Below are 108811 nucleotides of genomic sequence, written 5' to 3' on the forward strand. Positions count from 1 at the left end.
TAATCCGGTGTTTTATGAGGATGAAGTCGATATAGACCTCAATCCCAAATTTGGGGCCGACTGGATGTTCAGAGCGCAGCAAAAGCGGGTTGTCACACCGGGACAGAACGCCAAACATTACCTGGCAGGCGTTCTCCATGCAGGCAACGGAAGAGTGCTTTACGTCAGCGGGATAAAGAAAAACTCATCGCTGTTTATCGCCATGCTGGAAAAGCTGCGTCACCACTACCGACGAGCCAAAACCATCACGCTGATCCTCGATAACTACATCATTCACAAAAGCAAGCAGACCGAGCGATGGTTGAAGAAGAATCCCAAGTTCTGCCTGGTATTCCAGCCAGTTTACAGTCCTTGGGTTAATCACATAGAACGGCTGTGGCACAAGTTGCATGAAACCATCACGCGCAATCATCAATGCAGAAGGATGGCCAACCTGCTGGCTCGAGTGAAACACTTCATGGATACCGTGTCTCCTTTCCCGGGGAATGGCTATGGCACAGCGAAGGTGTAGCACTATTAGGATCAGTTATTTAGCCAGGTATATTTGCTGGCTTGGGCACTGACGGTTGCAGACATTAATGGAAAATAAAACTGACGTTGGTTTTGATGCTTTTGTTATTTAAGTGAGCCTTGTGATAGTAATTTTAATCGAACTTTTAAATGATAGTGTGCTTATTAATGTTCTATTTTAAGGAAATTGATAATAACGCCAACAAGGAGTCAATAGCAACCAGTTAGAACTATATTTAACGCCGGTTTTGCGTGCGTACAGGCACTATTCCGAGCAAAGGGCATTGATGGAGCATGGGATTAAAGAGGAGAAAAAACAGAGGGAAGGCTACGAATTAGCCTGCCCCACGACCTACCCACTTATCACGGACGAGTAAGTGTAAACATATGATTATATTTGGATGTCAGGTCACACTTTGGTGCCATGAGTGATGTTTGCGTCAGATGCCGTATAAATCACCAAGTGTATATATCCATGGCTGCCGAGGCTATCGGCTTCACAGGTGAAACTGCGGTACTGGATGGTAATACGCTGCTGGTGTTGAGCATCCAATTCGCCAGTGAACAGCTTGCTCTCAAGTTCCTTGATGATGGTCGGGAATGACGCTTCCAGTCGGTTGATGTCTGCCGCTGCCCATTCACCAATTAATGAGGCTCGATCTGACAAAAAGTGCAGGCGATGATGTTCCTGAATAAGACGAGCCCCAAAGCTGCGCACTCCCGTCACCATTTTGCGCGGCCGTTTGCAGGGGCTCAATCACCTGATCGAGGATTTGCGGGTATTGAGCCTCAACGACAGCGGCCATCTGGAGTTACAGCGGACCGAGGTCAGGCTGGCCGACGAGCTTGCCGTGGTGCTTGAGGCGTTTGCCAGCCCTCTGGCGGCGAGCGGATTTGTGTTGCAGCGGGAGCTGGATAGCGAACTTCATGTCTGCTGCGATCTGTTTCGCATCCGTCAGGCCCTGATGGCGCTGTTGGAAAATGCCCAGAAGCACGCGCTGCCGGGCCTGCTGACCGTGCGGCTGTATCGCTCGGAGAGTGTGTGCGTCCTGAGTGTGGAAGATGAGGGGCCAGGCATCAGCGAGGAGATCGCCGCCTGTATCTTCGATGCGTTTCGTCGCGGAGATCCGTCACGCTCGCGCAAGAGCGGCGGTAGCGGACTCGGACTCGCCGTGGTCAAGGCGATTGCAGAGGCCCACGGCGGCAGCGCGGTTTGCCAATCTACCGGACGGGGAGGGAGCCGATTCGTGCTCTCCTGGCCCATCTCGGCCATGTCCGGTTGCCCTGAAATCTAGCCTGCGGGCGGCAGGTTCTGATGAAGCAATACAGCTGACAGCTGCCCGCACAGGGGCGTTCGACAAGCGACTGCCATAAGGGTTTTCACCGCTTGTGCCGGGTGAGCAGGAGTGGTTGGGACATGGTTCATTTGGCGCGAAATCATGGTTTTTTGCCGTCAAAAATTGAAACCGTTTTCAGAAATCCTTTTCAACTGTGATCCGCTTCAAAGCTTTTTCGGGCGCCAACCTCTAGCATTGGCTCCACGAATTAGGGGCTAGCGCTCCCGATTTTCCCGCTGTGGGAGGTAACCGGATGATCCGGCTATTTCCTTCGTTACTTTCGACGGTCATCATGGATGGCCGTTTTTTTTTGAGTTATTTCACGGTAAAGGGTCGAGCCGCTGGCGCTTTACCGTTAAAATTCCGCTTTTGCACTTGCCCGTGAGTCTTGATGTCTGCGTCCACCCTCTCTTCGGATAGTTATGCCCTGCTCGCCACCCTGCAATTGCAGCGCGTTGCCAGTACCCGTTTGCTGCAAGAACAACTGGCGATAGGCCATGCCCTGATCGATAAACTGACCCGACTGCAGGATGCGGGGCTGGTCAGATTGCGCGGGGAGCAGCAGTGGAGCCTGACCGCCGAGGGAACGCTGGCGCTGATCCTGGGGGTGCGTGCCGGTCTCTGCCCGGCGCCGGACTGGAGCCGGGTGCCCTCATTGACCGGGCAGGATCTCACCCATGCGGTGGTGCGCGAGCTCTGTCGCGGCAAGGCGGGGGAGATCCCCACCTATTTCTCGGCCAGCGATCTGCTGACCCTGCTCGATACCCCGGACGCTCACCAGTTGCTGGCGGGCTCCAGCCCCGCCTGGCAGCAAATGTTGCTGGAGCACTTCTCGCTGCAACTCTTGCTCGATGCCCCCTATGAAGAGCGCTGGCCGCTGGCCAATGCGCTGGTGCGCTGCGCCCCCGAGGTGCAGGCCCGGGCCAAAGCGTTCGAGGCGGAGTGGCGCTGGCTCTGCGGGGATGGCGAGAGCACATCGCCAACGGGCGAGGACAAGGATGCCGCCCCCGGCTGGCCAGCCCTGCAGGCGCTGGCCCAGCAGCGCCAGAGCGGCCCGCTTGGCGAGCGACTGCTCACCGCGCTGGGCCAGTGGCAGGCAACCGATGAGGGCGAGGCGGGCCAGTGGCCCCGTTCATTCAGCGCCCTGCTTTGGCTTGGCTGGTTGCAGCAGGCAGATCCCGTCATCGCCAGCGAACAGCGCAAGAAGTGGCAGCGCAGTCTGACTGGCCAGTTCCCCCTGCTTGCCGACTTGCTCAGCCAGTGGGCGGGCGATCGCCACGGTCAGGCGGTCGGCCTGTTCGATACCCTGCAACTGCCGGTGGAGGAGCTCCACTGGGGCTATCTCTGGCTCGATCTCTGCGCGCTGGCCCGTCACGGTGCCCAGAGCCCGCAGGTGGCCATGTTGCACAAGTGGGATCTCTCCCATCTGCTCGATGCCGAGCCCCATCATCGCCTGATGGCCTTTTGTCAGGATCTGCTGCGTATCTTGTTGGGCGAGGTGGCCAAAGGGGCGCCCTTGTGCCAACTGCGCGGCAGTGAGGAGAGTACGCAAGAGGGCAGTGACCAGCAGGATGATGACGGGGATGAGGATAAAACCGCGGCCTCTGCCAGCTGGCTCAACTGGTTGCAGGGGCTGGGACGCTCCAGTGGCGTGCGCAAGCCGCAGGAGCGGTTGGTGTGGCTGCTCCATGCCGAGGGCCCCGAGCTGGAGTGCAAGATCCAGAAACTGAGCACCAAGGGGGAGTGGACCGCCGGTCGCCGGGTCGATCCGGCCCTGCTCTCTACCCAGTATGCCGCCATGCTCGATGAGCACGACTGGGCACTGGTCCGCACCCTGCCACGGGTGATGGGACGACTGCCGCGGGATGTCTGGGCGCCGCTGGCCGATCACCCCCGCTTGTTCAACGCCAAGGGGCAAAAGCTGCAACTGGCCATCAGCGCCCCCCTGCTGCAGGTGGTGGCCACCGAACAGGGGATGAGCGCGCAGCTCTGCCCCGATGCGGCCGCCCGCGGGGCCCATATCATGCCGCTGGCGCAGGATCTGTGGCAGCTGATCCTCACCCCGCAGCCGCTGCTCGACCGCTTGCCTGCGCTCGAATCCATCCCGCTGTTGCCCGCCGAGGGGCTGGCCGAGCTGCAACGCACCCTGGACGCTATTCCCGAGCTGCCTTGGCACAGTCAGGTTGCGGGGCTTAGCGGCAACGCCGAACTGGCTCCCTGGCCGGGCATTCCTTCGGTGCAACTGGATTGGCAGGATGGTCAGCTGTCGGTCAAGCTGGTGACCCGCTTTGAGGATCTGCCGCCCCAGCCACTTGGCAAGGGGGAGGCGATCGTACGGCAGGGGATCAAAGCGTACCACTACTGGCAGCGGGATCTCGCGGCCGAGAAGGGGCAGGCCCAGCTACTGCGCAATCAACTCCCCATCGGCCTGCCCGGCAGCGAGTGGCTGCTGCAGGGGGAACAGGCGCTGGCGCTGGTCAATGCTCTGCCCGAGCTGGTGGATGCCGGCGTGGTCATTCACTGGCATCAGGACAGCGCTCGCCTCAAGAGCCTTGATGAAGCGGCCCTGAGCCTGCGTATCGAGCGGCGGCAGGACTGGTTCCAGGTCGAAGGGGCACTGGCCCTCGATGAGCACCAGATCCTCGATCTGCGCCTTATTCTGCGCCAGATGACCCCGGGGCAGCGCACCGTTCAGCTCGACGAGAAGACCAGCCTGATGCTGAGCGACAAGCTGGTGGAGCGGCTCACCATGCTGGGGGCCATGCTCGATGAAGAGCAGCGCATCAACAACAAGCTGGCCTATCCGCTTACTCGTCTGCTCTCGGTCATTACCACCGAAGGGGATGCAGCATGGCAATCCCTGCAGCAGGAGTGGCAGCAGGAGGTCGATTGCCCGGACGAGCTGCTTACCTCCCTGCGGGACTATCAGAAAGAGGGGGTGCGCTGGATGGCGACCCTGGCCCATCACGGTTTTGGTGCCTGTCTGGCCGATGACATGGGTCTGGGCAAGACGCTGCAGGCGCTCATCGTGCTGCGGATGCGCCAGCACCTTGGCCCTGCGCTGGTGGTGGTACCCAAGTCAGTGGTCACCAACTGGCAGGAGGAGGTGACCCGTTTCGCCCCCGAGCTGGATGTGGTGGTGTTCGAGAATCCGGCCGAGCGGGAGGGGATCATTCGCGAGGCCAAGGCCGGTCAGGTGATCCTCATCAACTACGGCATGCTTGGCAGCCTGGCGGAGGCGCTCAAGTCCCGCCGATGGTCTTCCATGGTGCTCGATGAGGCGCAGCAGATCAAAAACGCCGGTACCCAGCGCGCCAAGCTGCTGTTCCAGCTCGACGGCGATTTTCGCCTCGCCCTCTCCGGCACCCCCATCGAGAACCATCTGGGGGAGCTGTGGAGCCTCTTCACCTTTATCAACCCGGGGCTGCTCGGCAGCCTTGGCGAGTTCAAGCGTCGCTTTGGCAAGGCCGTCAAGGATCCCCAGCACATGGCGCTGCTGCGGGCGGTGATCAGCCCCTTTATCCTGCGTCGTCTCAAGCAGCAGGTGCTGACCGAGCTGCCGGACAAGACCGAGATCATCCACCACATCAGCCTCTCCCCCGAGGAGCGTCAGCTCTACGAGGCGACCCGGCGTGAAGTGGTGCAGCAGGTGCAGAGCGCCGATGGGCGCGCCCTGATGCACGTGTTGAGTGGCCTGACCCGACTGCGCCGGCTCTGCTGTTCGCCGGAGCTGGTGATGCCCGAGTGGTCGCAGACCAGCAGCAAGCTGGACGAGGCGATGGCCCTGCTGGAAGAGGCGATCGACGGCGGTCATCGGGTGCTGGTGTTCAGCCAGTTTGTCGATCTGCTGAGTCTGTTGCGGGCCCGCATCGAGCAGAAATCCTGGGATTATTGCTATCTGGATGGGGGCTGTTCCGCCAAGTCCCGTCAGGACTCCATCCTGCGTTTTCGTCATGAGGAGGTGCCGCTGTTCCTCATCAGCCTCAAGGCGGGGGGCACCGGTCTCAACCTCACCCAGGCCGATACCGTGCTGCACCTCGATCCCTGGTGGAACCCGGCGGTGGAAGATCAGGCGAGCGATCGGGCGCACCGCATGGGCCAGACCCAGCCGGTGACCGTTTACCGGCTGGTGTGCGAGCAGACGGTGGAGGAGAAGATCGTCGCCCTGCACGACGAGAAGCGGGCGCTGGCCGATGGCCTGCTGAGCGGCCAGTCCGAGGTGCGCGGGCTGGATGTGGAGAGCCTGCGGGCCCTGCTGATGGGCTGATTGGCGACGCCACCTTTCATAGCGCCTATCGATACAGAAAAGGGGAGAGCATCCAGAGATGTTCTCCCCTTTCTTATTTGGGGTGCAGATGCGGGATACTCGTTTATCGCGGAAAGGCGGCCCGGTTATCCCAGATCCAGCTATCCCAGATCCAGTCACCCCTGATAGAGATAGAGGTGCAGCCGCTCGATGATGGGCTCACCGCCAATCTTGCGATCTCGCCGCGCCTGCCGGCTTTTGGGAGGATAGTTGCCCAGATGGGTGACTGCAGGCGGGGTATCGGAGCAGAGCAGCAGGGGCAGGCTCGCCTTGATCTGCTGCTTGCGCGGGGTGCGCTCCAGCCAGAGCAGGTTGATCATTGGGTGGGTCTTGACCGGGCGGCGGATCCGCAGCTCGGCATCGGCGGGCAGACGGCGAATGTCGTACACCTCCTGATCCACCATCTTGCTCCACTCCTCGTTGTTGGAGAGGGCAGGTATGTAGCGGCGGCTGCGCTCCAGCATCTCAAGCACCTGCTCACGACTGAGGCGATTGATGGTCTGCTTGTCGGCCCAGGTAAAGCCGAGGGATTGCAGCTCCCCCGCCAACAGGGTCAGTTTGCGGTAGACCTGCAGAGTGATCACGCCGGGCAGGGCGGTATGTACCAGCTCGAACTTCTCGTCCCGTCCCCCCGCCTGTTGCACCAGCCCCTTGAAATCGAGCTTGCGCTGATTGATCTCCTCAACCAGAGGCTGGATCAGCGGAGCGGCGGCGGCAGGAAAGCGCAACCAGCCGGGCAGCCGGTGAGTCGCCTTGGTGGAGCAGCCGGGGCGGGCGCTGTGATCCTGATAGGCGGCGAGGGTGGCCGCCAGCGCGGCTTCACCGTTGAGATAGCCCACCTCAATTTGCTCGATCGGGTCGTGTTCTTCCCCCTGTGCAACTGGGGGGAGAGGATAGACATGAGCCTCCTGCAGCTCGAGTTGGCCAAGCAGATCGGCCAGCTGGTTGAGAGAGGCTTCAATGGCGGCCATCTGTTGACGCAGGGCGGCGGTCGGGGTAAAGGTATCCATCGATGATCCTGTGGTCTGACCCGCTGTTGACGACATCAGGTATGACATCGCTGCGGGGAGAAAAACTACTGTATAAATAAACATAACAGCATGCGATTGGAGTGCCAAGAGGCACTTTGAGGAGGGGGCAATGTGCGCCTCTGAATGGGGATACGGTGCTGGTTTTATTTATGTTTCAGGGTGTTAAATAAAGATCACCACAAGATCATTAAAATAACAATCTCGTGTAACTCCGCTGTTGCCAGTTGTTCACACCTTGTCCGCCCCTGCATATGTAAAGCAGTAAAATGCATATGTAGATGGGTGCCATGCAGCACAATATGCTGCGCGACTCTGCTGGCCAACCGTTAAAATAATTAGTTGTTTAAAATCAAAGCATTAAAATTAAATCCAGCCGTTTTTAGACATTAGATTTACTAATGTAACGTATCAAAATTCGTCAATTGAGTCGGTCTGACTCCCTGACTAAGCTTTGCGCATCAAATTGAAGCCCAGTGCGTAAACAAATATTCAGAGGAGCCACATCATGGCCAACATGACTTATACCGAAACCGGTTACCAGCATTCCAGCCAATTGAATCTGGTTGCTCGCGTTAAAATGACCGTTCTGACCTGGCTGGAGCGCAGCCGTAGCCGTCGTCAGCTCTCCGAGCTGCCCGAGTACCTGCTCAAAGACATCGGCCTGAACGAAGCTGACCGTTATCAAGAGACCACCAAGCCGTTCTGGCGTGGTTAATTAACCGGGCATGGATGCCTTGTTTTTCTGCTGAGTCGTTTGCTGTTCTGCCCCTGTGGGTACCAGCCGCTAGGTCTGTCATTGTCTGTTTTATCTCCCCCCGTTTTCCCCCTGTTATTTGTTGATCCTTTTTCCTCTCCTCTTTATTCCACATCGCGACTGTCATTGCTGTCATCGTTCGATTGTTATCACACTTGTATCGTTAATGTTTGAATTTGTTTAAAAAACGATTTTAAGCCGCGATGCCTTGCGTATAATCCGGCCATAGTATTCCAGAGCGAGAGGGTGAGACGGATGATTCCCCAGCACGATTTTTTAGCCTTGACCCGCAGCCATGAGTGGCAGCTTGAGCCCTTTGAATTTGCCCTGCCCGATGGTGCGCAGGTCAGCATTTGGGATACTGGCGTACTCTGTCTGGAGCCTGCCAGTGGCGCGGGCGGCCAGCCGGGAGGGCGCAAGGATATCGTCCTCTCCTGCGGTATCCACGGCAACGAGACTGCCCCCATCGAGATTTGCAACCAGCTGCTGAGTCGTCTGCTCTCAGGCGAGCTGAGCGCCCGTCATCGGGTGCTGTTCTTGTTTGGCAATCCGGCGGCGATGAATCTGGGGCTGCGGGAGGTGGAGGAGAACATGAACCGGCTCTTCTCCGGAGCACACAGCAAGGGGGAGGGGCTCTGCAATCGGGAGCGGATCCGCGCCATGCGCCTCGAGCAGTATGTGAGCCGCTTCTTTGCCAATCCGGCTCGTCCCCGTTACCACTACGACCTGCACACCGCCATTCGCGGTTCGCGCCACGAGAAGTTTGCCGTCTACCCCTTCCCCCACGAGCGGCCTCACTGCCGCGAGCAGGTGCAGTTCCTCGGCGCCTGCGGGGTGCGTACTATTCTGCTCTCCGCCAGCCCGACCACGACCTTCAGCTACTACAGCTCCCGCCAGCATGGTGCCCACGCCTTCACGGTGGAGTTGGGCAAGGTGCGCCCGTTTGGCGAGAACGATATGACCCGCTTTATCGAAACCCGCCAAGCGCTGCAGGAGCTGGTCACTCAGGATGAGGTGGCGCTGGAGCCGTGGCGGGCGGATGATTTCACCCTGTTTGCCATCGATCGGGTGATCACCAAAAAATCGGCGGACTTTCGCTTCCTGTTCGCCAGCGATGTGGACAACTTCACCGAATTTCCCCAAGGGTTCGTGTTGGCCGAGGATGGTGAGCTGCGCTACACCGTCGAGAAGCCGCGTGAGGCGGTAGTCTTCCCCAATGCCAATGTGGCGATCGGCCAGCGCACCGTGCTTATGGTGGTGCCGACAAGGCTTTGGGAATAGCGGTGATAGTTTTGCCTGCAGAGCGGTGATGCATCCGCAGGCGGCGCCAAGCCATTGTTCTAGTCGGTTTCTCAGACACAGCAGCGGTTAACCGCAGTAATAAAAAAACGGGGCCAGTCAGATGACTGGCCCCGTTTTTTGTCGGGTTCAAGCGGTGAGGCTTAGCTGTTGTTCTTCACAAACAGGGTCAGCTCCTGACCGGGCTTGAGGTAATCCCCTTTATCCAGCTGGTTCCAGCGCATCACATCGTTGATGGCCACCTGGAAGCGAGCCGCGATAGAGGAGATGGAGTCGCCACGGCGAACCTGATACACCATCGATTTGTCGCTCTTCTTCCCTTGCTTGGGATAGACCACCAGCTTCATGCCTGGCTTGAGCGCCGACTTGGCATTCAGACCATTCCACTTGGCGAGCTCTTCGTGGGAGACGCCGTGTGCCTGGCTGATGCTCCACAGGTTGTCACCCGAGCGCACCTTGTAACTGACTTTGGCCTTCTGGCTGCTGCCACGGCTTGCCAGCTGTTGCGGTTTGCTGGCGGAGCTGGCCTTGCTGCTGACCTGACCGTGGGTCGGGATCACCAGTTGCTGACCGCGACGCAGGTTGTTGCTGCGCAGATTGTTGGCCAGCTTCAGCTCACTCACGCTGACGCCATGATTCTGGGCGATGCGCGACAGGGTATCGCCACTGGTGACCTGATAGGAGCGGGTACGAATACGCTCGCTCTTGGGCAGATCGGCCAGTGCCAGCTCCAGGGTATCGGCATATTCTACCGGTACCAGCAGGCGGTAAGGGCCACGGGGCGACATCACGCCACGGCTCAGGGCCGGATTGACCTCCTTGAGCTGTGAGGTGCGCAGACCTGCCAGTTGGGCGGCCACGTTCAGATCGATCTGGCTGCCGGTCTCCACCACTCGCAGCTTCGGCTCGTTGGCGAGCACCGGCAACTGGATATTGTACTTGTCCGCATTACTAATCATGTCAGCCATGGCGAGGATCTTGGGCACATACATCCGGGTTTCGCGGGGCAGATCGAGCGACCAGTAGTCGGTCGGCTTGCCTGCGCGCTGATTACGCTGGATGGCGTTGCGCACCCGTCCTTCACCGGCATTGTAGGCGGCCAGCGTCTGCAGCCAGTCACCGTCAAAGAAGCGGTTCAGGTACTCCAGATAGTCGAGCGCCGCATTGGTGGAGGCCAGCACATCGCGCCGTCCGTCATACCAGTTGTCGTGGCGCAGACCGAAGTTTCTGCCTGTCGCTGGCACAAACTGCCACAGACCGACGGCATTGCTGCGGGATCGGGCATGGGGATCAAACATGCTCTCGATCATCGGGACAGTAATAAGCTCCATTGGCAGCTCACGCCGTTCAATCTCCTCTACCATCAGATAGAGGTAGGGTTCAGCCCGGCTGGCAATGGTCGCCAGATGCTTATCATTGCGCAACAGCCACTCACGTTGCTGGCGGATGCGCGGGTTGTCCGGAGTTTCCAGTTGCATATCATCGCTGATACGCACCCACAGATTGTCCGTATCTTCCATTTCGTCCAGCTGTTCATCGCCAAACAGGAAATGGGAAGAGTGTTTTTTATGCGCTTTTTTCTTGACCTGGGGGGACTTGATCGGCTCGATTGCCGTTAGCGCCCGGTCATCCTGATGGCTCAGGTTTTGGCAGCCGCTGAGCAACAGCGCTGCCAATAAGGCCGTTCGTACCTTCATCTCGTTCCGGTCATTTTTAGGAAAAACAGCTCGCATCATAAGGGGCAATGGCCCCCTGATCAAGGTTTGTTCAAAAAACGTCCTTCCACTGACGCAGGATGGTGAAGGTATCTACCGGATTTTCCACGCATTTTAGCCCCTGCTTTTCAGCAGAAAATTTCACTGAATCGAGCCCGCAGCGCAGAAAAACATTAAACCTGCGCTCATCTCCCAGTCGGCTGGGCAGGCTTGGTAGCCCCTGTTGCCGCAGTTTGCTGATCAGCCCGATCTGATCACGGATCGCCGGGTTGTCCGGCTCGACCGCATAGGCAAAACGCAGGTTGGAGAGGGTGTACTCGTGGGCACAATAAATGAGTGTCTCATCAGGCAGGGCGGCGAGCCGTTGCAGCGAGTGATACATCTGCTCTGGCGTCCCTTCAAAGAGGCGGCCACAACCGGCCGAGAAGAGGGTATCGCCACAAAAGAGCATGCCGTTGCCGTGGTAGGCGATGTGGCCGCGAGTGTGCCCGGGCACATGGATCACCTCGAGGGCGAGGCCGTGCCAGTTGATTTGATCGCCATCTTCGAGCCACTGGCCATGATGATCCGGCATCGGGTCAAGTTTGGGGCCATACAGTCTCGCGTGGGGGAAGTGCTCGAGCAATGTGCTGACGCCCCCCACATGGTCGTGATGGTGATGGGTCAGCAGGATGGCATCGAGCACCAGCCCCAGCGCCGCGAGCCGCTCCAGCACGGGGGCGGCATCGCCCGGATCGACCACCAGGCAGTGATTTTCGTGGCGGATCAACCAGATGTAGTTGTCATTAAAGGCTGGAACTGTGATCACTGGATACATGAGTCTGCTTCTCTTTAGGGAGGGTATCTTATATAACAGGATGGCGTTCGAAACCGCGAGTTGAGCCCTATTATGCAGGTGGCACGTACCGAACAACAAATCGAGATCCCGACCAGCTGGTCTGCATTGCCTATGGGGGACTGGGTGGCGGCCGAGATCCAGGATCGGCTCGACAACTGGTGTCCCAATCTGTTTGGGTATCATCTGCTGAAAATTGGCGCTCTGAGCGCTGAACTCTCCTGCAAACGCTCTTCCATTCGTCACCAGATCGGGGTCGCCCCCGGCGGGCGGTTGCTCGACATGTATGGCGATCCCCTCGATCTGCCGGTGCGGACCGGCAGCGTCGATGCCTGCCTGCTGGCCCACTGCCTCGATTTCTCTGCCGATCCTCATCAGGTGTTGCGCGAAGCTGAAAGGGTGCTGACCGACGATGGCTGGCTGATCATTAGTGGTTATAACCCCATGAGTCTGGTCGGGATCGGTCACTGTGTGCCGTTCTTACGGCGCAGAATGCCCTGGTCGGCACGGATGTTCACCCCGGGGCGGGTGACGGACTGGCTGCATCTGCTGGGATGCGAGGTGATGTTCGACGAGCGTTTCGGTTACTCGTTTATGGGTAAACAGAGCTGGCACAGTTGGTGGCGGGAGAGTATCGGGCGGGATTATTGCAGGGCATTTGCATCGGTATACGTGATTGCGGCCCGTAAAAGGCGCTCTCCACTGATCCCGGTGCGGCGGCGCTGGCAACTGCCAAAGTCCCTCGCCACACCGGGAATGGCTCGTCAGGGCTGGTAGCCGGTATCCTCGGCCAGATCCTTGCCGCAGGCGGCCTCTCTGGCCAGCTCGTCGCACCGTTCGTTCTCCGGGTGGCCGGAGTGTCCCTTCACCCAGAGCCACTCAATCTGGTGGCGACCCACTTCCGCATCCAGCTCCTTCCAGAGATCGACGTTCTTGACCGGTTGGCGGTTGGCGGTCATCCACCCTTTCTTCTTCCAGCCGATGATCCACTGGGTGATCCCCTGGCGGACATACTGGCTGTCGGTGGTGAGGCGTACCTTGCACGGTTCGTTGAGGGTGCGCAGCCCCATGATGGCGGCCATCAGCTCCATCCGGTTATTGGTGGTCAACTTGAATCCGGCGGAAATCTCTTTGCGGTGCTTGCCATAGACCATCACGGCCCCGTAACCACCCGGGCCCGGATTGCCGAGGCAGGAGCCGTCGGTATAGACATCAATCTGTTTTAACATGAGCAATCAATCTGTTTTAACATGAGGCTTGGGGTAAACTAGCGAGTAAGTAAAGCCGAAGTTTGACATAGATTGGATCATGAACACACCCCAACTGAATCGCCAGATCATTCTGGATACTGAAACCACAGGTATGAATACGGCGGGTGGCCCTGTCTATCTGGGGCACCGCATTATCGAAATCGGCTGTGTGGAGGTGATCAACCGCAAGCTGACCGGTAACCACTATCACGTCTATATCAAGCCTGATCGTCTGGTCGACCCGGAAGCGATCCAGGTGCACGGTATTACCGACGAGTTTCTGCGTGACAAACCGTCGTTCAGCCAGATCGCCGACGAGTTCCTCGAGTTCATCCGCGGCGCCGAATTGATCGCACACAACGCGCCGTTTGACGTGAGCTTCATGGACTATGAGTTCAGCAAGCTCGGACTCAACTTCAAGACGGCGGATATCTGCACCATCACAGATACCCTGGCGATGGCGCGGGATCTCTTCCCCGGCAAGCGCAACAACCTGGATGTGCTGTGCGATCGTTACGGTATCGACAACTCCCACCGTACTCTGCACGGGGCTCTGCTCGATGCGGAGATCCTGGCGGACGTCTACCTGCTGATGACCGGCGGCCAGACCAAACTCAATCTGGCCACCGAAAGCAACGAAAACGAAAGCAATCAGGACACCAGCATTCGCCGGTTGGAGAGCAACCGACCCGCCCTCAAGGTGGTGCGTGCCAGTGCCGAGGTTCAGGCCCTGCACGAAGCGAGACTGGATCTGGTACAGAAGAAGGGAGGAAGTTGTCTGTGGCGGCAATGAGCAAGTGGTGTGCCGGTCTGCTGCTGTTGCTCTCGCTGGGAGCGACGGCAACCGAGGTATTTGCTCCCTCCGATATTCCGCTGCTGGATAACCGCTTTCGCATCGATTACGGCGTGAAGGAGATCACCTTCATTATCAAGCGCAAGCCGGGCTCCCCCTCGGTGATCCTGGTGCGCCCCGATGGCAGCAAGCTTTACGTGGGCAAGGTCAAACCCGCCGACGTGGGTTGGCTGGCGCTGCCGGAGCATGATCTCATTACCCTGCGCAATCCCATGCCGGGCCCCTGGCAGGCGATTGGCGAGGTGGATCCCGACAACCGGGTGCGCATTCTCTCCGATATCCGGCTCGATATCGCCGCCCTGCCGATGCAGCTCTATCAGGGGGAGGTGGTCAAGCTCAAGGCGTGGTTGCTGATCAATGGTCAGCCGCCGAAAGATAAATACTATCTCTCTGATCTTGGCATGACCGTCAAGCTGCAATCGTTCAGCGATGCCGATAAGAAAGAGGTCGTGCTGGATCAAGTACTTGGCCACTATCGCGATGATGGCAAGGGGCTCGACGAAGTGCCGGGCGATGGCATCATGACGGCGGAAGTGACGCTGCAGGATATTCCCGGTGGCAAGTACCGCGCCATGTTCAGCACGGGCAATCAGGTGTTTGTCCGTGCCCGTTATCAGGATGTGCTGCTTTACCCCTATCCGTTCAGCTATAACTTGTCGCCGCCTTCGGATGAGCTGGGAGCCAAGCTCTCACTGCTAATCGACCGTGATGAGCTGGATCCCGCTTCTGTGGTGGTCAAGGGGAGTGTGACCAGCAATGTGGGCGGCCTCTACGAGTTCAGCGAGACCGCCAGCGACCCCAAGCTTGATATCGATCTTTCCAACATCAAGGAGGTCGGTCAGCATGAGGTGAAAACAACCCTCTATGGCACCACTCGCCTCGGCCGTGAGCTGAAAATCGAGTTGCCGGTGAAAACCTTCAATGTCTTCCCGCCACCGCCGCCTCCTGTAGAGGTGGTGTCGGCCGCCGCACCGGCCTCCAGTGCCGAGGCGACCCATGAAGCTCCGGCAGAAGAGGAAATGGGCTGGCTGATCTGGGCATTGGCAGGTGGTGGTGTGTTGCTGGCGGTATTGGGTGGGGTCGGGTTTGTGGTGATACAAAAACGGCGTGCCCTGAAGCGTGCTCTGGCCGCTGCGCAGGCCGAGAATCAGCAAGCCGGACAACCTGCCGCCAAGCTGGATCTCAATCTGCCAGAGCAGTAACCCTCGTACTTCTCGCTCTGAAGTGGCGTGATGCCAGATATAGAAAACCGCCCTGATAAGCAGGGCGGTTTTTTGAGTTCATAAACAGAACAAGCTGGCTATCAGTGTTCGCCGATATAGACATCCTTGTTCTGCTCGCGGATCTCGAGGAACTTGTCCAGATTAGCCATCATCAGCTCGACCAGCTGGGGGTCGAAATGCTGCCCCTTCTCCTCTTCAATCAGGGCCAGCACCTTGTCCAGCGGCCACGCCTTCTTGTAGCAGCGATCCGAACCCAGGGCATCGAACACGTCAGCCAGCGCCACAATTCGCCCCTCCAGCGGAATATCGGCCCCCTTCAAACCGCGGGGATAGCCACTGCCATTCCACTTCTCATGGTGATTGCCAGCGATGGTGGCACCAATCTGGAACAGCGCCAGATCACTGCCGGAGAGCATATCCTGCCCGAGCTGGGCGTGGGTTTTCATGATCTCCCACTCTTCCGGTGTCAGCTTGCCCGGCTTGTGCAAGATGGCATCGGGAATTCCCACCTTGCCAATGTCATGGAGCGGCGAGGCACGTTTCACCAGCTCGCTCTGCTCTTCGCTCATGCCCATCAGGTGGCAGAATTGTTCGGTATAGAGCGCGACCCGTTTGACGTGCAGTCCTGACTCTTTGGAACGGGTTTCGACCAGTTCGCCGATGCGATAGATGATCTCCCGCTGGTTGTCGGCGATCACCTCATTGAGTCGGATATTCTCCAGCGCCACTATGATGTTTTCGGTAAACAGGGTCAGCAGACTGGTATCGATCTGGCTGAGCTGGCGGGTGGTCTCGATGTGGAACAGCAGGTGGTGGCGCGGATTCTGGCAGTAGAGCACCATCTGGGTGGCGTTATAGACATTGCTGCGCTTGCTCATAGCCTGGCGCAGGATCTCCGGCGCGTCCGTGAGGAGCATGGCGGGATGGCCGGGGAGCAGGGGCTCCAATACTTGATCCTTCACCTCATAGGCGTATTGCTTGACGTCGTATATCTGGGTTTCCCCCAGATGGAGCAGGGCGCTGAGCTGCTCCTGGGCGCCTTCGACAAACTGGCGCAGGGCCCGTTTCTCAAAGATCCCCTTGGAGGCTTCGATGACTTTTTCCAGCCCCTGACGGTTACTCTCCAGGGTGCGAATATCCCGATATGAGCGCAGGCTGGCCCGCAGCAAGGTGCGCAGCTTCTGGGAGGTGAGCTCGGTTTTATCCTTGTAGTCGTTGATGTCGTAGTTGGTGACCACGTCATCTTCCGGCGCCTGGCCGGGCTGGCCGGTACGCAACACGATGCGTACCATCTTGTTTTGCAGATCTTCACGGACGTATTTGACGACATCAAGGCCGGCGTGGTCGACCTCCATCACCACGTCCAGCAGCAACAGAGCAACGTCCGGGGTGGTGGCCAGCAACTCTTTGGCCTGTGCCGCGGAATAGGCATGCAGAAAATCGATGGGGCGATTGTCAAACTCGAATTTGTTCAAGGTGATTTTGGTGATGCGATGCACTTCAGGCTCATCGTCAACAATCATCACCTTCCAGCCCGCTTGCTGTGCGTCGGGGAGGGAGAGATCGTCATCATCAATAATCAGGATCTGGTCATCCATCATACAATCCTGTTTGGCATCCTGTGCTTACATTAACTGCTTCACTAAGGATAGGAAACTTATTGGGAAATAAAATTTGATCTCGAAAAACTATGGTCGAAATAAGCAAATGGAACCCTTTGTAACTGTGGCGTTGTCCGGCTGCTTTCTTTGTCCAATCATGGAGCTAGCGTGCACAAAGCCTATTTCTGGATTGGGGTGTGGACGCGAGTGGTTGGGGATGTTTGAATCCAGCTTGTAGCTATTAGACGAGAAACAATCTTATTTGATAGTGATTGCTATTTGCGTGTAGCATGGGCGACACACTCAACGAGGAGCCCCATCGTGTCCCCATCTCTGCCTCCCAATCGCCCCCGTCTGCTGACTGTCAAAGCCATTGCCCAGATTACCCCCCATTTGCGTCGCATCACCTTTGGTGGCAGCGAACTGGCTGACTATCCCTTTACCTGCGGTGGGGCCCATATCAAGGTGATGCTGGCCCAGCCCCATCAGGTAGAGCCGGTGCTGCCTGCCATGACCCCGAGCGGCCCGCGCTGGAGTGACCCGGCTGACAAGCCGGTGATCCGCACCTACACCATCCGTGCGTTTCGCCGTGATGAGCAGGAGATTGATATCGACTTCGTGCTGCACGGTGACGGTGGGCCCGCCAGCGCCTTTGCCACCCATGCCAAGCCGGGAGAGAAGGTGATCCTCTCTGGGCCGGGTGGTCCCAACCCCATGCTGCAACCGGCCGATCACTACTGCTTGGTGGGGGATCTCACCGCCTTGCCCGCCATCATGGCGATGTGTGAGGTGATGCCTGCCGATGCCAGAGGGGAAATTGCGATTCTGGTGCCGGATCAGGCCGATGCTCAGCTGTTGACGCTGCCGGTCGGGGTGCGCTGTCACTGGTTTGTCGGCGAGCCCGAGTCCAGCGGCCTGTTGGAGCATGTGATTGCTCTGCCGCTGGTGCGCGATGGCGGCTTCTTCTGGCTGGGTGGGGAAGAGGCGCTGGTGCTGCCGCTGCGCCGCCATTTTCGTTCCGTGCTCGAGGTGGATCGCCAGTCGCTCTACGCCGTGCCGTACTGGCGCCGGGGCAAGAGTGAAGAGGCCTATCACCAGACCCGTCACGATGTGATGGATAATTAAGCGGATGCGAAAGAATACCTGATTCACCCTTGCAAATAAAAATGATTTGCATTTAGTATTGCGCCGTCTGGGTATTCGTCCGGGCGGCGTTTTTATTTCCGTTGACACAAGAGCGCCCTGTTTTCACGTCGGTTTGGCTGCATGTTGTCAGACCCAACGCAAGGAGTCGTAAAGGGTGGTTAAGTACCAGACCCCTCTGTTCTGGCTGGGATTATTCCTCCTGTTCATACTGCTTTCTCTCTCGCTCGCCACCGGTGCGGGCGTCTATGGTGCCCGCGAGGTACTCGGCTACCTGATGGGGGATGCCCGCTGGGCTGGAGACGAGAAGCTCGCCATGGTGCTCAATACCTTGCGACTGCCGCGCACCCTCTGCGCCATGGTGGTCGGCGCCTCTTTATCTCTGGCTGCCTCCTTGTTGCAGAGCGCGACCCGCAACCCACTGGCGGAGCCCGGCCTGCTCGGGGTCAACGCCGGGGCCGTCTTTGCGCTGGTAGTGGGGCTCACCTGGTTCGGGGTGGAGTCTGCCTATGGCTATCTGCTCTGGGCTGGCCTTGGCGCGCTGCTCGGCAACGTCATTGTGTTGGGGCTCGGCATGATGATTGGCCGCTCCAACCCCCTCAAGCTGATTCTGGTCGGGGTGGCGCTCTCCGCCACCTTCGGCGGTCTCTCCAGCTTTTTGCTGCTCTCCAACAAGATGGTGCTGGAGCAGTACCGCTTTTGGAACCTCGGCTCCCTGTCGGCGGCCAATCTCGATGCCATCGTTGCCGTGCTGCCCTTCGTGCTGGCGGCGTTTGTCATCACCTTGCTGCTCTGTCGCCAGCTGACCCTGATGCAGATGGGGGACAGTCAGGCCCAGGCGCTGGGGATCCGCCCTAACCGGGTGCGAATTGGCGTGCTGCTGGCCGCCACCCTGTTTACCGCCAGTGCCATCGCTATTGCCGGCCCCATCGGCTTTGTCGGCTTTCTGGCCGCCTACTGTGGCCGACTGGTAGAGCCGGTAAAGCTGTCAGTGCAGGTCTGTTTCTCCGCCCTGTTCGGCATGCTGTTTCTGCTGTTGGCCGACATTCTGGCGCGCTGGCTGATCCAGCCGTTCGAGCTGCCCAACGGCGTCATTCTGGCCCTGATCGGTGCACCTGTGCTGATCGCCATCGTTCACCGCGGGGGCTTTCGTACCCTGCTGACCGTCAAGTGAGGGTCTGATGCGTACACCTACCGATATGCTCTGCCTGCGGGCCGGCAACCGCTCTTTGCTGCTCCATCTGCCGAGTTGGCGCTGGCTTGCTCTGCTGGCCATGGCGCTGCTGGCGCTGGCTCTGCTGGCCCTGAGCGTTGGCGGCGGCAAGCTCGGCTTTGCCGGGGTGGTCAACACTCTGCTGGGGGAGGGGACGCGGCTTGAGCAGCTCACCCTGTTCAAGATCCGGCTGCCGCGCATCCTTGGGGTGGTGGTGGCGGGAGCGGCCATGGGGCTCTCCGGCTGTCTGGTACAGACTCTGGTTCGCAACCGGCTGGCCACACCCGACATGGTGGGGGTCAACAACGGCGCATCCTTTGCCATCATTGTCTTCTCCCTCTACCTGACGGTAGGCAGCTGGCCCTGGTGGGCGGCACCTATCGGAGCCATCTTCGCGGCGCTGGTGCTCTATGCCCTCTGCCGCAAACCGGGTGAGCAGGGCTATCTGTTCGTGGTGATCGGCATCGGCCTCTCCGAGCTGTTCGAGGCGCTCGGTCAGTTTGTGATGTCCACTCAGGCCCTGCTGCACTTGAGCTCCCTCTATCTGTGGAATATGGGCAGCTTTATCGCCGTGGGTTACAGCACCATCACCCCCATCGCCATCCTGTTGCTGCTGCTCTGCCCCTGGATCGTCTATCTCTCCCGCTCGCTGGCGGTGCTGCGCTTTGGTCCCGAGATGGCTAGAGGGCTTGGCGTCAACGGCGATCGGGTGCAACTGGGCATTCTGGCCCAGGCCATTCTGGTGGCGGCGCTCGGCACCGCCATCGGCGGCCCCGTGGTCTTTATCGCCATGGCTGCCCCCATTCTTGCCTCCTGGCTGGTGAAAGACCGGGTGGTGCCGCTCTGGCTGGCGGCGCTTAGCGGCGCCCTGCTGCTGCTTGCCAGCGATACCCTGGTCCGGGTGCTGGCCAGCCCCCACGAGGTGGCGACCGGCATCATGACCCGCATTCTCGGCGGCCTGTTGCTGCTGTTTCTTCTCGTTAACGATCGCCAGAGGGCTGACTGATGACGCTCACCGTAAATCGCCTCCACTTCGCCTATCAGCAGACCCCCATTTTGCGGGACATCTCTTTCAGCGTGCCGAGGGGCAAGCTGGTGGGGATCGTTGGCCCCAACGGCTGCGGCAAATCGACCCTGCTCAAGCTGCTATCCGGCCAGATGAAAGCCCAACGCGGCGAGATCCTGCTCAAAGGCAAGCCGCTTGCCAGCTACCCCATGAAGGGGTTGGCGCGGGAGCTCGCCTACCTGCCCCAGCGGCCAACCCTGCCTGCCGGCATTCTGGTGGAGCAGCTGGTGCAGTATGGCCGCCACCCCCATCAGGGCTGGTTCAATCAGTGGGGCGAGGAGGATGCCCGTATGGTGCGCAGTGCCTGCGAGCGGATGCAGCTTGAAAGCATCTGGCAGCAGAGCGCCGCGTCCCTCTCCGGCGGGCAGGCGCAGCGGGCGTGGCTGGCGATGATCCTGGCCCAGGATAGCGACATGGTGCTGCTCGACGAGCCCACCAGCGCCCTCGATATCGGTCACCAGACCGAGGTGATGGAGGCAATCCACCGCATCACTGCCGAGGGCAAAACCGTGCTGCTGGTGATCCACGATTTGGCGATGGCGGCCCGCTACTGCGACGAGCTGATCGCCATCGGCGAGGGGACCATTGCCGCCATGGGCCCAGCCCGGGAGGTGGTGACCAAATCCCTGATCGATCGGCTCTACCAGACCAGTGTTGACATTCTGCATGCCCCCGGCGACGGGGCGCCCATTATCGTGCCCCGTCGTCACGAACATGGCCGTTCCCTGCGTTCGGTGAGTTGAGTCATATGGGCCTGCTCTGTTGGCCCACCGAGTGTATTTACGCGGCCGATTATCCGGGCCGTGCAACGAGAAGGAGTGAGATGATGAAGCGTTTTGCCGCCCTGGCAGCAGCCATCCTGATGCTGGTCGCGCCGCTGGTTCAGGCGCAAGAGATGCGTGAAGTGACCGATGCGTTTGGCCAGAAGGTGCAGGTGCCAGTCCAGCCAACGCGGGTGGTGGTGCTGAGCGAGCTCGAACTCGACAGCACTCTGACCCTGGGGCTGACCCCCATCGGCGCCGTCAATGGCCGTGGTCAACCCACCTTGCCCCGCTATTTGCTGAACAAGGCGGGCATGGGTATCCAGGTGATCGGCGATCTCGACAGCCCCAATCTGGAGTCGCTGATTGCGCTGGAGCCTGACCTTATCCTGATAGGCCAGACCCGTCCCGAGCTGCTGACCTTGCTGGGGGAGATCGCGCCGACCGTGGTGACCAGCAAGTGGGGTGAGCCGTGGCAGGATAGCTTCCGCCGCACCGCTCACACCCTCAACCGCGACCAGCAAGGGGATACTTTCTTGCTGCAGTATGCCGAGCGGCTGACTCAGGCCCGCAGCAAGCTGGCCAAGCATCAGGGGGAGAGCATCAGCATAGTGCGCTGGAACCCCAAGGGGCCGAGCTTTATGTATCAGGGCACCTTTGCCAGCAGCGTAGTGGAGTCGATGGGGCTGGTGCGTCCGGACAAACAACAGGGGACTGGCGCGCCCCACTCACCGGCGCTCAGTCTGGAGTCCCTCAATCTGCTGGATGCCGACTGGCTGGTGGTCGGCACCCTGAGCGCCAGCGGTGATGCGGTGGATGCCATGCGTCAGGCGGAGCAGACCCCGGCGTTCCAGCAGTTGCCAGTGATCAAGGCCAAGCGCTTTGGTGCCGTGGACGGGTCGCTTTGGACCTCCAGCGGCGGCCCGCAGGCGGCTCTCAAGGTGATCGAGGATGTGGAGCAGTTGCTGGCAAACCGCAGCTGAGTGCTATCGCGCGCCAGAGGTTGACCACATGAACAGGTTGATCAAAAGAAGAGGGAGGCTGATGCCTCCCTCTTGTGTTGTCACTGTCTATCGTGACCTTTTCGGCGAGCCAGAGCCGTTTATTGCGGCTGGATGGCTGTCACTGTGAGCTTGCCGCTCTGACTTTTGGCATGAAAGTGGATGGCATCCCCCACCTTGAGCCCTTTGAGCTGGGCCGGATCTGCCACTCGAAAGACCATGGTCATGGCGGGCATCTTGAGATTCTCGATCGCCTCGTGCTTGATGCCGACTTTGCCGCTCCCCTCATCGAGGCGGGTAATGACCCCCTTGGTCATCACCATTGCGGCCTGTTCGCTCATCTCATCCGTCTGACTCATATCGTGCCCTTCATGGTGCATCATCTCTTCTGCTTGCAGGTTGGTCTGGGTGGCAAGGCCAAGCAGCAATGTCAGGGTCAGCGTTTTGTAGTTCATGATGGTTTCCTCATCGTTCAGTCAATATGGATCGTGAAATCGGGTTATTCGGATTGCGGGTTCGCGCTCTTGCCAAGGCTGCGACTGCGCCACAGGTAGTAGGCGGCGGGCAGCACCAAGAGGGTCAGCACCAGCGCGCTCACCATGCCGCCAATCATGGGGGCGGCGATGCGCTGCATCACCTCGGAGCCGGTGCCGTGGCTCCACATGATGGGCAAGAGGCCGGCGATAATGGTCACCACCGTCATCATCTTGGGACGCAGGCGCAGGGCTGCGCCGTGGATCACCGCCCGGTGCAGCCCCGCCTGGTCCGGCTTGCCGCTGGCGATGAGATCATCCCAAGCGTGGTTGAGGTAGACCAGCATCAAGACACCGGTCTCCACCGCCACCCCCGCCAGAGCGATAAAGCCCACCCCGACCGCCACCGAGAGGTTGAAGTCGAGCAGCCAGAGGGTCCAGATCCCCCCTACCACCGCCAGCGGCAAGGTGGTGAGAATGAGCAGCACCTCTTGAAAGCGGCGAAACGCCAGATAGAGCAGCAGCACGATAATGGCGACGGTTAATGGCACCACGTAGGCGAGGCGCGCCTTGGCCCGCTCCATATACTCGTATTGGCCGGACCAGGTGAGGGCGTAGCCTGCCGGCAGCACCAGCTGTTTGCCCACCTCGGCTTTGGCCTCATCGACGAAGGAGCCGATATCGCGGCCGCGAATATCGACGTAGACCCAGCCGTTGAGGCGCGCGTTTTCACTGCGCAGCATGGGGGCTTCGTCGCTGATGTAGACCCGCGCCACATCCGCCAGCGCGATACGCGCTCCGCTCGGGGTGACCACCGGTAACAGCTCGAGGCTCGCTACCGAGTCGCGATAGCTCTGGGGATAGCGCAGGTTGATGGGGTAGCGCTCACGCCCCTCGATGGTCTGGCCCACCTCCATGCCGCCCACCGCGGTGGCGAGCACCGCCTGCACGTCGGCGATGTTGAGGCCGTAGCGTGCCGCTTTCAGCCGGTCGATATCCACCTTGACGTAGCGGCCACCGGCTACCCGCTCGGCGTAGACCGATGAGGCGCCATCCACCTTGCCAACGATCTGTTCGAGCTGTTGGCCAAGTTGCTGGATCACCTTGAGATCCGGCCCCGCTATCTTGATGCCGACCGGGGTCTTGATACCGGTGGCCAGCATGTCGATGCGGGTCTTGATGGGGGGCACCCAGGCGTTGGTGAGTCCGGGGAAGCGGATGAGGGAGTCGAGCTCCTCTTTGAGCTTCTCCGGGGTCATGCCGGGGCGCCACTGATCGCGGGGCTTGAGCTGGATGCTGGTCTCCATCATCACCAGATCGGCGGGGTCGGTGGCCGATTCGGCGCGCCCCGCCTTGCCGAACACGTTCTGCACCTCGGGCACGGTACGAATGAGTTTATCGGTCTGCTGCAAGATCTCCCGCGCCTTGCCCACAGAGATATTGGCCGCGGTGGTGGGCATATACATGATGTCCCCCTCATCGAGCGGCGGAATGAACTCGGAGCCCAGGTACTTGAGCGGCCAGAAGCCCGCCACCGTCACCACGGCGGCGACAGCCAGAGTGGTTTTCGGACGGGCCAGCACGGCTTTGAGCAAAGGCACATAGCCCTGGCTCAGACAGCGGTTCAGCGGGTTGGCCTGCTCCGCCAGCACCTTGCCACGGATGAAGTAACCCATGATCACCGGCACCAGCGTGATGGCGAGCCCGGCCGCGGCGGCCATGGCGTAGGTCTTGGTGTAGGCGAGGGGGTGGAACATCCGCCCCTCCTGTGCCTCCAGTGCGAACACCGGCAGGAAGCTGATGGTGATGATGAGCAGGGAGAAGAAGATGGCGGGTCCCACCTCGATGCTCGCCTCGGTGATGATGCGCCAGCGGTTCTTGTCGGTGAGCGCCTCCCGCTCCATGTGTTTATGGACGTTCTCGATCATCACGATGGCACCATCCACCATGGCGCCGATGGCGATGGCGATGCCCCCCAGCGACATGATGTTGGCGTTGATTCCCTGCAGGTGCATCACGATAAAGGCCACCAGAATGGCGATGGGCAGGGTAATGACCACCACCAGTGACGAGCGCAGGTGGAACAGGAAGGCGAGGCAGACCAGCACCACCACCGCGAACTCCTCCACCAGCTTGCCGGAGAGGTTGTCGATGGCGCGCTGGATAAGGTCGGAGCGATCGTAGACGGTGACCACCTCCACCCCCTCCGGCAGGCTGCTCTTCAACTGAGCGAGCCGCGCCTTGACCCCGTCGATGGTGTGCTGGGCATTCTCGCCATAGCGCATGACGATAATGCCGCCCACCACTTCCCCTTCGCCGTTGAGCTCGGCGATGCCGCGCCGCATCTGGGGGCCGGTGACCACATCTGCTACATCCCCCAGCAGCAGCGGGGCGCCGCGCACAGTGGTACCGAGCGGGATCTGCTTCAGATCCTCGACGCTTTTCAGATAGCCGTTGGAGCGCACCATGTACTCCGCTTCCGCCATCTCGATGACGGAAGCGCCGGTCTCCTGGTTGCCCTGTTTGATGGCAGTCTCGATAAGGGAGAGCGGAATGCCGTAGGCGCGCAGCTTGTCCGGATCGACCCGCACCTGATACTGGCGCACCATGCCACCGACTGTAGCGACCTCGGAGACCCCCTCCACCGTCTGCAACTCGTACTTGAGGAACCAGTTTTGCAGCGAGGTGAGCTGGCTGAGGTCATGCTTGCCGGTTTTGTCTACCAACGCGTACTGATAGACCCAGCCCACCCCGGTGGCATCGGGGCCGAGCTGGGGGCGGGCGGAGGCGGGCAGGTTGGGGGCCACCTGACTCAAATACTCCAGCACCCGGGCACGGGCCCAGTAGAGGTTGGTGTTGTCGTCAAACAGCACATAGACGAAGGAGTCGCCGAAGAAGGAGTAGCCGCGCACCGTGGTCGCCCCCGGTACCGCCAGCATGGCGGTGGTGAGCGGGTAGGTGACCTGATCCTCCACCACCTGGGGCGCTTGGCCCGGGTAGGAGGTCTTGATGATCACCTGCACATCGGAGAGATCCGGCAGGGCATCCACCGGGGTTTGCTTGACCGACCAGAGCCCCCAGGCGGTGAGCATGAGGGTCAATAGCAGCACCAGAAAGCGGTTGCCCACCGACCAGCGAATAATCGACGGGATCATGATTGAACTCCTTTCTCACCAAGTAGAGAGAGCGGAGAGCAGTTGCCTGCTAGGTAGCGAATGATGGCAGGGATCATGACTTCTTCTCCATCTCGGGCATCGCCATCTGATGCTGGCTATGATCCATGCCTTCCATCTTGTCCATCTCATCTGCCGCAGGCTTGGCGGTGTCGCCAGTTGCTGGCGTCTGCTCCTGATGGATGGTGGTGATGCGGTACTCATCCCCCTCCTGTATTACTTGCAGGTGCAGGGTCTGTCCTTCTGCCAGCTTGCTGATATCGACCCCGTCGGCCACGGCGAACTCCATCTCCATGGCGGGCCACTGCCACTCGGGGATGGGCTGGTGGGAGACCATCAGGGTGCGGTTGGCCAGATCGATGCTTTCAACCTCACCCTGGGTCCACACCTGGGTGGGGCGCACCGCCGTCATGCGCTGGAAGTCAGAATCGATGGCCGATTCGGAGTCGAGCAGGAACTGGGCCGAGCTGACGATGCTATCCCCAGCCTCCACCCCTGCCTTGATTGCGACCTTGTCGCCAAACTGGGGGCCCAGGGTGACGGCCACCGACTTGAAGCTGCCATCCCCCAGCGCCAGCACCAGCCTGTCCTGGCTGCCTGTACGGATCACCGCTTCGCTCGGCACCACCAGTTGCGGCTCTCCCTTGCCCGCCTGAATCGTCACCTTGGCGAACATATTGGGTTTCAGGAACTCATCCGGGTTGGCAAAGCGCAGCCGTACCTTGAGGGTGCGGGTGGTGGCATCCAGGGTTGGGTAGAGGTAATCGACCCGGCCCTGCCAGTAGCGGCCGGGGGCGTAGTCGAGGGTCATGGTCACCGGATCTCCCACCTTCAGCTGGGCCGCCTGGCGCTCGAACACCTCGGCGCTCACCCACACCTGCTGTAGGGTGCTGATGTTAAAGAGCGCGGCGGCGGGCTCCATATACTGGCCTTCGCGCACTTTCAACTCGGAGACATAGCCGCTGCTCGGGGCATAGATGCGCACCGTCTCCTGCACCTGACGGGTGCGCTTGAGGGCCGCGATCTGATCCGCCGGCACCTGCAGGGACTTGAGCTTGCCCTCGGCGGCGCGCAGCAGCAGCGGATTGGCGGTGTTGAGCGCTAGCAGGTATTCGTGCTGGGCGTTGACCAGATCCGGAGCGTAGAGCTCGTAAATAAGGCTCCCCTTGTTCACCTGCTGCCCCTCGCTCTTGATGGCGAGGGTGCGGATCCAGCCTGCCATACGGGCGTTGACCGCCTCCAGCCTATCCTCGTCATAGCCGACGTAGCCCACCGTCTCGATCTGCTGGTGGATGGGAAGCTTCTCTACCTTGGCGAGCCGTACCCCCAGGTTCTGCTGGATCTCGGGGCTGATGGTGACGGTGCCGGGTGAGTCGCCCTGTTTTTCCTCATAGACGGGGATGAAGTCCATCCCCATGTTGTCCTTGGCGGGGGCATCGCGCTTGTCGCGCGGATCCATGGGGTTGACCCAGTAGAGCGGCGTCTTCTCCTTGGCCGCGGTGTCAGCGGTGGTCTGTTTGGCGGTCCAGTAGCCGCCACCGGCGCCGAGGGCCAGCAGCAGGGCCGACATCAGGATGGTCTTGTTCATGACTGGCCTCCGGCGCGGGTCTGCATGCAGAAAGTGCAGGAGGATAAGGCGCCCGCGAAGGCAGCAACCTTGGACGGTGAAAAGTGGGCTGGTGACATAATACGTCTTCTCTTTTGCAGGCCGCCGGTCGGGTGAGGTGCAAGGCATCACCAAAGGGGCTGGCGGCAAACGGGGCGCAGCTGTATCAGCGCGCACGGATCCCTGTTGCTGGCGGGGCCAGTCGTCACAGGGTCAGGCAAGGCAGCAGAAAACGGACAAGCCGAGGCTTGCCGCTGCCGCAAGAGAAGGACTTTCTAGTGGCGTAACACCGACAGCATCAGATGTCGGCGCGGCCAGGAGGGAGGGTGAGTACCGCGCGAGCGCAGGAAGGGATCCCGCAACCAGTTATCAAGCAGTGACGCTGCGACGTTGTTGCAAAGTAGCAGGGGGAAGATCAGCAGGGCGACCAGTACACCCAGTAGAGCCATCGCGCCGAAGGAGAGAGCATTTACGCCTGTCTGCATCTGGCACTCATCGCCCATGGCTGACCCCTCGTTTCCCTGATGGCAGGAGAGGGGCATGAGATCGCCCGGGTGATCCATAGCGGACATTGCATGAGAGATATCGCCATCCGCCATCGCCATGGATGAATCGAACATCACCATCGATTGGGCGCTGCTTGGGGTCGGCTCGGAGGAGAGGGGAGAACCATGCCAGCTGATGCAGAGGGTCAGATTGCAGACGAGCAGCAGCACCAGCAATAGCCGGGCCAGAGCAACGCAGGGCAATCTTGCAGCAAGCTGGGTGAGTGACAATCCGGGCATCCTTAGGGGGGCAAGTTGCCAAACTCTAAACCTTGCTCGCACGAGAAGGTCAAGGCTTCTGCTGGCGTTGCTGCTGCAGGTAGAGGTCACTGTATTTTTCCAGCAACTGGTCTATCCATTGACTAATGCCGGGCGCTTGCAACATGGGCTCCAGTTGTTCGAGGGTGCCAAGATGGGGGGATTGCAGTGAAACAGAAATATAGAGCTCACCGCGCTGCAGTGGCCACTGCAGAACAGCCATTCCGCTGCTCGGGTAATTTTCGCTCAGAAACAGGCGGCCGGAAGAGCGGCCATAGGGAACGAAGTCGACCCGGTCACTGGCCAGCAGGCCAAATACCTGCTTGAGGGAGTTGACCCTGTAGATGCGGGTATTCGCTTGTAAAAAACCATCCATTTCGCTGCCAAGGCTGACGCCTATCATCATGGCGCCCCGCAGTCCGGTCAGATCCTCCCTTCGTTGCAGCAAGCGGCTGCCGGGTTGGCGCACGAATACCGCCATGTCATTGATGGCCATGGGGGTTCGGGTAAAGCGGGAGTAGTGCGCTCTCTCTTCGTTGCGCAGCGCACAGATATTGATGTCGACCTCTCCTTTCGCCACTTTCTGCTGACAGCGGGCCCAGGGGCCCACATAGGAGAGATCCACATTGAAACCCAACCGTTGATAGAGGGTACTGACGACTTCGGCACAAACGCCGATGATCTTGCCATCGCTCAGCCAGTTCCAGGGGGGATAATCGTGATGACCACAGGCGGAGAGGGTAGTGGTCGTCAAGGTCGTCGCGAGCCAGAGCTGAGCCAGCATATCCGGATCCTGTGCAAAAAAGTCTCGATGTGTGTCATTGAAGCACACCGCAGACAAAAAAATACCCCCGCACGGGCGGGGGTAGTTTGTTATCGGTGGAACGCCTGGGGAGAGCGTTACTGCTTGGCGCGCTTTTCCGATCCTCTCATGATGAGGCGGAAGAAGAGCGGGATAAAGAAGATGGCGATAAAGGTAGCGGCCAGCATGCCGCCGATGACCGGCCAGCCGAGGGCGTGACGGCTTGCCGCACCGGCCCCGCTGGAGGTGACCAAAGGCACACAGCCGAGGATGAAGGCGAGCGAGGTCATCACGATGGGACGGAAACGCAGGCGTGCCGCCTCCAGTGCCGACTCGATGAGGCTCATCCCCTCTTCGTGCTTCATCACCGCGAACTCCACGATCAGGATGGCGTTCTTGGCGGCAAGGCCGACCAGGGTCACCAGCCCGATCTGGAAGTAGACGTTGTTGGTCAGCCCCACCAGCCAGGTGGCGAGCAGGGCACCGAACAGGGCGAACGGTACGGCGGTGATCACCGCAAACGGCAGGCTCCAGCGTTCATACTGGGCAGCCAGAATCAGGAAGATCATCACGATACCGAAACCAAAGGCCATGCCTGCGCTGCCTGCGGCCGCTTTCTCCTGATAGGCGGAGCCGGTCCACTCCAGCTTGGCGTCGTTGCCAAGAGCCTCATTGGCGACCTCTTCCAGCGCGGCGATGGCCTGACCCGAGCTGTAGCCAGGGGCGGGCTGGGCCATGATCTTGGCGGCCTGGAAGATGTTGAAGCGTTCGACCAGTTCGGGGCCGGTGGCATCACGCACCGTCACCAGACTGCTGAGCGGGATCATCTCTCCCTTGTCGGAGCGGACATAGACGTTGCGGATGTCGCTCTTCTTGGCGCGATAGTCTGCCTCGGACTGCAACTGCACCCGGTAGGTACGGCCGAACTGGTTGAAGTCGTTGACATAGACCTGGCCGAAGGTGGCCTGCATGGTGTCGAATACCGCGTTGATGGGCAGCCCCAGCGCCTTGGCTTTTTCGCGATCCAGGTCGAGATAGACCTGCGGCACGTTGGCGCGGTAGGTGCTGGTGACGCTGGCAAACTCCGGGCGCGCCTTGGCCGCTTCGAGGAAGCGCTGCACTTCGCCGGAGAAGGCCTGTGCGTTGCCTGTGCCACGGTTCTGCAGATAGGCCTCAAGGCCACCTGTGGTGGACATCCCCTGAATGGGAGGCGGGTTGAAGGAGGCGACAAAGCCATCCGCCAGCCCCATCAGGCTCAAGCCCTGGAAGGTCTTGGCCAGCGAGAAGGAGTCCTGTCCTGTCCCCTGACGCTCGCTCCAGTCCTTCAGGGTAATGAAGGTCATGCCGCTGTTGCTGATGATGGCATTGGAGAGAATGTCAAAGCCCGAGAAGGTGATCACATCCTTCACATGGGGGTTGGCCATGGCGATCTTGTCGAACTGATCCGCCACCGCCTGGGTCCGGCTCATCGCGGCCGCATCCGGCAGCATGACGGCGGAGATGAGGTAGCCCTGATCTTCGTTCGGTACCAGTTCGCCCGGCACTTTCAGGAAGAGGCCGTAGATGGAGAGGATCAGCACGCCGATGATGGCAAAGGCGACCCCCACCCGACGGTTCAGGAAGGCCACACCGCGTACATAGCCGCGGGTCAGCTGGTCAAATTTTTCGTTGAACCAGACGAAGAAGCGGGCCGGTTTGTGGTGTCCCTCTTTCAGCAACACGGCACAGAGGGCCGGGGAGAGAGTCAGTGCCACCAGACCGGAGATGGCGACCGAGACCGCGACCGTGATGGCGAACTGCTTGTACATCACCCCTGTCATGCCGCCCATAAAGGCGACCGGCAGGAACACGGCGCAGAGCACCAGCACGATGGCGACCACCGGACCGGAGACCTCCTGCATGGCGAGGATGGCAGCCTCTTTGGCGGAGCACTTCTTCTCGCTCATGATCCGCTCGACGTTCTCGAGCACCACGATGGCGTCATCCACCACGATGCCGATGGCGAGCACCATGCCGAACAGGGTCAGCAGGTTGATGGAGAAGCCCAGCACCAGCATGCCGGCGAAAGTCCCGATGAGCGACACCGGCACCGCGATACAGGGGATCAGGGTGGCGCGGAAGTTCTGCAGGAACAGATAGACCACCACGAACACCAGTACGATCGCCTCGAACAGGGTGTGTACCACCTCTTCGATGGAGATCTTCACGAACTCGGTGGTGTCGTAGGGGATCTGGTACTCGATATCCTGCGGGAAGCGCTCCTTGAGTCGCTCCATGGTGGCGTGTACCGCATCGGCAACCGCGACGGCGTTGGCGCCCGGTTGCAGATAGGTGGCGATACCGATGGCCGGTTTGCCGTTGGCGCGGGCGACCAGATCATAATCCTTGCCCCCCAGCTCGACCCGGGCGACATCGCGGACCCGGATCTTGGAGCCATCGGGCATGGAGCGGACGATGATGTTCTGGAACTCCTTCACATCCTCAAGGCGCCCCTTGGTCTGCACCGTGTAGGTGAAGTCGATGGGGGCCGTGGTGGGTTGGGCACCGATCTTGCCCGCCGCGAACTGGGTATTCTGCTCGCGAATGGCGCCAATCACGTCGCTCGGGGTGAGCTCGAGCTGGGCCAGTCGATCCGGCCGTAGCCAGATACGCATCGCATAGTCGGTACCGCCAAACAGAGTGGTATCACCGATGCCGGGAATCCGCTTGAGCTCGTCGATGATGTTGAGCAGGGCGTAGTTCGACAGATAGGTGGTATCAAACGAGCCGTTCGGTGACTGGAGGGTGACCACCTGCAGGATGGAGGTCGATTTCTTCTTGACCGTCACCCCCTGCTTTTTCACCTCTTCCGGCAGCTGGGCCATGGCGGCCGAGACCCGGTTGTTGACGTTGATGGTGGCCTGATCCGGGTCGGTGCCGATCTCGAAGTAGACGTTGAGGTTCATCTGGCCGTTGGAGGCCGACCCCGATTGCATGTAGATCATCCGCTCGACGCCGTTGATCTGCTGCTCCAGCGGCGCAGCCACGGTCTGGGAGATCACCTCCGGGGTTGCGCCCGGATAAAACGCCGTGACCGAGACCACAGGCGGGGTGATCTGGGGATATTGCTCGATGGGGAGCGCCCGCATCGCCGCCAACCCGCCCAGCACGATAATGATCGAAATCACGCTGGCGAAGATGGGGCGTTCTATGAAGAACTTGGAAAACATACGGGCTCCTTACTTGGCCGCAGACTGGCTGACCACCTTGCCGGTGATCGCCTTCATCTCGTCGGCAGAGACAGGTTTCACCACAGCGCCGGGGCGAGCCTTCATCAAGCCTTCGACGATATAGCGCTCACCTGCCTGCAGGCCGCTCTCGATCAGCACGCCGGAGTCGACTGCCGCGCCCAGGGTCACCGGGCGGGGCACCACCTTGTTGTCGGCATCGACTACCATCACCATGCGGTCAGCCTGGGACTGGACGATGGCGCGCGGCGGCACCACGATGGCGTTTTTGCGCAGGCCCAGATCGATGGTCATGCGGACAAACTGGCCGGGCAGTAGTACGCCGTCCTTGTTGTCGAAGATGGCACGGGCACGGATGGTGCCGGTCTGGGGATCGACCCGGTTGTCGGAAAAGTTGAGCTTGCCCGCCTCCGGATAGAGGGAGCCATCGGCCAGACGAATATGGGTGCGCCAGGTGGTGGCATCCTTCGCCTCAATCACCCCTTTCTTTACCGAGTTTTCGAAGTTGAGGCGATCCTGCTCCGAGTAGGAGAAGTTGACGTAGAGCGGATCAAACTGGGTGATGGTTGTGAGCAGGCCGTTGTCGCCGCTGGTGGAGATAAGGCTCCCCTCGGACTGGGAGCTCTTGCTCGCCATGCCGTTGATGGGGGCGGTCACCTGGGTGTAGCTGAGGTTGAGCTCCGCCTCTTTCACCTTGGCCTGAGCGGCCTGATGGCTGGCGATGGCCGCTTCGTAGTTGGCGATGGTGTCGTCATAGTCCTTGCGACTGACCACCTGACGCTTGAAGAGGGGAATGATGCGATCCCGATCGGCACGGGCCTTGTTGAGACGGGCCTGCTCCTGAGCCAGGGTGCCCTTGGCCTGCTCCAGCGCCACCTTGTAGGGCTCAGGGTCAATCAGAAACAGCTCCTGACCGGCGGTAACCGGCTGGCCTTCCACATAAGTGCGCTTGAGAAGGATGCCACTGACCCGGGAGCGCACATCGATCTCGCGAAAACCGGCGGTTTCTCCCACCATCTCGGTGGTGAGCGGCACATCGGTCAGCTTGACCTCGGCGACCACCACAGGGACGGCGGGCATGGTCTGGGCCGTCTGGGTCGTCTCGCCGCCACAGGCGCTCAGACCACTGATCAGCGCCAGTGTCAGCAAGCTGCGTTTGTAAACCTCTCTTCCGGCATTGGGCACCTTCATCATCACACTCCTGTTGGATCGATTTCGGCTGCTGCGTTCAGCATGTTTCTCCATACACATCATTAACTTCATGATTAAAAAAACAACTTATTTATGATTGGAATGGGAGATGATAGGGCGGCAACCTTGAACACAACCTTCTCAAAGTGGCAATTAGGGTTGCCGATTGACGAAAAAAGTCTGACTTTTCCGATTTGGGCGGGGGGCTTCGGGGATGTTCATCCCGGGCCAGGGCTCTTCGCAACCGTATCACGCCAGCCACTCCTTGCTGCAAAAAATAAGGTGCCATAAGGCACCTTGTCTGGATGGGTTTTTTACGCCCTTTTATCGCGGGCAACCGCGAGCCGCTTCACAATTTACGAATTCGTTGTGGCTCATTGGTTAATCTTGCACCGTGTCAGGCGAAGCAGGCCCAGATGGGGGCGTGGTCGGAGGGTTTCTCGATGCCGCGCAGCTCGTAGTCGATACCAGTCTCGGTCACGCTGTCCTTGAGGGCGTCGGAGGCCATGATGAGGTCGATGCGCAGGCCGCGGTTCTCGTCAAAGCCCTTGGAGCGGTAGTCAAACCAGGAGAAACGCTCGCACTCGGTGGGATTGGCGGCGCGGAAGGTGTCGGTGAGGCCAAACCCTTTCAGTCGCTCCATCCATTCGCGCTCGATGGGCAGGAAGGAGCATTTGCCATCCCGCAGCCAGCGCTTGCGGTTCGCCTCGCCGATGCCGATGTCGAGATCGGTGGGGGAGATATTCATATCCCCGATCAGCACCAGCTGGTCGTCCGGGGTGTGGTTGGTCTCGAGGTAGTGCTGCAGATCCTCGTAAAACTTCTGCTTGGCCGGGAACTTGGTCTCGTGATCCTGGCTTTCACCCTGCGGGAAGTAGCCGTTCATCACCTTGATGAGGGAGCCGTCTTCGCGCTCGAAGGTGGCCATGATCATCCGGCGCTGGGCCTCTTCGTCATCGGTGGGGAAGCCTTTCTCCACCTTGACCGGCTTCTGCTTGCTCATGATGGCGACCCCGTAGTGGGCCTTCTGGCCGTGAAACTCCACGTGATAGCCCATGGCCTCCACATCGGCCAGCGGGAAGGCTTCATCGTGCACCTTGATCTCCTGCAGGCCGATCACATCGGGCTGGTGCTTGTCGATGATGGCTTGCAGCTGGTGCAGACGGGCGCGCAGGCCGTTGATATTGAAAGAGATGATCTTCATGTCCGGGATGCTCATGTCATTTTTATAAGTGGCTATTGGACTAGGAATCGGCGGTGGATGCAAGTTTGGCCGCGGGCCTGCGTCAGTGGCAGGCACCGCGGGGTGGGCAGAGGTGTCAGCGGGTCATCTTTTTGACGAATACCACCACAAACAGCGCCAGCGTAAAGCTGCCGGTGAAGGCTTCGAAGGCGGCAAAGATCCTGGAGAGCCCGACCGGAGTGAAGTCGCCGTACCCCAATGTGGTGAAGGTGACCACGCTGTAGTAGAGGCATTCGAGCAGGAAGATGGCATTTTGCTCGAGAGGGGCACCGGGCTGGTAGATGAGGTGCTCGCCCTGAAAATGCAGTCCGCAGAAGAAGTAAAAAATGCTGCAGATAAAGATGAGCAGCAACGAGAAGAGCACCACCCGCATCGGGGCCTCGCCATAGCCGCAGAAGAGATCGACCACCCAGGAGGTAAAACGCTGGGTCGACCAGAACGGCAGTTGCAGGCGGCGCATGGTGAGCTCCTGCTGGATATAGTTGCCGGACATGGTGAAGATCCCCTGTGCCTCGGAGGCTTTGCGCAGATCCCGGTAGGTCTCTTCCGCCTCCTTGAACCAGATGCGCGCCTGTTTGGGATCCCGTTCGCGGCGCCCCTTGCGATCCTGCATCACCCGTTTGCCGGTCTGCATGTTGTCGAGCCGGGTGTTGTGCCAGCGGATGCCGAGCAGGTTGACGTCATCGAGGGTAGCGCACTGGAGGTTGGCATCACTGAGATCGGCTTTCATCAGGCTGCCGCCCTTCATGCGCAGGCCGTAGAGGTGACCACCGCGCAGGTTGGCGCGATAGAGGTTGCACTGCTCCAGCAAAAATCCCTGATCGGACTCCTTGTTGACCAGATTGAGGCCCGCCAGATTGGCCCGTGACAGCTGCAGGCCGTGGCAGAGTCCGCCAGCGCGAACGTACTGTTCAAGCGCCTCGGCGCTGCGGGCTTCCTGATGGGTATGGTGGGGATCATGCCAGTGGCAGAGATCGTGCTCGCCAGCCTCTTCACTGCAGTGGCGGCCATCGGCCACCAGATAACGACACATCGCCATCTTCGTTTCCCTCGCATTGCCGAACTGGTTTCAGCATAGGCGGGGAAAAGGGGACGCGGCGGGGTCTTAGCTGAACTGGTTGAACTCCTGACGCAGCTTGCGAAAACGCTCCTGCTGGGCCGGGTTGAGGGGGATGCCGTCGAGCACGTCCAGGGTGTCTTTGCACTCGGCACCAAATTCCGGACTCTTGCGGTTTTTCTGCATCAGTTGCAGCAGCACCTGGATCTTGTTGAGAGCCGCACCGGTATTGGCGGGGGCGCGGCGCAGGGCCTCGCGAAAATGGCCGAGGGCCTGCTCCAGCTCGCCGCTCTGATAGGCCTTGATCCCCAGATCGTTGAGCTGCTGGTAGCGCTGACGCCGCTCCAGCACCGTCTTATCATCCCGGGTTGCCTGAATGCAGGTGGTGAGCAGCCGATCTTCGTCCTCCGCCAGCAGCCCTTGCAGGCTTTCGGCATATTCAAACTCGCCGAGCTGGTAGAGGGCGAGGATGGTCTCACCAAGCAGGGCGGGGGGCATGGTGGCCGGTTCATCGAGCCAGTTCTGATTGGCGCGATAGAGCATCTTCTTGCCCTTGAGCAGCTCCCCCAGCGCAATCTGCACCCGGGCCTGACAGATCTGCTCGAATACCGGGTAGTTGAACTCCGACATCATCAGCGAATCGCGGATGCGCGACAGGGCAGAATTGACCTGCTTTTGCAGGTTGGCGATGTGGTAGCTGTCGTTGCTGTTGAGGGCGTAGAGAGTCAGGGTCTGGATATAGGCCCCCAGATAATGGGGCGTGCGGTGAATGGAGTTGCGCGACAGGTCGATCAGCGACATCAGCACATCCTTGGCCTGGGCGTAGTCGTGGCGCTGCAGGCACACCTCCGCCAGCCGACGGGAGAGTTGCACCGACTGGGGGGAGATATCCACCGCCCGTCTGAGCTCCTGCTGCGCCTGCTCGTCATTGCCAAGGGCCAGCAGGGATTCTGCCAGCCAGAGGTGAGCCTCCACCATCAGCGGGGTATTTTTGAGGGTCGCCTGCAGATGGCTGACCGCCTCTTCGTGGAGCCCCAGGGTGTTGCACGCCTTGCCCAGCGTCAGGCGGGCCCAGCTGTTCTCCTGCCCAGCCAGCAGCTGGCGCATTAAAGAGCGAGCCTCCTGTGCCTGACCCAGCTTGAGGTGGGTATCGGCCTGCAGGCAGCGGCAGTAGTTGGCAAAACGGGGCACCGCATCGGCCCGCTCGGCACAGGCGGTAATGAGGGCTGCCAGATTGTCATCGGCCAGCGCGGTAAAGACGCTGGCCAGGACGTTGCGCCGGGCGAGGGCACGCTTCAAGCGAAACGAGAACTGCTCCTGGGAGAAGGGCTTCATCAGGTATTCGTCGGGCTCGGCTTCCAGCGCGCTCAGTACCATGGCGCGGGAGCTGTCGCCACTCACCATGATCACCACGCTCTGGGGCGGGATCAGATCTTTGTCACGCAGGCTCTCGAGCAGCTGGCGACCATTCTCGCCAACCCCGAGATCGTAATCGATGAGATAGATGTCGAAACTGCCCTTCTGGCAGCGGCGCCGCGCATCCTCGGCGGTATTGGAGTAGGTGATGTTGCTGATACCCAGATTGAGCAGCATCGCCTTCATCATCACCTGAAACGAGCGCTGCTCATTGACCATCAGAATGCGTTGTGGCTTGGCTGGGCTCTTTTTTTCTGGCTCTTGTTCAGGTGTCTGCATCTGTCTGGGTCGAGGCGCTACGGGCTGATGGGAGAAAGTGTGCCACCAAAGCGCCCGAAGAGGCAATTGGCCAAGTTGTCGATTGCGAACCATCTCCGTTTGTCCGCCTTTTGCCCGCGATGAGTGAAAGAGAAAGGCCCTGTTGCCAGGGCCTTGAACTCACCGTTTTTTCTCTGCCAGATAGGGAGCAAATTGCGGCGTGTACTCGGCCTTGAACCCCTGTTCGGTCTTGATGATGAGATAGACCGCCAGCTGGTGCTGTTTGGCAAAGGCCATCCCCGCTTCAGGCCCCATCACCATCAGGGCAGTATCGAGGGCGTCGGCCTCCAGCGCGGTCGGGGTGATGACGCTGGCGGAGACCAGCTTGTGGGTGACCGGCTGGCCGGTGGCGGGGTCGATGATATGGGAGTAACGCTGGCCATCCAGCTCGTAGTAGTTGCGATAGCTGCCCGCGGTGCTGAGCGCCATGCCGTTGGGGATGACGATATCGGAGAAGGCCCCCGGCTGATCGGAGGGTTCGACGATGGCCACTTTCCATGGCGAGCCCTTGCTGTTGTTGCCCTTGCTGCGCACCGCACCGGCCACTTCGATCAGGTAGTTGTGTACCCCCTTGCCCTCGAGCAGGGCGGCGATTTCATCCGATGCCGCCCCCTCGCCAAGAGTGGAGAGGTCGAGATAGAGATCCGGGATCGTTTTTTCGAGCAGGAAGTGATCCCCTTGCGGGGTCAGGGTCAGCTTGTCGATGCCCACCTTGTGGCGGGCGGCGGCGATGGCTGCCTCATCGGGCCGCTTGACCGGCCGTTTGTCCGGGCCAAAGCCCCATAGATTGACCAGAGGCCCCACGGTCACATCCAGCTTGCCGTCGGTCAGCTTACCGGCATCCATCCCCTGCTGGACTATGATGGCCATGGCGGGCGGGATGGCAAACGGGGTATTGGCGGGCCCCTGATTGAAACGGGAGATGAGCGAGCCCGGATCGTAGGTGGAGATCTCCTTGTTCATCCGGGCCAGCAGGCTCTCAACGTCGCTTTTGAGGGCGGGCTCCCCACCGGGGTAGCTATCGCTCAGGGTCACCACATAGTAGGTGCCCATGGTCTTGCCCTGAATACGGGTCTGGGCAGGCGGGGGGGGCTGGCAGCCGGCCAGCGCCAGCAGCAGGGTCAGCAGCAGGCCGCGCAGGGCCGCCACGGGGGTTATCGCAATCATCCGGCGCTCTCATCTGGAGAAGGTTCATATCGGGGCGCTAGCTTAGCCAAGGGGCGCCCGCCGGGCGAGCCTTGATAGGGCCAATCGGAGGGAAAAGGGCAGAAAAAATTAAACAGGTTTGAACCTGTGGCGGGAGCAGGCCGTATCGTCCATCCGTGAGGGAGATAGTGGCGAGTAGAGCACCGTCTGGTGACCTGGCCCGCAGCTTTGGCCAAAAGCCATAGCCGATTGAAGACAATTGAGTAAAATGAAGGTCGATTTAGACGGCATCTTTGCGAAGCGTTCACCGCATCCGCCAAGTCGTTGCCATCCATTGCCAATCAAAGGAGAAGATGATGAAAAAGGCGATTACCCTGCTGTTTCTGAGTACCCTGGCTGCCCCTGTGCTGGCGGATGAGTGTGCACTGGTCATCGAAGGCAATGATGCCATGCAGTACAACCTCAAAGAGATGAGCGTGCCGGCCACCTGCAAGGAGGTGACGGTCACCCTGAACCACACCGGCAAGCTGCCTGTGACCGCCATGGGTCACAACTGGGTGCTGGCCAGCACCGCCGACTATCAGACCGTGGCAACTGCCGGGATGAGCGCCGGGGCCGAGAACGGTTATCTGCCCAAGGATGATCCTCGTGTGCTGGCTCACACCAAGCTGATCGGCGGCGGCGAGAGCAGCAGCGTGACCTTCAAGACCGACGGTCTGGCGGGCAAGGATCTCACCTTCTTCTGCTCCTTCCCCGGCCACTTCGCCATGATGAAGGGCTCCTTCAAGGTCAACTAAGGTGCTGACCGGCACGAGCCGGTTGCCTCAATAGCAAAAGCCGGGATTTCCCGGCTTTTTCATCTCTGCTGTTTGTGTGTGGCGTGGCATGACTGCACACCGCCGACTTTTGCGCTATTTGGCCAGCAGGGTAAAGAAGGCGATGGCGGTCTTCTTCTGGCATTCGAAGTGAATGCTCTTTTCACCGGTCACCACCAGCGTCTCGTTGATGGCCACCTCTTTGCCCTGCACGGCCAGCTGGCCGCTCAGCAGGTGACAAAGGTAGGTCTTCTCTGGCTCGAGGGTAAGGGTCAGCGGAAAGGGGAGGTTCAGCACCCGCACGTTGGCGCTGATGCGATCCGGATGGTAGATAAGCCCCAGATCGGTCACCTCTTTTTTCAGCAACTCGCAGTGGGTCTCCTCATCGCCGCTAAAGTGCGCCGCCTCGAAGGTGGCGTAGGGGTGGCCGTTGAGCACAAAGCCTGCCCCGCTCACCGGCAGCAAAATGCGCTGATAGCCGGGAAAGGGGGAGAAGGGACCCGCGCTCTTGATGGGGGCCGAGCTCAGTCGATAGTCAAAGTCGAGTTTGGCAAGGCTGCTCCCCTTGGGGGAGATGAGGATCTGGCTGGTAGTGCCCTGCTGGTTTTTCCAGGGCATCTTCTGGTGGTCAGACTCTTTAATCAGGGTGATCACGGGCACTTCCTCACGATAAAAAACGCAGGGAGCCGGGGACATCAGCCCCGGCTCCCTGATAGAGATTGGCGATGGTAAAGGCGATCAGCCCTGACCATCCAGCGCAGCCAGCCGCGCTTCCATGGCGGCGAGACGGCTCTTGAGCTCGTTTACCTCCTGCTCCAGCTCGCTCAGACGGTCGGCGGCAGGGGAGGCATAGGCCGCGGCGGGGGCAGCATCCATCATCGCCTGAATATCCACTTCGCCGCTAAACAGGTGGGCGTAGCGGGATTCGCGCTTGCCCGGCTCGCGCGGCAGCTTGACCACGTAGGGGCCACGCTCGATGAGTTGGGTCAGTACCGCATCCACCTCGGTGACATCATCGAAGCTGCAGAGGCGGTTGGTGCGCGAGCGCAGCTCCCCCGGGGTTTGCGGGCCGCGCAGCAGCAGTTCGCAGACGATGCCGAGCTCCTGGGCACTGAATTTCAGCTCGCCAAATTCGGTGTTGCAGAATCTGTGCTGATAGCGGGGCACCCGGGCGTTGAAGCCTGCAGTGTTGACCACCAGCCGCTTGCGGATCAGCTCGTCCACCACGGCGCGGATATCGAGCTCGGAGAGCTCCAGCACCGGCTCGCGGTTGCTCTTCTGGTTGCAAGCGTTGACCAGTGCATTAAGGGAGAGGGGATATTGATCCGGGGTGCAGATCTCTTTTTCAATCAGACAGCCGATGACGCGGGCTTCCAGTGGGCCAAGTACTAACTCCATTTCCTACTCCCTTCCAAATCGAGACATCAAGAGCCCCTATCTTAGTCATGGTCCGCGCCGCGTCTAGCGTTGCGCGCCATTTTTGCGAGCTGATCAGGGCGTTGGCGAAAGGCTCGCCAACGCTACAGACCTCTGCTTTTTATCGCTGCCCCTGATAGAAGCGCGCCTTATTGGCATACATGGCGTCGTCAGCCACCCGGCTCAGCTCCGCCAGCGGGGTCTGGTCGCTGCTGCTCCAGCCGATGGCAAAACGCAGCGGGAAGCTGTGCTCCCCATGCTGCACGATGGCGTGCTGCTGGCTTGCCTCCAACCTGCCTGCCAGCTGCTGGCTGGCGAGGTGATCCGCCTCCGCCAGCAGAACGAACTCGTCGCCGCCGATGCGGAAAATCTTCTCATCCTGACGGCACAGCGTGCGCAGCTGGCGAGCCATCTGGATCAGCAGGGCGTCGCCTGCCTCGTGCCCATACTGGTCATTGGTACGCTTGAGGCCGTTGAGGTCGAGCATGAAGAGGGCGAGGTGACGCTCGGGATGGCGTGCCAGCACCGCCTGATAGTGATGGAAGGTCTCTTCGAACGCCTGTCGGTTGGGCAGCCCGGTGAGGTTGTCGGTGCGGGCGACCCGCGCCAGCTCGTCGGTGAAGAGGCGCCCCTCGATGCCCACCGCCAACTGCTTGGCAAACAGCCGCAAGATGGCCCTGTCTTCGGACTCCAGCCCTTCGGCGCTCACCATCAGATAACCAAACAGCACGCCACTTTGGCTACCGGGTAGAGTCATGATCTTCCAGAGAGCGTCATCCCACTGGCATTCGGAGTGTTTAACCTCCTCATCCATCAGTTGAGCCAGTTTCTCCTGCAAGGCATCCCGCAAGGGGAGATCGACCCCCTGGGTCAGGGAGTAGTGGGGCTGCCCGTCTCGGCGGATCACCAGTCCCCAGCGGTGGCCGGGATAGAGCTGCGAGAGCTGCAGCAGGGCGGAGCTGGCCAGCTCGGCAATATCGATATCCAGCTGCTGATGCAGACCGAACTGCAACCAGGATTGCAGGATATGGCGGCTGCGCTCCTCCCGGCTCAGGGCCGAGCGCAGGGCGGTCGTTTGCGAGGCGACCTCTTGCTCCAGTTCGTCGTTGAAGTCGAGCAGCCGCTGGTTGAAGGCCTCTTTCTCGCTATTGGCCTGCTGCAGCTGTTCATTTTGCTGATAGAGCGCCCGCACCTGATCCGAGATGGTGCTGGCCATCTCCTGCAGCAACTGGCGCACCTCGTCGTACTCCACAAAGCGCAGCGGCGCCTGCCGTTGCTGGTAATTGCCCTTGCCATAGCTGCGCACCAGCGCGGCCAGCGAGCGCAGCGGTCGGGTGAGCCAGCGGGTGAGCCAGACGCAGCCGATGGCTACCAGCAGCAACATGACGGCGATGCTGACGGTCAGCAGCTGTTGGGATTTGTTGAGCTCGCTGACCCTGTCATTGCTGTAACTGTAGAGGGTGATGGTGGGGGTGATCTCCTGCTCCAGCTGGGGCCAGCCAATGGCCAGGGGCTGCGCCATCTTGCTTGGCTCCCTGTCATCCATGGCGTTGGCGCTCTGGTGAGCCCCTTCGTAAAGACGGTTCTCGCCCTGGGAGATCACCAGATATTCGCTCCCCTTGAGATAGGGCTCCAGCAACTGGGCCATCTGTCGCCAGGGGAGGATGGCCATCACAAAGCCGGAAGGGGTCTGCATCACCCCTGCTCGCTGGTGGTTGCGATAGATGGGGGCTACCAGCGCCAGCCCGCCGCTGCGGTTTTGCTCCATGTCGTCGACCAGCAAGGGATCATCGACGGGCAGCAGCAGATGCTTGCCCTGTTTCGCCTCGCGGGTCTTGCCCCAGGCCATTAGCTGCGGCATCAGGTCGCTGGACTCGAGGTGGGAGGCCTGGCCATTGATGTACTCCACCACCAACCCCTTGTCATCGATGAGGTAGGCCGAGGTGATCAGGCTGTTGGATTTGACAAAGGTGGCCAGCGCCAGCCGGGCATGGCTGGAGAAGAGGAAGTTGTCGAGGGCCTGATGGAGTACCCGATCCTGGCTGAGCTGATTGAGCTGGGTGCCGATCAGCTCGCTGCGAAAGCGGGCCTCGCGGGTCATGCTGGTGAGGGCTCGCTCCAGCTGCGACTGCTCGCTCTGGGCGATGATCTGGTGCTGGCGGATCAGCAGCACAGTGCTGGCCAGCAGCGCCGGCAGCAGGGCGACGGTGAACAGGATGATGATGAGGGTCGGTCCAAGCCGAAAGGTGCGATGTTTCATGGTGCTTTGACCTGCCGGTACTGCTGATCGGCCAGCTGCTGCATATAGCGGGCGGTGTCGGCGGCACTGATCCCCTCTTTAAAGCGCTCGAACCCTTTCTCCATCGCTTGCCAGGCGATGGACATGGCGCTGTCGGAGGGCATGGGGGTACTGAGGGTGAACTGTTCCAGCAGCACTTTTTCCTGAGGCGTGGGACGGCGGCTGATGGCGGTAAAAGCCTGCTGATTGACCGGCAGCAGCGCTCCCTGATGATAGATGAACTGCTGAATATCCTGACGCTGGATAAAGGCCATCAGTGCCTTGATGACGGGTTGCCGATCCTCATCATCCATCGCCCAGCGGGAGGCTCCCATCACGTAGGCGCCGCTCATGGAGTGCATGGGATGGCTTTGCCAGCGGGGCAGCAGGGCAACGCCCAGCTTATCCCCCATGTTCTTCACCAGATCGTTGAAGGCCCAGTCCCCATTGATGAGGTAGGCGCTCTTGCCCTCATTGAAGCGGGCGAGGGCGGTATCATAGTCACACTCGGGATCGACCCACTGTTCGCTGGCGACGGTGCGATAGGCCTCCAGCGCCTGCACCATGGCCGGGCTGTCGAGGGTGATGCGCCCTTCGGTTACCGGCGAGCCACCAAAGGTGTGTAAAAAGGCGGCGAAGTAGTACATGTCGTGATAGGGCCAGCTGACGGGGCAGACCCCCTTGGTCTTGAGGGCCGGGGTGATAGCAGTCAGTTGCTGCCATTGGGTCACCGGAGTCGAGACCAGCGCCTTGTTGTAAAACAGCATCAGATGGTTGCCCTGCATCATGGGCATGCCCCAGCGTTGCCGATCCAGGGTGACATAACGCAAGGCGCTGGCCATCAGCGCGGGGGAAAACCACTCGGCCGGTAGGGGAGCGAGGGTCATCTGGCGATAGAGGCCGATAAAATCGGAGGGGATCAGCATCAGATCGGGCAGCCCCCTGGCCTGAGCTGCCAGCAGGAGATCCGCCTTGATCTTGCCCGGCTCAATCTGGGTGACGCGCACTCTGTGGTTCCCCTCCTGATTGAAGCGGGCGATCACCTCGTCGATCACGTAACCGGCTTGCTGGGAGTGCCACAGCTCCAGTTCAGGCTCCTGAGCCTGCAGGGGGTGGCTCAATGCGAACAGGCAAAGCAGCAAGAGATGATAAAAAGATCGTTTTCTGCTCATGTTATCATCACCGTTATTCCCTGAATTCCAAGGGAAAAATGTAACAAACTACCGGCAAGATCGGTAGGCTCGGGTGTCAACTAATTGACTGAAACAACAAAAAGCCCGGCGCGTGGGCCGGGCTGGGGGATAAATTGCTTATCCGCATATTCTTCGAGGCATCTATTGTGGATGTTGTTTGAGGATGTCGTATATCTCCTCTTTCAGTTTGAGTTTCTGTTTTTTCAGATCTCTCACCTCGGCGCTATAGTCGCTGGCGTGATGCTTTTCCAACTTTCTAATCTCCGCATCCAGGTCGTTGTGCAAGTCAAACTTCTTCTGGAAATGGACATCACTGCTCTTCAGTTTCGAGATGAGTTCTCTGTACTCTGGGAACATGTAATGGAGCCTCCTTGGTTTCGTTTGATTGTGCCTGTAAGACCAAAGCTACCCCTTAGTGCCGGGGATAAATGTGATCCTGATCGGATTTGGGGGCAATGATTTGGAGTATTCGACGGGATATTTATAACTTGTTGAATCAAAACAAGATAAGTGATTTGTCAATCTGAATGGTGAGCCAAACTGTGCGACAAGTCACAACAGGGTCAGTGTTGGCGTGAGGGTGCAGGATCAAAAAAGGGGCCGAGTGGCCCCTTTTTATGGATGCAGGCAACGTTACTCTTTCTCTTCGTCCGCCTGCTCTTTTTTCTTTTTCTTCTCGGGCAGCGGCTTGCCGTCGCGATGGATCACCTTGCCCGCCTCAAAGCCAATCTGGGCGGCCAGCTCCTCCAGATCCGCCGACTTGGCCTGATCCCCGATGGCGTAGCGATAGTTGGCGATGGAGAGTTTGTCAGCCACCGGCGTGCCCGGGACGATAGGCTCGCGCCAGCCCTGGCCGATGTGGGCCACCAGGGTGCCGTTCATCAACAGCTCGCCGACGATCTCCTGGGTCGGATTGCCCTTGCCGTAGGTGAGACCCTGCGGGTGCTTCTTGCCGACCAGCGGCTCGTTGCTGGCGGGGATCAGCTTGGTGCGGATCAGCCACTTGGGCTTTTTGGTGTTGCCCACCGCCTTGCCGGTCTGGTACTCGTTGATCTTGATGGTCTTGATCATCTGGGCCATGAAGTCCTTGGTCAGCGCCTTCTGGGCGTCGCTGGTTTCATCGATGGCGATGGGGGCCACATACCAGGTCTGGGTGGCTTGAGCCTTGGGAGCGGCAGGGGCAGTTTGCGCCATGGCCAGGGGGCTGAGCAGGATGGCAGCCAGCAAGAGTCCTATCTTCTTCATTGTGATTCCGCTTTTGTTTCAACAAGAATTTTGTTTTGCCAGCGACGACTGCGCCAGCGCCAGAACATGGCCAGACCGCGCACCCACTCGTCGCAGGCCAGCGCCAGCCAGATACCGACCAGTCCATAACCCTGCATGATACCGAGGAAATAGGAGAGTGGCACGGCAATTCCCCACATGGAGAGCAACGCCATGTAGAGGGGGAAACGGGCATCCCCGGTAGCCCGCAGGGCGTTGATCACCACCAGATTGAAGGTGCGGCCGGGTTCGAGGATAAGGCTGATAAGAAACAGTTGCGCCACTTGGGTGATGATGTCGGCATCATCGGTAAAGAGGCTGATGATGGTGCGGCCATTGAGTGCCGCCGCCACGGCGATGACGCAGGTGACTGCCAGCCCCAGCTTGAGGCTCTTGAGCAGCTGCTGATAGGCGCGATCGAACTGCCTGGCCCCCGCCAGATGGCCGATGATGATCTCGTTGCCAAGGCCGATGGAGAGGCCAAACAGCAGGATAAACAGGCAGATCTGGAAGAAGTAGGATTGGGTCGCCAGCGCCTTGTCCCCCAGCAGTCCGACAAAGGCTGTCACCACCATAAACTGCAGCATCCAGGAGAGGTTCTCCCCTGCCGCCGGCAGGCCGATATGGAGTACCTTGCCGAGCATCTCCCGGCTGGGGTGGACGATATTGCGCATCACCAGTCGAATGCCGGTCTTGCGGGCCACCAGCCACACCAGCAGCACCACGCCGATCAGGCGGCCCGCGACCGTGCTGATCGCGACACCGGCGACCCCCAGCTGGGGCAAGCCGAACCAGCCGTAGAGCAGCAGCAGGTTGCCGACGAAGGTGATGAGGTTGACGATGAGGGTCACATACATCGCCTGACGGGTGTGGCCGTGAGCGCGCAGGGTGGCCGCCAGACAGAGGGCTGCCGCTTCCGGTAACAGGCAGAGACCGATGATCTGCAAGTAAAGCGTCCCGTCGCTCATCAGGTTGGCGGGCAGGTTCATCAGCGCCAGCATGGTGCTTGCCCCCGCCATCACGCCAATGGCCGCTACCAGACCGATCAGCAGGTTGAAGCCGATGGCGGTATGGATCACCACCCGACTCTTCTCCCGATCGCCGGCCCCCAGATACTGGGTGATCACCACGCTGGTACCGATACTGACGAAGCTGAACAATGTGATGGCGAGATCGAACACCTGATTGCCGACCGCCAGCGCGGCCACTCCCTGATAGGAGACGTGACCCACCATGAAGGTATTGAGGGCGCCGGTCAGAAAGTGCAGGGCGAGATCGATAAAGAGCGGCCAGGTCAGCGCAAATAGCGTGCCCGGGCCTGCATGGGATTGAGATTGCATGGCATGTCCAACAGCTGGGAGTGCACGGGGGAGTGCCCTCTGGGGGCGCATTTAACACCAAGGCCCTGGCCGGTGCAATCCTTGTGCAGGATTGCACCGGCCAGGGGAGCAGGCCAAGGTGTCAGGCAGGCGTGGCGCCCGCCTCCTGTTCGCTTGGCAAGGTGAGGCGAGCCGAGTCGGGCAGGGCATCATCCTGCGGCCAGTTGGAGCGGATGGCATCTGTGGTGCTCTCCACCACCGCATCATCCTTGAACACCGGCTCGCGGTAGCAGCGGGTCAGGCGCAGCGCCTGATACATGTCGGGGCAGAGGATGATCCCCTCATCGCCCACCCGCACACCCGCCTGCTTTAGCCAGTGAGTCATCTGGCCGTGGCGACCCGCCATCACCATATGGATGCCGCGCCGTTTCAGCTCTTTGTGCAGCTCTCCCACCATGCTCATCACGCTGATGTCCTGATGGGTGAAGCAGGCGACCGCATCGATCACCAGACACTTGGGGGCTCGGGGATCCTGCACCAGCAGGGCCAGCACCCGGCGCTTGAAATAGGGGGCATTGAAGTAGGTGAGCGGCGAGTTGAAGCGATAGACCAGAATACCCGGGATCGCCTTGGCCTGTTCGTTGTCCCCCAGGGTACGCACCACCCCCTCGTCATCCATGCCGAGCAGCTGGTCGGTGGGGCGCATCACATTGCGCAGGAACTGGAACAGCCCCAGCAACACGGCGAGGGTGATCCCGGGGATCACTCCCATGGTGAGCACGCTGATAAAGGTGACCAGCGCCAGCCAGAAGGCGGAGCGATCGGAGTTACGCAGCGCCCACAGTCCGCGAAAGTCGGTGAGCGAGAGGGATGCCATTACCAGCACCACCCCGAGGGCGGCGGTCGGGATGTATTTGAGCGGCGCCGTCAGATAGAAGGTGATGAGGGCGATCACCGCCGCAGCGATGATGGAGACCAGCTGGCTCTTGCCGCCGTTGGCGTCGTTGACCGCGGTGCGTGAATCCGCGCCGCTGATGGCAAAGCCTTGCGAGACCGCCGAGGCGAGGTTGGCCATACCGAGCGCCCGAAACTCCTTGTCCGCGTCTATCTCATAACCGTTTTTGGCGGCAAAGCTGCGGGCGGTCAGCATCATGGAGACGAAGCTCACCATGGCGAGGTTAAGGGCAGGCAGCACCAGCTCCCGCATCAGACCGGGGGGAAATTCCGGCATCTGGAACGCGGGCAGGCCGGAGCCCACCGTCCCCAGGGTGGCGATATCAAACTGGCCGAGATTAAAGCCCCACACCAGCGCAGCGGTCACCACCATGGCCACCATGGAGGAGGGCCATGCCGGTTTGTAGCGCTTGGCCAGCAGCAGGGTGAGCAGGGCTACCAGACTCATGGCCAGGGTAGGCAGATGGGTCTGGGTGATATAGGTGGCCCCGCTGGCGATCCGCTCGATGAGGTAACGTTCGCTGAAAGTGAAGCCGAAGATCTTGGAGAGCTGGCCCACCATGATGGTGATGGCCACACCATTGAGCAGCCCCATCAGGATCGGGCGGGAGAGAAAGTCCGCCAGCACTCCCAGCTTGAAGCGGCTGGCAATCAGGCACCAGAAGCCGGTCATGGCGGTCATGGTCATTACCAGTTGCCAGTGACGGGTGGGGTCGCCTGCGGCCAGCGGCGTCACCACGGCGGCGATGACCGCACAGGTGGCGGCATCGGGGCCGACAATCAGCTGTCGGGAGGTGCCAAACAGGGCATAGACCAGCATGGGCAGGATGCAGGAGTAGAGGCCGACGATGGCGCCGACCCCGGCGAGTTCTGCATAGGCGATGGCGACGGGCAGTGCCACGGCCGCCACCGAGAGTCCGGCGCGAAGATCTGGCATCAACCAGGCGCGCTGGTAATGCAGCAGGGCGGCGAGGCCCGGTAGCCAGCGTTCGAGAGAGAAGAAGTCGCGCATTATTTAACCCATTGAGTTACAACCAGCTTTTCCCCTAGTGTGCCCAAGGTTATCGAAAGATTGCAATCAGGTTATGGCCAGTTTACCTGAAGGTCAGGCCAGATAGCCTGCCAGCGTTTCTCCTTGATGCGCTGGGTAAAAATCTGTTTGTCCTGGCGACATTTGGGGTTGGCACTCACTTGCAGCGACCAGTTGATGGCAAAGCCGTAGGGGGCGAGCCACTCGAACTCGCCATCCTGATTCAGGCGTACGCCGATGCAGGTGGGCACTTCGACCCAGTGGCTGAGCGCCTCAAGGCTGCTGGCAAACGGCGTTACCAGCTGCCGCGTGTGCATGCGGGCCTGATTGCGCACTTCCCACTGCTGGTCGGGTAGGCGTTTGGCGAGCCAAGCTTCGTGCTCCGCTTCGGCCAGCCCTTGCGGATCGGTTTTGTCGAGATAGATAAGGTCGATATCGTTGAGCGGGGTGGGCTCCGCCTTGTGGTGAAGGTGATCCCAGATGAGGTTGCGGATAAAGCCTGCTCCCAGCGCCCAGTCGGGCAGATTGAGCTCGGCAGCGGCTTGCAGGCAGGCCATCCGCTGCGGATCGGCCCGCAGCAGTGCTTCGGTTTTGGCTTGGAAGGCGTGTTCTTGCTTGGGATCTAATGGCTCAACTATTGGCATTTCGGCGTAACCAGACGTCAATGTAACTGCAGCTGGGCACTATAGTGAGCCCCTCTGCCTGAGTCCAGTTGAAGAGGGCGCGGGCCAGCTGATCGGCAATCCCCTGCACCCGCAACTCGGGCGGTACAAAGGTGCTGTAGGCATCTATGGTCTTGGCATCGAGGCGCCGGTAGCGCAATCTCGACTCCTTCCCCTCCACCATACAGATGAATTGCTGCTGGTTGGCCTGATGAATGATGTCGCTCATGGTGGGCACCTCTGGCATGAAGATGGCTGTCTGCACAATAACTGTTAGCCAAGGTATAGAACAGATAACGGCAGCATGGGGTCAATATCCTTCCCCGATGTCTCCTCTCTGCGTCATATCGGGATCCTGCTCAAAAGATACCCGGCACTCTGCCGGGTATCTTTTGTCTGCGTGATTCAGGCCCAGGCCCGCTCCAGCAGGGTGAGTAACTGCTCACGGTCGGCATCCTTGCGATTGAACAGCAGGGCACCGTCGTTGATCGCCAGATCGCGGATCTCGGTCAGTAGCGAGCGATCGCTTACCCCTGCCTCGCTCATGGTGCGCGGCAGCTTGACTGCTTGCCACAAGGTGTCGCGCAGGGTGCGAATGGCTGTGATGGTCGCCTCCGCCCGCTGATGGGCCGGGGTGGCAGCAAAGCGCTCTGCCCCCACCAGCGGCAACAGCAGGCGCGCCAGCTCGTTATCCACCTCGGGGCGGTTGTAGTCGAGCACGGTGGGCAAAAAGAGGTTCATGCACAGCCCGTGGGGCAGATGGCAGCGGGCTCCCAGACTGTGACCGAGGGCGTGCACCAGCCCCACCATGGAGTTGGAGAATGCCATGCCAGCCAGCGTGGAGCCTTCCGCCAGTTGCAGCCGCAGCTGCTTGTTTTGCGGGTAGTGGATGATTTGCGGCAGGGCACTGGCGATCTTCTCCACCGCCATCAGGGCCAGTGCATCGCTCACCGGGTTCTTGGCGGTACCGATAAAGGCCTCGATGGCGTGGGTCATAGCGTCCATGGCAGTGGCGGCGGTGATATTGAGGGGCAGCCCCTGGGTCAGGCGCGGGTCGAGCACCGCCAGTTGGGGCAGCAGGAAGGGGGAGGTGAAGGGCACCTTGCGCCCGCTCGCCTCATCCTTGATCACTGCAACCAATGTTACTTCTGATCCTGTGCCCGCCGTGGTCGGCACCACCGCCAGCGGCTTGAGGGGACGGGTCAGGCAACCGGCGCCCGAGTAGTCGAGCAGATGATCCCCCCCCATGGAAGTGAGAATGTTGACTGCCTTGGCGGTGTCGATGACCGAGCCGCCCCCCAGCGCCACCAGACTGTCGCAGTCGAGCTCGCGATAGCGTTTGGCGATCCGCTCCACCACGGCAGTGGAAGAGTCGGCCGGGATCTCGTCCCAGATGGCGGCGACCGGCAGCTCTCCTTCGGCCAGCACATTGGCCAGCAGGGTGGCAAGGCCGGTGGCATTGACCCCCTTGTCGGTCAGCAGCAGCGGGCGATGGGCACCCAGGCTGGCCAGCTCGCTGGCCAGCTGCTCCAGCGCCTGTTCACCGGCCAGCAGTTTGACCGGGCAGAAAAAATCGTAATAGCGGCTCATTTCAAGGCTCCTTGCGCGTTAGCCGGTCACCAGACCCAGATAGATGTTGCAGGCCCGGCCAAGCTTGTTGGTCGGGGCGGGATAGTGGCGCAGCAGCGGCCGCGCGATAAAGGCGGGCAGGATCAGGGACTGCAACTGCTCAAGTCCCCGCACCAGATGCATGGCAACGGTCAGATCCCCCTCCACCAGCAGCCGGTTTTCGCCAAATGCCTGATTGACCCCGAGCCGAAAGCTCAGGGCGCGAAAGGCGATATTGGGGTGCTTGAAGCGCACCCGCAGCGGATGGATGGTGGCATGGGGGGCGACTGGCGCGCTGGGATACCAGCGCCCACCCTGCTTGTGCATGTTCATGGCGTAGCCTATGCCGCCCACTTCGAGGCGAATAGCCAACCCGTCCGGCAACGGCGCCAATTCACGGCGTACTGCCTCGTCGGTGCGGGCGGCGCGGCAGAGGGTACGACCCACCACCCAGAGCAGAGTGGTGATCCAGAGGCGGCGGCCAAGGGCTGCCGCAGATTCAAACGTCCATGTTGGTATGGAAAGGCGCATGAGGATTGGCTCCTGAGATGGCTGACCAGAAGAGGGCGAACGCACTGGCTTGCCAGTAGTCGTCCTGTCCCAGCTCCGGTTGATCGACAAACAGTGATGCGCAGGCGAGGAACTGGCCCTGACACACCTCCAGCAACAGTGGCGCGGGGGCCTGCATCAGCTCGCCGCTGGCCTGCCCCTTTGCCAGCAGGGCAGGCAGAAAGCGCAGGGCATCGTTCAGGATCTGGCTGCGGGCCGGTCTGGCCAGCAGCGGAGAGTGAAAGAAGCCGAGCACAAATTTGAGCTCATTGGGGTTAGCCTGCATCCACTCCATCGCCAGCTGCCAGTAGTGGCGGGTCTGGTCGTACAGCGGCAGGGTGGGATCTGCTTCATGGATGGCGCTCCCCATCCGGGTTTTCACATCCTGATAGAGGGCGAGGATCAGCGCCTCCTTGCTCGGAAAGTGGTGGAACAGAGTGCCGTTGGCCACCCCGGCCGCCTTGGCGATTCGAGCGGTGGCGGCCCCCTGCAGGCCATCTTCGGCGCAGAGGGCGAGGGCGGCATCCAGGATCTGGCGGCGCTTGTCGGTCATGGTTTGTGGCTGCGGGATAGCCTGGTTCATGGTCATCTCCATCAGCGCAGGAAGAAGGCCATCATCAGCTTCTGGATCCAGCTGTGGTAGGGCGGATGGATCAGGGAGCCGGTGGTGAACTTGCCGCGGGTCAGCACGGTTTTCGCCTTGGAGAAGGTAAGAAACCCCTCGTGGCCGTGGTAGTGGCCCATGCCGGAGGCGCCGATGCCGCCAAACGGCACATCGTCGGCCGCTACCTGAAACAGGCTCTCGTTGATCGCCATGCCGCCGGAGTGGGTCTCCCGGGTCACTCGCGCCTGCAACTCGGGATCGAAGCTCATCAGATAGAGGGCCAGCGGGCGGGGCCGCTCGGCCACATAGGCGAGTGCCTCCTCCAGGGTGTCGTAGGGAATGAGCGGCAGCAGCGGGCCAAAGATCTCCTGCTGCATCACCTGACATTGACCCGGCACCCCGGTCAGCAGGTGGGGCACCAGCAGGCGACGCTGGTCGTCGCGGGCCGGGTTGCCACAGGGGTGGAGCTGGGCACCCGCCTGCTCGGCTTCATCGAGCCAGCTGACGAGACGTTGATACTGGCGGCCGTTGATGATGGCGCCGTAGTCGGCGCTATTGAGCCCCTGCGGGTAGAGCTTGCTGAAGTGGCGGCGATAGGCGGCGATAAAGTTATCCACCTCGCTGCGGGGCAGCAGCACATAGTCGGGTGCGACGCAGATCTGCCCGGCGTTGAGGCTCTTGCCGAAGATCATCCGCTCGACCGCGGTGGCGACCGGCATGTCGGGGGCGATGAGACAGGGGCTCTTGCCACCCAGCTCAAGGGTGAGGGGGGTGAGCTGGGGCGCGGCGGCGGCCATCACCAGCTTGCCCACCATGGTTGAGCCGGTAAACAGCAGGTGATCGAACGGCAGCGAGCTGAACGCCGCCGCCATCTGGGCATCCCCTTCGATGATGGCGATCTCGTTTTCGTCAAACATGCTGGTGAGCATGGTGCGCAGCACGGCGTTGGTATGAGGGGTGAACTCGGAGAGTTTCAGCATCGCCCGGTTGCCCGCCGCGATGGCGGTGATGAGGGGGCCAAGGCTCAGCATCACCGGAAAGTTCCACGGCACGATAATGCCGACCACCCCGAGCGGCTGGAAGTGCACCTCTACTTTGGCGGGAGCCAGCAGCAGGCCGGTGTGACGGCGGTGGGGCTGCATCCAGCGCTTGAGCCGCTTCTGGGTGTAGTTGATCTGCATGATGCAGGGCAGCACATCGGCGATCAGGCTGTCGTAGTGGCTGCGCTGGCCATAATCTGCCGCCAGCGCCTTGCACAGCTGCCCCTTGTGGGCGAGCAACGCCTGCTTGAGTTTGGTCAGCTGCGCCCGGCGCTCGGCCAGGGTTGGCATGGGGTGAGCCAGACTCGCCCGCTTGAGCCGTGCCAACTGATCCGGCAGGGACAATTTGATGGCGAGGATATCCTCAGGAGTGTGTTGAAGCTGCGCCGCACCCATGTTGTTCTCCGCATGAAAAGTGACCGACTGATTAGTCGGTCTAAATCTAGCTGTTTGTTACCGGAATGTAAAGCTGGCAAGCTGTCTGCCGTTCACCACGAGCCAGACGCAAGAGAGAACTGTGTGTCTCCCCACACTTTTGTGGTTTGCTCGTTGGTGACTTATCTAATAAGGGGTAGTTTTTGGCTATTAACCTACACGGAGAGAGCACTATGACCAGGGAACTGAACAGCTTGTTGGCCCGGCTTGAAGATGTGGTTGAGCGGATGCCGGATTGCTTCAACACCTACGAATTCGCCCAGAAGCTGGCATTGCAATATCAGCCGGAGTTCTTTGCCGCGGGCCACTCTCTGGCCGAGCACGAGGGCAAGGTACTGCGGGTGCTGCACCAGAAGATCGCCGAGGCGCTGGCAGGCAGCGAGATGGTGATTGAAGGGGCTCTGCTCCCCTGCGTCACCCCCTGGGGGGAGAAGGCGACCTCACCGCGCTGGCATCGCAAGCACTGAGGGGCGTAGTCAGGCAGATCACTGCCAGATAGCAGATAACGAACAACGATAAAGGGCGCAGCGCTGGCAACAGGGCCGCGCCGTTTTTTGTGCAGATTGTCGCCAGCCGCGCCCCCGCTGCCGGGAGCAAAGGCCCACTCTGTGATCCCATGCCGGGATACGAGACCGTCAGCCGGGTAGACTCTCCCTTTTGTCGCAGGGTTTGTCACCGTAGGAATTTCTCATGACCCATAAAATCATTCTGGATACCGACCCGGGTATCGACGATGCCATGGCCATCCTGTTTGCCGAGGCCCACCCTGCCATTGAGCTGCTCGCCATCACCACTGTTTTTGGTAACGCCACCATCGACAATGGCACCCGCAACGCCCTCTGGCTCAAACAGAAGTACGGCATGAAGGCGGATGTGGCCAAAGGCGCGGCTGCCCCGCTGCTGCGCGAGCCGGTTGGCCCCACCACCATAGTCCACGGCCCGAGCGGCTTTGGCGACATGGAGGCGGGGGAGGTGACTATCGCTCCGGATCCTCGCCCCGCCTGGCAATATATTGTCGAGGCGGTGAAAGCCGCGCCGGGGGAGATCACCCTCGTCACTATCGGCCCGCTCACCAATCTGGCGCTGGCGCTACAACAGGCGCCCGAGATTGTCTCGCTGGTGAAACAGGTGGTGGTGATGGGGGGCGCCTTTGGCGTCAACGGCCATCGCGGCAACGTGACCCCCTATGCCGAGGCCAATATTCACGACGATCCCGATGCCGCCGACCGGGTCTTTACCGCCGATTGGCCTGTGGTGATCATCGGGCTGGATGTGACCCAGCAGAGCTTCTTCAGCAGCGCCTATCTGGATGAGCTCAGGGACAAGGCGGGGGAGCCGGGCCGCTTCCTGTGGGATGTGAGCCGCTTCTACCTGCGCTTCTACTCCGAGAAGCTGGGGCTCTCCGGTTGCCACGTTCACGACCCGTCCGCCATCGCCTATGTGATTGATCCGACCCTCTTTACCCTGCGCGAGGGGCCGGTGCGGGTGATCACCAGCGGCCCGGCCATCGGCCACACCCTGCAAAAGTTCGATGGCAAACGCCACACCCACGATGACTGGGCAGCCTATCGTCCGCAGCAGGTCGGGGTGGCGGTGCGCGATGAAGCCTTGCTGGCACTCTATCGCGAGACGCTGGTGGGTTGGGGCAAGGATTGCTGAGCAAAGGGGCGCTATTGCGCTGAGGCGGGGGCTGTGATCGGCGCCAAACAATCGGAGCGCACGGCCGCTTATACTGCCTGATATCAAGAGCTTGGGAGGGATGAAGATGGCCTGGATTTCCTTGATAGTGGCGATTGCGCTGATCTGGTGGTTGATGAAGCTGGGGCGTGGCGCCCTGTTCGAGATCCGTCTTGCCCCCGGCAAGGTAGTGGTCAAGCAGGGCAAGGTGTCACCCGCCTTTATTGAGCATGCCAAGCAGATCCTGCGCCACGACACGGTGCGCGGTCGCATTGTGGGGCAGCGTGATGGCGATGGCGTGAAGCTGATCTTCTCCCGCTCCATCCCCGAACCGGTGGCCCAGCGGTTTCGCAATATCTTCCCCTATGGCGATTACCGCCAGCCAACGGCGCCACTGCCGGGGCCAAAATCCCGCAAGGGATAAGCACCGGAACCTGGTTCATCAATAGCAAACGGGCCTCCAGTGGAGGCCCGTTTTCTTATGGCACTTGGTCAAGAGAGAGCTGACAGCCCTTACTCCTTGCCGTGCAGCTCGCGCTGGGCCTTGACCGCCGCCGCCTTGACTGCGGTGCCTTCATTGCCCCAGGAGGCGCGCAGGGTGTTGACCAGCTCGGCGAGCCGCTCGTCATCCATGGTCCAGCCATAGCCTGGCATGTGGTAACCCAGATGGCCGTGGGTGACCGGTGTTTCGGCGCCGTGCAGCAACACGTTGATCAGGCTCGACGGATCGCTCGCCAGCACGGTGCGGTTGTTCACCAGCGAAGGGATGACGTGGTCATTGCCCTGGCCGTTGACCCCGTGACAGGTGGAGCAGTACATGGCGTAGTCCGCCTTGCCACCGGCACTGGCATAGGCGCGGGCTCCTTTCGCTACCGCCGGCTCCGCTTTCAGGTCGGTGAGGTAGGTGGCAATGCTGGCCAGATCGGCGTCGCTGAAATACTGGCTGCTGTGAGTGATCACTTCCGCCATCGGGCCTGCGACGGCCTGATGCTGGCTGCGGCCGGTTTTCAGCAGGTCGATCAGCGCCTGCTTGTCGTAGCGGCTGCCGCGAATGTCGGGGGCATACCAGCCGTCGAGGGCGGCACCGCTCAGGTAGACGGGATCCGCCTCGGTCAGCGCTTTCTCCTGCATGCCAAGTCCGCGCGGGGTGTGGCAGCTGCCGCAGTGACCGGCACCCTGTACCAGATAGGCACCGCGGTTCCACTCCTCGCTCTTGCTGGCCACCGGGGTGAAGCGGCTGTCGTCGTGATAGACCCAGTTCCAGCCCATCAGCGGCCAGCGCATGTTGAGCGGCCAGGGGATGTCGCTCTCCTTGTTGGCCACCGCCAGCGGCTGCACATCCTGCATCAGGTAGTGGTAGAGGGCGGTGAGATCCTCGTCGCTCATCTTGGCGTAGGCGGTGTATGGCATGGCCGGATAGAGGCGATGACCATCGCGGGCCACCCCTTCGCGCATCACCTTGATGAACTCCGGCAGGCTGTAATTGCCGATGCCGTGACTCTTGTCGGGGGTGATGTTGGTGGCAAACACGGTGCCGATGGGGGTCGGGAACCCCTTGCCGCCAGCCAGCGGTTTGCTTGCCTCGCTGGTGTGACAGGCGGCGCAATCGCCCAGCTTGGCTACATACTCACCTGCCGACATGGTAGGAGCCGCGTGAGCGGCAAGGGCGGGCAGCGCCAGCAGCAGGGCGCTGGCAGTCAGTGACAGGGCGCGGCTCATTGGGCACCGCCCTTGGTCATGGCGACCAGCTCGTTGACGGCGCGCCATGCCTCGTCGATGGCGGCGTGGGCGTAGGGACTCCAGCCCGAATCCGAGTTGGCGATGGTGATGTTGCCGACCGGCTTGCGACCCAGCTCGATCCACTTCTCGCACTGCTCCTCGTCATCAAACAGGGTGTTGGTGACATAGGAGTAGCCGTGGGACCAGCGGTTGACCGTGATGGCGAGGATATCCTGCTCATGGTTGAAACCGGCGCTGCCCAGCATCCCCTGCAACTGCTCGCGGATCATCTGCTCATGCTGTTCGAACGGCATGCCGAGGATCATGGCGCGTCCCTTGCGGGACTGTTCGCGGGCCGAGAGGCCGCTGCCCGGCAGGGTCGGCACATAGACCATGTGCAGGCACATCGGCTGATCCGGGCTCTTGGGATGCTCGTAGCCACCCATGCTGACCGGATAGTCGAGCTTGACCCGGCTGTAGGGGGCGGCGGGGGAGTAGACCTCGTGTACCCCCAGCTTGACGAAGGCTTGCCAGTTCTTGATCACCACCTTGGTGTAGACCAGCGGCGCCTTGGCATTCTGGCGCAGCGCCTCCTTCTGGGGCTCCGGCATCTCGGGCACCATGTAGGGGATCATCATGTTGTAGCCAGCCATGATCGACTGCTTGGCCCGCACCCGATGCAGTTTCCCCTCCTTGATGTAGGTGACATCCACCGCCAGCTTGCCGTCGGAGAGGCGCACGTTTTTGGCCTGCAACGCCGTGCTGCCAAGGCGCAGTTGCACCTTGTGCTCCGGCAGGTCGAGCTTGCTGTAGTCAAACTTGGCCAGCACCACATCCTGCATGGTGTGACCCGGCGCCACCTGCGGAATGAGCTTTCGTACCATCAGGCGGGTGAGACCGGCGTTGCCATCGGGGAAGTGGAAGATGTAGGGATCGTCCAGCTCCGCCTGCTCCTCGGCATCAAGCGGCGTCAGATTGAGGCCGTCGAAACCCGGCAAGGCGCACAGACGCGCATCGGCGCAGGCGGTGGCGTCGATGCCGACCGCCTGGAAGTCGTTGGTGCGCTGCTGGAAGTAAGTGATCGCGCGCTCGCTCAGGCCCACTTTATCGCGCAGGAAGGTGGTGTAGCTGTTGCGGGTCACCCACTCGTCCTGCTGCTCGCGGGTCATGCCGCTCAGGTAGTCGATCTTCGATTCGTGCAGGGCCAACAGGGCGGCCTTGTCGGCATCATCGAGGGGGAAGTCACCGATAAATTCTGCCAGCGGCCGGCCGTTCAGGCGATCGCGGGGGATATCGTCCGCCACGTTGTGGCCCGGATCCCCGTTCACTATCTTATTGACGCCAAAGTGCTTCTCGTCGAAATAAACGCCGCGGCTGAGCCCCAGATCCGGATAGAAGGTCTGTTGGAAACCGGCGGCCAGCTCGTCGATGTTGACCTCCAGCGCCTTGAGCAGACCGAGCGCCACCGGGCTGTAGACCGAACGCGGTGATTGCAGGGATTCACTGCCGCCGTAACCCAGACGCAGGCCATCGGGGGTGGTGAACTCGTTGCGCTTGGCGTGGCCGCCAAAGTCGTCGTGGTTGTCGAGCAGCAGGATCTTCTTATCCGCGCCGAGCAGTTGCTGATAGAAGCAGGCGGCGGCCAGACCGCTGATCCCGGCGCCGACGATCACCAGATCGTACTCCCCCTCAAGGGGAATATTGGCAAAGTCATACTGCTTGCCGTCACGGGCGATGCTGTGGGCCGGTTCGAAGGAGCCCGGGTGGTTACCGCGCAGGCCGGTGAGGGCGGGCGGGTAGGCCAGGGTTTTATCCGCCAGCGTGCTGCCGCCTTCGGCAGCCTTGAGCAGATTGATGGGGGCGACGCCTGCCGCAATGGTGATGGCAACGCCGTTGAGAAAATCTCTGCGTGTAATACTCATGGCTATCCCTGTGTTAGGAGAAGTAATGAATAAGTGGATTCATTATGGGAGGGAGACACAGATCCTGTTCAGGATTGGGCGCCGAATCTACCGCTATCCTCACGCTGAGTCCATACGATTGCTAATGGATTATTAAGCACCATTTTCCTGCTTGTGACGAGAGTGATGCGCTGATGGGGGTGATTTGCCCTGTTGCAGGGCAAATTATCTTCCGGATCGGTCGGTCAATGATTGCCGCAGCTGATTAGTTTGGGAGGCGTTCGGGCATCATTGTCGACTCGGGGGGATGATCGCGCTAAGCTCTTAACTATTTGTTTTATCGACTCTCTTTTTATTCATAGGCATAAAGGCCACTCAGGAGGCGCAATGAACTGGTATATCTCGGTCCTCAAGCAATATGCGGTATTCAGCGGGCGGGCCCGTCGCACCGAATACTGGATGTTCGTGCTGTGCAACGTCATCGTCATGTTGCTGCTCGGCATGGTGGACAAGCTGATCGGCGGCGACAATGAGCTGATCAGCTCCATCTATTCGCTGGCGGTGCTGCTGCCATCGTTGGCGGTGGCGGCCCGTCGCCTGCACGATACCGACCGCAGCGCATGGTGGCTGCTGCTCGGGCTTATCCCAATTATCGGCACCCTGGTGCTTATCTACTTTATGGTCTGCAACGGTCAGCAGGGGCCAAACCGCTTCGGTGACGATCCCAAAGCGGCCCCCTCGCAGGGCTTTATCGTCAGCTAACGGGCGCGGCTTGGCCAATCATCGGTCAATAAAAAGAGAGGGAGGCATCACGCCTCCCTATTTTTTTCGTTTTGATGGCCGATCAACGCTCGATCAGCGGGGCGGAGCGGTAGCTCCACATGCCGTAGGTGCGCAGGGCGTCGCGGTAGATGCCGAGCAGCTCGCTCTCGCTCGGGGTGGCCAGCTCCTCGAGGGGTTTGTCGGGGTAGCTGACGCTCGCCACCTTGATGTTGGCCGGGCCAATCTGGTCGCAGGCGATTTCCAGCACCGTCTGACCGCGGCGCACATGGCTGGCTGAGCTCACCAGCACCGCATAGTCAATCTGGTGGCGGGCGAGGGCATAGGCGCTGTAGAGGGCGTTATCCACCGTGCTGGTGGCGTAGTTCTCTTCAATCAGGCGGCTGCGGTCGATGCCGTGGTTGGCCAGCCAGTCGGCCATCAGCTTGCCCTCGGTCTGGCGGTTCTGGGGCACGCCCCCGGTCAGGATGATCAGCGCTTCCGGGTCGGCCTTGGCCAGCTCAAGGGTGGTTTGCAGGCGGCCCAGCAGGATCTTGTCCATGCTGCCGTCGGGATTGAGGGCGTAGCCCAGGGTGACGATGGCGCGCTTGCCCTCCTGGGTGGCCTTGACCTGATCCCCGGTCAGTTCGGTCTGCAGCGGGGCGGCGGTGATCCGCTGTACCCGGGCGATGATCTCCTCCAGATCGGCGGCGCGGCCACTGTTGCGATCCGCCACTTTCGCCAGATAGCTGCGGGAGGCCTCCTTGTTACCCTTCACCAGCTGCCAGATGGCGAGATAGCTGTTGATGTCGAGATCATCTGGGGCGACGGCCTGCGCCTGCTCCAGCAAGGTGATGGCGCGGCTCAGGTTGCCGTTGTAGATCTGGGCGTTGGCCGCCGAGATGAGCAGGTCGGTGCGGTAGGGTTCAAGCTGGTAGGCTGCCAGCAGCCGCTCGGTCACCAGCTCCATATTGCTCGGCATCTTGGCGGTAAAACCGGCGTGGGAGATCTTGGCAGGCGACTTGTAGATCTGCAGCGCTTCGCCGAGCAGCATGTCCACCGCCTGGCGTTTGCTGACCAGGGTATTGAGGTCGTGCTCCATCTGCATCGAGCTCTCGGCCGCTTGCAGGGCGAGGGGGGAGAGCGCCAGCAGGCCACCGAGGGTGAGGGCAAGAAGGGTCTGTTTCATCAAAAGGTCCTCTGTCGGGCTGAATCGCGCCGTGGCGCAGCGGTTTGCGGGCCAATGCGACGAGGCAAATGTGCGTCAATTCAGTCTGTTAGTGCCAAAGAGAGGGCAATATACCAGCTAACGGTGCGGCAAACTGTGAGTCGGGGCGAGTCGTCGGGTGATGCCACACCTGTGGCCGCAAAAGTGGCCGCAACGGGTCCGCAGCCATCTGAAAAGGGCAGGGGGAGCGTGACACCCCCTGCCGGGAGGGGCGCTGGCCCTCCCTCTATCGCGATTCAAGAGAGATGGGGTGTCAATCCATCTGTTGGCGAGTGTTCGCAGTCAGTTCCACATCGGGGAGACACGGGCTTCCAGTGTCTCCTGCTGCTCTTCGGGCATATCGCTGAAGAAGTTGAGCTGGGTCTGCTCCTCCACCTCACGTACCGAGACCCGGTAGTCGGCGATCTGGCTGATGGGCACCTCTTGCTGCGGCATGATAAAGGCGATGGCCTGCAGTCTGGCTGGGTCCATCACGATCTTGTAGTAGGCGCTCGGGATCGCCACACCCTGACCGATGGACTCTTCAGAGCCGGTAAAGATGGGGCCGGTGATCACCTGCACATCCTTGCGGGAGACTGCCCACTTGTTCACCTTGTCCTCCAGCACGCGCCACGCCTTCTGATTGAGCACCCCGATCTGAGGTGTCATGTTGCTCAGCAGGAAGCTCTCTTTCATGGTGTTCTTGTTCGATTTCATGTCCCCCGCCGGGGCCTGATGGCCACGGTCGTAGCCCGAGCCCTTGTAATCGGAGAGAGTGGCGCGGTAGGCAACCGGGATCTCCCTGTCCTCGGCGAAGGCATCCTTGCGCGGCACTGTGCCCTGTGCGCTCTGGGTGGTCATCCGGTAGGAGACCCAGTCCGCCACCTTGTAGTCGTAGTTGTAGCCGACCGCATACCCTTCACGGCAGAGCTTCTGATCCGATTCGGAGGGCAGGCCGAAGCGCACGTGCTCACCGCACTCCCAATGGGCGGCCAGCAAGGGGGTGGCAGTGAGGGTGAGGGTAACAGCCAGAACCAATTTCTTGATTTTTATCATTTTTGTGATGCTCCAGTTTAGTAGGCGGAGCCATTTGACATGAGATCTGACCAGCGCTTCAATTGCTGTTTTTTTACACGTCACCGTTCTGTGACGGCTCGCCAAGATCCGTGATGTGACTGGTTAATATGTTTTAAATCAGTGGCTTGGTCGGTGGGATGATATGCGGTTGCTCGGCAGGCAACGAAAAGGGGCCCGTGATGGGCCCCTTGTACTGGTTGGTCTGACTGCTATCAGGCGGCGTTTGCCTTGTTGCCCATCGTGCGGGCCAGCAGCGCTTCCGGATTGTGGATCGCCTCCTTGGTCTTCACGTCGATGACCTCGATATCGGTGAAGCGCTCGCGGTTCTTGATAGCCACGTCGTGGGCGAAGATGACGCAGCGGGCGTTGGCGACATCCTTGGCGGTAATGCGGTTGATGATACCGTTGGCGCCCTGGGTCTCGACCTTGATCTTGATCCCCTGCTTGGCGGCGGCCTTCTGCAGGCTCTTGGCGGCGAGGAAGGTGTGGGCCACGCCAGACGGGCAGGCAGTGATGGCCAGTACGTCTGCTTCTCCTTCCGCTTCAATGACTTCGAAGCTGGTTTGGGTGGTAGTGACGTCATCTTCTTCGCTCACCGGCTTCTTCAGCAGGTTGACGATGATGGCGGTGGTCAGGGCGCCGAGGATGGTACCCAGGATGTAGCCCATCTTGCCTTCAACAACCGGCAGGACAATCCAGCCACCCCAGGGGGCGTGGTTGATACTGTGCATCATAAAGCCGGTGATGTTGCCGACGATGCCGCCTGCGACGATGGCCGGGATAACGCGCATGGGGTCAGCAGCGGCAAACGGGATGGCACCTTCACTGATACCGATCATGCCCATGATGGCGGCAGCTTTACCGGATTCACGCTCCTCTTTCTTGTAACGCTTCGGAGACATGAAGGTCGCCAGCGCCATACCCAGCGGCGGTACACAGATGGCGATACCGACGCCGCCCATCAGCCAGGGCTGGGTGTTGACCTGAGTCTGGGCAAACAGGGTCGCAACTTTGTTGACCGGGCCGCCCATATCGAAGGCGGTCATACCACCCAGAATGGTACCCAGCATCACTTTACCTGAACCCGCCATGCTGGAGAGCCAGTGGTTCATCCCTTCCATCATGGCGGCGATCGGGGCACCGATCCCCCACATCACGATGCCACACACCAGGAAGGTACCGATCAACGGATAGATGAAGATCGAACCAAGGGAGGTCATGGAGTCAGGCAGCTTGATCCGTTTGAGCTGATTGACCACGAAACCTGCGATAAAGCCCACCAGAATGGCGCCGAGGAAACCGGTTTGATAGTGCTGAACGGCAATCCAGGAGCCGATCATGCCAGGGGCCAGGCCCGGCTTGTCAGCCAGCGAGTAGGCGATGTAACCACCCAGTACAGCGGTAAACAGGGTCAGACCGGCGATACCCATGGTCGCCATGTCTTTAAGGAAGCCCGCTTCCGGCACGGCGCCCTTGCCGCTCATCATCACCGACAGTGACAGCAGCACACCGCCCGCCACGATGAAGGGGATCATGTGGGAGGTACCAAACAGCAGGTGCTGCTTCATGGTGTTGAGGCGATCCTTGAAGGTGCGCTCTTCGGGGGCCGCCGGGGCAGTGGCTGCCTGTTTGGCGGCTGGCGCCGGTTTTTCCGCTTTCGGGCCCTGTTTGAGCAGGGTCAGCGCTTGCTCAACGGTAGTGGCCGCTTTCATCTGCTCGATAAAGCCCGGCTCCAGTAGACGGGTAGAGAGCTCGGCCAGCACTTCGATGTGGTGGTTGGCGCCGCCATCCGGGGAGGCGATCATGAAGATCAGCTGGGTCGGCTTGCCATCTTCGGCGCCGTACTCGATACCCTGACGGCTGACACCGATGGCAATGGCCGGACGGCTGACCGCCTTGCTCTTGGCGTGGGGCAGGGCGACACCCTGCTCGAAGCCGGTGCAGTCCAGCTGCTCGCGGGCCCAGATATCCTTGATGAACTGCTGTTGATCAGACACGGCGCCATCGCGCGCCAGCATCTGTGCCATCTCGTCGAATAGAGCCTCCTTGCTGGTGGCCTTCAACTCCAGGCAGATGAGTCTGCCGTTGGTCATGGTGGGTAACATATTACTCTCCTGGCTCCGTTGCCGAGCCGCATGATGGGGGGAACAATTGACCTGGATATTGTTCTCCCGTTGGCGCTGTGCCGAAATCGGACAAATGTGCCGTTTACTGGATTTTTGTGCTGTGCAAGTCGCCATGTGACCCAGCTCGCATATCATCATGAAAGCCAATTCATACCGATTCTTTATTTTTTTAAAATAAAAACAATGTATTATGAATTGATCTTACTACTTGCATGAGTGCGTTGAAAAGGTTCCGCCTTCGGAGGTATGGAGATTTGTGTGCTACTTTGAGGGCGGAAAATGTGAAGGTGCTGGCAAAACGCGTTGAGAGAACAATCAGAAAGAGGGAGGGCTGCTCTTGATGTGAGTTAATCCATCTACTGATCACTTGTTATGTGCAGCATGGGTGTCTTCGGGTTTTGTATGGTTCCTTGTTTGACAAAGCCCGCCACTTTTATGAATGGCGGGCTGTTTAGTGCTTCAGCCTTATTGAGCTGATTAATGAGGGGAGGAGAATCGGGCGTTATGTCCGAAACTTGCGTACAACCTCCTGCAGTTGTGTTGCCAACAGGTTGAGGTCGTTGCAAGCCTGAGCCATTTGTTTGGCGCCGGTCGCCACTTCTTCCGAGGCATTGCTGATGTTGACTACATTGCGATTGAGCTCCTCGCTTACTGCCCCCTGCTCTTCGGTTGCGGTGGCAATCTGAATATTCATGTGGGAGATACTGTTAACCGAGCTGCTTATTTCGGCAATAGAGGCTCCCGCTTCACGAGCTGTGTGGACCGTCTCGGACATCATATCCTGACTCTGTTGCATGGTGACGCCCGCTTCGTTAGCACGCTGCTGCAGTTCGGAGATGATGTGGTTGATCTGGGAAGTGGAGTCTTGGGTTCGTTTGGCCAGAGTACGGACTTCATCTGCTACCACGGCGAAACCACGACCTTGTTCACCGGCTCGGGCTGCCTCGATTGCCGCATTCAGTGCCAGCAGGTTGGTTTGCTCGGCAATTCCCTGAATGACTTCAAGCACCATGCCGATATTTCGGCTGTCATCACCCAGCTGGCGGATCACCAGAGCTGTCTCTTCGATGGCGGTAGCCACCTTTTCAATCCTGCCGATTGAGTCATTGACGGTCTCGCTGCCTTGTGCGGCTGTGTCGCTGGCCGACGTTGCTGCGCTGGCGGCGTCGTTGGTGTTGCGGGCCACCTCCTGTACCGTGGCTTGCATCTCATTCATGGCTGTGGCCAGCTGATTGAGCTCATGTTGCTGGGCGCCCATGTTGTTGGCCGATTGCTGTGCCACCGCGCTGATCTCTTCGGCGGCCGCACCCAACTGCACCACCGAGCCGGAGACCTCGTTGACCAGCATGCGCAGATTGGATTGCATCTCGTTGAACCCCTGAGCCAGCTTACCCAGCTCGTCATGGGAGAATTGCTTCATGTCGAGTTGGCTGGTGAGGTTGCCTGCCGCCACCTGGCGTGTCTGCTCCAGCAGGGTCATCACAGGATTGCGGATCTGCCGGATCAGCAACCAGGCCACAATAACGACGAACAGCAAGGTTAGCGCACCGACTGTAGTGCTCAGCAGTTTGGCCCGTTCATAGGAAGCCTCACTCTGCTTGGTCAACAGGTTGGCGACCCGATCGTTCTCCTTGCGAAGCTCCAGACCATCCTGTCCGGCCTGCTCAAGGGCTGCACGGGATTCGTTTTTGATCAGCGACTGCACCTTGGCAATATCTCCCTGCCGTATGGCTGTTTCCAAGTCACCATGGGCTGAAAAATATTTGGCTGCTGCAGTTTTCAGCTCTGCAAACATGTTGCGATCTCGCTCCGACACAAAAGGCATTGATCCATACCGTTGCTCGGCGGCCATGTACTGACTCTTTGCCGCTTCAAAAGACTGTGTGCTGCTGTTGAGGGAGTCGGGATCCTTGCCCAGTGCATCTATCACCATATTCAGTTCGGCACGGCGCGCGTCCAGCAAGGACACATGCATCTGGCTGGATGCCCGGATGGAGGGAACGATATTGTCGCTGACCTCACTGGCGTCACGGTAAATATTGGAGAGTTGTAAAGTGGCAAACCAGGCAAAACTCAGCATCAACAAAGCGAGAGTGGTAAACGCCATGGTCAGCTTTTGCCCAATTGTCATTTTTGTCAGCATATATCCTCTTTTATCTATTTTTGTCAGCGGATCTTTGTGTGAAATTTATAGCGGCGAATAGATGTGATACCTTAAAAATAAATCAAATAAAAGAGATCTTAATCACAGAGGGTATTTAAGGTCTATTTCTTTACTGCGATGAGGTTTGGCTGGCATATCAAAAAATAAATATCAAATCTCTCATTACTCTGCTTTTAAATTGATTTAATTGTCAGTTAATGCGGCCTGGCTTTTTTACGGATTACGTCAGCTTTAAGGTGTGTTGTAAAAGAAAAGCGATATATATCATAACCTTATGGTTTTATTGAGTTGTTATTTTCGACAAAGTTCGAATGATTTGCTTGGAATTAAATTATAGAGCGACTAAAAAATAGGGCCGCATCTCGAAAATTCAAAAGAGATCCCTTTCGTTTGCATTATTAATGGTTCTGTATGACTACGGCTGCTAAATGTTTACAGACCGAATGATGATGGCCTGGGAAAGGTTTAATGGCGATGCATCTATGTGCTGTTTTAGCTTTCATCAGGGGGTGAAAATAGTAGAGTTGTTATTTTTATTGCCTCCATTTTTTCGGATACTCAGAGTGTCGCCGTTGCTTGTGCAGGCTGGAATTTTCTTTGTATCAGCAAACCCAGTCATCTGCATCAGGGGAGCGCCAAGCTTGGGCGACAAACCTGTGGAGCTGGTTGTGGGCAGGATGCAGTCAGGGATGGACTTCAGCGCGAGATGCCTGAAGGAAGGTAGGCATAAGAGAGCAGTAGAGATACAGACGGACTTGATTGGTAGGCCATATTGCTCTGTTGGGAGGGGGAGGCATATTCCCCCTCCAACGAGAGTCGGCTCTTATGTTGATTAGCAGCGGTTGCCGGCGCGGGCGACCCGTCCTTCGGCCAGCAGTTGATAATTGCCAGTCGCTGCAGGAATAAAGGCAGATTGCCCCTTTTCCAGACGCAGTGACTGTTCGCCTTGCTTGAGGGTCACTGTGTCATCGATGGCAAACAGGATCTCGGCGCTGGCAGTGGTGAGCTGATGCTCGCCAGCCGGGTAGATGCTGAAAGTGAAGTCAGGTACCGGCACGTCGAAGTGCTGTACCGCGCCATCACAGCGGGGGGACAGCAGGATCTGGTCGTCCGGCTTGGGCAAGCAGCGGGTGCAATCCAAAAGCTCTGCCACATCGATGTATTTGGGGGTGAGGCCGGCGCGCAGCACGTTGTCGGAGTTGGCCATGATCTCGAGGCCGGTGCCGCGCACATAGGCGTGCGGGGTACAGGCATCGAGGAACATCGCCTGACCTGGCTCAAGCGTCACCACGTTCAACAGCAGCGGCGAGAAGAGGCCCACATCTCCCGGGTACTGGGCCGCCAGACTAGTGATCAGCGCAAAGGTCTCCTCATCCTGATGGGCGGCGGCATAGGCCAGCAGCCCCGCCAGCGCCTCCTCCTTGCGCGCCCCTTCCAGTACCAGCAACTGGTGGAAGAAGTGCTGCAGGCCCGCTTCGTTCTGGCTGGCGGCAAGGGCTGCGGTCAGATCGGCGATGGCCGCCAGATTGACCCGCTCGAACAGTGCCAGAATGGCCGGGATGGCGCGAAAGCCGTTCATCGCCTGATAGGGGGTGAGGGCAAAAACCAGCTCCGGCTTATGGTTCGGGTCCTTGTAGTTGCGATTGCTCGCCTTGATATCGATGCCTGCGGCCTCCTCTTTGGCAAAGCCCGCTTCGGCCTGAGCCTTGCTCGGGTGCACCTGAATGGAGAGAGCCTTCTCGGCACACAACACCTTGAACAGGAACGGCAGGCTGCCAAAACGGGCGAGGGTGGCCTCACCCAGCGCGGCGGCCGGAGCCCTGTCGATCACCGAAGAGAGCTTTTGCACACTGCCCGCCAGCGTCACCTCGGAGCAGCCGTTGGGGTGAGCCCCCATCCAGAGCTCGGCCTGGGGTCTGCCTTGCGGGTTGGGAATGCCAAACAGGGTGGTGAGGGAGTCATGACTGCCCCAGTCATAGCCTTGAATCGGGTTTTGCATCAACAGAAAGGAGGGCAGATCGCTACTGCTCATAAGGGACGCCTCGTCTAGTTTGAAGAGAATCGGGTGCAGAAAAGGGTGGCATTACTGCTGTGGACCGGACTATAACATGGGCGGTCGTGCGCGCCGCAACCGCTTGCCTCTCTCTTGATCAGGATCACCATGTCTCTCATCTTCAGCCAACTGCTCGACGGAGCCCTGAGCGAACAGGTTCCATTTGACCAAATCTGGTTTGCCAGTGAACAGGGTGTGCCACCCAGTTTCAGCTATCAGGTCAACTTTCCCCGCCTCGAGCTGGTCTTTAGCGGCGAGTATCTCAACCAAATTTGGGACAGGGAGGAGGGGGTCAGAGAGATCAGTGTATTGCCGGGGCAGGCGCTCTACATCCCCCCCAATGGCTGGAACAAGCCGCTCTGGACCACCGACTGCTCGGTGCTGAGTCTGCTGTTTGGCAAACGCCAGCTGGGGTTCAGTCTGGTGAGCAAGCGCCGTGAAGATCCCGATTTCTTCGATGTGCAAAAGCACAGCATCATGGCGCGGGCGGGCCATGTGATCGAACACATTTTGGCGGCGCTGAACGTACTGACCGAGGAGCCTGGTCGCTCCCCCACCGATGATCACCTGCTGCAGGCCCTGCTGGCGAGTGCCCGTCAGCTGTTGCTGGAGTCCGCCACGGATCGGCCACGGGGGGCAGAGCTCTTTCACGGGATCTGCATCTATATCCAGGAGAACTTTCACCGTCCCATCACCCGTGACTCCATTGCCCACCGCTTCAACGTTTCAGCCAGCCATCTCTCCCACCTGTTCCGCGAGCAGGGTCATATGCGCCTTGCCGATTACATCAGCTGGGTGCGGATCGATCGGGCCAAATTCATGCTGAAAAAGTACCGCTTTCGTCTTGAAGAGGTGGCCAGTCGCTGCGGTTACAGTGACGTGAACTACTTCTGCCGGGTGTTCAAACAGAAGACCGGCTTGACCCCTTCCCAGTACCGTTCCCTGAGTCAGCCGCAGGCTGCGGCCAGCGAGCTGGAGGGATAACGGGGCTGGGTCGGCAAGGCGTGGTGACGGCGCACTGGCGGGTGGCTACCTCTTTGGTCTGACATGCTTTCTTGTCGTTTTATTATGAAAATGAATGGGCTAAGATGGCCGCGCGCAACAAACAAGTTGATAACAAACGGAAGTTAGGAGATGCCGATGGAAAGCAAAGTAGTAATCCCGACCCAAGGTCAGAAAATCACAGTCGATGCCAACGGCAAGCTGCAGGTTCCCAACCATCCGATCATTCCGTTTATTGAAGGGGATGGCATCGGTGTTGACGTAACCCCGGCCATGTTGAATGTGGTGAATGCTGCGGTCGAGAAAGCCTACAAGGGCGAGCGCAAGATCGCCTGGATGGAGATCTATACCGGCGAGAAGTCGACTCATGTCTATGGCGAAGGTGCCTGGCTGCCGGCCGAAACCCTGGATTTCATTCGTGAATATTGCGTGGCCATCAAGGGCCCGCTGACTACTCCGGTCGGTGGCGGTATTCGCTCCCTCAACGTAGCCCTGCGTCAGGAGCTGGATCTCTACATCTGCCTGCGTCCGGTGCGTTACTACGACGGCACCCCGAGCCCGGTGAAACGTCCTGATCTGACCGACATGGTGATCTTCCGCGAAAACGCCGAAGACATCTACGCCGGCATCGAGTGGAAGGCCGACAGTGCCGAAGCGAACAAGGTGATCGCCTTCCTGCAAAACGAGATGGGCGTGAAGAAAATTCGCTTCCCCGAGTCCTGCGGGATCGGCATCAAGCCGATGTCCAAGGCCGGTACCGAGCGTCTGGTGCGTGCCGCCATCGAGTATGCCATCGACAATGATCGCGACTCCGTGACTCTGGTGCACAAGGGCAACATCATGAAGTTCACCGAAGGTGCCTTCAAGGATTGGGGTTATGCTCTGGCTCAGAACGAGTACGGTGCCCAGCTGATTGACGGCGGCCCCTGGTGCTCCTTCAAGAACCCGAAAACCGGCAAGACCATCGTCATCAAGGATGTCATCGCCGACGCCTTCCTGCAGCAGATCCTGCTGCGTCCGGCCGAGTATGACGTCATCGCCTGTATGAACCTCAACGGCGACTACATCTCTGACGCGCTGGCCGCTCAGGTAGGCGGTATCGGCATCGCACCGGGTGCCAACATCGGTGACGGCGTGGCCCTGTTCGAAGCGACCCACGGTACTGCGCCGAAGTATGCCGGTCAGGACAAGGTCAACCCGGGCTCCCTGATCCTCTCCGCCGAGATGATGCTGCGCCACATGGGCTGGGTCGAAGCGGCCGATCTCATCATCAAGGGGATGGAAGCGGCGATCCGCAACAAGACCGTCACCTATGACTTCGAGCGTCTGATGGAAGGGGCCACCCTGCGCTCCTGTTCCCAGTTTGCTCAGGACATGATCGACCAGATGTAATCTGCTGCTTGCCAGAAACGCAAAACCGGCGCCATGTGCGCCGGTTTTTTTATCGCGAAAGAGTGAAGGGGCTTATTGCGCCTGCTCTACGTGTTGCTGATAGCGTTGCTGCCATTTGCTGGTTTCTGCTTCATCACCCTGGGCCTTCCAGAAGGCGCAGATGGTGTTGGCAAGTTCCGAAGCCATCGCGTGATCTCCGTCACGTCGGCTCATCAGATAATCTCCCAGCCAGCTTTGATATTGTTTCATTACCCGATCTCCTTATCTCATGTGCCCTTGAGGGTGCCCACCTTGACGGGAGCCTGTCGGCTCATCCTGGGGGGAACATCATCAGGCATGATGGTGCAAAGTCACGACCCGGGCAGAGAGCCCGATGGGCAATCTGGCGGCGAACGTGACGCGAGATGTCAAAAAATGAGCGCCATTTTAGCACAAACTGACCAACTTGGGGAAATTGTCGCCATGGATTGCGACAGAACTGCCCCATCCCCTTGTTCCCAAAACAGAAAACCCGCCGTGATGGCGGGTTGATTTGCAGATAAATGTGGCGAAACAGCCTAGATCTTGGCGCTGGCCAGGTACTTTTCCATCTCTTCGGCGGGCACCATGCCACCGCCGGTGGCCCACACCAGATGGGTGGCCTGTGCCATGGTTGCGGCATCGCAACCGCGCCCGGTGAGCCACTCGGGATTGGCAGCCACCCGCCACGGGCCGGCCATACCAGCCAGAGCGGAGGGTTCGAGTGTTATCTGCTCATCGCGCGCCAGCAGCCCGAGCAGGTCATACATCTCCTGATCGCTCAGGGTGTAGAAGCCATCGAGCAGCCGTTCCATGGCACGGCCGACGAAGCCGGAGGCGCGACCTACGGCCAGACCATCAGCGGCGGTGAGGTTATCGATGCCCAGATCCTGCACCGCAATGGCATCGTGCAGCCCGGTGTGTACCCCCAGCAGCATGCAGGGGGAGTGGGTCGGTTCGGCAAACAGGCAGTGAACATGGTCACCGAACGCGAGCTTGAGACCAAAGGCCACCCCGCCCGGGCCGCCACCCACGCCGCAGGGCAGGTAGACGAACAGCGGGTGGTCGGCATCCACCTTGATGCCCATCTGGTCGAACTGCGCTTTCACCCGCTCGCCCGCCACCGAGTAGCCGAGGAACAGGGTGCGGGAGTTCTCGTCGTCGATAAAGAAGCAGTTGGGATCGCGCTCGGCCTCTTTGCGCCCCTGTTCCACCGCCACCCCGTAATCTTCGGCATATTCGACCACGATGACACCGTGTTCACGCAGCTTGCGTTTCTTCCACTCCCGCGCATCGGCCGACATGTGGACGGTGACGGTAAAGCCGAGCTTGGCACTCATGATGCCGATGGACATGCCAAGGTTGCCGGTGGAGCCCACTGCGATGCTGTACTGGCTGAAGAACTGGCGAAACTCATCGCTGAACAGTTTGCGGTAGTCATCCTCTTCCCGCAGCAGACCAGCCTTGATCGCCAACTGTTCGGCGTGAGTCAGCACCTCGTAGATACCGCCTCGCGCCTTGATGGAGCCTGAGATGGGCAGGTGACTGTCTTTTTTCAGCAGCAGTCGACCGGTGACCTCAACCCCGTAGCGCTGGTTGAGCGTAGCCTGCATCGCCGGAATAGCGGCGATGTCGGACTCCAGAATACCTTTGCTGACGCGGGTCTCGGGGAAGGCTTCGCACATGTAGGGGGCGAAGCGGGCCAGCCGAGCGGAGGCGTCCGCCACATTGTTGTTATCGAGCCCCACATAGGGCAGACCGGCAGCCAGAGTGGTGGTATTGGGGTTGAACCAGGTGACTGGTTCAAGCGCGATCAGGAATTGCACCAGTGGAAATTGCGCTGTGAGCTGTTGTACGTCGATGTTTTTCATAGTGTTCTCGGTCTTGTTACACGATAAAGGAGAGCAGGAAGGTACCGGCCAGCGCCATCAGGGAGGCGACAAAGGTGGCGGTGGTGTAGTACTTGAGCGTTTCGTTCAGGGTGGCGCCGCAATACTGCTTGACCAGCCAGAACAGAGAGTCAGTCACCATGGTGCAGCCAATGGCGCCGGAGCCGATGGCCAGGGTCATGATCTCTGGGCTGATGTTCGGGTAGTGCACCATGATGGGGGAGACGATGGCGGTGGCGCCCATCATGGCTACGGTGGCGGAGCCCACGGCGGCGTGCAGCACGATAGCCACCAGCCAGGCGAGCAGAATGGGGTGCATATCCAGCTGTGAGAGGATAGTGGCCAGACTATCGCCCAGCCCACTCGCCTTGAGTACGCCGTTGAAGGCGCCGCCCGCTCCGATAATGAGCAGGATATTGGCGATGGAGGAGAAGCACTCCTCGGTCTTGTTGAGCAGCCCTTCCATCTTCATCTGCTGGCGGATCCCCAGCACGTAGTAGGCGGTGAAGGCAGCGATAAACATGGCGGTGATGGGGTTGCCGATAAACTCCAGCACGACATAGAGGTGGCTGGCGTGATCCATATTGAGCTCGGCGACCGTCTTGGCCAGCATCAGCAGGATGGGCAGCAGCACGGTAAAGAGCGAGGCGCTCAAGGTCGGGAGAGTGGCTTCATCGCGGGCTTTGATATCGGCAAAGGCGGCTGGCACTTCCTTAAACGGTACCCGCTTGCCCAGCAGTTTGAGGAACAGGGGGCCGCCGATAAGCGAGGCAAAGAGGCCGACCGCCAGACCATAGACGATGACGGAGCCGACGTCAGCCCCCAGCTGATTGGTGACGTAGAGGGCAGCAGGGTGCGGCGGCACTATGCAATGCACAGCCATCAGGGCGGTGCAGAGCGGAATGGCCAGAGTCAGCAGCGAGGTGTTGGTCTTGCGGGCGATGGAGAAGGCGAGCGGGATCAGCAGCACCACCCCGACTTCGACAAAGAGGGTGATGCCGCACACCAGACCAACCAGCACCATGATGACATCCGGCGAGAGCCAGCGGCATCTCTGCAGGGCGAGACCGATGCGCTCTGCAGCCCCCGATACCTCCATCATCTTGCCGAGTATGGTGCCAAGACCGATGACGGCGGCGAGAAAACCGAGCGTGCCACCAATTCCCTCTTCCATGGCGCTGACCATCTTGAGGGGCTCCATCCCCATCAGGGTGCCCACATAGAAGCTCGCCAGCAGCAGGGCAAGGAAAGGATGCACCTTGCCCTTCACGATGGTGACCACGATAAGAACGATGCTACTTAGCAAGGTAGCGATGACCCATACCTCTGAACTCATACTGCGCCTCGACATCTGTTGTGTGTGATTGTTTATGCGCTATTGAATGAAAATGAGGCGGGGCTGACAAATGATGAAATTGACCACTTGGGTGAGCTAAGGTGATGCAAAGACGCTACATTGGTCACAATTTATCTAAAACACACTCTTTGGGTCTTTTGACTTCATCCTGAAGGTGGCCTGTGGGTGTATCATCGGTGGCCATTGCGAAGAGGGGGATGAATGTATAACGGGGATAATTACATATCGCGCAACAAGCTGCTGAGTGGCTACCAGCTGGCCAAGCTGCACACCTTCGAGGCGGCCGCCCGCCACGGATCCTTTGCCATGGCAGCTGATGAATTGTCGCTGAGTCCCAGTGCCGTGAGTCACCGGATCAGCGCGCTGGAAGAGGAGCTGGGGTTCAAGCTCTTTGAGCGTTTTCACCGCAAGGTGGTACTGACGGCGGATGGGCAGCGGGTGTTCTGGGCGCTCAAATCCTCGCTGGAGTTCATCAATCAGGAGATCCTGGAGATCAAGAATCAGGAGCTCTCCGGTACCCTGACCATCTATTCGCGTCCCTCCATCGCCCAGTGCTGGCTGGTGCCCAGGTTGGCTGATTTCTCCCGCCTGCATCCGCAGATCGAGCTCAATATCATCACCGGCAACGAGAACATCAACCTGCATGGCTATGGCATCGATTTGACCCTCTATTTCGATGAGAAGAGCCCGGAGCGGCTTGCCATCCACCCGTTGATGGATGAGTTTATGCTGCCGGTCTGCAGCCCGGAATATGCCGAGCAGCACGGGCTTGTCGGCAATCCCGCCAACTTGTCCTTGTGCCGTCTGCTCCATGATCGGCAGGCGTGGGGATTTGACTCGGATACCGACGAATGGAGCAGCTGGGCTCGCCATGCCGGGGTCAGCCTCGAGGCATGCCAGCTGAGTATGGGTTTTGATCGCTCGGATCTCGCCATCATCGCCGCCATGAATCACGCCGGGATCGCCATGGGGCGCAAGAATCTGGTGAGCAAGCGGCTGGCACGCAACGAGCTGGTGGCCCCTTTTGCCGGCTTGGAGGTCAAGTGCGAGCAGCGTTATTACATGGCGACCCTGCCCAATCGGGCGTGTCCCAAGATCCAGGCCTTTATCGACTGGGCGCAGAAAATGGCTGCCGAGATGGAATGAACAGAGGCCGGTGCGCAAGAGCAAAATGAAGATGGTAAAGCGCGAGTGAACGAAGGTAGCGGTTTAACGTAGCAGGAAAATAGGGGGGAGAGGGGTTGGCTGATGGTGGTTGGTCGCGAGTTGCCTTGCTGCCAACACCGGGTGGTTGGCAGCAAGGGGAGGGTCGGGATCAGGTGGTCTTTTCCAGATGGTTCTGGTAAATCTGCTGCCACTTGTCCAGTTCGTTTTCATCACCCTGCTGCTGCCAGAACTCGCAGATGGAACTCGCCATCTCGCATGCCATGGCGTGGTCACCGTCACGGCGACTCATCAGGTATTGCCCCAGCCAGCTTTGATACTGTTTCATTGCACGATCTCCTTATCTATTTAACCCTTGATACTGCAGTTGTGGGACACCCGTCCGGCAGTGTTGCGCCACACTCCACTTTCGCCGCGCGCTGCTTGTTATCACCTCGCTTGTTGTTAATCAGGACAGAGAGCGTATGAGAAAAAGGCAAAAGTGTTAAATATTGGCCACCACCTTATCACAAAATGGTGTGATATGCAGGTTTTAGGGCCAATTGAGTTATAAGCGTGGGTTGTGTGTCCCGACATAGCGACAGGGATTGACGGAGAGTATCGGCACGCAACTTGTGCCGCAAGCAGGCGTTTGAGCGGTTACTGGGTCACCCGACGTGCCTGCCAGTAGCGACTGTTCCAGTAGACATTGTCGAGGCGGGAGCGGATCACTCCCTTGCTGGTGGAGGCGTGAATAAACTCGCCGGCACCTGTGTAGACCCCCACATGGTACTGTTGCCAGCCGGTTTTGAAGAAGACCAGATCCCCGTGTTGCAGCCGGTAGCGATCCACCGGTTTGCCAATGCTGGCCTGAGATTCGGTGGTTCTTGGCAGGTTGAAGCCCAGCACCTGACTGTAGGCGAGCTGGGTGAAGGCGGAGCAGTCTAGCCCGGCGCGGCTGGCACCGCCCATGCGGTAGGGAACACCGCGCCATTGTTGGTAGAAGCCATCAAAGGCACTGCTCTGCCGGGGGGCCGGAGGCGGCTCCGGCGTGCTGGAGCAGGCGGCCAGCAGCAGAGTCAGCAGGGATAGCAGCAGCTTGCGATACATCGGGCTCTCTCCACGGACGGGTCTACCAAACGAGACATTTATCGAACGCCATATCCTGCCAAATCGTTCTGGGGGCAGGAGGGCACGCGACAACTTTTCCATCATAAACAGGGATCTGGCTCCAGACCTAGTCTCCGAGAGGAAAAATGTGGCGGGGAACTGAAAAACGCCAACCCGAGGGCTGGCGTTTGTTGTCACTCGTTGTGGCTGATCAGCGGTTTAAGCAGATCGGCCAGCTTGTAGAAGGTCTGCACCCGGGTGGTGCTGGGGCGCCAGACCAGCCCGATCTCGCGATAGGAGGTCTCTCCCGGCAGCGGGATGGCCACCAGATCGGAGTTGGCAAGAATGCCGGCATCGATGGCCATCTGCGGCAGGAAGGTGGTGCCAAGACCCGCTTCTACCATCTGCACCAGGGTGTGCAGGCTGGTGGCGGCGAACGGGTTGATCTTGCTCTTGTCCCGCAGGCGACAGGCGCTCACTGCGTGCTCGGTGAGGCAGTGCTCCCGCTCCAGCAGGAAGATGCTCTGGTTGGGCAGCTCCTTGTAGTCGAACGGGGTATGCAGACCGGCCGCCATGCTGGCGGGCATCACCATGTGGAACGGATCCTGACCGACGGTCTTGCAGTGAAATCCCCCGATCTCGATGGGCAGGGCGAGGATCAGCAAGTCGAGCTGACCCTGTTCCAGCTGCTTGAGCAGATTGCTGGTGGTGTCTTCACGCAGCAACAATTCGAGGTCAGGATAGGTTTTGCTGCACTCTTTCAGCAGCTTGCTCAGCAGGAAGGGGGCTATGGTGGGAATGCAGCCAAGACGTACCGTCCCCTGCATCACGCCGCCCTGATGTTGCCCGAGCTCCATGAGATCCCGCGCATCGGAGAGCAAATTGCGAGCGCGCTCGACGATTTCCATGCCGACCGGGGTCATAATGAAGCTCTTGTGGTCCCGCTCCACCAGTTGCAGGTTCATCATGTCCTCCAGCGTCTGGATCCCGGTACTCAGGGTCGACTGGCTGACATGACAGGCCTTGGCGGCGCGGTTGAAGTTCTTGTGCTCATCGAGAGCGACCAGATATTGCAGCTGTTTGAGGCTGGGCCAACGTTGCATAGAAAAACCCGATTAATGCTATCTATTTAATTTGATTTAACTAATCTACCACCGGGTCTATAGTTTGTCGCTTGAATTAGATGGACTTGGCTCTAGGTAGCCCAATCCTCACCGGATTGTTCACTTCACATAAAGAGGAATTGAATATGGTATTGGTAGGCCGTCCCGCACCCGATTTTACCGCCGCAGCTGTTCTGGGTAATGGCGAGATCGTTGATTCATTCAACCTGTCATCCCACATCAAAGGCAAAGCTGCCGTTGTCTTCTTCTACCCGCTCGATTTCACCTTCGTCTGCCCGTCCGAGCTGATTGCCTTCGATCACCGTTATGAAGAGTTCCAGAAGCGTGGCGTGGAAGTGATCGGTGTTTCCATCGATTCCCAGTTCTCCCACAACGCATGGCGCAACACCAAAGTGGAAGATGGCGGTATTGGTCAGGTCAAGTACCCGCTGATCGCCGACGTGAAACACGAAATCTGCAAAGCCTATGACGTTGAGCATCCGGAAGCCGGCGTGGCGTTCCGTGGCTCCTTCCTGATTGACAAGAACGGTGTCGTTCGTCACCAGGTTGTCAACGATCTGCCGCTGGGCCGCAACATCGACGAGATGCTGCGGATGGTCGATGCCCTGCAATTCCACGAAGAGCACGGCGAAGTGTGCCCGGCTCAGTGGGAAAAAGGCAAAAAAGGTATGCAAGCCTCTCCGGACGGCGTTGCCAAGTACCTGTCCGAGAATGCTGACTCCCTGTAATCAAGTCGTACTCTCCTTGAAGAACCGGCGTCTTGGCGCCGGTTTTTTTATACCTGAGATTTATCCATCCTCTGACATTGCGGTCACCCTCTTCTCGTTCCATCGTTCCATCGTTCCATCGTTCCATCGCTCTCCTTGCTACTCCAAGCTGCCGTTCGCTGGCGTACTCGTTGTTTCGAAATGAGGTGCTGATCCGAATGGCTGGGTGGGGGGATATGCCGACAGACAATAGCCATAAAAAAAGCGCGCCATAGGCGCGCTTAGTTCACAAGCGGAGGTGTTATTCCTCAAAGATCCCGAAGTGATCCTTGGCGAAATTGACCCGCTGCTCCACGTTCATCTTCACCTGGCCCAGCTTCTCGATAGTCTTGAGATTGGGCACCAGGCCGCGACCGTTGGCGATCTGGATGGCAAGACCGGGACGGGCGTTGAGCTCCAGCAGCATGGGGCCGCGGAACTTGTCCAGCACCATGTCGGTCCCGATGTAGCCCAGACCCGACATCTCGTAGCAGGAGGCGGCCAGAGTCAGCAGGGTATCCCAGTGGGGCACCTTGAGCTCATAGAGGTCGAGGCCGGTGTCCGGGTGGTGGCGCAGCGGATTGCCAAACTGCACTGCCCGCAGGGCACGACCGGTACGCAGGCACAGACCCACCCCCACGGCGCCCTGGTGCAGATTCGCCTTGCCGTCGGAGGCGGCGGTGGAGAGGCGCATCATCGCCATCACCGGGAACCCCTTGAAGATGATGACCCGGGCATCGGGTACCCCTTCGAAAGAGTAGCCGTCGAACACATCATCAAAGTTGATGAGGCCTTCCACCAGAGCCACGTCGGGCTTGCCGCCAAGCGAATAGAGCCCCGCCAGAATGTTGGAGACATGGCGCTCCAGATCCTGACCGGTAGAAGCGCTGCCGTTGGGTTTATAGAAGAGGCCATCTTCCTGACGCAGGATCACCAGGATCCCCTTGCCACCCGAGCCACGAGCCGGCTTGATGCAGAAGCCCGGCCAATCTTTTACCAGCTCGGTGATGCGACCCACATCGTGCTGGGCACGGATGGTACCGATCAGCTCAGGCACGGTAACGCCTGCATCCAGCGCAATTTGCTTGGTCTGCAGCTTGTCATCCACCAGCGGATAGAGGCTGCGCGGATTGTAGCGGCTGATGTAGGAGTGGTTGCGCTTGTTCATGCCGAGGATGCCTGATTGGGACAGGCTCCACGGGGTTGTGTATTTTTCCCAGAACCACATCGGTTACTTGTCCTTACCCGGGGTGACGCCAGATTTCATCTCGTCCACCAGCGGCTTGAAGCGCTTCAGTTCGCTCAGCTTGTAGCCGGTGTAGTTACCCATCAACAGCACGGTCGCCATCAGCACCAGCTGCAGGCCGAGGAAGTTGAAGGTGAGGTGACGAATAAGCTCGTTATCCATGGCCAGATAGGCGATGACGGCAACCAGCAGAGAGCCACCACCCTGGCGGAACACCTCTTTCGGGCCCTCTTCTTCCCACAGGATGGACATCCGTTCGATGGTCCAGGAGAGGATGATCATCGGGAAGAAGGTGATCTTCATACCATCGGTCAGCCCCAGCTTGAAGGCGAACGCGGAGAAGATACCGATCATCGAGATAACCATGATGATGATGGCCGATATTCGGGCGACCAGCAGCAGGTTAAGCCGAGACAGATAGGAGCGAATGATGAGACCGGTGCCGACGATCAGCAGGAAGCCGATGAGACCGGTGACCAGCGAGGTCTGGATAAAGGCGACCGCGATCAGCACAGGCATAAAGGTACCTGAGGTCTTGATCCCCACCAGCACCCGCAGGAACACCACCATCAGCACGCCGATCGGGATCAGCAGCAAGCCCTTGAACAGGGTCTGCTCTTCCAGCGGCAGGCTGTGGATGGAGAAGTTCATCATCTCTGATTTTTCGAACTTCTGCGCCAGTGCCACGCTGACCGGCTGCTCTTGCTCGATCATCGAGAAGCTGACACGGGAGTTGTGACCACCGGTCACGTCCAGCAGGGCGCCGGAGTTGTATTCCCACAGCAGCAGGTTGGCCGGACGGCCCTGTTCACCGGTTTGCGGGTTGAACAGCTTGTAGTCGGTCGGGCTGTTGAATACTTGCAGGTAATCCACCAGCTCCTGACGACGGCGGCCATCTTCCAGATTCAGGGCATGCACCACGCGGGTGGGGACGTCAGCATTGTTGAGCAGTTCGGCGATCAGGTTGGCGCGGCTCTTGTGCTTTTTCAGCAGCTCGGCGTTCTGCTCCTGCTTCTCGATCTCCTTGATGATCTCGCGAGTCAGGGTGTAGCCGTCGGCAGAGCGCTCCTGTGCCCGCTCGAGGATCTGCTTCATCGCGGTGGCATAAGGCTCACTCTCGATCTGCTTCTCGATGGCAGGCGGCTGCGGATTGGCGGCCGGTTTGGCGTGGGCATCCGCCATCATGTCGACGCGGTAATAGAGCTCCTGACGGCCAGAGGCGGTGCGGATGGACCACTCGGCGCGGGCATCGCCATCTTTCTCGACAAAGGAGAGGCCGTAGCCGGGGCTGGCGGCGTTCTCGTTCATCAGGGTGAAACCGGGCTGGGTGCCCGGAATGGCCAGGGAGGCGATCACCGGCTCACCGGTCGCCTCAAACTCCAGCTTGGCTTCGATGGACCAGATCTGGCGCTTTTCACCGGGCGTCAGCGGCACATCCAACGCGATATGGTGATAGATCGTCATCCCCAGGCCGACAATGTACAGCAGGGCTACCAGCAAATAGAACGGCTTACGGGAAACCATGGATTATTTCACATCCTTGAGCTTGGGTTTGGGTTGGATATATTCGCGGGCCACATCAACCACGGCGATGTCTTTCAAAAATTCGCGACCCAGCAGCACAGGGAAGGTCATGTCGCTACGGTCTTTCAGGGTAAATTCGGCTTTCTCGGTCATGTCGCCAATGCGCACGGCCAGACGCACTACCGGACGGCGGTCCAGATCGTCGGCAGAGGCCTGACGCACCCGTACATGGCGTACCAGCGGCGCTTCGATCTGGATCTTGTCGTCCACTTCCTGATGGCTCAGGAAGAAGCGCACCCAGTTTTTGCCGTTGCGCTCGAAAATGGTGATCTCCTGCGCACTGATGGAGGAGGTGGTCGCACCGGTATCGACCCGCGCCTGGAAGGCGTCATTGGCGGCATCAACCCAGATCCACTCGGCTTCACCGACCATCAGCTTGCCATCGATGGTGTGACCCTGATTGGGGGCCGGGCACTTCTCGGTGGGGATGGCCATCGGCTTGGGCGGCTCGGAGGGGAGGGTGGCGAGCTTGTGGTCTACTTGCTTGACGGACTCTTTCATATTGGTGACATCTGTGTTGAGCTGAACCAGCAGGTGCTGTTGCTGCACATACTGCTTCTGTTGCTGTTCCATGGATGTTTGCAGGCGCTGCTCGCTCTGGCTCAGCTCGCTACGAAGCTCGGCCAGCGTCAGAGCAGGGACCTGAGGCGCTTTTTCCATATTGACACACCCGCCGAGACTAAGCAGGGAGAGCAGGGTCATTCCTTTTAATTTGCTTTTCATGTCATTCATTTAACTGTGCTTCCTGGAATTGGGTCAGTGTAACTTCCTGAATCGCCATCGGCTAGTCTTTGGCCTTGCGGGCAATCAGTACGGCACGTTTCGGCGCCGGGTGTCCTTCTACCGTGAGTGCCGGATTGTCTGGATCCAGATAGTCACTCAGGGATTCATTAATCATCCAGTCGGTACGACGCTGTTCGTCGGTGCTGGTCATATTCTCGTCTACTATCCGCACGTCGGTGAAGCCGCAGCGCTCGACCCACAGCTTGAGGGCGCGGCTTGAGGGAATAAACCAGACGTTGCGCATTTTGCCGTAACGGTCGGTGGGCATCAGCACGTCGTTGACCCCGCCGTCAATCACCAGCGTCTCCAGCACCAGCTCGCCATCATCTTTCAATTGATTGCGCAGCTGCTCGATGTGCTCGATGGGGGATTTGCGGTGATAGAGCACCCCCATGGAGAAGACGGTGTCAAAGGCACGCAGCTCCGGCAGCTCCTGAATACCGAGCGGCAACAGGTGGGCGCGCTGATCATTGCCCGCGAAGTGGCGAATGGCCTCGAACTGGCAGAGGAACAGCGGGCTAGGGTCGATGCCGACCGCCAGCTTGGCCCCTTCACCTACCATGCGCCAGAGGTGGTAGCCGCTGCCGCAACCCACATCCAGCACGTAACGCCCTTCGAGCGGGCTGATATGGGGCAGCACCCGATCCCACTTCCAGTCAGAGCGCCACTCGGTGTCGATGTGGATGCCGTGCACGGTGAACGGCCCCTTGCGCCAGGGCATGAAGTGGCGCAGCAGGCTCTCGACCTTCTTGCGTTCACCTTCGCCAAGGCTCTCGGCCGAGCCAATCTCGACCCGGCTTTTCAGCTCGACGTTGCCGGGGGAGACCACCGGCAGCTTGTTGAGGGCGCGGTTCCAGCGCGGCAGGTCGCCATGCTGGTTGTCATGTTGCCAGGCGTGCAGCTGGGCGGGCAGAGTATGCAGCCAGTGGCTCAGCCGGTTTTTGGCAATCAGTTGATAGAAATTGGCAAAGTCGATCATGGCTGGGCGTCGCTGGATTTGATGGCAATCATGGAGCCGAAGTTAAAGCACTGGAACCAGAGATCCTGATGGACGAAACCGGCGTCCCGTAGGCGTGCCTGATGCACCGGCAGGCTGTCGGTGCGCATCACGTTCTCAAGGGCGGTGCGTTTCTGGCTGATCTCCAGCTCGCTGTAGCCATTGGCCCGCTTGAAGTCGAGATGCAGATCGATCAGCAGCTCGTTGACCGGTTCATCTTCGAAGCGGAACTTTTCGCTCAGGATCAGGATCCCGCCCGGGCGCAGCCCATCGTGAATGCGCTGGATCAGGGCGGCCCGTTTCTCTGGCTCGACAAATTGCAGAGTGAAGTTGAGTACCACCACGGAGGCATTCTCAATCTCGATGTCGCAGATATCCGCCTCCACCAGCTCCACCGGCACCTCGGATTTGAAACCGGAGAGGTGGGCGCGGGCGCGCTCGATCATCGGATGGGAGAGATCCACCGCGGTGATGCGGCAGCCGGGCTGGCTGACATGGCGACGCATCGCTTGGGTCGCGGCGCCCAGTGAGCAGCCGAGATCATAGAGTCGGCTCTCGGGTTGGGCGTAGCGGGCGGCCATCATGCCGATGGCAGAGATGATGTTACTGTAACCCGGCACCGAGCGCTGGATCATATCGGGAAAAACGTCGACGACCTGTTCGTCAAAACAGAAGTCTCCCAATCGGGCGATCGGGGCGGCAAAAATTTGATCTTTGGTATGCATGCTGGCGCAACCTGACAGTCGGGACATCACCCGGCTGTATTGTTCAATTGAGTCGTTGGGTGACACCCATCAGAGTAGATTTATCACCTGTTTACGAACGGGGTGGCTGGTCGTGAAATCCTTTGGACCTGTCCTGTTCGTACGGGCCATGTTCCGGACCCTTACTTGGGGCGGTAGTGTAGAGGATTGATGGCCGTTTGTCTTGACGCCAGGGCTTGCCACGCCACAAAAAAGCACTTTTTTTGCAGCGAAACGATGGCCGCAGAATGGGTTGGCTAAAAGCGCAGCACTCCCTGCCGTGCGCGATCGTTTTCCCCCGGCCAGGGGGCCATCTCCTGCTCCAGCAAGCGGGTGATCTGACGGGCCAGCTCAGGTGCCTGGGCGTTGTCGGCAGTATGTATATAGAGGTAGAGGTCCTTGCCCTCCGCGAGCCACTGGCGCCAGTGGGGGAGCCAGCTGGGCAGGAAGGGGTGATTTGCCGCCGGATCCGGCAGGCCGATAAAGCGCACCATGGGGGCGTTGGCGGTGGCCAGCAGATGCACCGGCAGGCGCGGTTTCTTGCCCTGGGCATCGACAAGGGCTGGCGTGGTTGCTGGCACCGAGAAGAGTGGCCGGCTGTCGAGCATCACCCGGTTCACACCCTGTTCCATCAGCAGCCGGTTCAATGCCCGCTCGGCCTCCCCCTTGGCGAAAAAGTCGGGGTGACGCACCTCGAGGGCGTAGCGAAATGCCCGTGGCAGCCGCTCGATAAAGGCCGCCAGTCTGGCCAGCCCCTGTGGCCCGAAACGGGCGGGCAGCTGCAGGGTGAGCAGCCCCAGCTTCTCGTGTAGTGGCGCAAGTAGCTTGATAAAGTCGGCAACCTGTTTGTCTGCGCTCACCAGATCGCTCTGGTGGCTGATGGTTTGCGGAAATTTGAAGTTGAAACGAAAGTGATCGGGCACCGCATCGGCCCAGCGCTGTACCGTGTCCGGTGTCGGCAGGGCGTAGAAGGTGGTGTTACCCTCCACCGAGTTGAAGACGGCCGCGTAGTGGGCGAGGTGTTCGGCAGGCTTGGCGCCAAGGCCCAGCAACTGGCCGGGCCAGCTGGGGTGGGACCACTGTGGCAGGCCCAAATAGAGGCTCATGATGGCTATTCTCTTCGCTCTTGGTGCATTCGTGCCGATTTTTTGCCCGCTTTTTGCCATCGAGTGCAAAAAACTGGCGAAAGGAGGCTGCTGGCCATTTTACCCAAAAGGGGGTTTTCCTCTATAATGCCAGCCCTTTTGTTTTTCAATTTCTTGTGACCCATGCCTATCTACGAATATCGTTGCGACGTCTGTGGCCATGAATTGGCAAAACTGCAAAAGCTTTCCGATGCCCCCCTGACCGACTGTCCGGCCTGTAGCAAGCCGAATCTGGTCAAGCTGATATCGGCGGCAGGCTTCCGGCTCAAGGGAACCGGATGGTACGAGACTGATTTCAAACCGGGTAAGAAAAAGAATCTGGCCAGCTGTGAGACAGACGGTGCTTGCCAGTCGTGCCCGGCGGCCCAAGGTTAACCGTCTCTCTACAATTTCGAAGGAAGAAGTCCATGCGCTCTATCTATTGCGGACAGGTCAATGAGGCCCATGCAGGGCAGACCATTACATTGTGCGGTTGGGTTCATCGTCGTCGTGATCTCGGCGGTCTGATCTTTATCGATATGCGCGACCGGGAAGGGATCGTTCAGGTGTTCTTCGATCCGGACAAACCGGACGCGTTCGCCCTGGCCTCCGAGCTGCGCGGCGAGTTCTGCATCCAGGTGACCGGCGTGGTGCGCACCCGTCCCGAGTCCCAGCGCAACAGCGACATGGCCACTGGCGCCATCGAAGTGTTCGCCCACGAACTCAACATCATCAACCGTGCCGAGCCGCTGCCGCTGGACTTCAATCAGGTCAACAGCGAAGAGATCAGCCTCAAGTATCGCTACCTGGATCTGCGTCGTCCAGAGATGGCCAAGTACCTGAAGACCCGTGCCAAGGCCAGCGCCTTCGTACGCCGCTTCATGGACGAGCACGGCTTCCTCGATATCGAGACCCCGATGCTGACCAAGGCCACCCCGGAAGGTGCCCGTGACTATCTGGTGCCGAGCCGCGTGCACAAGGGCAAGTTTTACGCCCTGCCGCAATCTCCCCAGCTGTTCAAGCAGTTGCTGATGATGTCCGGCTTCGATCGCTACTACCAGATCGTCAAGTGCTTCCGTGACGAAGACCTGCGTGCCGACCGCCAGCCGGAATTCACCCAGATCGACGTGGAGACCTCCTTCATGACCGCACCGCAGGTGCGTGAAGTGATGGAAGAGATGATCCGCAAACTGTGGCTGCACATCCTGAACGTGGATCTGGGCGACTTCCCGATCATGACCTTCGACGAAGCCATGCGTCGCTACGGCTCCGACAAGCCGGACCTGCGTCTGCCAATGGAGCTGGTTGATGTGGCTGATCTGCTGACTGCTGTCGAGTTCGCCGTGTTCGCAGGCCCCGCCAACGATCCGAAAGGCCGTGTGGCAGCCCTGAAAGTCCCGGGCGGCGCCGAGCTCTCTCGCAAGCAGATCGATGAGTACACCAAGTTTGTCGGCATCTACGGTGCCAAGGGTCTGGCCTGGATGAAGGTCAACGAAGCCGCCAACGGCATCGAAGGCGTGCAGTCTCCGGTTGCCAAGTTCCTCTCTGACGCCATCGTGCGCGAGATCCTGGCCCGTACCGGCGCAGCCGACGGCGACATCATCTTCTTTGGCGCTGACAGCAAGAAAGTGGTCTGCGATGCCATGGGTGCCCTGCGCCTGAAAGTGGGTCGCGATCTGGGCCTGCTGGAGAACAGCTGGAAACCGCTGTGGGTCATCGACTTCCCGATGTTCGAGGAAGATGGCGAAGGTGGTCTGGCCGCCATGCACCACCCGTTCACCGCGCCAAGCAACATGAGCCCGGCCGAGCTGAAAGCCAACCCTGTGGGTGCTTACGCCAACGCCTACGACATGGTGATCAACGGCTACGAAGTGGGTGGCGGCTCTGTCCGTATCCACAACAGCGAGATGCAATCCACCGTGTTCGATATCCTGGGTATCACCCCGGCCGAGCAGCGCCTGAAGTTCGGCTTCCTGCTGGATGCGCTGAAGTACGGTACCCCGCCGCACGCCGGTCTGGCCTTCGGTCTGGACCGCCTCAGCATGCTGTTGACCGGCACCGAAAACATTCGGGACGTCATCGCCTTCCCGAAAACGACCGCGGCCGCCTGTCTGATGACAGACGCCCCCAGCCTTGCCAACGCCGCCCAACTGGGTGAGCTGGCGATTGCAACCACCGTCAAGGGCGACGAGTAAGCCGATACCGGCACCGGAGGCCGCCGCCGTGCGGCCTCTGTGTTTCCCTTGGGTTAGTCATGATCAGTGTTACTGATATTTAAAAAATAACGGAGAGTCTCTATGGCAGGTCACAGTAAATGGGCCAACATCAAACACCGCAAGGCCGCTCAGGACGCCAAGCGTGGCAAGATCTTCACCAAACTGATCCGCGAAATCACTACCTCCGCGCGTCTGGGTGATGCCGATCCCGCCAACAACCCGCGTCTGCGTGCTGCGGTGACTGCCGCCCTGACCAATAACATGACCCGCGACACCATCAACCGTGCCATTCAGCGTGGCGCCGGTGGTGGCGATGGCGAACAGCTCGAGACCATCGTATACGAAGGTTACGGCCCGGCTGGCTCTGCCGTGATGGTAGAGTGCCTGACCGACAACCGTAACCGTACCGTAGCCGAAGTGCGTCACGCCTTCAGCAAGTGCGGTGGCAACCTGGGTACCGACGGCTCCGTAGCCTATCTGTTCAGCAAGAAAGGTCTGCTGACCTTCGTGGGTGTGGACGAAGATGCCCTGATGGATGCTGCGCTGGAAGCGGGCGCCGATGATGTGGTCACTGAAGAGGATGGCACCATCGAGGTGTATACCACCCCGAACGACTTCGGTACCGTGCTGGACGGTCTGGAAGCTGCCGGCTTTAAGGCCCAGAGCGCCGAAGTGACCATGATCCCCTCCACCGAAGCGGAGCTGGATGCAGAAACTGCACCCAAGCTGATGCGTCTGATCGACATGCTGGAAGATCTGGACGATGTGCAAGAGGTTTACCACAACGGCTCCATCTCCGATGAAGTCGCTGCGACCCTCTGATCGCTGAATCGTGCTCTCCCGATGGCAGCCTGATGGCTGCCATTTTTTTATCTTTGCATCGTGGCAACTGCTGATGTGTCAGTTGAGCACCCAGTGCAACAACTCGATAATCCATCTTTGGGTATCAGCTACAGCACCTGACTCAAGAACTGGCGCAGACGCGGGGAGGGGGGATTGTCGAAGAAGTCGGCCGGTTTTTCATCTACCAGCAGTTCGCCACTCTCCATAAAGAGCACCCGATCCGCTACCTCGCGGGCAAAGCCCATCTCGTGGGTCACCACCACCATGGTCATCCCTTCGCGGGCCAGCCCCTTCATCACATCCAGCACTTCCCCCACCATTTCGGGGTCGAGCGCACTGGTGGGCTCGTCAAACAGCATGATGCGTGGCTGCATGGCGAGCGCCCGAGCGATGGCCACCCGCTGTTGCTGACCGCCGGAGAGTTGGGAGGGATAGCTGGCCGCTTTCACCGACAGCCCCACTTTCAGCAGCAGCGCCTTGGCTCTGTCTTCGGCCTCACGGCGCGACAGGCCACGCACCTTCTGCGGGGCGAGGCAGATATTATCCAGCACCGTCAGGTGGGGGAAGAGGTTGAAGGACTGAAACACCATGCCCACCTCTTCCCGCAGCTTGTTGACATCGCCCGGCTCGGTCAGGCAGATGCCGTCGACTACTATGTTGCCGTCGTTGATGGTCTCCAGCTGGTTGAGGGTGCGCAGGAAGGTGGACTTGCCCGAGCCACTGGGGCCGACGATCACCACCACTTCCCCTTCGGCCACCTGGGTGCTGACATTTTTCAGGGCGTGCACTTCGCTACCGTAGAACTTCTCTACACCGGTCGCTTTGATGATTGGATCAGTTGCTGCGCGCATATTTCGCCTCCAGAAAACGAACCGGGAAGGCGAAGGGGGTGCCAGTGATGGCTGCACTTCTCGATGCCTGTAGCACCTTGATGATGGGATCAGTTGCTGCGTGCATATTTCACCTCGAGACGGCGTACCAGGAAAGAGAGGGTGCCGGTCAGCACCAGATAGAGCAGGGCCACGGTAAACCACACTTCGAACGGGCTGAAGGTGGAGCTCACCACCTCGCGCCCCGCCTTGGTCAGATCGGTGATGGAGATGACCGAGACCAGCGAGGAGTCCTTGATCAGGTTGATGAACTGGCCTGCCAGCGGTGGCAGCACCCGCTTGAACGCCTGCGGCAGGATGACATAGCGCATGGTCTGGGCGGAGGTCATTCCCAGGCTGCGGCCCGCCTCCATCTGCCCCTTGTGAATGGAGCTGATGCCGGCGCGGACGATCTCCGCCACATAGGCACCGGTAAAGACCGCCAGCGCGGCGACCCCGGCGGTGAAGCGATCGAGGTTCAGCACGGTGCCGATAAAGAAGTAGACGATGAAGATCTGTACCAGCAGCGGCGTGCCGCGGATGAGCTCAACGTAGGTGACCGCCAGATTGCGCAGGGCGGGATTGGGGGAGAGACGCGCCAGCCCGGCCAGGGTACCGAGCAGGATGGCGAAGATGCCCGCCACCAGCGAGAGCTTGACGGTGACCCAGACGCCCCAGGCGATGGGGCCTGCGGTCCAGCTCAGTTGGGTGTCGAGGGTATCGCCACGAAAAACGGTATCCCCTTCGGCGACTTGTACGCCGGTACTGGCGATGGCTTGCCGCACATTGGGATCGAGATCGTCTTGCAGGAACAGCTTGCCCTTCTCGGCCTCGCTGGTGCCCGCCATCACGGTGCCGTCAAATTCGGCGAGATTCTTCTGCTCCGCCTGATAGGCGATGTATTGGGGAATGCGTTCCCAGCGCCAGGTGTAATCCACTGACTGGACAGCCTTGTAGATGCCGAATACGGCAACCAGCAGCATCAGCAGGAAAACCCCATGCCAGAGTAGCTGATTGGGCTGTTTTTCCATCTGTCTTGTCGGTTTGGGTGTGTGCACAGTCACAACCTCTTCTCGTTATTGTGTGGGGAGCTGCGTGGTGCAGGGGCGGCATGTGCCGCCCCCTGGAGGTTATTTGAGCTGATTCAGCCAGGCGTTGGATTCGAACCACTTCTTGTAGAGACGGTCGTAGCTGCCATCGCCCTTGATCTGGCGCAGGTAGTTGTTGAACCAGTTGAGGGTGTCCTGATCCCCTTTGCGGATGGCCCAGGCCAGCGGCTCGAAGGTGAACGGCTTGTCGAGGTGTACCACGGCGCCCTTGTTCTGGGAGGCGAAAATAGCGTTGTAGGGCAGGTCATAGACGAACGCATCGACCTTGCCGTTGATCACTTCCAGCTTGGCGTCATCCTGAGTTTCAAACTGCAGCAGGGTGGCTTTGGGGATCAGGCGCTTGACTGCCTGCTCGCCGGTGGTGCCGAGCTTGACCGCGATCTTGTATTTCGGGTCGTTGAGGTCGGTGAAGGATTTGATTTCGCCCGCCTTCTCTTTGCGCAGGACGATGGTCTGGCCGACCACGATGTAGGGATCGGCAAAGTTGACCCGCAGGTTGCGCTGGGGAGTGACGGTCATGCCGCCCATGATGACGTCGAACTTGTTGGTCAGCAGCGCCGGAATGATGCCATCCCAGGCGGTGTTGACGAATTCGACCTTCACGCCCATTTCTTTGGCGACCATCTTGGCGAGATCCACATCAAAGCCGATGTATTGGCCCTGCTTGTTGGTCATCTCGAAGGGTTGATAGCCTGCATCGAAGCCGACTCGCAGCACGCCGCGTTCGAGTACGGCATCCAGGGTGGAGGTGGGGGCAGGGGTCGGGGCCGCCGTGGCGATCCCGCAAAACAGCAGGGTAGAAAGAATCAGTTTTTTGATCATAAGTGACGTCTCTGTCGGTGGTGTGTTCGGCCTTGAACCTGATCCCGTGCGACTCCGTGGCACAAGAGACTGCTGCATCCGGCAACAGGCAAGACAGGATGAATGTCTTGAGCGGGACAAAAGCCCCATATGAGATGCTATGAATAGTGGTTGAGTGAAAAATGTACCAAAAACAGATTGTGTCAGAAGACTCAACAGGTTAGAGACATTTATTGCTCATGGCTTCATTCATAAAATCACACGAAAACAACATATCTATCTAATTGAGTGGGTTCAAGCCCAAATTATCCCCAAGACATTTTGTTACATAGAGAGGGGCTCGTATGTGGCTTGAGTCTGGTTGGGCTTATCTTTTTTGCATATCTCAAACCTGCTATAGCGGAATGGTGTGAGTTATCTGGTGGTGTGAAAAACAGACGAACAATATGTTTTTATTGTGAAAACAGTCAGGGTCTCTGGGTCTTGGCAAACGGTTCTCATATACTCACTTACCTCCCTCTGCCTGGTTTTGATATGGATGTCTCGTTGTTGCTGAAGCTGGATGTATTTACCCTGATGGTGATGGCATTGGGGGGATATAGCCTCGGGTTTATCACGCTCTCCATTATCTGGTCGACCCACCGGGAGATCCCGGGCATCGGGTTATGGTGGTGGTCCAGTCTCTGTGCGCTGGTGGCCCAGATACTTTTCTCGTTACAGGCATTTTTCCCCAGCTCCTCCGGCATCTGGCTGGCCAATACCCTGATCACTCTCTGCATTGTGTTGATGCCGCCGGCGCTGCAGCGCTTTTTCGGACAGCCCCCGAACTGGCGTGCTGGGGGGCTCTTTATGCTGGTCTATCTGCTGCTTCTGAGCTGGTGCATTGTGGAGGGGGGGATGGCGTCCCGGGTGTTGCTTGCTTGCCTGAGTTACATGGTGCTGGGTGCGGTGATCGTCTATCTGGTCTGGCGCCACGGCTACCCCCACTATCTGCCGGCGGTGATGGTCTTTACCCTGGTCAACGTGCTGCTCTACGCCTTCTACTTGATGCGGCTCTGGTTCCTCTGGCAGGACAACGTACAGATGCTGATGGATAAGAGCGGGGTCAATGTGCTGCCCTTCCTCTCCATGCTGATGGGTAGCTATCTTTCCACCTTCGGGGTGCTGCTGCTCTGTACCCAGTACCGTGCGCTGGCGCTGCGCCAGCAGGCTAGCCACGACCCTCTTACCGGTCTGCTCAACCGACGTGGCTTTATGGAGCAGCTGAAGCAGCAAAAGTGGGGTGACAGTGGCGCGCTGGCGGTGCTCGACATCGATGATTTCAAGCAGATCAATGACCAGCATGGTCATGAGGTGGGTGATCGGGTGCTGGCCGAGCTCGGTGCCTATCTGGGTAGTCAGCCCGATCTGGTGTGCAGTCGTTTCGGTGGCGAGGAGTTTGTGCTGCTCTTCTCGCAGCCCGGCGTGCTGGCCCTGCAGCGCTGCGAGGGATTGCTGGAGGAGGTCGCGAACCGCGACATGGGGGGGCTCTACATCACGGTCAGTATGGGACTCTCCCACTGGCAAGGGGAGTGGCACTTTGACCCTCTGTTCACTCAGGCCGACCATGCGCTCTACAGCGCCAAGCGGCAAGGCAAGAACCGGGTCTGTCAGGCTGGTCGGGAGGTGTAACTCCCGTTCAGTCCGGTATTACGTTATCTCGGCAGGCTGGGGGCGCGGTGCCTGCGCCTTGAGGAAGGGGAGCAGCAGCAGGGCCGAGACGCCTGCCGCCACCGAGATCACCACGAAGAAGCCGTTCCAGTGCCAGATCTCCATCACCTTGGCCAGCGGATAACCCGACAGCGCCGCCCCCATATAGGCGAACAGCCCGACAAAGCCGGTGGCCGCCCCCGCCGAGTTTTTGTGGGAGCACTCCGCCGCCGCCATGCCGATCAGCATCTGGGGGCCAAACACGAAGAAGCCGATGGTGAAGAAGCAGGCCGCCTGCATCACATAGCTGAAGAAGGGCATCAGCCAGAGCGACCCCACCGCCAGCAGGATCCCCACCGCAAAGATGAGGTTCATTGGGCCACGGTTGCCGTTGAACAGCTTGTCCGATCCCCAACCCGCCACCAGCGCACCGATAAAGCCTCCCACCTCGAACATGGAGATGGCCGAGTTGGCGCTCATCAGATTGAAGCCGCGCTGCTCGGTCATGTAGAGATTGCCCCAGTCATTGATGGCGGTGCGCACCACATAGACCAGTACGTAACAGCAGGCGAGCAGCCAGATATAGGGGTTGCCCAGCACATATTTGCGCAGGATCTGGCGATGGGAGAGCCCCGCATCCTGGGTCTGTTGGGCCAGCTCCATGGCGTCTTTGCGCCACTCGCCCACTGTGGGCAATCCCATGGCGCTCGGGGTATCGCGCAGTCGCCAGCAGAGGAACAACCCCGCGATGATGGCGATAAGGCCGGGCACTATCATGCCGTAGCGCCAGCCATGTTGCAGGGCGATGGTGCTGACGATGAGAGGGATGAGCGCCCCGCCGACGTTATGGGCTGTGTTCCAGGCCGACCACCAGACGCCGCGCTCGGTGCGCGAATACCAGCTGGTAAGCAGCTTGGAGCAGGGGGGCCAGCCCCAGCCCTGGAAGAAGGCGTTGGCGACCCAGAGGGCGGCAAACATCCAGAGTGCCGACGAGAGGCCGAACAGGATATTGATGACTCCGGTGGCCATCAGTCCGACACCCATAAAGTAGCGCGGGTTGGCGCGGTCACTGATGATGCCGGAGAAGAACTTGGAGCAGCCGTAGGTGATGTAGAACAGAGTCCAAAGCATGCCGATATCGGACTTGTCCAGCATGCCGCTCGCCAGCATGTCCGGCATGGCGAAGTTGAAACTCTTGCGAGTGAAGTAGAAGACCGCGTAGCCCAGATACATGGTCAGCAGCAGGTGCAGCCGCCAGTGGCGATAGGTGGCGTCGATCTCGCCCTGATCCCGGATAAGGGGCCGGGGCGGCGCGCTTCTCATAAAACTCAGCACAGGCAGGCCCTCTGGTGGTGATTAGCCATGACTCTCTTCCCGTCTGCGACTGGGCAGGTTGACCGTCAGTTGGGTGCCGTGGATGCAGGAGAGTTGCAGACTGCCCCCGAGGGCCTGTACCCGCTCGCGAATACCGAGCAGGCCATAGCCCTGTTGCGGGCGGCTTTCCGGCAGACCGCGGCCATCATCTTCCAGCACCAGTTGCAACTGCTCGCCGCTGGTCCGGGCGCGAATGGTGACCGAGTGGGCGTTGGCATGTTTGACCACGTTGTTGAGCCCCTCCTGACAGACCCGAAACAGGGTGACCCGCTGGGCATCCGAGAGATCCCCATCCGCCAGCTGCCACTCCAGACGGGTGACGATGCCGTGACGTTCCAGCTCCAGCTCCCGCAGCAGTGCCCGTACCGCCTGTTCGAGAGTCATGTCGTCGAGCTGACGCGGGCGCAGCCGCCCGAGCAGACCGCGTACCGCGTCATAGATCCCGAGCGACAGCGTGTCGATCAGGGCGCTGCTCTGGCCCACCCCGGCATTATCGGGGGCGAGGCGGCGCACTATGCCAGCCTGGGTTCGAATGGCGGTGATGGTCTGGCCGATGTCGTCGTGCAGCTCGCGCGCCACCTCCTTGCGGATGCTCTCCTCGGTCTCCAGCAGCCGCTCGGTGAGCTGGCGATTGTGGGCGAGCTGGCAGGTCAGCGCCTGATTGAGTTCGCGCTGGCGCTGGATCCCGGCACCCAGCAGCAGACCGGTGAGGCTCTGGGCCAGCAGGGAGAGCAGCAGATCGAGGGGGTGATCGTGCCAGGCCTGACTGGCCAGCAGGGCGATGGTATTCATCAGGGTGGCGAGCAGCGCCCCTTGCCAGCCGTAGCGCCACGCCATGGCGATGATGGGGATGGCCAGACAAAACGGGGTAAAGCGCACCAGCGAGTTGGGCAATCCCAGTTGCAGCCAGAGGCTCAATACGAACAGCAGCAGATACCAGACCAGATGGCGAAAGCGCCACTCTACCGGCTGATCCACCAGCGCAGGCCCCAGCGGCACCCAAGTGGCGCGGGTGAGGTAGTGCCAGATCAGCATGCAGGTGGAGGTCAGCGTCAGCCCGCCGGTCAGGCTGAGCAGCAGGGCCGAGAGGCCATCTTCCCCGGCCAGATGCCAGAGCAGGGCTTGCAGCAGCGCCGCCGCCGTGACGGTGGCGAGCAGCAGCAACAGTTGCTGCCAGTCGTTGCGCACCTGCTGGCGGCGGGCAATGAGCAGCGGTAGCAGGGTCAGCAGACTGCCCGCGACCAGCCAAGGCCAGTGGGGCAGCCCCACTTCCAGATTGAGCCAGTAGAGCAGCAGCCCTTCGCACAGCAACAGCGGCGGCCAGTAGTGGCCGGGACTTTGCAGCAGCAAGCCAAGGCGCAGGCCGAAGGGGAACAGCAGCACCGCCAGCGCAGGGCCACCCGCCAGATGAAGGCTGATGCTCCAGAGACAAAACCAGCCGGCGGCAAAGATGAAGCAGGCCGCCAGCGCGATGGCGACATAGCTGGCAAAACGGGAGATCACCAGCTATCCAGCATGCGGTGGGCCAGCTCGACGTTGTTGCTGACTTTGAGCTTGTCCATCAGGTTGGCGCGATGGACGTGAACCGTCTTGGGGGAGAGGCCAAGTTGCTCGGCAATGGCCTTCACCTCCAGCCCCTGTGCCAGCAACTGGGCAATCTCCCGCTCCCGATTGGTAAGGGGATCCCGGCTGCTGCTGGCCAGCTTCTGGGCGATGTCGGGGGTGAGGTAGCAGCCGCCGAGCGCGGCGGTGCGCACGGCAGCGATCAGCTCGTCCGGACTGCAGCGCTTGGAGAGAAACCCCTTGGCGCCGGTTTGCAAGGCCTGCTCGATGAGGGCCGGGCTGTCGTGCACCGAGAGCATCACAACCGCAAGGCCAGAGGGGAGCTGCTTGAGCAGATCCAGCCCCGATTGGTCGGGCATCGAGATGTCGCAGACGCAGACGCGCGCCCCGCTGCCGGGCAGGCCGGCAAGGGCATCGCTGGCGGAGCCGAATTCGGCGACCACCTGCAGGTCTGGCTCCAGATTGAGCAGTTGGGCAAAACCGGATCGGACGATCTGGTGATCGTCGATGAGGGCAATTTTTATCATGATGTCAGCCTGAAATTCGGTGCGTCATGACCATGACGCGGCCAACAAGATACCTGCCCCCCGAGTCAGGCTCAAGCAGCAGCAGGAAAAGGGGCTAAAAACCGGGGGGCAAGGTGCGCAAAGCTTGATCGGGATCAGCTGGCAAGGGCGAGCAAGCGGGCTGATCAACAGGGGGATGACCAGCCCGGGGGACTCAGCGGTGCAGCTCGCCGGCGCGCTCCGGCTGATAGACCACTTCCAGAATTTCGACCTCGATGGTGCGACCGGCCGGGCCTGGCCAGGCGATGCTGTCGCCCACTTTCAGGCCGAGCAGGGCGCTGCCTACCGGCGCCAGTACCGAGATGTTGCTCTCGTCGCCCTTGGCATCGCGCGGGTAGACCAGGGTGAGGCAGAACTCGTTGCCGCTGCTCTGCATCTTGAAGCGTACCTTGCTGTTCATGGTGACCACGTCCGGCGGCATGTCGGCTGGTTCGCGGATCTCGGCGCGGTCCAGCTCCTCTTGCAGGGCCAGATGCTGCGGGTGGTTGCCGAGCAGTTGTTCAATACGGTCCAGATCAAGGCTGGAGATAACCAGATGAGGTTGTTTCATAAGATATTCCTTATCAATAGCGGATAGGCCCATACCGGCGGGTGCAGGTTGGCCATCACGCAAAGTGTTACAAAAATGGATTCAACAGGTTCAATCGATTGAAAATGCCATGCCCCCAAGCGACTCGCGGCCGAAGGAGCGAGGCGGGGGCTCAGCAGGGTGTGAGCAAATGCGAGGAAATAGCGAGTATTTTCATGGGGCTACCATAACCATTCTGGCTGGCCTTGGCAACCGCGATTGAGTGACTACTCAGGAGCCTGATAGTTGTACTGACGGATGATCCGCGTGAGCGAGCCATCACGGCGCATCTCGTCGATTACGGCTTGCCAGCGCTGCGCCTGTTTGAAGGGGAAATCCTTATGAGCGGCCAGGAACAGTTGGGTGTTCATTAACACTTCCCCGCGAACCAGCTGTTGTGATGAGCGTTTGTCTTGTTGTTGGGCATACAGGATGACATTCCATGCGGCGACCCAGGCATCAATGCGACCGCGATGGAGTTTATGAGCGTTTAGTTGCTCATCTGCTACTGTCTCTCCCCGGATCCCGATGCGTTGTTTGAGTAGGTGTTGACCAAACGAGTAGCGCAGCACGCCCACATCAAGGTTCTTCAAATCGCTGCTTTTCAGTGCTTTTGGGTGAAACCGGCGATCGCTGACGATCAAAAACTGTTCATCGAGGATGGGCGTTACCCACTGATAGAGGTGCTCTCGCTGACTGCTTCGCACGGGCGGTATCATCAAGACATCGGGGCGGTGAATTGTCTGGGTCAGTGCACGTGGAAGTGGCATCAGCTCGATAGTAAGCGGCTCGTCTAGACGGCGGGCTGCTTCCTCCATGATCTCGATACCCACCCCGCTGGGTTTACCATGGGAGGACTGAATGACGTAAGGGGGCAGCTCGGCCGCCACCAGCACAATAGCCTGGGCACCGGTGTTCACCAGCAATAACAGTAGGGCAAAAAAGGGCAGGCAGAGAGCGCGCATCAAGGTCGTGAGCCAGAGTCGAATATGCAGAGTGTAACATTCCTGCCTGCGTTGTCGTTGTGCCCGCTGAGAGGTTGGGATCTCAGTCGAAGAAATCCCGCAGATCGCGCACTTCGTAATCAGCGAGTTGCTGCCAGGGGAGCTGAGCAGGCAGCTTGCGCAAGGTCACCTCCATCCGGTAGCTGCGATAGCCATCGAGGCTGGCCGATTCGACCACCAGCGGGATCTGCCACTGACTCGACCAGAGAATGCGGGTTCGTTGCTGCCCTTCGCGTTTTTCATACCAGCGGGCCTGCTCGGGGGCGGCCTCATCCAGCGGGGTCATCCCCTCGATCAGCCCCGGGTTGACGAGATGGCGGATCCGCGGCCAGTCGGGCTTGAAGGCCACCTGGCCATACTCTTCCACCGGCACTTCAACCAGCTGGTTGTGCCAGCTGTCGGCATAACGCAGTTGCAACTCACCTTCATCACTGCGACTGACCCAGCGGGCTGCCATCTGGTGGGTAAAGTGCTTGTGGCCGGGGGTTGCGTCGTGAGTGGCGTGATAGGCACGGGCAAGGGGGAGGGGAATGAGCCGCTGGCTCCACACCTGATTGCCCACGCGCAGCCACTTCTCTTGCCAGACACTCTCTCTGGCGATGCCATCGCTGCCGGTGTTCCGGTCGTGATAGCTGATCCGGGCGGCGAGGTCCGGGGGCGTGTCGTCAGCATGCAGGGGGAAGGCGAGGGTGCTGCCAAGCAGCCATAACGAAAGCAAAAGTCGCATCATCATCTGTCGCTCGAAAGAGCCGGGGCCCGGGCCGCTGAGTCGATTGCTCAGATGCACCCAGGCCCCTGCTGCTTACAGGCCGAGCGCCTCCCGCAGTTTGCCAAACACCTTGGTGTTATCCAGCGTGCCTTTGAAGCGGTTGCTGCCGGCGCCATCGGCAAACAGCATCACATCGCCGCCTCCGTGGGTTTCCGATGTCAGTTTGACGCCGGTCTCCTGCAGATAGTCATTAGCCATCACCTGATCGCTGGTGAGGACCGGGCGTACATCGGGGCGGTTGGGGCCGTTACCGAACACCAGGGTGGTGAAGGGCTTGCCATCCACGTCGTTCTGGGTCGAGCCATCGCCATTTTTCACCAGATCCAGCACCGGATTGCCCTTGGCGGAGTAGCCGTTAATGGTCATGGTGTGGTCATGGTCGGCGGTGACCACGATCAGGGTATTGTTGAGATCCACTTTACCCAGCGCCGTCTTGACCGCCTCATCCAGTGCCACCGCGTCGGTGAGCGAGCGCTTGGCGTTGGTGCCGTGCAGGGCGTGATCGATCCGGCCGCCTTCTACCATCAGGAAGTAACCCTGACTGTTTTTGCTCAGCAGATCGATCGCCTTGGCGGTCATTTCGGAGAGGGACGGCTGGGTATTGGCTGCCCCCTTGGCGACCCGATCCAGCTCGTAGTCGAGGTGGGATTTACTGCTGAACAGGCCGAGCACCTTGCCGCTGGTGACCTTGGCCAGTTCACTTTGAGTGGTGACATAGCTGTATCCCTGTGCCTTCATCTCGGTGGTCAGGTCGCGGTTGTCATTGCGACCGCCCTTGTTGCTGGCGCTGTAGGGGGTCCAGTGGTTGGCACCACCACCCATCAGCACATCGACCCCATCCTTGAGGGCACTGTTATAGCCAGCGCCCCCAGGAACGGCCTGTGCGGCGATGTCATAAGCGGCATCCCGATGGCAGATGTGGGCGTAGGTGGCCGCCGGGGTAGCGTGGGTCAGCTCGGTGGTGGTGACGGCTCCGACCGATTTGCCTGCCGCCTTGGCCAGCTCCAGGATGGTGGGTACCGGCTTGCCGTTATCGCTGCTGCAATTGTTGACGGTTTTGTTGCCATTGACGTCTTTGCCGGGGGCGACGGCTTTGGTGTCGCTGCTCATGGCGATCACCTCGTTGTTCATCTTGACCCCGGTGGTGTAGGCCGCCATGGAGGGGGCCGAGTCGGTGGTCTGGGCATCGTTGGAGAAGGTCTTGATGCGGGCACTGCGCGGCAGTTTCATCATCTCCAGATTGCCCTCTTCCCCCACCTTGAACAGGCGGGTGGCGGTGAGCACGGTGGGGCCCATGCCATCACCGATAAAGAGAATGACGTTTTTGGCATCACCGGCTTGTGCCTGGGAGGTTGCGCCCAGCGCACTGAACAGGGCGGCGCAGACCAGCGTGTGCTTGATGGATGTGTTCATCTGTTTGCTCATGAAAGTGCTCCTTACAGCTTGGCCGCAGCCTTGATCTTGCCGAACACGGCGGTGTTATCGAGTGAGCCATGGAAGCTGTCAGCCCCCTTGCCGATGGCGCCGAGGAAGACATCGGTGCCGCCGTGGGTCTCATTGCCGATTTCGCCTACCTTGACCACCACTTCCTGGTGGTAGTCATTGGCGGAGACGGTGGCATCGTCGAGCGGGGCGACGCTGCTGCGCGGGCCATCCACCCGGTTGTAGCCGTTGCCAAAACCTATGATGGTGTAGGGCATGCCCTCGCTATCCTTGCTTGGCTCGCCAGTCTCGTAGTTCTTCACCAGCCCGAGTACGCCGGGGTTGTCGGCGGTGGTCTTGCCGGTGCGCTTGGCATAGCCGTTGAGCACGAGCGTGTGGTCGTGGTCGGCGGTGACCACGATCAGGGTGTTTTTCAGCTCGGGGTCGCTCTTTTTTACCTCGTCGATGGCGGCCTTGATGGCGTTGTCGAAGGCGATGGTGTCCTGCAGCGCCCGCTTGGCGTTGGTGTCGTGCAGGGCGTGGTCGATGCGACCCCCTTCCACCATCAGGAAGTAACCCTTCTCTTTGCCCTTGAGCTGCTTGATGGCGGCCAGGGTCATCTGGGCCAGTGACGGCTCGCTGGCGGGACGGTCCAGGTCATATTTCATGTGGCTGGAACCAAACAGACCCAGCAGCGGTTTGCCCGCATCGGCCTTGTTCAGCTCATCCAGATTGCTGGCAAACTGGTAGCCCTTGGCCTGCATTTCGCTGATGAGGTTACGGCCATCCTCCCGCTTGCCCTTGTCGGCTTTGGGCAGGAAGAAACTGCTGCCGCCACCGAGCACCACATCCAGTCCCTCCTTGAGGGCGCTGTTGTAGCCTTTGCCGCCCGGTACCAGCTGGACGGCGATATCTGCCTCCAGATCCCGGTTGCAGATATGGGCATAGGTAGCCGCCGGGGTGGCGTGGGTTACCCGGGTGCTGGTTACCACACCGGTGCCGCGGCCATCGGCTTTGGCCAGCTCCAGCAGGGTAGTCACTGGCTTGCCGGCGCTCTTGCTGCAGTCGCTCTCATAGGTGGCGTCGCCGTCCATGCTGATGACGCCGTTGTTGCTCTTGACCCCGGTCATGTAGGCCGCCATGGAGGGGGCCGAGTCAGTGACCTGGGCATCGTGGGAGAAGGTCTTGATAAAGGCCGTCTCTGGCAGGGTATCGATGGTGAGATCACCCTCTTCGCCGACACCGTAGATGCGGGCCGCCGTCAGGGTGTTGAGGCCCATGCCGTCACCGAGGAAGAAGATGACGTTGGTGGGTTGGGCTGCGGGCTTGGTCGCCACCGTGTCATTGTCTGATTTGCAGCCGGCAGCCAGGGCGGCGCCGATCATCACTGCAAGTCCTGCCATTTTTCTCATTGGGGTTCGCTCCTTGTAAAACCTGAGCGCAGCCTAGAGGGGGCAGATGACACTTTTACTGACTATCGGTGACGGTTGTGTGAAAAAGTGATGAAAATGTTACACTATATCAATGTGTTATCTATCAATTGAGCCAGTTGGTCCGGTCGCTTCCGGCAAGGTTGCTCCACCTCGGCGGTTTGCTGATTTGATGAGGTGATGGTTAGAATGACCTGTCAAAAGAGGCCCGCAGCAGGTAAAATGCGCCCCCTTCGTTCGATGCCCGCGGCAGAGCGCCTGTTGTTCCATGCGCCCGCCCGCAGCCCCCACAGAGAGTAACGGATATGTCCATCAACTGGTTCCCCGGTCACATGCACAAGGCCCGCAAAGAGATTGCCGAGGTCATGCCCCAGGTCGATGTGATCATCGAGATGCTCGATGCCCGCATCCCCTTCTCCAGCGAAAACCCGCTGGTGCCCGAGCTGCGTGGTGATACCCCGGTGATCAAGGTGCTGAACAAGGCGGACCTGGCCGATCCGGCGATCACCGATCTGTGGGTGGCGCACATGGAAAAAGAGAAGGGGATCAAGGCGCTGCCGCTGACGCAACAAGAGCCGGAGAAGATCAAGCAACTGCTGACTCTCTGCCACGAGATGTTGCCGGAGCGCAATTTTGAGCTGCGCGGCGTGCGGGCGATGATCATGGGGATCCCCAACGTGGGCAAGTCCACTCTGATCAATACCCTGGCCGGGCGCATCATCGCTCGCACCGGCAACGAGGCGGGGGTGACCAAGTCCCAGCAGCGGATCAAGCTGGATAACAACGTTATCCTGACCGATACCCCGGGTTTTCTCTGGCCCAAGCTCAACCCGCCCTCCTGCGGTTATCGTCTGGCCATCACCGCGGCCATCAAAGACACTGTGTTCGACTATGCCGATATCGCCATGTTCGCCGCTGACTACTTCATCAAGGCCTATCCGGAGCGGATCAAGGCGCGCTACCAGATTGATGAGTTGCCCGAGACCGAGATCGAGCTGCTGGAGATGATCGCCCGCCAGCGGGCGTTTATGCGCAAAGGGGGGCTGGCCGACTTGCACAAGGCGTCCGAGATCCTGATTAACGAGTTCCGCTCCGGCTTGCTTGGCCGCATCTCGCTGGAGACGCCGGAGATGGTGAGCGTCGAGATTGTCGAAGCCGCCGCAGAAGCCGAGCAAAAAGCCAAAGAGAAGGCCGAGCGGGAAGAGGAGCGTCAGGCCCGCGCCCGTCGCAAGTACGCCCGCAAGCGTCAGAAATAGTTATCCTCAGGCGTCCCGAGCTTGCCTGACAACGAGCGAGCTTGTTTGACCGAGATGACGAAACACGAAGAGGCGACCCTAGGGTCGCCTCTTCTGTTTTATCTGGTGAAGTGCCCGCCCACTTCTGATGGGGTGTCCGCGCTATCAAGCCATGCCATCAGCCAAAACGGTGGCGCGCTATTTCAAACAGCGACATATGAAGCGGGATCAGCTGTTGCCAGTCGCGGCGATAGCCGCCACCAGGCACAGCGGCGACAGGCAACCCATGCTTGATTGCACAGTCAAATACCATGGCATCGCGCAGGCGAACCCCTTCATCGCTCAAGGAGAGATAACCAAGCTCGTCGGCATGATGCACATCGACGCCTGCCTGATAGAGGATGAGATCCGGCGAATAGAGCCGCAGTGCCAGCGAGAGTGCTTGTTGCAGTGTGGTGAGATAGGCATCGTCCGTCATGCCGCTTGGCAGCGGAAAGTCGAGGTGAGAGGTGGCTTTGTGATGGGGAAAGTTGTGCTCCCCATGGAGGGAGAGGGTGATGATATCGCGCCGTTCGGCGCACAGGGCCGCACTGCCATCCCCCTGATGCACATCGAGATCGACGATCAGCACCTGTTCACAGTGCCCCTCGTCGAGGCAAGCCTGGGCGGCAATCACCAGATCGTTGAACAGACAAAAACCGCTGCCGTGATCCCGATGGGCGTGGTGGTAGCCACCGGAGATCTGCAAGCCGCAGCCCTGCTCAAGCGCATAGCGGCTGGCGGCAATGGTGGCTCCCACCGAGCGCAAGGTGCGCTCCATCAGCATGGGTGACCAGGGAAAACCGATCTTGCGGATGGCGCGATCTTCCAGCTGGCCGCTCAGGGCCGCCGCGACATAATCGGCATCGTGAATGCGACAGATTTGCTCCCGGGTAGCGGCGGGCGCTTCGCCAAGGGGGTAACCCTGTACCTGCAGGCGTTCAAACAGCCCTTGATACTTGGCCAGCGGGAAGCGATGGCGCTCGGGTAGCGTCAGGGAGGAGTAGAGGAGGTGATAGAAAATGCGCAACGACATGGTGCCATTCTCCCTGGCAAGGTGGCGCTTTCTATATATGAAATCAGCAGATGAATCCATGTATGTACTCCCTATATAAAGGGGAAGTGGCAGCGCATAAATCAAGACGCGTCGTGAGTGAGACCGCAGGATATGGAAAAGGGGAGCTTGGCTCCCCTTTTCAGTCAATATTTCAGCCCGGCTTATTGCTGCTGGATAACCCAGATCTGGAAGGCTTTGCGGGTTTCCGCATCGGCCTTGTTGTACCAGTTTTGCAATTGGGTCAGGGCTTCCGGATTGCTTTGAGCCTTGCTGGGGGCAACCTGAACCGGTGCGCTGGCGGCAGCCATCACGGCAGCAGTAGAGACGGCAACGGTTTTGGGCTGGTTGAAGGCTTTGCCCATGTTGATCAGCTCTTGCTGATAGTCACGGGTCAGCTGGAAGCCCTCTACTTTCGGCATCACGAACTGTTCGCTACTCACTTGCTGACCACTGACCTTGTCTTTCAGCGTGACTTTCTGATCCTTCAGGAATTGTTTGGCTTCTGCTTCGTTGCGGGGCTTTTTATAGTCCAGCACCAGCTGCTGGTTGTCGGCAGCGGTGAAGTTCAGCACCAGCGGCTCGGCGGTCACCAGCTTGATTTCGTCTCGATTAGAATAATTGCCTTCAAATGCAACCACGAGCTGATGTTTACCAACGCTAAGTGGAAACTTTTTGGTGTTATCGAGTAATGAGGGATTGATTGCTTGACCATCGATCAGCTGGACGACATACGGGGTGGTCACTTCCAATTGGGCATCAGCAAGGGCGCTACCGGCCCACAACAGACCAGCCAGCGCCGGTACCAGAACAGTCAGTTTCATTTCATCTCCTTGAACAGTCAGGCGATTGCCCACTGAAAACAGGGGCTCATTTTTACAGGTTTGGCCTACTGCGGCAATGGCTCTTTCTGGTGCTCGATGTTTGCGCTGCTGTCAGTTTGTTTGTCAATAGCGGCAGACTGATTTACTCGATCCGCCGTGTAAACGGGGGGAGAGCATCAAGCAACCCCTTGCCATAACGTTTGGTCAGCAGGCGGCGGTCGAGAATGGTGACCCGTCCCCGATCAGCCTCTTTGCGGATGAGGCGGCCACAGGCCTGGATAAGCTTGCGCGATGCCTCCGGCACTGTCAGTTGCAGAAAGGGGTTCCCCCCTCGCTGCTCCACCCACTCGGCGGTGGCCTCCTCGACCGGCGAGTTGGGTACCGCAAAGGGGAGTTTGGTGATCACCAGATTGGTGAGATAGTGACCCGGCAGATCCAGCCCCTCCGAGAAGCTGCCGGTACCAAACAGGATGCTGGCCTGACCGCCATCGCATTTTTGTTTGTGCAGGGTGAGCAGGGCATTGCGGGAGGCTTCCCCCTGCACCAGCAGTGATAGTCCCTTGGCTCGCAAGCCAACGGCCACCTCATTCATCTGGCGGTAGGAGGAGAAGAGCACCAGACTCGCCTCCTTGCCCGCCAAAATGCGTGGCAGCACGCTGATGAGTTCGTTGGTAAAGGCCGGCGAGTTGGGTTCGTGCTCCATCTTGGGCAGATAGAGCTCGGCTTTCTGATAGTCAAAGGGGGAGCGCAGGCGCAGATAGCGGGTACCATCGTGCTCCTTGAGCCCCACCTGATGGCGAAAATAACTAAAGGAAGAGAGGGCGGTGAGGGTCGCGGAGACCAGTACGGCACCTAGACATTTCGACCAGAGCCACTCCTCCAGCAGATAGCCCACCTCTATCGGTGAGGCGTGCAGCCAGATATCGCCGTCATCGCTCTTGGCCATCCAGCGGGCGAGCGGGGTTTTGCCGGTCGGCACATGGCGCCCCAGCATCTCCCAGAGGGCGCAGAAACTCTCCAGTCGCTGCAGATGAAAACCGCTCTCGGCCAGCAGGGGCTCGGCCTCCTTGCGGCGGATCTCACCATCTTTCAGCGCTTCACCGATGGCTCCTTGCATCCGATCCAGCGCCCGCAGCGCCTTCTTGCTCGACTCCTTGAGATTCTCTGCCAGCATGGGCAGGGGATCCGGCAATACCCCTTCGGCGAAACGGTAGTGGGGTTCACTGCCAAAAAGCCGATCGTTGGCGCTGAGCCACTGCTCGACCGCCTTCAGATCAGGCTGGATGGAGGCCAGTGCATCCTGCAGTTTGAGTTGGGGGTCGAGCAGGCTCTCCTTATTAAGAGTCCGCGCCAGCTTGCCTGCACTTTGTACCAGCTTCTCCAACCAGCGACGCGAGCCTTTGACGCTGGCCGACGCCGCGCCGTGATCCCGGGCAATGGTGGGCAGGTGATGGGCCTCATCCAGCACATAGATGCACTCATCGGGGGGCGGCAGAATGATGCCGCCGCCCATGGTCAGATCGGAGAGCAGTAGTGCATGGTTGACGACCAGCACATCGGCGCTCTCCATATCGTTGCGGGCGCGATGAAATGGGCAGTGCTGGTGATGGCTCAGCGCCTTGTTGCAGGTGTGGCGGTCGGCGGCGATGCGATCCCAGCAAGTGTCGGGAATGGGCTCCGGCCAGTTGTCCCGATCCCCGTCCCATTTACCATTGGTGTAGGCCTGCCACAGGGCCTGGTAGCGATCTTTGTCGCTGTCAGAGGGCTTGGACTTGCTCAGACTGCCAAAGTCGAGCTCGAAGTTGGCCATCTCGGCGCCACTGGCTGCCTGCTCCAGCAGATGCTCGCAGCAGTAGCGCTGACGCCCCTTGACCAGCATAAAGCGAAACGGCAGCTCGCTGTGGCGGTGGTAAAAGGGGAGGTCTTTGTGGATCAGCTGCTCTTGCAGAGCCACTGTGGCAGTGGAGATCACCAGCTTCTTCTGGGTGAGTCGCGCAACCGGAATGGCGCCCTGCGCATAGGAGAGGGATTTGCCGATACCGGTACCCGCTTCGGCAACCAGGATCCGGCGCTGTTTGTCGTACTCGCCGGTCAGGGTTTTGGCTATCTCGGCCACCAGAAAGTTCTGCTCTTTGCGCGGCACAAAACCGGGTAATCCATCCGAAATCTGGCGATAGGTTTGACGAATGGTGGCTTTAAGGCGAGTAGAGAGCATGAAGAGAAGGCCAGTTAGGGGTTAATCGAAGTACAAGGATACCCGCAACCCCTTGGTGAGGTCGAGGCAACAGCCATTATCACGGCAGTTTTACGCTGATCAGACCACTTTGGTTGTTTATCAGGTAGTTAGCGTTATTTGCATGAAAAATAGACTATTTTAGTCCAAATAATCAGCAGGATTAATTGTAAACGTTTTCCCGTTGGTTCTGCTTCAAGTGAGATGCGCATCACATTTTCATCTTGGTGACCATGATTTCCATAAAAAGTTCCAAGTTTTTTCATTGCGGTTCAAAAAATCCGGTGCTAGTCTCGGCGGCATAGTGATGCAAAGAACATCGCTAACACAGGGAATAACAACGACTTAGTGTTTAACTTACAGTAGGCATTGGAAACTATGAAAAAGACAATTCTGGCAATTGCTATCCCGGCTCTGTTCGCTTCCGCAGCCAACGCAGCTACCGTATATGACAAAGATGGCACCAAGTTTGATGTATATGGACGTGTTCATGCCGCCTATCAAGGCGAAGAAAACACTGCCGCATTGGACGAAAAGGACAATGGCGATCTCTTTTACAAAAAGAGCGATTCCACCACTAAAGGTGAAGTCTATACCTATGCCCGTACCGGTATGCAGGGTAAAGTTGCCCTGAACAACACTTGGTCTGCGATTGCTCAGGGCGAATGGCAACTGAGTTCAGAAAACAGCAAGCAAGATTCTCTTACTGCACGTCATGTTTGGGCCGGTTTTGATGGTTCTCAATATGGTAAGTTCATGTTTGGTCAGACCGATACTGCTTCTAAGTGGGGCGTACAAGATCGTGCCGATATCTTTGAAGAGCTGGGTAACGTTGCGAGCGTAAACGATGGTCGCCAAGAAGGTCAGGTTATCTACCGTGGTGAGTGGAATGGCGCTTTCTTCAATGCCTCCTACATCAGCAAAAATAGCAGTATGGATGAATTTGGTACAGAATTGTTGTCCAAATCTCTGACCTCTACATCAGTCGATAAAGACAGTAACAAGAAAGGACTGGAAGGCGGTTATGCTGTTGGTGCCGGTTATAACATGGCTAACGGCTTTGGCTTCGGCGTGAGTATCGAGAACAAAGAATTTGAACGTGGCACTTATCTGGGCGCAGAGAAAGACATCAATGGCAATATCACCGGTGCAACAATCAGCAACTTGAAGAGTAAAGATGACTGGGCGATCGGTACTTCTTACGCCTTTGATGCCTTCTATTTCGGCGCCATGTATAACGAATCCAAGCTGAAAGGCTTCGATGATGGTCAAGAGATTAAAGCGAAAGGCTTTGAACTGGCTGGTTCTTACACCATCGACTCCTGGAAACTGCTGGCTGGCTACAACAAGCTGGATGCTAAAGGTACCAATATTGACAGTGTTGTTGGTACAACAAATGATGTCGAGATCTTTGATCGCGTAATTCTGGGTGTTGAGTATGCCTTCACTTCCAACATCAAGTCTTATGCTAACTACGCAATCGAAAGCGCTGGCGAGAAAGATGACCAGTGGGAATTCGGCATGCAGTACAACTTCTAATAAGTTGCACGTGAGTAATATCCTGGCTTGAGTCTTTGACCTAGCTACGAATGGCCGAGATAATATCTCGGCCATTTTCTTTTTGGCGGCATTGCTATTGCGTAACGGAGTTCTGGTGAATCGCCAGATTGTAGTTTCTAGTGGCGTTGTTTCCCAAATCAACCATCAAGCAGCAACTGCCCCAGCCCCTGGTGACCGCTACACTCGGGGCTTTCTGACAGGTAGACCAAGGGTATTCAGCTTGTTTATGGCGCTAACATACGCCATGACTTCTCCCACTTGGCCGTTGTAGTTACGCAGACTGATTTTCCCCGCCAGCAATTGCTTGAGCCGATACATCGCCGTCTCTGCCAGCGAGCGACGGTGATACCCCGATATCTTCTTCCAGTGCGCCAGCCCTTTCTTGCGCATCACCAGCACGGCCTCATTTCTTGGATGCCCCTTTTTCCATAACCCCGCGCTCTTACGAGGCGGGATACAGGCTGTCGCCCCTTTGCGCGAGATAAGCTGATGGCTGGCTTTGCTGTCATAGGCACCATCCGCATAAACATGTCCCAGCTTACGCCGCAGAGGGTTGAGCAAGGTGGGCAACACCTCGGCATCATGGACATTTTCCAGTGAGACTTCCGCCGCCACGATATCGTGGGTCACCGGGTCTACCGCCAGATGCAACTTGCGCCACACTCGCCGCTTCTCCGAACCGTGTTTTCTGACCTTCCACTCGCCTTCCCCAAACACCTTCAGCCCGGTTGAGTCGATAACCAAGTCGGTAATACGTTCCTTTGGGGGCTGTCGATAAGCCACAGTCACCGAGCGTGCTCGCTTGCTGACGCAGCTATAGTCCGGTGCGCACAACGGTACATTCATCAACTCGAACAGGGAGTCTAGTAGTCCCTGAGTGGCCCGTAGAGTGAGGTTGAAAATCCCCTTGAGCATCAGGAAGGTACAGATGGTCTGGTCGGTGTAAAGCTGGCTGCGACCTCGGCGCCCATGATGGTCGTGGTGAAACCAGCTGTTCATGGCTTCGGCATCAACCCAGAAGGTGAGTGAACCACGGTTAATCAAAGACTTGTTGTATGTAGGCCAGTTGGTGATGGGGTGAAGCGACGTGCCCATGATGCAAACTTGAAGAGGATGGTGGTGATCAGATCTCCGAGTCCTCAGTAAGTTCCCTTCAAACTGCATCGATTTAGGCAACAACGCC

General features: G+C 59.5%; 92 protein-coding genes and 2 pseudogenes. 28 read left to right on the plus strand and 66 right to left on the minus strand.

Translation table 11 applies throughout. The annotated features are described in order from the left end of the window. Positions 1 to 511: pseudogene (locus AB5Y76_RS15525) on the plus strand (IS630-like element ISAhy2 family transposase); the annotation flags it as partial. Between the two features lie 408 nt (positions 512 to 919). Here the strand turns inward: AB5Y76_RS15525 and AB5Y76_RS15530 are convergent. Further along, positions 920 to 1228 carry a type IV toxin-antitoxin system YeeU family antitoxin gene (locus AB5Y76_RS15530; RefSeq protein WP_263717497.1) on the minus strand — a complete coding sequence of 103 codons (309 nt, stop codon included), beginning with the start codon at positions 1226 to 1228 and terminating at the stop codon, positions 920 to 922. Between AB5Y76_RS15530 and AB5Y76_RS15535 the strand changes: the two are divergent. Beyond that, positions 1212 to 1805 (plus strand): annotated as a pseudogene (locus tag AB5Y76_RS15535) (sensor histidine kinase); the annotation flags it as partial. The gene AB5Y76_RS15530 and the pseudogene AB5Y76_RS15535 sit on opposite strands and share 17 nt — an antisense overlap. A 433-nt stretch (positions 1806 to 2238) precedes the next feature. Further along, a complete protein-coding gene (locus AB5Y76_RS15540) occupies positions 2239 to 6114 on the plus strand; it encodes a DEAD/DEAH box helicase (RefSeq protein ID WP_263717498.1) in 3876 nt (1291 codons plus the stop codon). 155 nt (positions 6115 to 6269) lie between these two features. Here the strand turns inward: AB5Y76_RS15540 and AB5Y76_RS15545 are convergent, their stop codons facing one another. After that, on the minus strand, positions 6270 to 7163 hold the full coding sequence (locus AB5Y76_RS15545) for a DNA replication terminus site-binding protein (protein ID WP_263717499.1): 894 nt from the start codon (positions 7161 to 7163) through the stop codon (positions 6270 to 6272). A 526-nt stretch (positions 7164 to 7689) separates the two neighbouring features. Between AB5Y76_RS15545 and AB5Y76_RS15550 the strand changes: the two genes are divergently transcribed. Together AB5Y76_RS15550 and astE are read left to right on the plus strand one after the other, a co-directional pair. After that, a complete protein-coding gene (locus AB5Y76_RS15550) occupies positions 7690 to 7899 on the plus strand; it encodes a DUF1127 domain-containing protein (protein WP_005337823.1) in 210 nt (69 codons plus the stop codon). A gap of 294 nt (positions 7900 to 8193) precedes the next feature. Continuing rightward, entirely contained in the window at positions 8194 to 9219 is a 1026-nt protein-coding gene (gene astE, locus AB5Y76_RS15555; protein WP_263717500.1) for a succinylglutamate desuccinylase, read from the plus strand. A gap of 161 nt (positions 9220 to 9380) precedes the next feature. On the opposite strand, the gene AB5Y76_RS15560 is transcribed toward astE, so the two are convergent. Next, positions 9381 to 10934 carry a LysM peptidoglycan-binding domain-containing protein gene (locus AB5Y76_RS15560; protein ID WP_058055865.1) on the minus strand — a complete coding sequence of 518 codons (1554 nt, stop codon included), beginning with the start codon at positions 10932 to 10934 and terminating at the stop codon, positions 9381 to 9383. A 70-nt stretch (positions 10935 to 11004) separates the two neighbouring features. Beyond that, entirely contained in the window at positions 11005 to 11769 is a 765-nt protein-coding gene (gene gloB / locus AB5Y76_RS15565; protein WP_263717501.1) for a hydroxyacylglutathione hydrolase, read from the minus strand. Positions 11770 to 11841: 72 nt separating this feature from the next. Here gloB and AB5Y76_RS15570 point away from each other — a divergent pair, with 72 nt between their 5' ends. Beyond that, the gene (locus AB5Y76_RS15570) at positions 11842 to 12564 is read left to right on the plus strand and encodes a class I SAM-dependent methyltransferase (protein ID WP_263717502.1); all 723 of its coding nucleotides are present in this window, start codon (positions 11842 to 11844) and stop codon (positions 12562 to 12564) included. Here the strand turns inward: AB5Y76_RS15570 and rnhA are convergent. Further along, positions 12552 to 13016, minus strand: a complete 465-nt coding sequence (gene rnhA / locus AB5Y76_RS15575) for a ribonuclease HI (RefSeq protein WP_005353268.1) — start codon at positions 13014 to 13016, stop codon at positions 12552 to 12554. The genes AB5Y76_RS15570 and rnhA overlap by 13 nt on opposite strands. Positions 13017 to 13095: 79 nt before the next feature. Here rnhA and dnaQ point away from each other — a divergent pair, with 79 nt between their 5' ends. Together dnaQ and AB5Y76_RS15585 are read left to right on the plus strand one after the other, a co-directional pair. Further along, a complete protein-coding gene (dnaQ, locus tag AB5Y76_RS15580) occupies positions 13096 to 13830 on the plus strand; it encodes a DNA polymerase III subunit epsilon (RefSeq protein ID WP_047439188.1) in 735 nt (244 codons plus the stop codon). Next, entirely contained in the window at positions 13827 to 15092 is a 1266-nt protein-coding gene (locus AB5Y76_RS15585) for a TIGR03503 family protein (RefSeq protein ID WP_263717587.1), read from the plus strand. Before dnaQ ends, AB5Y76_RS15585 begins: the two co-directional genes overlap by 4 nt. A gap of 101 nt (positions 15093 to 15193) precedes the next feature. On the opposite strand, the gene AB5Y76_RS15590 is transcribed toward AB5Y76_RS15585, so the two are convergent. Beyond that, a complete protein-coding gene (locus tag AB5Y76_RS15590) occupies positions 15194 to 16711 on the minus strand; it encodes an HD domain-containing phosphohydrolase (RefSeq protein ID WP_005361714.1) in 1518 nt (505 codons plus the stop codon). 324 nt (positions 16712 to 17035) lie between these two features. Here AB5Y76_RS15590 and AB5Y76_RS15595 point away from each other — a divergent pair, with 324 nt between their 5' ends. The 5 genes from AB5Y76_RS15595 (at position 17036) to AB5Y76_RS15615 (ending at position 21880) form a co-directional block, all read left to right on the plus strand. Beyond that, positions 17036 to 17839, plus strand: coding sequence for a siderophore-interacting protein (locus AB5Y76_RS15595; RefSeq protein ID WP_263717503.1), 804 nt, complete (start codon positions 17036 to 17038; stop codon positions 17837 to 17839). A 175-nt stretch (positions 17840 to 18014) separates the two neighbouring features. Continuing rightward, positions 18015 to 19031, plus strand: a complete 1017-nt coding sequence (locus AB5Y76_RS15600) for an iron ABC transporter permease (protein ID WP_219296929.1) — start codon at positions 18015 to 18017, stop codon at positions 19029 to 19031. A gap of 7 nt (positions 19032 to 19038) precedes the next feature. Beyond that, positions 19039 to 20076 (plus strand): iron chelate uptake ABC transporter family permease subunit, encoded by a 1038-nt coding sequence (locus AB5Y76_RS15605; RefSeq protein WP_263717504.1) that lies wholly within the window; start codon positions 19039 to 19041, stop codon positions 20074 to 20076. Continuing rightward, positions 20076 to 20879 (plus strand): ABC transporter ATP-binding protein, encoded by an 804-nt coding sequence (locus AB5Y76_RS15610; protein WP_263717505.1) that lies wholly within the window; start codon positions 20076 to 20078, stop codon positions 20877 to 20879. The genes AB5Y76_RS15605 and AB5Y76_RS15610 overlap by 1 nt, the downstream gene beginning before the upstream one ends. An 83-nt stretch (positions 20880 to 20962) precedes the next feature. Continuing rightward, positions 20963 to 21880 carry an iron-siderophore ABC transporter substrate-binding protein gene (locus AB5Y76_RS15615; RefSeq protein ID WP_263717589.1) on the plus strand — a complete coding sequence of 306 codons (918 nt, stop codon included), beginning with the start codon at positions 20963 to 20965 and terminating at the stop codon, positions 21878 to 21880. Positions 21881 to 21999: 119 nt separating this feature from the next. Here AB5Y76_RS15615 and AB5Y76_RS15620 read toward each other — a convergent pair whose 3' ends face one another. The 11 genes from AB5Y76_RS15620 to AB5Y76_RS15670 form a co-directional block, all read right to left on the minus strand. Then, entirely contained in the window at positions 22000 to 22353 is a 354-nt protein-coding gene (locus AB5Y76_RS15620; RefSeq protein WP_108613823.1) for a copper-binding protein, read from the minus strand. 44 nt (positions 22354 to 22397) lie between these two features. After that, entirely contained in the window at positions 22398 to 25526 is a 3129-nt protein-coding gene (locus AB5Y76_RS15625; protein WP_263717506.1) for an efflux RND transporter permease subunit, read from the minus strand. A gap of 73 nt (positions 25527 to 25599) precedes the next feature. Beyond that, positions 25600 to 27132, minus strand: a complete 1533-nt coding sequence (locus AB5Y76_RS15630; RefSeq protein WP_263717507.1) for an efflux RND transporter periplasmic adaptor subunit — start codon at positions 27130 to 27132, stop codon at positions 25600 to 25602. A gap of 293 nt (positions 27133 to 27425) precedes the next feature. Continuing rightward, entirely contained in the window at positions 27426 to 27926 is a 501-nt protein-coding gene (locus tag AB5Y76_RS15635) for a hypothetical protein (RefSeq protein ID WP_263717508.1), read from the minus strand. Between the two features lie 58 nt (positions 27927 to 27984). Further along, positions 27985 to 28737: an ABC transporter substrate-binding protein gene (locus AB5Y76_RS15640; RefSeq protein WP_047439196.1), complete on the minus strand. Its 753-nt coding sequence runs from the start codon at positions 28735 to 28737 to the stop codon at positions 27985 to 27987. 116 nt (positions 28738 to 28853) lie between these two features. Further along, complete coding sequence (locus AB5Y76_RS15645; RefSeq protein ID WP_047439197.1) at positions 28854 to 31964, minus strand: efflux RND transporter permease subunit; 3111 nt, start codon at positions 31962 to 31964, stop codon at positions 28854 to 28856. Between the two features lie 9 nt (positions 31965 to 31973). Next, complete coding sequence (locus tag AB5Y76_RS15650; RefSeq protein ID WP_042056448.1) at positions 31974 to 33173, minus strand: efflux RND transporter periplasmic adaptor subunit; 1200 nt, start codon at positions 33171 to 33173, stop codon at positions 31974 to 31976. A gap of 397 nt (positions 33174 to 33570) precedes the next feature. After that, positions 33571 to 34377: an exodeoxyribonuclease III gene (gene xthA / locus AB5Y76_RS15655; RefSeq protein WP_005353222.1), complete on the minus strand. Its 807-nt coding sequence runs from the start codon at positions 34375 to 34377 to the stop codon at positions 33571 to 33573. Between the two features lie 115 nt (positions 34378 to 34492). Then, positions 34493 to 35455 (minus strand): ion channel, encoded by a 963-nt coding sequence (locus AB5Y76_RS15660; RefSeq protein WP_069555464.1) that lies wholly within the window; start codon positions 35453 to 35455, stop codon positions 34493 to 34495. A 66-nt stretch (positions 35456 to 35521) separates the two neighbouring features. Continuing rightward, a complete protein-coding gene (locus AB5Y76_RS15665; RefSeq protein WP_263717509.1) occupies positions 35522 to 37168 on the minus strand; it encodes a tetratricopeptide repeat-containing response regulator in 1647 nt (548 codons plus the stop codon). 159 nt (positions 37169 to 37327) lie between these two features. Then, positions 37328 to 38374 carry an FAD:protein FMN transferase gene (locus AB5Y76_RS15670; protein ID WP_263717510.1) on the minus strand — a complete coding sequence of 349 codons (1047 nt, stop codon included), beginning with the start codon at positions 38372 to 38374 and terminating at the stop codon, positions 37328 to 37330. 335 nt (positions 38375 to 38709) lie between these two features. Between AB5Y76_RS15670 and azu the strand changes: the two genes are divergently transcribed. Then, positions 38710 to 39150, plus strand: coding sequence for an azurin (gene azu, locus AB5Y76_RS15675; RefSeq protein ID WP_005337768.1), 441 nt, complete (start codon positions 38710 to 38712; stop codon positions 39148 to 39150). A 114-nt stretch (positions 39151 to 39264) separates the two neighbouring features. Here azu and AB5Y76_RS15680 read toward each other — a convergent pair whose 3' ends face one another. The 14 genes from AB5Y76_RS15680 to AB5Y76_RS15745 all read right to left on the minus strand — a co-directional run bounded on the left by AB5Y76_RS15680 (position 39265) and on the right by AB5Y76_RS15745 (position 53480). Continuing rightward, complete coding sequence (locus AB5Y76_RS15680; protein ID WP_216977975.1) at positions 39265 to 39822, minus strand: HutD family protein; 558 nt, start codon at positions 39820 to 39822, stop codon at positions 39265 to 39267. 84 nt (positions 39823 to 39906) lie between these two features. Beyond that, positions 39907 to 40566 carry a YceH family protein gene (locus AB5Y76_RS15685; protein WP_064336484.1) on the minus strand — a complete coding sequence of 220 codons (660 nt, stop codon included), beginning with the start codon at positions 40564 to 40566 and terminating at the stop codon, positions 39907 to 39909. A 139-nt stretch (positions 40567 to 40705) separates the two neighbouring features. Beyond that, complete coding sequence (locus tag AB5Y76_RS15690; protein ID WP_047439203.1) at positions 40706 to 42844, minus strand: diguanylate cyclase; 2139 nt, start codon at positions 42842 to 42844, stop codon at positions 40706 to 40708. Next, positions 42841 to 44034: an extracellular solute-binding protein gene (locus tag AB5Y76_RS15695; protein ID WP_263717511.1), complete on the minus strand. Its 1194-nt coding sequence runs from the start codon at positions 44032 to 44034 to the stop codon at positions 42841 to 42843. The genes AB5Y76_RS15690 and AB5Y76_RS15695 overlap by 4 nt, the downstream gene beginning before the upstream one ends. Before the next feature lie 162 nt (positions 44035 to 44196). Beyond that, positions 44197 to 44412, minus strand: a complete 216-nt coding sequence (locus AB5Y76_RS15700; protein ID WP_005337763.1) for a YdcH family protein — start codon at positions 44410 to 44412, stop codon at positions 44197 to 44199. 276 nt (positions 44413 to 44688) lie between these two features. Next, positions 44689 to 45300: a hypothetical protein gene (locus tag AB5Y76_RS15705; RefSeq protein ID WP_005337761.1), complete on the minus strand. Its 612-nt coding sequence runs from the start codon at positions 45298 to 45300 to the stop codon at positions 44689 to 44691. Further along, complete coding sequence (locus AB5Y76_RS15710; RefSeq protein ID WP_263717512.1) at positions 45297 to 46658, minus strand: MATE family efflux transporter; 1362 nt, start codon at positions 46656 to 46658, stop codon at positions 45297 to 45299. Before AB5Y76_RS15710 ends, AB5Y76_RS15705 begins: the two co-directional genes overlap by 4 nt. A 121-nt stretch (positions 46659 to 46779) precedes the next feature. Continuing rightward, a complete protein-coding gene (locus AB5Y76_RS15715) occupies positions 46780 to 48603 on the minus strand; it encodes a SulP family inorganic anion transporter (protein WP_005361668.1) in 1824 nt (607 codons plus the stop codon). Between the two features lie 71 nt (positions 48604 to 48674). Continuing rightward, entirely contained in the window at positions 48675 to 49265 is a 591-nt protein-coding gene (locus AB5Y76_RS15720; RefSeq protein WP_263717513.1) for a nucleotidyltransferase family protein, read from the minus strand. Further along, positions 49252 to 49512: a GNAT family N-acetyltransferase gene (locus AB5Y76_RS15725; protein ID WP_033114285.1), complete on the minus strand. Its 261-nt coding sequence runs from the start codon at positions 49510 to 49512 to the stop codon at positions 49252 to 49254. Before AB5Y76_RS15725 ends, AB5Y76_RS15720 begins: the two co-directional genes overlap by 14 nt. A 176-nt stretch (positions 49513 to 49688) precedes the next feature. Then, the gene (locus AB5Y76_RS15730; RefSeq protein WP_203117642.1) at positions 49689 to 50873 is read right to left on the minus strand and encodes an iron-containing alcohol dehydrogenase; all 1185 of its coding nucleotides are present in this window, start codon (positions 50871 to 50873) and stop codon (positions 49689 to 49691) included. 18 nt (positions 50874 to 50891) lie between these two features. Continuing rightward, positions 50892 to 51422: a hypothetical protein gene (locus tag AB5Y76_RS15735; RefSeq protein WP_263717514.1), complete on the minus strand. Its 531-nt coding sequence runs from the start codon at positions 51420 to 51422 to the stop codon at positions 50892 to 50894. Next, complete coding sequence (locus tag AB5Y76_RS15740) at positions 51391 to 52023, minus strand: TetR/AcrR family transcriptional regulator (RefSeq protein ID WP_263717516.1); 633 nt, start codon at positions 52021 to 52023, stop codon at positions 51391 to 51393. Before AB5Y76_RS15740 ends, AB5Y76_RS15735 begins: the two co-directional genes overlap by 32 nt. A gap of 11 nt (positions 52024 to 52034) precedes the next feature. Continuing rightward, a complete protein-coding gene (locus AB5Y76_RS15745; protein ID WP_203117646.1) occupies positions 52035 to 53480 on the minus strand; it encodes a coniferyl aldehyde dehydrogenase in 1446 nt (481 codons plus the stop codon). Between the two features lie 212 nt (positions 53481 to 53692). Between AB5Y76_RS15745 and AB5Y76_RS15750 the strand changes: the two genes are divergently transcribed. From AB5Y76_RS15750 to AB5Y76_RS15760, 3 genes are all read left to right on the plus strand, one after another. Then, on the plus strand, positions 53693 to 53986 hold the full coding sequence (locus AB5Y76_RS15750) for a hypothetical protein (RefSeq protein WP_005353197.1): 294 nt from the start codon (positions 53693 to 53695) through the stop codon (positions 53984 to 53986). A 223-nt stretch (positions 53987 to 54209) separates the two neighbouring features. Continuing rightward, positions 54210 to 55178, plus strand: a complete 969-nt coding sequence (locus AB5Y76_RS15755; protein WP_203117648.1) for a nucleoside hydrolase — start codon at positions 54210 to 54212, stop codon at positions 55176 to 55178. A 106-nt stretch (positions 55179 to 55284) separates the two neighbouring features. Next, positions 55285 to 55620, plus strand: a complete 336-nt coding sequence (locus AB5Y76_RS15760; RefSeq protein ID WP_005353195.1) for a DUF3634 family protein — start codon at positions 55285 to 55287, stop codon at positions 55618 to 55620. 89 nt (positions 55621 to 55709) lie between these two features. On the opposite strand, the gene AB5Y76_RS15765 is transcribed toward AB5Y76_RS15760, so the two are convergent. Further along, on the minus strand, positions 55710 to 56915 hold the full coding sequence (locus tag AB5Y76_RS15765; RefSeq protein ID WP_203117651.1) for a cytochrome c: 1206 nt from the start codon (positions 56913 to 56915) through the stop codon (positions 55710 to 55712). Beyond that, positions 56912 to 58837 (minus strand): FAD/NAD(P)-binding protein, encoded by a 1926-nt coding sequence (locus AB5Y76_RS15770; protein WP_263717517.1) that lies wholly within the window; start codon positions 58835 to 58837, stop codon positions 56912 to 56914. Before AB5Y76_RS15770 ends, AB5Y76_RS15765 begins: the two co-directional genes overlap by 4 nt. A 366-nt stretch (positions 58838 to 59203) precedes the next feature. On the opposite strand from AB5Y76_RS15770, the gene AB5Y76_RS15775 reads away from it, so the two are divergent. After that, positions 59204 to 59578, plus strand: a complete 375-nt coding sequence (locus tag AB5Y76_RS15775) for a DUF805 domain-containing protein (RefSeq protein ID WP_005337730.1) — start codon at positions 59204 to 59206, stop codon at positions 59576 to 59578. A gap of 82 nt (positions 59579 to 59660) precedes the next feature. Here AB5Y76_RS15775 and AB5Y76_RS15780 read toward each other — a convergent pair whose 3' ends face one another. From AB5Y76_RS15780 to manA, 5 genes are all read right to left on the minus strand, one after another. Beyond that, on the minus strand, positions 59661 to 60764 hold the full coding sequence (locus tag AB5Y76_RS15780) for a YdcF family protein (RefSeq protein ID WP_245096180.1): 1104 nt from the start codon (positions 60762 to 60764) through the stop codon (positions 59661 to 59663). A 321-nt stretch (positions 60765 to 61085) separates the two neighbouring features. After that, complete coding sequence (locus AB5Y76_RS15785) at positions 61086 to 61838, minus strand: DNA/RNA non-specific endonuclease (protein WP_263717518.1); 753 nt, start codon at positions 61836 to 61838, stop codon at positions 61086 to 61088. Positions 61839 to 62071: 233 nt separating this feature from the next. Beyond that, positions 62072 to 63964: a PTS fructose transporter subunit EIIC gene (locus AB5Y76_RS15790; RefSeq protein ID WP_263717519.1), complete on the minus strand. Its 1893-nt coding sequence runs from the start codon at positions 63962 to 63964 to the stop codon at positions 62072 to 62074. Between the two features lie 523 nt (positions 63965 to 64487). After that, entirely contained in the window at positions 64488 to 66128 is a 1641-nt protein-coding gene (locus AB5Y76_RS15795) for a methyl-accepting chemotaxis protein (protein WP_005361638.1), read from the minus strand. Between the two features lie 853 nt (positions 66129 to 66981). Beyond that, positions 66982 to 68181 (minus strand): mannose-6-phosphate isomerase, class I, encoded by a 1200-nt coding sequence (manA, locus tag AB5Y76_RS15800; protein WP_263717520.1) that lies wholly within the window; start codon positions 68179 to 68181, stop codon positions 66982 to 66984. A 129-nt stretch (positions 68182 to 68310) separates the two neighbouring features. On the opposite strand from manA, the gene AB5Y76_RS15805 reads away from it, so the two are divergent. Together AB5Y76_RS15805 and icd are read left to right on the plus strand one after the other, a co-directional pair. Then, a complete protein-coding gene (locus AB5Y76_RS15805; protein WP_263717521.1) occupies positions 68311 to 69186 on the plus strand; it encodes an AraC family transcriptional regulator in 876 nt (291 codons plus the stop codon). A gap of 156 nt (positions 69187 to 69342) precedes the next feature. Further along, the gene (gene icd, locus AB5Y76_RS15810) at positions 69343 to 70596 is read left to right on the plus strand and encodes an NADP-dependent isocitrate dehydrogenase (RefSeq protein WP_005347179.1); all 1254 of its coding nucleotides are present in this window, start codon (positions 69343 to 69345) and stop codon (positions 70594 to 70596) included. A 72-nt stretch (positions 70597 to 70668) separates the two neighbouring features. On the opposite strand, the gene AB5Y76_RS15815 is transcribed toward icd, so the two are convergent. The 3 genes from AB5Y76_RS15815 to dsdX form a co-directional block, all read right to left on the minus strand. Continuing rightward, positions 70669 to 70845, minus strand: coding sequence for a hypothetical protein (locus AB5Y76_RS15815; protein WP_005337712.1), 177 nt, complete (start codon positions 70843 to 70845; stop codon positions 70669 to 70671). Between the two features lie 308 nt (positions 70846 to 71153). Continuing rightward, positions 71154 to 72485 carry a D-serine ammonia-lyase gene (locus AB5Y76_RS15820; protein WP_139407219.1) on the minus strand — a complete coding sequence of 444 codons (1332 nt, stop codon included), beginning with the start codon at positions 72483 to 72485 and terminating at the stop codon, positions 71154 to 71156. A gap of 16 nt (positions 72486 to 72501) precedes the next feature. After that, on the minus strand, positions 72502 to 73839 hold the full coding sequence (gene dsdX / locus AB5Y76_RS15825; RefSeq protein WP_139407221.1) for a D-serine transporter DsdX: 1338 nt from the start codon (positions 73837 to 73839) through the stop codon (positions 72502 to 72504). Positions 73840 to 74061: 222 nt separating this feature from the next. Between dsdX and dsdC the strand changes: the two genes are divergently transcribed. Further along, the gene (gene dsdC / locus AB5Y76_RS15830) at positions 74062 to 75006 is read left to right on the plus strand and encodes a DNA-binding transcriptional regulator DsdC (RefSeq protein ID WP_139407223.1); all 945 of its coding nucleotides are present in this window, start codon (positions 74062 to 74064) and stop codon (positions 75004 to 75006) included. A gap of 169 nt (positions 75007 to 75175) precedes the next feature. On the opposite strand, the gene AB5Y76_RS15835 is transcribed toward dsdC, so the two are convergent. The 3 genes from AB5Y76_RS15835 to AB5Y76_RS15845 form a co-directional block, all read right to left on the minus strand. Next, positions 75176 to 75352, minus strand: coding sequence for a hypothetical protein (locus tag AB5Y76_RS15835; protein ID WP_005337704.1), 177 nt, complete (start codon positions 75350 to 75352; stop codon positions 75176 to 75178). 311 nt (positions 75353 to 75663) lie between these two features. Then, positions 75664 to 76113 carry a C40 family peptidase gene (locus AB5Y76_RS15840; RefSeq protein WP_005337703.1) on the minus strand — a complete coding sequence of 150 codons (450 nt, stop codon included), beginning with the start codon at positions 76111 to 76113 and terminating at the stop codon, positions 75664 to 75666. Between the two features lie 194 nt (positions 76114 to 76307). Beyond that, complete coding sequence (locus AB5Y76_RS15845; protein WP_139407225.1) at positions 76308 to 77216, minus strand: hydrogen peroxide-inducible genes activator; 909 nt, start codon at positions 77214 to 77216, stop codon at positions 76308 to 76310. A 146-nt stretch (positions 77217 to 77362) separates the two neighbouring features. Here AB5Y76_RS15845 and AB5Y76_RS15850 point away from each other — a divergent pair, with 146 nt between their 5' ends. Then, the gene (locus AB5Y76_RS15850; RefSeq protein WP_005337701.1) at positions 77363 to 77965 is read left to right on the plus strand and encodes a peroxiredoxin C; all 603 of its coding nucleotides are present in this window, start codon (positions 77363 to 77365) and stop codon (positions 77963 to 77965) included. Between the two features lie 280 nt (positions 77966 to 78245). Here AB5Y76_RS15850 and AB5Y76_RS15855 read toward each other — a convergent pair whose 3' ends face one another. The 6 genes from AB5Y76_RS15855 to AB5Y76_RS15880 all read right to left on the minus strand — a co-directional run bounded on the left by AB5Y76_RS15855 (position 78246) and on the right by AB5Y76_RS15880 (position 84442). Beyond that, the gene (locus tag AB5Y76_RS15855; RefSeq protein WP_005353164.1) at positions 78246 to 79211 is read right to left on the minus strand and encodes an alpha-L-glutamate ligase-like protein; all 966 of its coding nucleotides are present in this window, start codon (positions 79209 to 79211) and stop codon (positions 78246 to 78248) included. A 3-nt stretch (positions 79212 to 79214) separates the two neighbouring features. Next, complete coding sequence (locus tag AB5Y76_RS15860) at positions 79215 to 80753, minus strand: inactive transglutaminase family protein (RefSeq protein WP_005337699.1); 1539 nt, start codon at positions 80751 to 80753, stop codon at positions 79215 to 79217. A 3-nt stretch (positions 80754 to 80756) separates the two neighbouring features. After that, on the minus strand, positions 80757 to 81545 hold the full coding sequence (locus AB5Y76_RS15865; RefSeq protein ID WP_005337698.1) for an ATP-dependent zinc protease: 789 nt from the start codon (positions 81543 to 81545) through the stop codon (positions 80757 to 80759). Positions 81546 to 81597: 52 nt separating this feature from the next. Next, complete coding sequence (gene cmoB, locus AB5Y76_RS15870; protein WP_019446645.1) at positions 81598 to 82575, minus strand: tRNA 5-methoxyuridine(34)/uridine 5-oxyacetic acid(34) synthase CmoB; 978 nt, start codon at positions 82573 to 82575, stop codon at positions 81598 to 81600. Continuing rightward, positions 82572 to 83318, minus strand: coding sequence for a carboxy-S-adenosyl-L-methionine synthase CmoA (cmoA, locus tag AB5Y76_RS15875; RefSeq protein WP_005353159.1), 747 nt, complete (start codon positions 83316 to 83318; stop codon positions 82572 to 82574). Before cmoA ends, cmoB begins: the two co-directional genes overlap by 4 nt. A 275-nt stretch (positions 83319 to 83593) precedes the next feature. Further along, complete coding sequence (locus tag AB5Y76_RS15880; protein WP_139407227.1) at positions 83594 to 84442, minus strand: DUF72 domain-containing protein; 849 nt, start codon at positions 84440 to 84442, stop codon at positions 83594 to 83596. A 162-nt stretch (positions 84443 to 84604) separates the two neighbouring features. Here AB5Y76_RS15880 and AB5Y76_RS15885 point away from each other — a divergent pair, with 162 nt between their 5' ends. The 3 genes from AB5Y76_RS15885 (at position 84605) to AB5Y76_RS15895 (ending at position 87498) form a co-directional block, all read left to right on the plus strand. Next, positions 84605 to 84856, plus strand: a complete 252-nt coding sequence (locus AB5Y76_RS15885; RefSeq protein WP_005337686.1) for an FmdB family zinc ribbon protein — start codon at positions 84605 to 84607, stop codon at positions 84854 to 84856. A gap of 32 nt (positions 84857 to 84888) precedes the next feature. Further along, positions 84889 to 86655 (plus strand): aspartate--tRNA ligase, encoded by a 1767-nt coding sequence (gene aspS, locus AB5Y76_RS15890; protein ID WP_005337684.1) that lies wholly within the window; start codon positions 84889 to 84891, stop codon positions 86653 to 86655. 102 nt (positions 86656 to 86757) lie between these two features. Then, positions 86758 to 87498, plus strand: a complete 741-nt coding sequence (locus AB5Y76_RS15895) for a YebC/PmpR family DNA-binding transcriptional regulator (RefSeq protein WP_005337681.1) — start codon at positions 86758 to 86760, stop codon at positions 87496 to 87498. A 128-nt stretch (positions 87499 to 87626) separates the two neighbouring features. Here the strand turns inward: AB5Y76_RS15895 and AB5Y76_RS15900 are convergent, their stop codons facing one another. The 4 genes from AB5Y76_RS15900 to AB5Y76_RS15915 all read right to left on the minus strand — a co-directional run bounded on the left by AB5Y76_RS15900 (position 87627) and on the right by AB5Y76_RS15915 (position 90319). Beyond that, positions 87627 to 88370 (minus strand): amino acid ABC transporter ATP-binding protein, encoded by a 744-nt coding sequence (locus AB5Y76_RS15900; RefSeq protein ID WP_005350722.1) that lies wholly within the window; start codon positions 88368 to 88370, stop codon positions 87627 to 87629. After that, entirely contained in the window at positions 88354 to 88476 is a 123-nt protein-coding gene (locus AB5Y76_RS15905) for a hypothetical protein (protein WP_265177556.1), read from the minus strand. The genes AB5Y76_RS15900 and AB5Y76_RS15905 overlap by 17 nt, the downstream gene beginning before the upstream one ends. Then, positions 88460 to 89419 carry an amino acid ABC transporter permease gene (locus AB5Y76_RS15910; protein ID WP_019445267.1) on the minus strand — a complete coding sequence of 320 codons (960 nt, stop codon included), beginning with the start codon at positions 89417 to 89419 and terminating at the stop codon, positions 88460 to 88462. The genes AB5Y76_RS15905 and AB5Y76_RS15910 overlap by 17 nt, the downstream gene beginning before the upstream one ends. 99 nt (positions 89420 to 89518) lie before the next feature. Beyond that, entirely contained in the window at positions 89519 to 90319 is an 801-nt protein-coding gene (locus AB5Y76_RS15915; protein WP_201955798.1) for a transporter substrate-binding domain-containing protein, read from the minus strand. 513 nt (positions 90320 to 90832) lie between these two features. On the opposite strand from AB5Y76_RS15915, the gene AB5Y76_RS15920 reads away from it, so the two are divergent. Continuing rightward, positions 90833 to 91969: a GGDEF domain-containing protein gene (locus AB5Y76_RS15920; protein ID WP_113738713.1), complete on the plus strand. Its 1137-nt coding sequence runs from the start codon at positions 90833 to 90835 to the stop codon at positions 91967 to 91969. Positions 91970 to 91987: 18 nt separating this feature from the next. Here AB5Y76_RS15920 and AB5Y76_RS15925 read toward each other — a convergent pair whose 3' ends face one another. From AB5Y76_RS15925 to AB5Y76_RS15960, 8 genes are all read right to left on the minus strand, one after another. Further along, positions 91988 to 93322 carry an MFS transporter gene (locus AB5Y76_RS15925; RefSeq protein ID WP_245095111.1) on the minus strand — a complete coding sequence of 445 codons (1335 nt, stop codon included), beginning with the start codon at positions 93320 to 93322 and terminating at the stop codon, positions 91988 to 91990. A gap of 21 nt (positions 93323 to 93343) precedes the next feature. Beyond that, positions 93344 to 94864, minus strand: coding sequence for a signal transduction histidine-protein kinase/phosphatase UhpB (gene uhpB / locus AB5Y76_RS15930; protein WP_368177753.1), 1521 nt, complete (start codon positions 94862 to 94864; stop codon positions 93344 to 93346). Further along, positions 94861 to 95451 carry a transcriptional regulator UhpA gene (gene uhpA, locus AB5Y76_RS15935; protein ID WP_224967934.1) on the minus strand — a complete coding sequence of 197 codons (591 nt, stop codon included), beginning with the start codon at positions 95449 to 95451 and terminating at the stop codon, positions 94861 to 94863. The genes uhpB and uhpA overlap by 4 nt, the downstream gene beginning before the upstream one ends. 193 nt (positions 95452 to 95644) lie before the next feature. Next, entirely contained in the window at positions 95645 to 96040 is a 396-nt protein-coding gene (gene rnk / locus AB5Y76_RS15940; RefSeq protein WP_005334070.1) for a nucleoside diphosphate kinase regulator, read from the minus strand. 245 nt (positions 96041 to 96285) lie between these two features. After that, a complete protein-coding gene (locus tag AB5Y76_RS15945; RefSeq protein ID WP_368177756.1) occupies positions 96286 to 97023 on the minus strand; it encodes a substrate-binding periplasmic protein in 738 nt (245 codons plus the stop codon). A gap of 82 nt (positions 97024 to 97105) precedes the next feature. Beyond that, positions 97106 to 97792, minus strand: a complete 687-nt coding sequence (locus AB5Y76_RS15950) for a hypothetical protein (RefSeq protein WP_368177757.1) — start codon at positions 97790 to 97792, stop codon at positions 97106 to 97108. Between the two features lie 72 nt (positions 97793 to 97864). After that, on the minus strand, positions 97865 to 99256 hold the full coding sequence (locus AB5Y76_RS15955) for an alkaline phosphatase (RefSeq protein WP_139406456.1): 1392 nt from the start codon (positions 99254 to 99256) through the stop codon (positions 97865 to 97867). A gap of 11 nt (positions 99257 to 99267) precedes the next feature. Beyond that, the gene (locus tag AB5Y76_RS15960) at positions 99268 to 100665 is read right to left on the minus strand and encodes an alkaline phosphatase (protein WP_005334065.1); all 1398 of its coding nucleotides are present in this window, start codon (positions 100663 to 100665) and stop codon (positions 99268 to 99270) included. Positions 100666 to 100988: 323 nt separating this feature from the next. Here AB5Y76_RS15960 and ylqF point away from each other — a divergent pair, with 323 nt between their 5' ends. Then, the gene (gene ylqF, locus AB5Y76_RS15965; protein ID WP_005334061.1) at positions 100989 to 101939 is read left to right on the plus strand and encodes a ribosome biogenesis GTPase YlqF; all 951 of its coding nucleotides are present in this window, start codon (positions 100989 to 100991) and stop codon (positions 101937 to 101939) included. Between the two features lie 157 nt (positions 101940 to 102096). Here ylqF and AB5Y76_RS15970 read toward each other — a convergent pair whose 3' ends face one another. From AB5Y76_RS15970 to dinG, 3 genes are all read right to left on the minus strand, one after another. After that, positions 102097 to 102993, minus strand: coding sequence for a histone deacetylase (locus AB5Y76_RS15970; RefSeq protein ID WP_368177754.1), 897 nt, complete (start codon positions 102991 to 102993; stop codon positions 102097 to 102099). 182 nt (positions 102994 to 103175) lie between these two features. Continuing rightward, positions 103176 to 103835: a DUF2057 domain-containing protein gene (locus tag AB5Y76_RS15975; protein WP_270816956.1), complete on the minus strand. Its 660-nt coding sequence runs from the start codon at positions 103833 to 103835 to the stop codon at positions 103176 to 103178. Between the two features lie 142 nt (positions 103836 to 103977). Then, positions 103978 to 106050, minus strand: a complete 2073-nt coding sequence (dinG, locus tag AB5Y76_RS15980; RefSeq protein ID WP_139411342.1) for an ATP-dependent DNA helicase DinG — start codon at positions 106048 to 106050, stop codon at positions 103978 to 103980. Positions 106051 to 106446: 396 nt separating this feature from the next. Here dinG and AB5Y76_RS15985 point away from each other — a divergent pair, with 396 nt between their 5' ends. Then, positions 106447 to 107607, plus strand: coding sequence for a porin (locus tag AB5Y76_RS15985; protein ID WP_368177755.1), 1161 nt, complete (start codon positions 106447 to 106449; stop codon positions 107605 to 107607). Positions 107608 to 107805: 198 nt separating this feature from the next. Here the strand turns inward: AB5Y76_RS15985 and AB5Y76_RS15990 are convergent, their stop codons facing one another. Continuing rightward, positions 107806 to 108723 carry an IS5 family transposase gene (locus tag AB5Y76_RS15990; protein ID WP_100645812.1) on the minus strand — a complete coding sequence of 306 codons (918 nt, stop codon included), beginning with the start codon at positions 108721 to 108723 and terminating at the stop codon, positions 107806 to 107808. Positions 108724 to 108811 lie beyond the last annotated feature (88 nt).

Origin of the sequence: Aeromonas sp. R1-2 (assembly GCF_040908505.1) — a bacterium.
Classification (GTDB): domain Bacteria; phylum Pseudomonadota; class Gammaproteobacteria; order Enterobacterales; family Aeromonadaceae; genus Aeromonas; species Aeromonas veronii.

What these genes read in the sequence shown, in the direction of transcription:
- AB5Y76_RS15540 (WP_263717498.1), top strand. Translation starts at nt 2,239, where the DNA reads ATGTCTGCGTCCACCCTCTCTTCGGATAGTTATGCCCTGCTCGCCACC.
- AB5Y76_RS15545 (WP_263717499.1), bottom strand. Translation starts at nt 7,163, where the DNA reads ATGGATACCTTTACCCCGACCGCCGCCCTGCGTCAACAGATGGCCGCC.
- AB5Y76_RS15550 (WP_005337823.1), top strand. Translation starts at nt 7,690, where the DNA reads ATGGCCAACATGACTTATACCGAAACCGGTTACCAGCATTCCAGCCAA.
- astE (WP_263717500.1), top strand. Translation starts at nt 8,194, where the DNA reads ATGATTCCCCAGCACGATTTTTTAGCCTTGACCCGCAGCCATGAGTGG.
- AB5Y76_RS15560 (WP_058055865.1), bottom strand. Translation starts at nt 10,934, where the DNA reads ATGAAGGTACGAACGGCCTTATTGGCAGCGCTGTTGCTCAGCGGCTGC.
- gloB (WP_263717501.1), bottom strand. Translation starts at nt 11,769, where the DNA reads ATGTATCCAGTGATCACAGTTCCAGCCTTTAATGACAACTACATCTGG.
- AB5Y76_RS15570 (WP_263717502.1), top strand. Translation starts at nt 11,842, where the DNA reads ATGCAGGTGGCACGTACCGAACAACAAATCGAGATCCCGACCAGCTGG.
- rnhA (WP_005353268.1), bottom strand. Translation starts at nt 13,016, where the DNA reads ATGTTAAAACAGATTGATGTCTATACCGACGGCTCCTGCCTCGGCAAT.
- dnaQ (WP_047439188.1), top strand. Translation starts at nt 13,096, where the DNA reads ATGAACACACCCCAACTGAATCGCCAGATCATTCTGGATACTGAAACC.
- AB5Y76_RS15585 (WP_263717587.1), top strand. Translation starts at nt 13,827, where the DNA reads ATGAGCAAGTGGTGTGCCGGTCTGCTGCTGTTGCTCTCGCTGGGAGCG.
- AB5Y76_RS15590 (WP_005361714.1), bottom strand. Translation starts at nt 16,711, where the DNA reads ATGGATGACCAGATCCTGATTATTGATGATGACGATCTCTCCCTCCCC.
- AB5Y76_RS15605 (WP_263717504.1), top strand. Translation starts at nt 19,039, where the DNA reads ATGCGTACACCTACCGATATGCTCTGCCTGCGGGCCGGCAACCGCTCT.
- AB5Y76_RS15610 (WP_263717505.1), top strand. Translation starts at nt 20,076, where the DNA reads ATGACGCTCACCGTAAATCGCCTCCACTTCGCCTATCAGCAGACCCCC.
- AB5Y76_RS15615 (WP_263717589.1), top strand. Translation starts at nt 20,963, where the DNA reads ATGAAGCGTTTTGCCGCCCTGGCAGCAGCCATCCTGATGCTGGTCGCG.
- AB5Y76_RS15620 (WP_108613823.1), bottom strand. Translation starts at nt 22,353, where the DNA reads ATGAACTACAAAACGCTGACCCTGACATTGCTGCTTGGCCTTGCCACC.
- AB5Y76_RS15625 (WP_263717506.1), bottom strand. Translation starts at nt 25,526, where the DNA reads ATGATCCCGTCGATTATTCGCTGGTCGGTGGGCAACCGCTTTCTGGTG.
- AB5Y76_RS15630 (WP_263717507.1), bottom strand. Translation starts at nt 27,132, where the DNA reads ATGAACAAGACCATCCTGATGTCGGCCCTGCTGCTGGCCCTCGGCGCC.
- AB5Y76_RS15640 (WP_047439196.1), bottom strand. Translation starts at nt 28,737, where the DNA reads ATGCTGGCTCAGCTCTGGCTCGCGACGACCTTGACGACCACTACCCTC.
- AB5Y76_RS15645 (WP_047439197.1), bottom strand. Translation starts at nt 31,964, where the DNA reads ATGTTTTCCAAGTTCTTCATAGAACGCCCCATCTTCGCCAGCGTGATT.
- AB5Y76_RS15650 (WP_042056448.1), bottom strand. Translation starts at nt 33,173, where the DNA reads ATGAAGGTGCCCAATGCCGGAAGAGAGGTTTACAAACGCAGCTTGCTG.
- xthA (WP_005353222.1), bottom strand. Translation starts at nt 34,377, where the DNA reads ATGAAGATCATCTCTTTCAATATCAACGGCCTGCGCGCCCGTCTGCAC.
- AB5Y76_RS15660 (WP_069555464.1), bottom strand. Translation starts at nt 35,455, where the DNA reads ATGGCGATGTGTCGTTATCTGGTGGCCGATGGCCGCCACTGCAGTGAA.
- AB5Y76_RS15665 (WP_263717509.1), bottom strand. Translation starts at nt 37,168, where the DNA reads ATGCAGACACCTGAACAAGAGCCAGAAAAAAAGAGCCCAGCCAAGCCA.
- AB5Y76_RS15670 (WP_263717510.1), bottom strand. Translation starts at nt 38,374, where the DNA reads ATGATTGCGATAACCCCCGTGGCGGCCCTGCGCGGCCTGCTGCTGACC.
- azu (WP_005337768.1), top strand. Translation starts at nt 38,710, where the DNA reads ATGAAAAAGGCGATTACCCTGCTGTTTCTGAGTACCCTGGCTGCCCCT.
- AB5Y76_RS15685 (WP_064336484.1), bottom strand. Translation starts at nt 40,566, where the DNA reads ATGGAGTTAGTACTTGGCCCACTGGAAGCCCGCGTCATCGGCTGTCTG.
- AB5Y76_RS15690 (WP_047439203.1), bottom strand. Translation starts at nt 42,844, where the DNA reads ATGAAACATCGCACCTTTCGGCTTGGACCGACCCTCATCATCATCCTG.
- AB5Y76_RS15695 (WP_263717511.1), bottom strand. Translation starts at nt 44,034, where the DNA reads ATGAGCAGAAAACGATCTTTTTATCATCTCTTGCTGCTTTGCCTGTTC.
- AB5Y76_RS15700 (WP_005337763.1), bottom strand. Translation starts at nt 44,412, where the DNA reads ATGTTCCCAGAGTACAGAGAACTCATCTCGAAACTGAAGAGCAGTGAT.
- AB5Y76_RS15705 (WP_005337761.1), bottom strand. Translation starts at nt 45,300, where the DNA reads ATGAAGAAGATAGGACTCTTGCTGGCTGCCATCCTGCTCAGCCCCCTG.
- AB5Y76_RS15710 (WP_263717512.1), bottom strand. Translation starts at nt 46,658, where the DNA reads ATGCAATCTCAATCCCATGCAGGCCCGGGCACGCTATTTGCGCTGACC.
- AB5Y76_RS15715 (WP_005361668.1), bottom strand. Translation starts at nt 48,603, where the DNA reads ATGCGCGACTTCTTCTCTCTCGAACGCTGGCTACCGGGCCTCGCCGCC.
- AB5Y76_RS15720 (WP_263717513.1), bottom strand. Translation starts at nt 49,265, where the DNA reads ATGCCAATAGTTGAGCCATTAGATCCCAAGCAAGAACACGCCTTCCAA.
- AB5Y76_RS15725 (WP_033114285.1), bottom strand. Translation starts at nt 49,512, where the DNA reads ATGAGCGACATCATTCATCAGGCCAACCAGCAGCAATTCATCTGTATG.
- AB5Y76_RS15730 (WP_203117642.1), bottom strand. Translation starts at nt 50,873, where the DNA reads ATGAGCCGCTATTACGATTTTTTCTGCCCGGTCAAACTGCTGGCCGGT.
- AB5Y76_RS15735 (WP_263717514.1), bottom strand. Translation starts at nt 51,422, where the DNA reads ATGCGCCTTTCCATACCAACATGGACGTTTGAATCTGCGGCAGCCCTT.
- AB5Y76_RS15740 (WP_263717516.1), bottom strand. Translation starts at nt 52,023, where the DNA reads ATGAACCAGGCTATCCCGCAGCCACAAACCATGACCGACAAGCGCCGC.
- AB5Y76_RS15745 (WP_203117646.1), bottom strand. Translation starts at nt 53,480, where the DNA reads ATGGGTGCGGCGCAGCTTCAACACACTCCTGAGGATATCCTCGCCATC.
- AB5Y76_RS15750 (WP_005353197.1), top strand. Translation starts at nt 53,693, where the DNA reads ATGACCAGGGAACTGAACAGCTTGTTGGCCCGGCTTGAAGATGTGGTT.
- AB5Y76_RS15755 (WP_203117648.1), top strand. Translation starts at nt 54,210, where the DNA reads ATGACCCATAAAATCATTCTGGATACCGACCCGGGTATCGACGATGCC.
- AB5Y76_RS15760 (WP_005353195.1), top strand. Translation starts at nt 55,285, where the DNA reads ATGGCCTGGATTTCCTTGATAGTGGCGATTGCGCTGATCTGGTGGTTG.
- AB5Y76_RS15765 (WP_203117651.1), bottom strand. Translation starts at nt 56,915, where the DNA reads ATGAGCCGCGCCCTGTCACTGACTGCCAGCGCCCTGCTGCTGGCGCTG.
- AB5Y76_RS15770 (WP_263717517.1), bottom strand. Translation starts at nt 58,837, where the DNA reads ATGAGTATTACACGCAGAGATTTTCTCAACGGCGTTGCCATCACCATT.
- AB5Y76_RS15775 (WP_005337730.1), top strand. Translation starts at nt 59,204, where the DNA reads ATGAACTGGTATATCTCGGTCCTCAAGCAATATGCGGTATTCAGCGGG.
- AB5Y76_RS15780 (WP_245096180.1), bottom strand. Translation starts at nt 60,764, where the DNA reads ATGAAACAGACCCTTCTTGCCCTCACCCTCGGTGGCCTGCTGGCGCTC.
- AB5Y76_RS15785 (WP_263717518.1), bottom strand. Translation starts at nt 61,838, where the DNA reads ATGATAAAAATCAAGAAATTGGTTCTGGCTGTTACCCTCACCCTCACT.
- AB5Y76_RS15790 (WP_263717519.1), bottom strand. Translation starts at nt 63,964, where the DNA reads ATGTTACCCACCATGACCAACGGCAGACTCATCTGCCTGGAGTTGAAG.
- AB5Y76_RS15795 (WP_005361638.1), bottom strand. Translation starts at nt 66,128, where the DNA reads ATGCTGACAAAAATGACAATTGGGCAAAAGCTGACCATGGCGTTTACC.
- manA (WP_263717520.1), bottom strand. Translation starts at nt 68,181, where the DNA reads ATGAGCAGTAGCGATCTGCCCTCCTTTCTGTTGATGCAAAACCCGATT.
- AB5Y76_RS15805 (WP_263717521.1), top strand. Translation starts at nt 68,311, where the DNA reads ATGTCTCTCATCTTCAGCCAACTGCTCGACGGAGCCCTGAGCGAACAG.
- icd (WP_005347179.1), top strand. Translation starts at nt 69,343, where the DNA reads ATGGAAAGCAAAGTAGTAATCCCGACCCAAGGTCAGAAAATCACAGTC.
- AB5Y76_RS15815 (WP_005337712.1), bottom strand. Translation starts at nt 70,845, where the DNA reads ATGAAACAATATCAAAGCTGGCTGGGAGATTATCTGATGAGCCGACGT.
- AB5Y76_RS15820 (WP_139407219.1), bottom strand. Translation starts at nt 72,485, where the DNA reads ATGAAAAACATCGACGTACAACAGCTCACAGCGCAATTTCCACTGGTG.
- dsdX (WP_139407221.1), bottom strand. Translation starts at nt 73,839, where the DNA reads ATGAGTTCAGAGGTATGGGTCATCGCTACCTTGCTAAGTAGCATCGTT.
- dsdC (WP_139407223.1), top strand. Translation starts at nt 74,062, where the DNA reads ATGTATAACGGGGATAATTACATATCGCGCAACAAGCTGCTGAGTGGC.
- AB5Y76_RS15835 (WP_005337704.1), bottom strand. Translation starts at nt 75,352, where the DNA reads ATGAAACAGTATCAAAGCTGGCTGGGGCAATACCTGATGAGTCGCCGT.
- AB5Y76_RS15840 (WP_005337703.1), bottom strand. Translation starts at nt 76,113, where the DNA reads ATGTATCGCAAGCTGCTGCTATCCCTGCTGACTCTGCTGCTGGCCGCC.
- AB5Y76_RS15845 (WP_139407225.1), bottom strand. Translation starts at nt 77,216, where the DNA reads ATGCAACGTTGGCCCAGCCTCAAACAGCTGCAATATCTGGTCGCTCTC.
- AB5Y76_RS15850 (WP_005337701.1), top strand. Translation starts at nt 77,363, where the DNA reads ATGGTATTGGTAGGCCGTCCCGCACCCGATTTTACCGCCGCAGCTGTT.
- AB5Y76_RS15855 (WP_005353164.1), bottom strand. Translation starts at nt 79,211, where the DNA reads ATGTGGTTCTGGGAAAAATACACAACCCCGTGGAGCCTGTCCCAATCA.
- AB5Y76_RS15860 (WP_005337699.1), bottom strand. Translation starts at nt 80,753, where the DNA reads ATGGTTTCCCGTAAGCCGTTCTATTTGCTGGTAGCCCTGCTGTACATT.
- AB5Y76_RS15865 (WP_005337698.1), bottom strand. Translation starts at nt 81,545, where the DNA reads ATGAATGACATGAAAAGCAAATTAAAAGGAATGACCCTGCTCTCCCTG.
- cmoB (WP_019446645.1), bottom strand. Translation starts at nt 82,575, where the DNA reads ATGATCGACTTTGCCAATTTCTATCAACTGATTGCCAAAAACCGGCTG.
- cmoA (WP_005353159.1), bottom strand. Translation starts at nt 83,318, where the DNA reads ATGCATACCAAAGATCAAATTTTTGCCGCCCCGATCGCCCGATTGGGA.
- AB5Y76_RS15880 (WP_139407227.1), bottom strand. Translation starts at nt 84,442, where the DNA reads ATGAGCCTCTATTTGGGCCTGCCACAGTGGTCCCACCCCAGCTGGCCC.
- AB5Y76_RS15885 (WP_005337686.1), top strand. Translation starts at nt 84,605, where the DNA reads ATGCCTATCTACGAATATCGTTGCGACGTCTGTGGCCATGAATTGGCA.
- aspS (WP_005337684.1), top strand. Translation starts at nt 84,889, where the DNA reads ATGCGCTCTATCTATTGCGGACAGGTCAATGAGGCCCATGCAGGGCAG.
- AB5Y76_RS15895 (WP_005337681.1), top strand. Translation starts at nt 86,758, where the DNA reads ATGGCAGGTCACAGTAAATGGGCCAACATCAAACACCGCAAGGCCGCT.
- AB5Y76_RS15900 (WP_005350722.1), bottom strand. Translation starts at nt 88,370, where the DNA reads ATGCGCGCAGCAACTGATCCAATCATCAAAGCGACCGGTGTAGAGAAG.
- AB5Y76_RS15905 (WP_265177556.1), bottom strand. Translation starts at nt 88,476, where the DNA reads ATGCACGCAGCAACTGATCCCATCATCAAGGTGCTACAGGCATCGAGA.
- AB5Y76_RS15910 (WP_019445267.1), bottom strand. Translation starts at nt 89,419, where the DNA reads ATGGAAAAACAGCCCAATCAGCTACTCTGGCATGGGGTTTTCCTGCTG.
- AB5Y76_RS15915 (WP_201955798.1), bottom strand. Translation starts at nt 90,319, where the DNA reads ATGATCAAAAAACTGATTCTTTCTACCCTGCTGTTTTGCGGGATCGCC.
- AB5Y76_RS15920 (WP_113738713.1), top strand. Translation starts at nt 90,833, where the DNA reads ATGGATGTCTCGTTGTTGCTGAAGCTGGATGTATTTACCCTGATGGTG.
- uhpA (WP_224967934.1), bottom strand. Translation starts at nt 95,451, where the DNA reads ATGATAAAAATTGCCCTCATCGACGATCACCAGATCGTCCGATCCGGT.
- rnk (WP_005334070.1), bottom strand. Translation starts at nt 96,040, where the DNA reads ATGAAACAACCTCATCTGGTTATCTCCAGCCTTGATCTGGACCGTATT.
- AB5Y76_RS15945 (WP_368177756.1), bottom strand. Translation starts at nt 97,023, where the DNA reads ATGCGCGCTCTCTGCCTGCCCTTTTTTGCCCTACTGTTATTGCTGGTG.
- AB5Y76_RS15950 (WP_368177757.1), bottom strand. Translation starts at nt 97,792, where the DNA reads ATGATGCGACTTTTGCTTTCGTTATGGCTGCTTGGCAGCACCCTCGCC.
- AB5Y76_RS15955 (WP_139406456.1), bottom strand. Translation starts at nt 99,256, where the DNA reads ATGAGCAAACAGATGAACACATCCATCAAGCACACGCTGGTCTGCGCC.
- AB5Y76_RS15960 (WP_005334065.1), bottom strand. Translation starts at nt 100,665, where the DNA reads ATGAGAAAAATGGCAGGACTTGCAGTGATGATCGGCGCCGCCCTGGCT.
- ylqF (WP_005334061.1), top strand. Translation starts at nt 100,989, where the DNA reads ATGTCCATCAACTGGTTCCCCGGTCACATGCACAAGGCCCGCAAAGAG.
- AB5Y76_RS15970 (WP_368177754.1), bottom strand. Translation starts at nt 102,993, where the DNA reads ATGTCGTTGCGCATTTTCTATCACCTCCTCTACTCCTCCCTGACGCTA.
- AB5Y76_RS15975 (WP_270816956.1), bottom strand. Translation starts at nt 103,835, where the DNA reads ATGAAACTGACTGTTCTGGTACCGGCGCTGGCTGGTCTGTTGTGGGCC.
- dinG (WP_139411342.1), bottom strand. Translation starts at nt 106,050, where the DNA reads ATGCTCTCTACTCGCCTTAAAGCCACCATTCGTCAAACCTATCGCCAG.
- AB5Y76_RS15985 (WP_368177755.1), top strand. Translation starts at nt 106,447, where the DNA reads ATGAAAAAGACAATTCTGGCAATTGCTATCCCGGCTCTGTTCGCTTCC.
- AB5Y76_RS15990 (WP_100645812.1), bottom strand. Translation starts at nt 108,723, where the DNA reads ATGGGCACGTCGCTTCACCCCATCACCAACTGGCCTACATACAACAAG.